This window comes from Nocardioides sediminis (genome assembly GCF_003047295.1).
Classification (GTDB): Bacteria; Actinomycetota; Actinomycetes; order Propionibacteriales; family Nocardioidaceae; genus Nocardioides; species Nocardioides sediminis.
Genome location: NZ_PZYZ01000005.1, coordinates 57,672 through 169,170 on the forward strand (window position 1 = coordinate 57,672; position 111,499 = coordinate 169,170).

Genomic DNA, 111,499 nt, shown 5'->3' on the forward strand with positions numbered 1-111,499 from the left:
CCAAGGCCTTCTACGCCGACAACCGACTCTTCCTCAACCCCTACGGCGGAGGCGCCGGCACTCTGGCACCAGGCACCGAGTACCGGGTCACCCTCACCGGTGGACCGGACGGCATCCGATCACTGGGAGGAGTCCCCATGGAGTCGCTGACCTTCACCTTCACCACCGCTCCATGATGTAGCGACAAGTCGGCTGGGCCGGCACCCATCATGGGTGTCGGCCCAGCCAACGTCATCAGGGTGGGGAAGGGGCGCAACTCACAACTCGCCGCCAGCGGCGTTCGGCCTGCAAAGTTCGGCCTTACAGCCAGAGGCGGAGGCGGAACACGAATCATTCCGCTAGGGCCCAAGTGGGGCAGCGCTCGCCACGACACGGTCGGCTGAGGAGGTCGCGGACCGATTCCTCATGTCGCTACAGTAAGTCCTCGCGTTTGAATAACCTTCTCTCTGCAGGGGGCACGACGCTTCCCAGAGCAGGGCCATGTGACGAGCGCAGTGGGCCCATTGAACAAACGGTGCCGGCACCCCGCCTCAACGGGTCCGAAGAATCTTCGCGGGATTGCCACCAACCACACAGAACGGCGGCACGTCCTTCACCACCACGGCGCCTGCTGCGATAACGGAGCCCCTCCCAATCGTTACCCCAGGCAGGATCATGGCCCGCTGGCCAATCCAAACGTCATCCTCGATAGTCACCGCCCGAACGGCGCGCATCCCCTGCTCACGCATCGGGCGACCTACGTCGCTGAAGGCGTGGTCTGTTGTGAAGATGACGACCTCCGGGCCCATCATCACGTCTGATCCGATAGTCACGGGGCCCTTCAAGTGACAGCGAATCCCAATCCCGGAGCGGTCACCCACGTGGACAACCCCGCTGGGAAACATGGCACCCTTTTCAATGTTGACGTCACGACCCATCGAGGCCAACAGCGGTTTCGCGGCCCTCCGACGGAGGACCCGCCAATACCTGCCACCGCGGGACCCAGAAGCCGGAAGGCGCATGCCGAACCCTCTATAGAGGATCATGAAGACGTATCGCATAGCGATATTCTAACGGCAACGGGCGGCGCAGAAGGAGGGAGGTGAGGTATGCGTCCCTCTCACAATGACCAAACACTTGAGGAAACCTTGGCTGATCCCGACCGTGAAAGCACGATTTTATCAACACCGCCCCAGTGTGCGGCATAACCCGTGCGGCTTGGCCAGCGCATTCGTTTCCAACAAGCTCGCGAACGCGAGGAATCACACACCCCTCGCAGCGGCCTCAACGATTGTCGAACGACGACCTGAAGAACGCCAATGCAGCCAGAGAAATATGATAGCTACCGAAACGCCTGTCGCTCCAGATAGTCCGCGAAGGGGGGTCTGTAACTCAGATTCGGACGATACCGCGACGGCCACCATCGGCAGCGCTGCCGAAATGGCGAACCACGTTAAGATTGAACGGTCTTTGGCGTATTTGTCTGCACCAAGCACGGCCACGGTGGCGGTGACCCACGTTCCACCAAGATAGCCAATCGCAATTGACAGCGGCCCGTTGCTTGACGCGAGCCAATACGAGGCCGCAACGAATAGGCCACCCCACGCACCGAGCGACATTACCGCCGCTGCGCGATTGGTCCGAGTACTCATCAAGACGATGCTAGGCGAGGCGACGCTAGTCAACAGCACAGCAAGCACCAAAACAGTCGCGGGAGCCGTCACCGCACCATAGCCTTCGCCCAGTACGAACCCAACAAACACCGGCAAGATGACGCCCGCAAGGAGCGTCGCGACGATCGCCACTGCCCCTAGCGCCACGGTGACGCGCATTCGCAGTTCGCGAAGTCGTTCCCCTTGTTCCGGATGAGTGTAGGCAGCCATCCTAGGTACGAGAACCATGGTCAACGCGCTCGGCAACAGACTCAGCGGGATCGCCAGAGAGACGGCAGCCGCATAGATCCCGGCGACCCGGTCCTCGTGGATCCAAGCCGATACCACGACCGAGAACTGGATCGTCCCAGCGCTTGCGAGTGACCCCAGTACGGCCAGCATTACAAATTGATCCACCTCCCGACCCAGCCGGGAGTTTGAATCACCAACCGTGGCCAGGCGGGGAAGACTCGCATAGCTGTACGCGCAAAAGGCGAGGCCCAAGACGAAGACTGCTAAGAACGAGGATGGCGCCACTCCCGCGCTGAGAAGTGCGTGAAACGTCAGCAGGCCCACGGCGCCGCTAGCAACTTGCAGCACGGCCTCGCGTTCAAAGCGACCCAAGGCAGCATGGACGCCACGCCCGAAACCTTGACCAGCAATCCCGACGCAAAGCATCACCACTGCTGCAGCCTCATGCGGGGCAATGCCAGACACGAGGGCCACCGTCATTACTACAGGGGATGCAATTAGTACAAACTGGGCTTGTCGGCGCACTAGGTGACGAGCCACTTGGGGAACTAGGGCACCGCCGCCTTGGGCGCGCTCGCGCGACACAAACTTCGAAAACGCCGCGCCGCCCGAAGCAGGCCAGAGAATGGCACAAACCGTCGCAATCGCTAAGGCAAGTGCAAACCTGCCATACTCCGCCGGACCAAGAACACGGGCGGCCGAAAGGGTGTACCCCAGACGCAAGCAACCTTGGACCAATAGAGCAGCGGCATTCAGAACTGCGCCGGACCACAGTCCTCGTCCCGCGCCCACTTCAGTTATGTTTGGACGAGCCAAGATCTTCATTACGCACTCATCCGCGTAGGGCCTTTTCGTACTCTTCGATCCATCCCGCCGTCCAGGTAGTCAACGAATATCGACTCAAGGCAGCTACACCGGCTAGCCTCTCTGAAGGATTTTTGAGGGCACTGCAAGCATCCAACATGGCCTCCGACATGCTCGGAGCATCGCCTGCCTTCAGCAGCCGATCAGGGACAGGGCGGAGCTCCCTTGTTCCCCCCACGTCGGTTGCGACAATCGGCAAGCCGGACGACATGGCTTCAATCAGAGCAACTGGGAATCCCTCCCATGCGGAGGACTGGACGTAGACGTCCGCTGCGCTCATCAGCGCGGGCACGTCCGAACGCTGACCAAGTAGGCGGATACGAGTCGAATATCCGTACGAGTCGATCGTCCTCGACAACTCGTCCCTCATCGGCCCCTCGCCCACGATCGCCACCGTCAAATTCGGGTTGCGAGCAAGTGACATCGACGCGGCCGCCACGAACGTCCGGTAGTCCTTCGCTGCTGTCAACCGACCAACGGACAATGCAAGAACGTCTCTCGCGCCCAACGCCAGCTCGGTGCGAACGCGTGCTCGACTCTCATCGCTGAACGCGAACTTCTCCAAGTTGACCGCGTTGTAGTGCACAGCTGTTTCTCGCGGAAGTCCATGCGCGGACGCCACGGCCTGACTCACCGCCACGGAACTCGACTTCCCCATCGGCAGTCGCGCCACAAGACGGTGCACAGCTCCACCCTCGCGGACACTGTGGAACGTTCTAATGCACGGCACGCCCGAGCCGCCCAGGGTGGCCAATTGAGAGGCAACATTCGCATGAAAGGCATGAGCATGCAGGACGTCCGGACCGAACTCCCTAAGAACCGTTCGCACCCCACGCTGGGCCTTGTAGAAGTGTTTTCCAACCTGATCGATCTCTAGGCACCACCGCTTCACACCCGGAGCAGTAACGACCTCATCCTTACCACTCAAGGACACGACACCCACGGTATGCCCGGCGGAAGCGAGCTGCTCGCTCAAGTCCCGGACGACCGACTGAATGCCACCGGTCGTCATTGACGTGGTGACCATCAGAATCCTCAAGCCTGTCGCCTCCGGTGGTAGACCCCACTACTGCGCCGCCGCGAGGCGACTCCAGTGCAAACAACGGATAGGAGAACGACGAGTGCAGCACAGGTGGCAGCATTAGAGAGGAGACTCGTCGTCGTGCCACGCATGAATGTAAAACTGAGGTAGCCGAGCACGACGAAGTAGGCTGCAAGTCTCACTACGGCGGTTTGAGGATGCTTTTCACTCGGCTTGAGGAGCCAGTTGCGAATAGCACCTAGCATGAGCCCGACGAAAAAGAATATCAGCGCAACCCCAACATACCCAGCTGCCCCCCAGCCTTCCGCGATCGGACTATATCCATAGCCATAGCCAGGCGCCCAGTTCGGGAAGTGAAGGCGCGCGAAGGTGACTGCGATGTCTTCTCCCACATCGAAGGGCCGAACTATGCTCGGTACGGGGCTGAATGCATTGACGATGGTCGGAACAAATGACCCCGTGCCTGGCTCCTGGCGAAGCACTACCGCCAGCACTGCGCTCGGGCCTGCCGGATCAATGTTCGTGAATAACCCACCATTGAAGTACTCAGCCAGAGCAGCACGATTGACTGATTCTCCAGCGCGCACAACTCCGTAGAGGGCCGCCCCGAGTCCAACGAATACAAGGACCCCAACCATCGCCGCAGCGACCACGCCCCCCGAAGGGACATCGCGCCGTTTGAGCCCGCAAAATAGCGTGCCACTGAGGGCCAGAAGTGCCACTAGAAGGGGATCTTTGTCGTTGGAGTAAACCGACCATGCGCACAGAGGAAGCAGCCACATCAAGGATGGCAGCACTCTGGTCGACCGCGCTATGCTTAGAAAGGCGAACATTCCATAACTTAAGTACGTCCATCGATTAACAAGGAAATATCCGGTTTCTCCAGCTCCAGACGCAGTTTGGGCGACATTGCTCAGGTAGTCCTGAGCAGCCAACACATTGTCATGGAAGATTGTTGACAGTAGGAGGGCGCCAAGGAGCGCGCTCAAGAGCGTAACAAAGCGCGCAGTTTGAACGCCCCCCGAACTGCTCTGCAAATCAGCCGCATAGGCGCGGCGGGCTAAGGACGAGTAGCCAATGTACAAGGCAATAAGTCCGAGGATCGCCGCCACAACACTCCGCTCGGCGATCGTCGGTGTCATGTGCTTCTGCGTGAATCCCAGAAGAGTGCTATCTCGGAGCCAAAGTTCGACGGGGACACTGATTGTATAGAAGAGAATTGAGAATGCCACGATCACTATGGGGGACAGCAGGCCGTCGACATCGGACCGTCGACTGATGACCACCTTCATCACAAAGACGTAAATGAGCGCCAAGACGATTACCATGCGCGATCACTGACCGGATTGGAGTTCGTCGCGCTCCCCATTGAGCAGGTAGTCTAGGAAACTCCGCTGGTCAACGGAGACCCGCCACCGCTCATATGCGCGGCCGGCACTCTCTCGCCGCGCGGCGTGATTCTCCGCGTCGAGGAGAATCCCTTCCAAGACCTCGCTCCAGGCTGCGACCGAGTCGCTCTTCACGATCACTCCACCCCCGTCAGCAATTACTTCGGTCCACGGGGTTACGTCCATGACGACGACCGGACAAGATCGCGAGAGCGCTTCTGCGATCACGTGCCCGAAGTTCTCGCCCGCGGTGGGGAGACAAAAAGCTTGGCATCGATCAAAATGACTGAATACGCTCGCTCGGTCCGCGGCGCCATGCCAAATGACACGAGCACCCAAGGGCGCAGCAGACTCTCTCAAAGCGCGTTCATATGCGGGGTCATCCGCTTCGCCAACGATGTGCAGAACGTACCGTCCGGACACTTGCGCTAGACCTTGAATCAACAGTTCCAGTTGCTTCTTGGGTGAGATTCGTCCCACATAGAGAAAGTGGGTCGTCGAACTTCGCTCCTGCGGACTGACATGAGCCTCGAGGGGAAGGAGGGTTTCGTTTTCCTTCACTAGGATCGTGCCTTCGACTCCCAAGTTCCGGATATGACCGGCTTCCAGGCTGCTTGATGCGTGCCAAGTAACCCTGTCAAACAGGCCCACTTTGCGCGCGAACCACAAGTAGCGCCCCTTCTTGCCAGACTTGAGCCTGAGGGCGCCGGGGTCGGCTTCTCCTCGCGGCGCCACCACAATCTGCGCGCCACGCCACAGGCCAACCCGATGAAGAAGCAGAGGCAATATGGAGAATCGGGGATTGAATAGTGAATTCAGATACACCGAACTGGGCTTGGCGTATCCGGAGAGGATAATGGCTCGAAACAGGTGATAAGGGTTGCCTGCAGACGCATACCAGACCCGTGCGTCGCCTCGACGAGTCCACTGATTTTGGGGTACATCCATGGGTTCACTCGCGCCATGATCTGTTCCCGACGTTATAACGCTAACAGCAGACGCGAACTCGCTACCCTGCACCATGGCCTCGACGGTCCTTGCCGGGCCGCCTCCGAGGAACGCGGGGGGGTAATGAGGCACCAGCACCAGCACGCCGGGAGATGTCGTGTCGTGCCTCGGACTCCAGGGGTTCACTGCCGAATTCCTGACCATTCGGCATGTCGCGCCGCGGTTGAACAGATAAAGCGAACTACTCGATTACTTGTATCGCCGACCTCGTAGCCGTCCGGGTGGGAGGAGGTTACGGCACCATCCATCATTGCGATACCGACGGCACGCACGACGTCCGCAGACGAGAGCCCGGTCATCATGATTGAGCCACTATCTAGGGCCTCCGGTCGTTCTATGGAGTCACGCAGTGTGACCGCAGGGAATCCTAGGATAGAAGACTCTTCTGAGATCGTTCCCGAGTCGGATAGGACACACGCGGCCTCGAGCTGAAGTTTGTTGTAGTCATGAAAACCGAACGGCGCCATGAAATCGATGTCGGTCAGGTCATGGTTGTGGTTCAATGCCTCGAGCCGCTTTCTTGTGCGGGGATGCGTCGAAACGACAACCCGCTTCCCCCACTTATTGCGCACCGCAACTAGGCACTCTAGGAGCGCCAGTAGGCGCTGCGGTAGGTCGACGTTCTCCTCGCGGTGCGCACTCACCAGGAAGTACTCCCCCGCAGTGAGCTCGAGCTGGTCGAGCGCGTCTGAGGCATCGATCTGGTCACGGAAGGCGTCTAGCACCTCGCGCATTGGCGACCCAGTGACGAGAATGCGGCGGGGGTGCAGACCCTCGTTGAGCAGGTTACGACGGGCATGCTCGGTATAGGCCAAGTTGAAGTCGGCGACGTGGTCGACGAGGCGCCGGTTGGTCTCTTCCGGCACGTTCTCGTCGAAGCAGCGGTTGCCTGCCTCCATATGGTACGTGGGGATTCGCATGCGCTTCGCCATCACCGTTGCGATGCATGAGTTCGTATCGCCCAGAACAAGGAGCGCATCTGGCTTCTCGTCAACCAGTACATGCTCTGTGCCGACGAGCACGCCGCCCAGCACGCTGCCCAAGCTCGAGGTGTCGACCCCCATGTAGTGATCAGGAGCGCGGAGGCCGAGGTCGTCGAAGAATATCTGATTGAGCGAGTAGTCGTAGTTCTGCCCGGTGTGCACGAGCACGTGCTCGATCCCCGGCGTAACGTCTAGCCGCTTGATCACGGCCGCGAGTCGGATGATCTCCGGACGGGTGCCAACGACGGTCATGACCTTCATGCGGTTGTCTCCTGGGAGATCATCTCGGGGAACTGGTCTGGGTTGTCTATGTCGAGCAGTTGGTCCGCCCAGAACATGGTGATCAACTCGGTGTCCCCCACGTTACGGATGTTGTGGACCCACAGAGTGGGCATGTCGACGAAGGACGGCTTGTTCCCGCTGAGGCGGAACGTGACCACGTCGTCGTGCAGCAGACGGCGCAGCTGGATCTCGGCCTCACCCTGCACCACGAAGAATCGCTCCACCTTGTGCAGGTGGTAGTGCTCGCCCCGCTTCTGGCCGGGCAGCGTGGTCGACATGAACGCCATACCCGTCCCGCCGTGGGCGCGGACCGTCTCGAAGAGATCGCCGCGGTTGTCCGAGTGCACTTGGGGCGATACCGGCCACATGTCGGGGAACGCCGCCGCCCGATATGTGTTGAAGAGGTTGCGACGCATGGGTGTCGAAATGTCGGGCACCTCGCCGCGAGTCCCGTACAGCTCGTGGGTCTCGGTGAGGAACCGCAGCACGTCGCTGATCGCGATCGGCTCGCCGTTCACGACCGTGCGCGTGTCCGTACCGAGAGCATCGATCAGGACTGCGGCCGCATCCTGGGCGTGCAGGAGCGGGATCTCACGGTCACCGGTGACGGTGGGCGTGCGTCCGGCCGCCACCTCATGGGCGAAGGTCGAGACGAACGAGTTGTAGCCCGGGCGGCCGTGTTCACCGAACAGGTTAGGCAGCAGCAAGTCCGCGAACGTTCCGCCCACCTCGGCCACGAGGGCTCTCAATACCTCAGCCGCACGAGCCTTACCGCGACCATACGGGTTCTCGAGGTCCGCCTGCACCGAGTTCGCGTATACGAGCTCGACGGGTCCGTCGTTGGCTCGAATAGCGAGTGCCAAGGTTTCGGCCAGCGCGACGTTACCTTCCTCGACGGCTTCGTCGGACTCCGCACGGTTTATCCCAGCGATGTGGATGATCTGCGAAACCCCGGCGAGCCGCGCAGCCAGGCGCTCCGAGCTGGCGAAGTCATCCCGCCCCAAGCGCACCGGCTCCACCCCTTGAAGCGCGCGCAAACGGCACGAGGTGTGCCACCCGAGAAACCCGAAGCCTCCGGTAATTGCGATGGTCACGCGAGTTCCTTCCAACGTTCGGGGCCTAGTGGCGCCGTCCAGCGTCCCGCTAGCCAGCCAGGCTTTTGGTCCTGCCCGAGCCACAACATCTCTGCGCGGCGCGCAATCCCAGCCGCCTTGGACGAGCGCCTACCGACAAAGAAGAGGATCTTCAAGAATGCAAACGCGACCGCCATCGGCAACGACCTGGGCGCGCGTCCCCCGAGCAGGCATAGAAGCGAGGCGGTGGTCAATCCCTCCCACGGCTGGATGACGACGGAAGGCGGCGTTTCACGGGTCAGCGCCACATAAGTGACCGCGTCAGCCACATTCTCGACGAGCACCTGGGGAGTTGGGCGCATACCGGAGCCGGCGACAGTTGAGAGCGGACTTGAAGCGATCTTGGACAGTTGCCGGGTAACGCGGCGTTCAGCACCTTGGACAGAAGTCGGTCGGAACAGGACGGACGTCGGCCGAACCACGTGTGCGACTTGCTCACCCAAAGCCTTGGCGGTCGAGTAATCGCTAAAAGGGGAGTACTCCGCAGATTCATCGAGCACTGGACGCCGTCCCTGCACCGCAGCAGAGCTCACGTGGATCACTCGCGCTTCCTCGGGCGCCGCAAGAGCGACGACACCCGGGAGCAGTGCATCCGCTCCGAACACTGCGTCACCCGCGCCGGTGGCGTCCGCTATTCCCGCGGCATTGATCACGACGTCACAGGTTCCTAGTGAGGCGGTTAATCTGCGAACTACCGACCGGATCTCTGGGGACTCCAGCTCGGCGCGAATGCCCGGAAGGCTGCGAGCTTTCGTGGTCAACCGAGGGGCCGGAACAGAAACCACGTCCGCACCCCGGGCTGACATGGCCTGTGCCACATGGCGACCAATGAACCCAGTGGCACCAATCACCGCCACGCAAGTCATGAGCCAACCCTGGCGGCAGACCGGAGCACTTCTTCCAGGCGCGCCGACCCAGCCTGGGCAGAGAGCGTCGCCACGTAGGCGTGGCGAGCCGCGCTCCTCCATTCCGCTTGCTGTTCAACCGATGCGTCAGCCACTCTCACGAATGCCTCGGCCAAGGCCGCGGAGGACTCGGGTTCAACCACTGGTCCGCACTGTGCGTCAGCTACCAGCGCTGCGGCGTCGCCGGCAACGGCACACACGATCGGCGAGCCACAAGCCATTGCAGCTTGAATCTTGCTCGGAATCGTTCCGCGAAAGAGTGGCAGGTCCCTCAGCGAGACCAGTTGAGCCGCGGCTTCAGCCATCAGCTCCGGCATCTCGTCCATCGGGCGGCTGCCGAGGAAGAGCACACGCTCGGTGACACCGACCTGCTGCGCCAGCTTCTCAAGTGCGCGCCGGGCGACGCCTTCACCGACGACCGCAAGACCAATGTCCGGCCTGTCGACCAGCATGCCGACTGCCCGGACAGCGTGATCGAGCGCCTGGAGATCGCCGATGCCGCCTGCGTACATGATCCAGGTGCGGTCGGGTGGCAAGTGTCGGGGACGGTTGCGGTCGGCCGGCTTGAACACGTCTTCATCGACCCAGTTGGGCACCGAGATCGGACACACTCGACTGCCCCGGTCTGCAAGGGTTGCTGCCATGGTCGGGCTGATAGCCACGACTCCCGCTGCGTCCCGGTACAGCTTGCGCATGGCACGATGGATGCCGCGTTCGACCATCCCATTGACCCGCGCGTTGCGGATGAACCCGCTGGCGGTCACGGTCTCGGGCCACAAGTCCTGCACGTACAAGACGTAGGGGGTGCCCTCCACCCGCTTCAATGCCCACGATGCGAGGCCGACCGTTGCTGGGGTCAGGTAGGTCAGGACGACGTCAGACCCACGAAGCCATCCCACCTGTGTCGTTGCTGACGCAGCGAAACTGGTGAGAGTCAGGGCACGACGGATCGCGTTCTGGTCATGACTCGGGACGTCCGGAACACGCAGTAGCTCGACTCCGCCGCGGGTCTCCCGCATGCGGCCCTTCATCGTGTACCCCGAGTGCACTTTGCCGTCCGGATAACTAGGGAAGCCAGTGAGCACTCGCACTTCGTGTCCCCGAGAATGCAGAGCCTCGGCGATCGCAGTTGGGTGGGCCGCCGATCCGCGTTCGGGCTCGTACCACTGACTGATCATTCCGATCTTCACGAGGCGACCTCATCGGTCGATGGCATGACCTCCCTGTCGTAGACGGTTGCGGTGTAAATGCCCGATGCCGTCTCGATGGCGCATCCGGTCTCTGCGGGCCCAGGGGTTCCCTCCCAGATCCGGAGGGTCTCGTTCGACGTCAGTCGGATGAACGCGCCGGGATACGGTCGGGTCAGCGCCCGGACGTGCCGGTCGATGTCGTCCGCGCTCATACTGCTCGGATGCAGTTCGCCGTCTGCGGGGGTCCTCCCGGGCCACTCGGTCGCCTGTGAGTCGTCTTGAGGAAGCATGGCGACGGTGCCATCTGCAACCCCCGGAAAGGTCTCCCGGACGAGGGTTCTGTGTGCCGCGATGACCTTGTCGTACAGGGTGCTTGATGTTTCGTTTGCAGCGATTGGCACGCGCACCTGCCCAAGGATGGGCCCCGTGTCGACTCCCTCATCGAGCCTGAACATCGTCACGCCAGTCTCATCAAGGCCCTTGATGATCGCCCATGGGATGGACGCACGCCCGCGCCCCTCCGGCAACAGAGTCGGGTGGATGCCGAGGACGCCCTGTGTGGGCACGGCCAATAACTCCTTCTTGGCTATTTGGCTCCACCCGATGACGTACAGCCAATCAAGTTCCGCATTGCGGACCTGCGCGACAGCGTCCGCATCGTTCATGTTGCGGAATTTGTACAGCGGGACGTCATGCGCTTCTGCGAAGTCGTCGAGGTAGATGCGACCTGACTTGTTGGGAGCCATGTCGTCGTGCAACGTTCCAAGGTAGACGAGCTCCGCGCCCAGCGAGGCTAGTTCTTCAAGGCAGCTCTCTCCGAGACGGACGCAGGTGATGAAACCGATTCGCACAGCTATGTTCCTCAGTAGGTCGGAGGGGGCTTGAAGAGGTAGCCCACGGTGGAGGCGATGATCTTGAGGTCGTTCAGCAACGTGACACGTTCGGCGTACTGGTTGTCGTAAGCAGCCTTTGCTGCTTCGGTCATGCCGTCATATGCGCGGATCTGGGCCAGCCCAGTCAGGCCGGGGCGCGCGTCGTGCGCAGCGCCTCGGGCGCGGTCACTGATCAGAGTTGTCTGAGACGGCAAGGCAGGCCTTGGACCAACGACCGACATCTCGCCGCGCAGGATGTTGAATAGCTGGGGTAGCTCATCCACGTTGAGCCGCCGGATGATTCTCCCGACCTTCGTGACGGTAGCCGCGCCCATACCTGCAGAGGGCGCCACCTTGGTCCCGGTGGGCATGCTTCGAAACTTCAGCACTGTGAACGTGCGCCCGCTCTGCCCCACTCGTCGCTGACGGTAGACGATCGGAGCGCCATCCTCGAACCGAATAGCCGACGCAGTGAGCAGCAACACCGGGCTGAGCGCGATGGTCGCGATTCCCGAGAGGAGCAGGTCAACCAGACGCTTGCCGAAGGACGCGTACATCAGCGGATCACCTGGCCGAGGTCCAGGTAGGCCGTCTGGAACGCCTCAGCGTGCTGCAATCCCGCCGCCGCTCCTCTGACTGCGGCGAGCCCGGCGAGGCCCTCCGGACTTCTCGGATGGGGGTACGGCCGCATCACGTCTCGGTATGCAGCGAGCGCCTGCGTCTTGGCGTCCAGGCCGTCGAGACCGATTTCGAAGAATGTGTCTGGAGCGAAGGCGTCTCCACCACGGTATGCCCAGTCGGTCGCCGAAAGGATCTCCATGTAGTGGAGGCTTTTCAGCGGTGGCACCTTGGCGCCGCGCTGGCCGAGGCGCGCAGCGGCCTGGGTGGCCGCCGAGACCTGACGATGGTCGTCGTTGAGGTCGCCTGGATGCGATGTCAAGATTCGCGTTGCTTGGGTCGCGACGATCGCGTGCTCGACGAAACGCACAAGTTCGAGGTGCGGAACGGTGTTCATCTGGATATTCGGAAAGTCGCCCACGATGGGTTCCTCGAGCCCAAGGATCTCGATAGCCCGACGCATGTCGTCCGCGAGCGCCGTGTCCTCTGGGCGGTGGTTTCGCGCGGTCACCTGTCCACACAGGATCGCGAGGCGAACAGTCACGCCGCGCTGGGCGAGACGATAGGCCGTGCCGCCACACCCGAGCACGTCGTCGTCAGGATGCGCAACAACGATCAGAACACTGTCATTCGTCATGAGGTCTCTTCCGAGGTGGGGCAGCGAATCGGGAACGTGTCGATTCAAGCCAGGAGCTTGCGGAAGGCAGGCAGGCCCATCAGGAGCCTGACGACACCGTCTTCGTCCAGTCGCTCGGTGTTGTGGGAGTGATAGTCGTCCATCTCCGACTCTCGCTTGTCGCCCTCGTCGAAGTACTCGCCGTAGTTGAGGTTGCGGGCGTCGACCGACACGCGGAAGTAGTCCCCTTGATCCTCAGCACGTGCAAGTTCCTCACGCGTCGCCAACGTCTCGTAGAGCTTCTCGCCATGTCGGGTGCCGATCACCTTGATGTCGGGCTCGACTCCCAGTGCCTGTCCGACTGCCCTGGCCAACACATCGATCGTGGCAGCGGGTGCCTTACGGATGAAGAGGTCCCCGGGCCGCGCCATGCCAAAAGCGTGCTCGACGAGCAGGACCGCGTCGTCAAGAGACATCAGGAAGCGGGTCATGTGCGGATCGGTGACGGTGAGCGGACGCTCCGCGCGGATCTGCTCTGCGAACAGCGGAATGACCGAACCACGCGACATCATCACGTTGCCGTAGCGCACCGTGGAGACCACAGTATTCGCCGTCGGATTGTTGCGGGCGAAGGCCTGCGCGACCTTCTCCATCATCGCCTTCGACATCCCCATCGCGTTGACCGGGTACGCCGCCTTGTCGGTACCGAGGCACACCACCGACTTCACGTCGTTGGCATTGCTTGCCTCGATGACGTTCGCGCTTCCGATGATGTTGGTCCGGACTGCCTCCATCGGGAAGAACTCGCAGCTCGGGACCTGCTTGAGCGCTGCCGCATGGAAGACATAGTCAACGCCCCGGGTGGCTCGGTCCACGCTGTCGAAGTCCCGTACGTCACCGATGTAGAAGCGCACGCGGTCGTCGTCGAGGGAGCGACGCATGTTGTCCTGCTTGAGCTCATCCCGGCTCAGGACTCGCACCTCTTCGATGCCTGCATCCAACAAACGACGGACCATGGTGGACCCAAACGAGCCCGTCCCTCCCGTCACCAGGACGGTGGACTGAGGATCGACATTCGTCGACACGTAGACGTGCTCCATTCAAGTGGTGGGTGGGGTTGATGCGGGATCGATGCTCGCACGCGCGAGCATCGGAGGAATTAGTGGCTGCTCAGGGCCGCGACGGGATCTGGCAGGCGCACCCAGTCCTCGAAGGCTTGTCGCATGCCGAGGTGGGTTCCATCAAGGTCGTAGGACCTCACGACTTCGGACGACAGCGGCGACACGTGAGCGTGGGAGATGAGGGGGTGCCTGGAGCGCTCGTCGCTCTCCGCGCCACCGAAGAGCTTCTCGTGGAGCTTCTCGCCTTCACGCAGTCCGGTGTAGACGATCTCGATGTCCTTGCCGGACATCTCGATCAACTGCTTCGCGACGTCGACGATCTTCACCGGGGTGCCCATGTCCAGGATCATCACCTCGCCGTCCTGTCCGATGGCGCCGGCCTGGATGACGAGCTGCACTGCTTCCTCGACGGTCATGAAGTAGCGGGTGATGTCAGGGTGCACGACCGTGACGGGCCCGCCCGCCGCGATCTGGGCGGTGAAGGTGTGGAGCACCGACCCGCGGGAACCGAGGACGTTTCCGAAGCGCACGCTGATGTAGGAGCCCTCGGCCTGGCGCGCCGTGGCCGCGGTGAGCCGTTCGGCGATGCGCTTGGAGTAACCGAGCACGCTCTTGGGGTCGGCGGCCTTGTCGGTCGAGATGTTGACGAAGGTCTCGACCCCGACCTCGGCGGCGACGCGCAGGACGTTGGCGGTCCCGAGCACGTTGGTCTTCATCGCCTCGTGGGGGTACTGCTCGAGCATGGGCAGGTGCTTGAGCGCTGCCGCGTGGAAGACGACCTCGGGACGCCGGTCCTGGAAGATCTGGCGGAGTGCGGCCTCGTCGCGGATGTCGTTGAGGACGACGTCCCCGCTGTCGAGCAGGGCGCGTCCGTGGATGGAGAGCTGCACCGAGTGCAGGGCCGACTCGTCGCGGTCGAGCATGATGAGCTCTTCGGGGCCGAACTTGACGAGCTGACGGCACAGCTCGGAGCCGATGGACCCACCGGCGCCCGTGACCAGCACCCGCTTGCCGTTGACGTAGCCGGAGATCGCCGTCAGGTCGGTCTCGATCGCGGCCCTGCCCAGGATGTCGCGCATGTTGACGTCGCGCACGTCGCGGACGTCCACCGTCGACTTGTTGGAGAAGGTCTCCGAGTAGGACGGAAGAACCTTCACTGCCACGCCGAGCTCTCGCGCGGTGTCGGCGATCGGCTTGATGAGCTCCTTGGACGCACTCGGAATAGCCACCACGACCGCCGTGGCGCCCGCCTGTTTCACGACGCGCTCCAGGTCCGCCAGCGTGCCCAGAACCGGGATGCCGAAGTGGCGCCGCTGACGCTTCCAGCGGTCGTCGTCGAGGAACCCGACCGGGACGAAGCCGGCCTCGGGGTGGCGGAGCATCGAGTTGACCAACCGGCTTCCCGTCGCGCCTGCGCCGACCACGATGGTGCGCGTGCCCTGGTCCGGGCGGGTCACGAAGACGTGGTCGCTTCGGTAGCGCCACACGGCACGTCCGGTGACCATGAAGAACATGCCGAGGAACGTCGCGGAAAGGGGCACGCTGCGAGCGATCCACAGCGGATCTGAGAGGGCCACTGCGAGCATCACGACCAGGCCTGCCGAGGCGGTGGCCAGGCTGAGCGCGATGGTCTCCTCGATCGTCGCCACGCCGACCCGGCCGAGGTAGACGCGCCACACCAACCCGCTGAGCCACTGGAGCCCGACTGCGCACGCGATGATGGCGGCGACGTGGTCGACGGCGGCGTTCTGACCGCTGCCGTCGTACCTGAAGGCAATGGCGATGAGGTAGGCGAGGACAAGCACGACCGCGTCGTAGGTCATCAGAGCCGCAGTGCGGCGCGCACGCATGTGCCGCTGCAGGTGATCCCTGAGCACGAGTTTCCCCCCGATTGATTACTGGACTAGTCCAAGGATCGGCGTCAGGGAGGACTTGTCGCAAAAGAACGCCCTCATTTGAGACGTATCTTTACTCACACGTGGACTTTCCCACCCCAATGGGTGCGGGCGGTCCATGCTCGTTGGATCATCACCGCGCCTACTGCTCCGATGAGGCTCCCGGCCGTGTTGGCGACGATGTCGACGTACTGGGCGGAGCGCAGAGGGAGCCACAGTGCCTGGACGACCTCCACGGCCACGGAGCCGACGAATCCGTAGACGACCCAGTTGGCCCACGGGTGCCTCGGGAAGGTCAGGGCCGCCAGCAGCGGAAGCGGCGCAAACATCGCGGCGTTGAGGACGAACTCCGCACGCGATCCGGTCGTCAGCGCGCCAGGAGCCCCAGCTAGGTCGAGGACGTGCGCGAACCGACCAACCACCGAGATCGCAAGCGACGCATCCGTCTGCCCAAGCACGAAAGCCAGTAACCCGACGTAGGCGACGAGCGCTCCAGCTGCGGCTCGTCGGAATCGGTCAGGCACGACGACATGCTCCCATCCGCGTTGCATCGTGTCGGGCAATCTGCGCACCACAGGCCTGCGTTCGCCTATCCTCGCGGGGTGTCCGAGCCGGAGGTGACGCGTATCTGCGTCGAAGCGCTCGGTGTCGTGATCCCCCTCGACGTGCGGGGTCCCGACCTTGCCTCCGCCGTCGGGCAAGCATGGCAGGACTGCCGCACCACGTCGCCACCGGACCAGACGGCCATCAGCGTCGCCGTGGATGGGCCGGCCGACGCCGACGTGTCGGGCCTCGACATCGCGGAGGTGCTCCACCGGCTCTCCCCCGCCGTGACACATGCGGCTATCGCCGCGCGTGCGGGCGAGCTCGTCATGCTGCACGCGGCCGGTCTGGCGGACCCTGACACTGGCGCCACCGCCATCCTGGTCGCGCCGTCCGGCACGGGAAAGACAACCGCAGCCAGGACGCTTGGGACCCACTTCGCCTACCTGACCGACGAGACTGCGGGAATCGATCGCGACGGCACGATGATTCCGTACGCGAAGCCCCTGTCGATCATCCGGACCGGACACGTGAAGGACCAGGTCGCACCCTCGGAACTCGGGTTGCGGACGGTCGAGCGCCCCTGCCATGTCGCTGGACTGTTCATCGTCTCCCGCGACGCGCAGCACGGCGCCGAGCCTGCCGTCGCCCCTCTCGAGACGATCGATGCGCTCGCGGCAATGGCTCCCGAGGCATCCTTTCTCGGGCAGCTAGACCACCCGCTGCATCGACTGGCTGACGTCGTCCACCGCGTGGGGGGAGCGCACCGCGTCACCTACTCGGAGGCCCACACGCTCGAGCCGATGGTCCGAAGCCTCCTCGAGAAGGCTGCGAGATGAGGATCAGTCACGGGGACCTGCGCGACGTCTACGTCGAGGACGGCCGGGCAGCGGTCTTCGTCCATGACCAGGTGGTCGTGCTGTCGGAGATCGCGACGCGCATCCTGACGAGCGTACCGACCGGTGGCAGCACAGACCTCGACGCGATCACCCGCCATGTGGTCGCGGACTTCGGCTCGCCAGAGCCGCCACTCGACGCCCGCGACCTGACGATGCAGCATGTGCTCGACCTGGTGGCGCACGGGGTGCTGGCTGACGACTCGCCGGTCGAGTCCGAGCCATTCACCGACGCCAGCGTCAGCGCGCTGCGTGACGCTCTGCATCACGTGATCTCCGGCAATCGCTCCGTGTGGCGCCTACCTCCTGAGGTGTCTGGTCAGCAGTTCGTCGCGGCCGCCGATCGACACCGAGTGTCTCCGACGGTGGCTGCTGCGCTCCCGGTCCTGGACCTGCCGGCGGCCTCCGCCGCGAGGCTCACCGCGAAGGCGCTCCAGGAGACGGCCACCGTCGAGAAGCTCGCGGTCGAGCTGGCGGAGATCGTCACCGCGTTGGAGCAGTCAGGTGTGCGCGTGCTCGTCTTCAAGGGCCTGGCACTGGCCGTGCAGGCGCACCACGACGTCGCCGCGCGGGGGACGGGAGACCACGACCTGTTGGTCCCGCCCGACGATCTGGAACGTGCCTGCGCCGTGCTCGCCGCCCAAGGCTGGGTCGCGGCGGGAGGGTTCTCCCGTCCCGGGGACTCGTGGGCCTGGAGGAGGCTCGTACGCGACTACTACGAGCTCCCGCTCGTCGGCGGCATCGGAAGCATCGACCTCCACTGGCACCTCGGCCCCGTACGCCACGCGTTTCCAGACTTCGACGTCCTGTGGTCGCGACGAGCGACCGTGTCCGTCGGTTGGCACGACGTGTCAACGCTCGCGCCGTACGACGCCCTGGCGCACTCCGCCACGCACACCGCCAAGGACCACTGGCGATGGCTCCGGGGTCTGCTCGACGTCCGCCTGCTCATGGACGATCCCTTGGTCTGGCGGTCCGCGGACCGCCCGCTCCGCCAGGACCAGCTCCTCAGCGTGGGCCTTGCCGAGCGGATCTTCGGCTCACCCGCCGGCGCCCCGCCCATAATCCATGAGGCCGCGCATATTGCCGGCGAGGTGTGGAACCACGCCGTCGAACGGCAGCACGGTCCTTCTCACGTGAACGTCGCCACCCGGGTTCCAGGCGCAGGACTCTACGGCGCCCTTGTGGCCCTGAGGCGGGCCGGCGCGGAGGCCGACGATCTGCTCCGCCAGCTGTCTCTCTCACTCCTCCCGCTCGACGCTGCAGCAGGACTCGACACGCCGTCCGCCTGGCAAGCCGTGCCACGGGTCCTGGCCCACAGGAGCGCGGAGATCATGCGATTGTCCAGTAGCGCTGCACGACGTTCGCTACAACGAGGCGGCTGAACAAGGCGACCCAGTCGCGACGGAAAGGTGACGTCCGCGGGCGTCAGGCCTTGGTGAAGACGACTGCCTGTTGAATCGTGGCGGCAGTCATCTTGACGGTGACGACCTGACTGGCGTCAGTGTTGCCGACTCCCGACAGCTGGGCATGCCACTGACCGCCGGTCAGAACGGCGACCGCTGAGCCGATCTGTACCGACCTGATCGTCCCGCTGCACGTGATCTTGGCGTAGTAGTTCGACCCGTTGCGCGTGCCGGTGATGGTGTCGCACGTGGACGCTGCGTAGGCCGGTGCGGCCACCGCGATGGAGACCGCCGGCGCGGTCCACGCTGCGGCGCGCAGGACGGTACGGCGGGTGGGGGCAACGCGGGACTGCGAGCTCACGGCGATTCCTTCGAGGCGGTGGGTGGGACCCGAGGCCACGAAGTAGACCGCCGCGAGAGGGTGTGAAAAGCCCGTGTGGAGCGCCCGTGCACGCCCCGCAACTGACCTGTTCACGCCGCGTGAATGAGCGGTCTGGCCCACCACGCCAAGCCGTTACCGTGCAGTAGTTGAACTGACCCGCAGCCTCGCCTGCGAGGCACAGCCCGTTCCTATTTGCAGGGAAGGAACTTGACGGAGCCGGTCCAGGTCTGGCCGTCGACAAAGGTGATGGTGACCGGCAGGAAGGCCTCGGAGTCCGGCTGGCCGTACACGACCCATTGATCGCCGACGAGCTTGGCCGTGGACCCGCCGATGGTCACGGCGAGGACCTCGACGTTCGGGCCGCAACCGGGTGACAGGAAGTAGTCCTTCGTGTCCGCCCCTTGGCCCGGCGCCTTGCACCCGGTGGGCTTGCACTCGATCACGTTGGAGGCGGCCGCGAAGGCCGGCGCGGCCACGGCGATGGAGACCGCCGGCGCGGTCCAGGCCGCGGCGCGCAGGACGGTACGTCGTGTTGGAGCTGCAGGATGATGAGTCACAGCCAAGTCCCCCCGGACCAGTCGATGATCGGATCCCGAGGGCACCGAGTAGACCGCCGATGAGGGCCTCGAAACCGCCGGTGGACGATCCGTGCACGTCGTGAAGCCGACCTGTGCACGCTGCGTCACCGTCTGGTCTGGTCATCTCCAGGTCTTCCACAAGCGCCACGAGCGGGGGCGACCCGTGCCTAGACTTCGCGGCGGGCAAAGACCCCTCGCCGACGATCAACAGGGACGACTCGATGGAACTGGCCGACTACCTGCGCATCCTGCGCAACCACTGGATCGCCGTGACGGCGATGGTGATCGTCGCCGCCGCGGCCGCGTTCGGGTGGAGCAGTGTCCAGCCCAAGGTCTATGCCGCCAGCTCGTCCGGGTTCGTCACCTCCGGCTCCGGCGGCGACGCCGGGCTCGACAACCTCAACGACGTGCTGTCCAAGTCGCGCGCCGCGTCGTACGTCGTGCTCGCCAAGGACCGCGAGACCGCCTCGATCGTCATCGACGACCTCGACCTCGACACCACGCCCGAGAGCCTCGTCGGCAGCATCGACGCCGCCCAGACGCCGGACACCGTGATCATCCAGATCACCGCCCGCTCCTCCACGCCCGAGGGCGCCCAGGAGCTCGCCGACGCGTGGGTCTCGGCCCTCGCCCAGCGCGTCAACGCCGTCGAGGGCGGTGACAAGGGTGGCCGCAAGGGCGACCAGGGCATGCGGATCGAGGTCTCCGAGTCCGCCCAGCTGCCCACCGCCCCGGTCTCGCCCCAGGTGCAGCGCAACGTCCTCCTCGGCGCCGTCCTCGGCGGTCTGCTCGGCCTGGGCTACGCCGTCGCGCGCTCACTGCTGGACCGGAGGCTGCGCTCCCCCGAGGACGTCGAGCGCGCCGCGCAGGTGGCGGTCGTCGGCACCGTGCCCGACCTCGGCAAGGGTGTCCCGGGCCTCTTCGTGTCGGACACCGGAGCCGGCGTCTCGGGCCAGGCCGCCGAGGCGGTGCGCCGCCTGCGAACCAACCTCTCCTACATGGACGTCGACAACCCGCCCCGCGCGATCGTCGTCACCAGCCCCAAGCAGGGCGACGGCAAGTCGACCCTGGCGGCCAACCTGGCCGGAGCGATCGCCATGTCGGGCCAGCCCGTCACGCTCGTGGACGCCGACCTCCGCCGCCCCAACGTCGCCGCCCTGCTGGGCGTGGACGACGCCGTCGGCCTCACCGACGTGCTCACCGGTCGCCTGCCGCTGTCCGAGTCGATCCAGACCCACCCGACCATCGAGGGGTTCTCCATCCTCACCGCCGGGTCCCGCCCGCCCAACCCCAGCGAGATCCTCGGCTCCCAGGCCATGCGCACCGCCATCGCCGAGCTGACGACCCGCGGCCTGGTCGTCATCGACGCCCCGCCGTTGCTGCCGGTCACCGACGCTGCGGTCGTGGCGCACGGCGCCGACGGCGCCATCGTGACGGTCTCCGCCGGCAGCACCCTCGACACCGAGCTGGTCACCGCCATCGAGCACCTGCAGGCGGTCCACGCGCGCCCGCTCGGTGTGATCCTCAACCGGGTCTCCCGCCGGGCCGTCGGCGCCGGCAACTACGCCCACTACGGCTACGCCCCCGACGACTACGTCGAGACGGCAGGTCGCGACACCGCCAAGCAGGACGCCGGCCGACTCTGACCCCTCAGCCGTCTCCCGGCGCGACGTGCGGGATCCAGGCGGTGAAGGTGCTGCCGACGCCCGGCGCGCTCTCGACGCTGACCTCGCCGCCGCACGCCTCGACGATCGAGCGCACGATGTTGAGGCCCAGGCCGGTGCCGGCGGTCACCCGCACCCGCTCGGTGTCGACGCGGTAGAACCGCGAGAAGAGCCGCGTCTGGTCCTCCTCCGCGATGCCGATGCCGGTGTCGGCGACCTCGAGCTCCATCCGCTCGTCGACCGTCCGCAGCGAGACGCGCACCCGGCCGCCCCGGTCGGTGTACTTGAGCGCGTTGGACAGCAGGTTGTCGGTCACCTGGCGCAGCCGCTGGGGGTCGCACATCGCGACCAGCGACTCGGGGAGGTCGGCCTCGAGCTCGACGCCCACGGTGGTGGCGTGCGGGCGGGCGGCCTCGCAGGCCTCGCGCACCATCGCGGCGGCGTCGGCGGGGACCCGCGTCACGTGGAGGGCGGCGTCGGCCTCCTGCGCGACGTACAGCAGGTCGCGGACCAGCATCTCGAGGCGCGCGGCGTTGCGGTCGACGACCGCCAGCTGGGCGCGGACATCGTCGGGCAGCTCCTCGCGCTGCATGAGGATCTCGAGGTGCCCCAGCACCGAGGTGAGGGGCGTGCGCAGCTCGTGGGACACCGAGGCGACGAACTCGTCCTTGACGTAGAGCGCGCGCATGAAGTCCGTGACGTCCTTGTAGGCCAGCGCCGCCCCCGCCATGCTCCCGTCGGCGCGCCGGGCCGACCGGGCCGAGACCGAGAGCGCGCGCCGGGTTGCCGGGTCGGAGCCGACCCAGATGCGTACGTCGTCGAACTCGTCGCCCATGATCGCCCGCTGCGACGGCAGGTCCTGGCGCGCCATCGGGGTGACGCCGTCGGCCTCGTAGACCTCGCCGACCTGGCCGGCCATCCCGTGGTGGCCGCCCGGGTAGGCCAGCGACATAAAGTCGCGGTGCCGCCGGTTCATCTCCTCGTAGCGCCCCGTGCGGTCGATGAGCACCAGCCCGACGTCGACGGCGTCGTAGATCGCGGCCACGGTCCGTGCCTGCTTCTCGATGGTGGCGTTGGCCTCGGCGATGCGCTCGATCGCCAGCCGCTGCTCGGTGACGTCGAGGACCTGGGAGATGAAGCTCAGCGGCGTCCCGTCGTCGTCGCGCAGCAGCGCGACCGACAGGTCCCCCCACAGCACCGTGCCGTCCTTGCGGACGTAGCGCTTGGTCAGCCGGTACGACGACCGCTCCCCCGCCAGCGTCGCCGCGACGAGGTCGACGTCCACCGCGAGGTCGTCGGGGTGCGTGATGTCCTGCCACCGGGCGCCGGTGAGGTCGGCACGGCCGTAGCCGAGCATGTCGCACGCGGCCTCGTTGACCGCCACCATCTCCCCGTCCGGAGAGGTCACCATCATGCCGATCGGCGAGTGGCGCATCGCCAACCGCAGCAGGGCCTCGCCCATGTCCTCCATCAGACCCCCCTCCGACGGGCGAACTCTAGTCCGCCCGCCGGCGTCGCGGGAAAGTTCCGCGCTCAGGGCTTGAGGACCACCTTGAGGCAGTCGTCGGCCTTGTCGCGGAACATCTGGTAGGCGGCCGGGGCCTCCGACAGCGGCAGGCGGTGCGTGGCCAGCATCTCGAGGCCGAGCGGGTCGCCGTCCTCCATGACCACCGGGACGATGTCGTCGACCCAGCGCTTCACGTGGCACTGGCCCATCCGCAGGCTGATGCCCTTGTCGAACATCTCCATCATCGGGAACGGGTCGCTCATGCCGCCGTAGACGCCGGAGATCGACACCGTGCCACCGCGGCGGACGGCCGAGATGGCGCTGCGCAGGGCGCCGAGCCGGTCGATGCCGACGGTCTTCATCAGCGGCTTGGCGACCACGTCGGGCAGGAACCCGACCGACTTGATCGCGGTCTCGGCGACCGGGGTGCCGTGCGCCTCCATGCCGACCGCGTCGAGGGTGCCGTCGGCGCCCCGGCCCTGGGTGAGGTCCCGCACGGCGGTGGCGACGTCCTCGGGCTTGACGGCGTCGACGATCTCGGCGCCCCGCTGGCGGGCCACGTCGGCGCGGTGGGCGTCGGGCTCCACGGCGAGCACGCGGATGCCGCGGTGCTGCGCGATGCGGGCGGCGAGCTGGCCGACGGGTCCCAGCCCCATGACGAGCAGCGTGTCGCCCTCGCCGACCTCGGCGTACTCCACGCCCTGCCACGCCGTGGGCAGGATGTCGGAGAGGTAGAGGAAGCGCTCGTCGGCGACGCCGTCGGGGACCTTGACGGGGCCGAAGTGCGCCTGCGGCACGCGGAGGTACTCCGCCTGCCCGCCGGGCACAGAGCCGTAGAGCTCGGTGTAGCCGAACAGCGCCGCGCCCTTGTCCTGCTCGCGCACCTGGGTGGTCTCGCAGGCGGCCATCAGGCCGCGCTCGCACATCCAGCAGTGGCCGCAGGAGATGTTGAACGGAACCACCACCCGGTCGCCGGGGGCGATGTGGGTGACCTCGGGGCCGACCTCCTCGACGACGCCCATCGTCTCGTGGCCCAGGACGTCGCCCGGGGAGAGGAAGGGGCCGAGCGGGTCGTAGAGGTGCAGGTCGGAGCCGCAGATCGCGGTCGAGGTCACCTTGATGACCGCGTCGGTGGGCTCCTCGATCTTGGGGTCCGGTACGTCGACGACGCGGACGTCCTGCTTGCCCTGCCAGGTGAGCGCCTTCATGCTCAGACCCCCTCGGACGCCAGCGCGTCGACGTCGACCTCGTCGCCGTCGGAGATCTGCTCCGTGACCCGCTGCCGCTGGGCCTCGCTCAGGTCGATCCCGACCTCGTCGAGCGCGGAGTCGAGCTCCTCGCGGATCGTGCCCTCGGTCGCGGTCTCCTGCCACGACGTCACGCGATCGACGACGTTGCGCAGGGCCTCGGTGCGGGCGTCCTGGTCGGTCATGTGCGGCTCCTTGCCTCGAAGGTGCGAACCCTCCCCATCGTGCTGACCACGACGGGGAGGGTTCAAGGAGCGCACACCCCTACGGGGCGGTCCGGGTCAGATGGCGACCGCGACCTCCGCGACGGAGCCGGTCGCGGCGACCACCCGGGTGTCGACCGGGTCGGCCTTGGGGGCCAGCGTCCGCAGCGTCCACTCGCCGTCGCCGGCGAAGAAGCGGAAGTGCCCGGTGGCGCTGGTCGGCACCTCGGCGGTGAACTCCCCGGTCCGGTCTAGCAGGCGCACGTAGGCGTTGGGGACCGGGTCCTGGCCGCGCAGCACCTGGCCCTGGATCACCGCCTCCTTGGCGACGTCGACGCCGTCGAGCGACAGGCCGCCCTCGGTCGCGCCGCACATCAGGCGTCACCCCGCTCGTCGCCGAGCGCGACCGGCACGCCGACCAGCGAGCCGTACTCGGTCCACGAGCCGTCGTAGTTCTTGACGTTGTCCTGGCCGAGCAGCTCCTTGAGCACGAACCACGTGTGCGAGGAGCGCTCGCCGATGCGGCAGTAGGCGATGGTGTCCTTGTCCCAGTCGACGCCGGCCTCGGTGTAGATCGCCGTGAGCTCGTCGTCGGACTTGAAGGTGCCGTCGTCGTTGGCCGCCTTGCTCCACGGCACGCTGGCGGCCGTGGGGATGTGGCCGGCGCGCTGGGCCTGCTCCTGCGGGAGGTGGGCCGGGGCGAGCAGCCGACCGGCGTACTCGTCGGGGCTGCGCACGTCGACCAGGTTCTGCGTGCCGATCGCGGCCACGACCTCGTCGCGGAAGGCACGGATCGAGTGGTCCTGCTCGGTGGCGGTGTACGACGTCTTCGCGCGGGTGGGCAGCTCGGTCGTCAGCTCGCGGGAGTCGAGCTCCCACTTCTTGCGGCCGCCGTCGAGGAGCTTGACGTCCTGGTGGCCGTAGAGCTTGAAGTACCAGTAGGCGTAGGCGGCGAACCAGTTGTTGTTGCCGCCGTAGAGCACGACGGTGTCGTCGTTGCTGACGCCGCGCTCGGAGAGCAGCGCCTCGAACTGCGCCTTGTCGACGAAGTCGCGGCGGACCTGGTCCTGCAGGTCGGTCGTCCAGTCGAGCTTGATGGCGCCACGGATGTGGCCCTTGTCGTAGGACGAGGTGTCCTCGTCGACCTCGATGAGGACGATGCCGTCGGTGTCGAGGTTGTCCTCGACCCACTGGGCGGTGACGAGCGAAGACTCGCGGCTCATGTGATTGCTCCTAGCTTGTTGAGTGAGATCTGGTGTGTGTCGATGTCAGGGATGGTGCTGGTCGGGCACCGGGTCAGCGCGGTGTCGAGACCGAGGGCCCGCCGATCAGTCGGCGGGCGAGCAGGTAGAGCTCGCAGCCGAGGCAGAAGGCGAAGACCGCGTTGAGCAGGGCGGCGACGAGCGCGAGCCCGACGGCCACCTGGCCGAGCACCGTGGCGCCGGCCAGCAGGGCGAGGAGCCCGACCAGGGCGAAGGCCAGCCCGACCGCCTGGGCGAAGCGGGGCGGCGCCGGGTCCTCGAGCTCCGCGGGCGGTCCCAGGCGGGGCCGCACGAGGGTGCGGAAGAGCCAGGAGTACGGCGTCCGCTGCACGCCGGCGACCGCGCCGACGGCGAAGATCGCGGTCTGCACGGCCAGCAGGCCGATCCCGACCGGGTGCGGCGCGACCAGCAGGACGAGGGCCAGCACGACGGCGGTCAGGCCGGCCGCGACCTGGGGACCGCGCGGGTCGATGCCGCCGGACCGGTCCTCGTGCGCGGTCTTGGGGGTGTGGGGTGGTGCCGAGGGCGCCGTGGCGCGCTCGTGGGTCGTGGACATGTCTCTCCTGCGGGGAAGGCCGGACGGGCGTCGACGTCTCGGGTCCGGATCCGCCGCGGCGCGGTCCACCGACGAGGTGGACCTAGGGCAGGGTGATCGACGGACCCGTCACGGCATTCGACACAGCGCCGAGCGCACGCGGCAGTGGTCCACTGCGCGTCGCTTGGTCAACCAGGTCGAGGACATGTCGAGAACCCTACGAACCGATCCACGGCCACCGTTCCCGCGTCTCGGATCGTGGATGGTCGTTCCACATCGTGGACGTCGGTCGTCTGCGCGGGTGCGCAGCTCTGGCGTCACGTCCGGCGCTCCGCTCGCCCACGTGCGCAGGTATCCGCCCGGTCGATGCGCCGCCGTTGCGCACGTGCGCGACATCGGGCCCGAGCGGGGCGCCATTCCTGCGCACGTGCGCGGCCTCGGACCCGATCGGCTCCGCATACCTGCGCACCTGCGTCACCCGCGACTCTCATACCGGGTCGACGGCGGCGAGAGCGGACAGGACCTGCTCCTTGCGGGGGGCGCCGGCAGCACGCGTCACCTCGGCGCCGTCGGGGCCCAGGACGAGCGTGGTCGGCGTCCGCAGCACGCCGAGGCGTCGTACGGCCTCGAGGTGGTGCTCGGCGTCGACCTCGACGTGGACGACCCCGGGGACGATCTCGGCGACGTCGGCGAGGACCCGCCGGGTCGCGCGGCACGGAGCACAGAAGGCGCTCGAGAACTGCAGCAGCGTGGCCCGCTCCCCCAGCGTCGCGCCGACCTCCGCCACGACCTCGGCGCCGGGCGGGGCCGCGACGGGCTCGTCCGCCGGCTCCACCGCGTCGGGACCAGCGTCCGGACCACCCTCGGGCGCGGGAGCAGGCGCCGCCCCGCGGACCACGTGCGTGCCCCGGAAGCGGCCGTCGGTCGCGGCGCGCCACAGCCCGACGGCCAGCGCCAGCACGAGCGCAGCGACGAGGATCCAGGCACCGGAGCTCATGGCAGGCGCAACGACAGCAAGTCCCCCGTTGTTCCGCCGATTGCGGGCGTCACCCGCGGGCGGCGGCCCGCAGGCGTCCCACCTCGCGCCGCAGCCGGCCGTTCTCGGCCTCGAGCTGGAGCACAAGCGCGATGCCGGCGAGGTTGAGGCCGAGGTCGAGCAGGTCGCGGATGCGGTTGAGCCGGTCCACGTCGTCGCGGCTGTAGAGCCGGGTCCCCCCGGCCGTCCGGTCGGGCGCGACGAGGCCCTTGCGCTCGTAGACGCGGAGGTTCTGCACGTTGGTCCCGGCCATCTCGGCGGCGACCGAGATGGCGTAGACGCCGACTCGCGGGCCTGCCATCGCCACTTCCTCTCCCCGGCCACTTGAACCCCGCGCGATCGCGAGATATATAAAACCTGTAACCAACAATATAGGTCGCCACCCCGACGACGGCGACCCCGTTCCCCGGGAGGAGATCATGTTGATCCGCACCACCGACCCGTTCCGTGACTTCGACCGCCTCACCCAGCAGCTCCTGGGCACCACCATGGGCACGACCAACCGGCCGGCGGTGATGCCGATGGACGCCTGGCGCGAGGGCGACGTCTTCCACCTCGAGTTCGACCTGCCCGGCGTCGCGCCCGAGTCCATCGACCTCGACGTGGAGCGCAACGTGCTGACCGTCCGCGCCGAGCGGGTCGCCCGCAACGGCGACTGGGAGATGCTGGCCTCCGAGCGGCCGCGCGGCGTCTTCAGCCGCCAGCTCGTGCTGGGGGACAACCTCGACCTGGACAAGATCGAGGCGACCTACGACGGGGGCGTGCTGCGACTGCGCGTGCCGGTGGCCGAGAAGGCCAAGCCGCGCAAGATCGAGGTGACGAGCAGCGAGTCCGGACGGCAGGCGATCGAGGCCTGATCCCGGCTGAGGAGGCCGCCCCACCCCTCACGCAGCGCGGTGCCGCGGACCCTCCTGGACGCGACGATGCCCCGGCGGACCGATCCGCCGGGGCATCGCTGCGTGTGGGTCAGGTCAGCGCTTGACCTTGACCTTCTTCTTCACCTCGGTCGAGCCGACCTTGCCCTTGCCGGTGAAGAAGAAGACGAGCTTGTGCTTGCCCTTCTTCAGCTTGGCGAGCGAGACCGAGCCCTTGCCCTTGGCGATCTTGGTCTTGCCGATCTTCTTGTACTTGATCTTGCCGTTGTCCTTGACCTTGACGATCTCCTTGACGACGACCGTGCCCTTGACCTTCTTGGCCTTCACGGGCTTGGCCTTGACGGCGATGGTCGCCTTGCCGCCCTTGACCTTGAGCTTGACCTTCGGCTTGTAGCCGATCCTGGCGGTCTTGGCCGACGTGGCGGTGCCGGCGAGGCGGCCGTTCTCGGCCAGGACGCGGACGGTGAGCTTGTCACCGATCTGCGCCTTGGACGGGGTGTACGACGTGCCGGTGCCGACCACGGTCGAGCCGATCACCCACTCGTAGGAGTACTGCGTGCCGGTGACGTAGTTCCACTCGCCCTTGTCGACGGAGATCGACTTGCCGACCCACGGGTAGCCCTTGGCCTCGGGACGCTCGGTCGCCACCAGGGCGGCCCCGAGGACCGCGTCGAGCCCGCCGGTCATCTGGCCGGGCTTGACCGTGATCTCGGTGGCGTCGGCGAAGGTCGAGTCCTTCCACCACTCCGGGACGTGGTTGCGCGAGGAGTCGGCGAACTGGACCTTGTAGGTGCCGGGGTAGAGCGAGCGCAGCTCGAAGGTGTTGTCCACCTTGGTGCCGGCGCCGGCGGTGTACTCGCCGTCCTCCGAGACCAGCAGCACGCTGCCGTCGAGGGGCGTGCCCGCGACGCCGGTGACCGATCCCTCGACGCCGCCCGCCCGCATGAGCGTGACGTCGACGCCACCGACCGGGGCGCCCGGCGCGGTGGTGACGGTGGCGGCACGGTCGTAGGAGGTGCGACCGCCGTACCACGAGCCGAAGAGCGCGAAGCCGTTGTCGTCACCCACGCCGCCCGGGCTGGCCGCGACCTTGAACTGGTTCTCGCCGGCGACCTGGTCGAGCTCGTCGAGGACGTAGACGCCCGCACGGTTGGCCCGCGTGAACTCGACGGACTCCTCCTTGGCCGGACCGTTGGGGGTGTTGTACGCCGTGACGTAGGCGCCGACGACGGGCGCGCCCGCGTCGTCCCTGACGACCCCGGTGACCTCGACGGTCGAGGGGGCCGGGGCGGGCAGCGGGGTGAGGTTGGCGTTGATGCCGCTCACGGCCTGGTCCTTGCCGACCGTGACCGGCGTGGCCGCGGCCGCGTCGGTCACGTTGTTGTAGTACTCACCGGCGTACTCGTTGAGCGGGTCGGTGAAGCGGAGCGTGTAGCTGCCCGCCGCCAGGCCCTCGACGAGGTAGACGCCGTTCTTGTCGGTCAGGTCCGACCGGTTGCCGGTGGAGACCTGGACGTGCTCGAGCGGAGCACCGACGTCGTTGACGACCTGCCCGGTGACGGAGCCGCCCCCCGTGAGGCCGACCGCGATGTAGGTACCGGCCGGGGAGCCCGTGACGGCGTCCGCGGTCTCGAACGACGTCTTGTCGTTGTACCACTCGTCCTGGAGGCCGCTGTTGAACGGCGCCTCGACCTCGACCTTGACCGGCGCGGCGCCGACCGGGAGGTAGAACGCGCCCTTCTCGTCGGTGTTGTCCGACCACACCTGCACTCCGGAGACGGCGTCGTGCGCGACGACGTACGCGCCTTGGAGCGGGCGACCGGCGGCGTCGTTGACGTTGCCGATGACCAGCGGGCGCTCGACGGTCCACGACTGGAGCGTCGTGTATCCGCCGCCGACCGTGACGGCGTCGGCCGTCGCGAGGTCGGCCTTGTCGCGGTAGTACTCGGAGTAGGAGCCGTCGAACGTGGAGAACTGGAACTTGTAGACGCCGTCGGGGTACGACGAGTCGAAGTGGCCGTTGGACGTGTACTCGGTGCCCACCTGGGCGAACGAGCTGTCGGCCTGCTGGGCGTAGACCTCGACGACGCCGTCCGCCGGGTTGCCCTGGGTGTCGGTCAGCTTGCCGATGATCACCGAGTCTGCCGCGTGCGCCGGCGCTGCCCCCATGCCCAGGCCGGCGGCGACGAGCGCGGTGCCCGCGACCGTCGCGATGGTGCGACGCCATGGGCGACGCGTGGTGGATCCGATCATGCTTGTCCCCGTTTCGAGTGGTGAGTGAAGACACCGCACGAGGACACGACGGGTCACCCCGGCTCACTGGCCCCCGCGCGTGAGTCAAGCGGATCCTGACGTCCCGGACCTCGGATTGCAACCACCACCCGCCGAGACCTGCCGGTCAGCCGCCGGCGAAGGGCGGGAGGAGCTCGACGACGTCCCCCGGCTGCACCACGACCTCGGCCGGGTCCTTCGAGCGGACCGGCTGTTCGCCGACGAGCACCGAGCAGACGCCGACCACCCGCTCGACGTCCGAGCCCGGGTGCGCGGCGACCACGCGGCGTACGACCTCGGCGAGGGTGACGGGCCCGTCGACGGGGATCTGCTCGCTCGCGACGCCCACGGCGGCGCGGGCGGCCGCCCAGTAGTGCACGGTCACTGCCGTCTCACGCTGGTCCGATCGATCCACCCGGGCGTCCATGTCTCGATATCCTTCCCTATCCGCCCCACCCGGAGGAGACGGCCATGAGCACACTGCTGCTGCTGACGAGCGCACTGCAGCCCTCGGCCGAGGTGCTGCCCGCCCTGTCGCTGCTGGGCCACTCCGTCCGCATCCTCCCCTCCGAGGGCAGCGCCCTCCTCGAGGCACCCGAGGCCGACCTCCTCCTCGTCGACGGCCGCCAGGAGCTCGCCCACGCGCGCGACCTGTGCCGGCTGATCCGCACCACCGGCACCGACGTCCCCGTGCTGCTCGTGGTCACCGAGGGCGGGCTCGCCGTCGTCGCGCACGACTGGGCGATGGACGACGTCGTGCTGCACACCTGCGGTCCCGCCGAGCTCGAGGCGCGCATCCGGCTCGCCATCGGCCGCCTCACCGCACAGCGCGAGGCCGACGACCCGGCCGCCCACGTGATCCGCACCGGCGAGGTCGTCGTCGACGACGCGACGTACACCGCCAAGGTCAGCGGGCGCCCCCTCGACCTGACCTACAAGGAGTTCGAGCTCCTCAAGTTCCTCGCCCAGCACCCCGGGCGCGTCTTCACCCGCCAGCAGCTGCTGCAGGAGGTGTGGGGCTACGACTACTTCGGCGGCACCCGCACCGTCGACGTCCACGTGCGCCGCCTGCGCGCCAAGCTGGGCCCGGAGAACGAGCACTTCATCGGCACCGTCCGCAACGTCGGCTACCGCTTCGTGCTGCCGACCAAGGACCGCGAGCCCGCCGCCGTCGACGCGGCCGAGGAGACCTCGGACGCCTGAGCGCCACGCGGGGTGCGGCGCCGGCTCAGCTCAAGGCCATGCGCCCCTGGTTGAACCGCGCCAGCGCCTCGAACAGCTCTCCCGCCAGACCGTCCGGATACACCCTCACGTCGATCGGTCGGCCACTCGTCCTCCGCACGACGACTCGCGGGGACACGCCGTCGACGTAGCGCACGCCCACGACGTCGTCCCAGGGGATCATCTGCACCGAGGAGTCCGCGAGCAGCTGCGTGCCCGTGACCCCCAGCGCGTGGGCGAGCACGTGGCGGACGTCCTTGCGCAGCCCGATCGGAGGCACGCTCACCCACTCGGGGAACCGGATCTTCCGGACGCCGATGCCGGCGTCGGTGACGTAGAGGACGGGGTAGTGGCCACGCCGGCCGGGACGGTTGACCGCCACGGCGTACACCTCCGGACCGGCCGGTCCGACGAAGGTGGCCGAGATGCCGGGACGCCAGGTGCGGGACACCCCCTCGTCCACGAGCACGCCGAGCAGCCACTCCGCCGCCGCTGGATCGCCGACGACGCCACCGACGAGCGCGGCGACCTCGATCTCCGACCCGCTCTCGTCGACGAGGACGTCCACGCGGTCCCAGCACAGCTGGTAACGGGCAGCCCCGGTCGACAGCAGGGCCGCCGCCACCACCACGCCCAGGACCTCCTGCACCGCCGTGCTCCGGACCTCGGCGGAGGCGTCCGCACCGACCAGGATCGCGGCGACGTCGTCGTGGCGGCCGTGCGAGACCAGCGCCAGCACCTCGCTCAGGTCCGCGATCCCGGACCCCAGCGCGTCGAACACGGTCATGACCCAGGCAGCTCTCTCCTCGGTGCGTCGGGCCCATCCGTGGCTGATCGCCTGCTCCCACGGCACGGGCAGCAGCCCGGACTGAGCGAACACGTCGGCCTCGACCCGGGACACGGCCGCCTCGGGGTCCGTCAGGACCGTCAGGGCCGGCACCGCCGCATCCTGCTCGCGCGGGTCGGCCATCGACTCGAGACGCTCGATGCGCACTCGCGTGGGCGGATGGGTGTCGTACGGGGAGGAGGCGTGCTCGGGCATCGTGGCGCGGACGTGCTCCCACTCCGCGAGACGGCCGGGCGCGCGGCACAGGGCGTCGAAACCCTCGAAGAACCCATCAGGTCGCAGGGCGAGCGGCTCGCCGACGGCGGCGTAGTCGCGCACGAAGCAGGCGAACGCCGTCGAGACGACCTCCACCTCCCGCAGCGCGCTGATCCCGACCTCGGTGCCGAAGAGCTGGGCCGCCCACTGGTCGGCATCGAGCTCCTGCTGCCTGGACATGCTGTGGGTGAGCCTGGAGTAGCAGCGTCCGTACGCGGCGAGCAACCGCCCGACGAGGTTCTTGGGGCCAAGCACGGTGACCATCTCGGAGATGGCTGCGAGCCCCCGGTAGGCAACGGGACCGAGCGCGGTGTGCCGCTCGCTGTAGTGACCCATCTCGTGGGCGAGCACCCACTCGAGCTCGCGGACGGTCAGGCACTGCAGCAGCGGCACGCCGACGTAGAGGCGCCGCTTCCCCGCCACCAGGCCCAACCACCGAGTCTCCTCCGACACGGCCGCGTTGGCGTCGGCGACCAGCCGGATCTCGTCCGGCTGCCGGGTCTGCACCCGATCGGCGATCTCCTCGACCATGCGCCACAGCTCGGGCTGCTGCTGCCGCCCGACCACGCTGCCGGGCGCGGGGTCCTGACGCGCGCGCAGGAGCGGCAGGAGTCCGTACCCGACGCCGAAGACCGTCGGGATCACGACCCAGCCGATCAGCTGTGCCAGGGGCGACCGGGTCGCCAGCGCCCACACCAGCGAGCCCAGCGCCGCCACCAGGACGGTCGAGGACAGCACCACCAGCCCTACGAGCAGGCCCACCGCCAACAGCGCGCGCAGCCGGATCCTCATCTCGCCCCCACGGTCAATCCCAGCGAACCCGGCCATCGTGACTCACCGGGCCGGTCCCGCGCTGAGGTTTCGACGAATCGTCGGATGTGGTCAGCCGCGCGCGTACATCACGTGGGTGTCGGTGTCGGCGTGCGTGAAGCCGAGCCGCGAGTACGTCGCCAGCGCGGCCGTGTTGTCCGACTCGACGTAGAGCAGGACCTCCTCCACCCCCCGGTCGTGCAGGTGGTGCAGGCCGGCCAGGGTCAGCGCGCGACCGAGGCCGCGGCCCTGGGCGGCGGGGTCGATGCCGACGACGTAGACCTCGCCGAGCCGCGCGTCGTGCTGCTTGGTCCAGTGGAAGCCGAGCATCCGGTCGCCCTCGGTGGCCACCAGCAGTCCCTCGGGGTCCCACCACGGCTCCGCCATCCGGGCGGCGAGACCGGCCTCGTCGAGGGCGCCCTGCTCGGGGTGCTGGGCGAAGGCGGCCGCGTTGACCCGCAACAGCTCCGCCTCGTCACCGTCCCGGAAGGGCCGGATCCGCGGGTCGTCGAGCTCCGGCAGCGGGTCGGCCGCCGGGCGCCGCATGACCCACAGGTCCCGCACCCGCTCGAAGCCGTGCGCGGACGCCAGCCGGGCCGCGGCCGGGTGGTTGCCGTGCGACCACGCGGTGGCGGGGCCCTCGACGATGGCCAGCGCGGCGGCCCCGATGCCTTGGCGACGGTGGTCGGGGTGGATCACGAGGTGCACCTCCTCGCCACGGCGGAGCAGGAAGCCGGTGGGCCGGACGATGTCCACGACGCCGTCGCGCTTCTCGGGCCACTTCCCCGAGCGCAGCCACAGCCAGGTGGCCTCGTCGAGCGGTGCCACCCCGTCGGCGGCCTCGGCCGCGGCGGCCACCCGCTCGACGTGCTCCAGCAGGCTCACAGCTGCGGTCGGACGTGCAGCCCGACCTCGGGGTCGACGACGACCTCCTGGCCGGCCGGCATCCCGTCGACGACGAGCTCGGCGTCGACGGGCACGTTGCGCTTGAGCAGCGCCAGGCCGATGGGGCCGAGCTCGTGGTGGCGGGCGCTGGAGCCGACGAAGCCCACGGGACGCTCGGAGCCGGGCACGGTCACCGGGCTGCCGGCCGCCGGCAGGCGGTTCTCCGAGCCGTCGAGGTGCAGCAGCGTGAGCCGGCGCGGCGGGCGGCCCAGCGTGTGGACGCGGGCGACCGTCTCCTGCCCGCGGTAGCAGCCCTTGTCCAGGTGCACGGCCGGACCGATCCAGCCCACCTCGTTGGGGATGGTGCGGTGGTCGGTGTCGATCCCGAACCGGGGCTCGCCGCGCTCGATCCGCAGCGCCTCGAAGGCCCACAGGCCGGCGGCGGGGCCGGCCGCGGCGGCGTACTCCTCCAGGCGCGTGCGGGGCACGAGGTCGTACGTCGCGCCCTCGGCCGTCGGCCGCCACGCGACGGCCACGTCGTCGGTGACCAGAGTGACCTCGACGCGCATCATGAAGCGCATCCGGTCCAGCCACTCGGCCAGGGCCTGGCCGGCGCCGGGCTCGGTGTGGGCGACGAAGGCGGTCCCGTCGTCGACGCCGGTGAAGGCGTGCTCGACGTGCCCCTGCGGGCTGAGCACGAGGGCCTGCGTCCACACCCCGGGCGCGAGGCCCTCGAAGTACTGCGTGGTCAGCGAGTGCAGCCAGGTCAGCCGGTCCGGCCCCTCGATGCGTACGACGTCGCGGTGCGAGAGGTCGACGAAGCCGTCGCCGGACACCAGCGTGCGCTGCTCGCCGTGGAAGGAGCCGTAGTGGGCCGCCACCGGGGCGTCGATGCCGTCGCCGGCGACGGCGCCGGGGAGGCCGAGGAGCGGGGAGGTCATGCGGTGTCTCCAGACGGTGAGGGGCAGTCGGTGCAGCGGCCGAAGATCGCCAGGTGGCCCAGGTCGACCTCGAAGTCGTGCTCGCGGCGCAGGGCCTCGAGCAGCGCGGACGCCACGTCAGGGTCAACGGAGCGGACGCGGTGGCAATTCCGGCAGACCAGGTGGAAGTGCTCGGGGCCGCGCGTCGAGTGGTAGGTCGGGGCGCGGTCGCTCAGGTGCGTGTGCCGGACGAGCCCGAGCTCCTCGAGCACCTCCAGGGTGCGGTAGACGGTCGAGGCGTTGACCGCGCTGGCGCTGGAGCGGACCGCCGCGAGGACCTCGTCGGGGGTCGCGTGGCCCAGCTCCTCGACCGCGCGGAGGATCAGCTGCCGCTGGGGGGTCAGCCGGTAGCCGCTCCCCCGGAGCCGTTCCGCGAGGTCGTCCATGGCTCAGGCCCTCTTGAGCCGCGCCCACAGGTGGGGCTGGAGGTCCTGGCCGACCGCGGCCATGTCGTAGGCGTAGAGCAGGTCGCCGTCGACGTTGCCGTACATCCGGGACCCGCCGACGACCTCCTTGGCCGTCTCGGTGTAGCCGACGCCCGCGGTGTGCAGCTCGATCTTGCCGCCCTCCGCGGCGCCGTACCAGATCTCGGAGAAGCCGATGTTGTGGGCGAGCACCAGCTCGACCTTGCCCGGCTCGGGGCACCGCAGGAAGCCGGACTCCATGGCGGCCTCGCGCACGAGCTCGCCCTCGTCGTCGATGATCCACGAGCGCGACATGTAGTGGAAGAACGGGCGGCCGTCGTGGGTGAAGATCAGCTCCTGGCCGAACTGGAACTTCTCGATCGTGGAGTAGTCGCCGTGGCCGTTGCCGCGCCACGTGCCCAGCAGCCAGGCGACCGGGCCGCAGTTGGGGTGCAGGTTGTCGGGGAGCTCGAAGGGCATGGGGTCGAGTCTAGGGTGAGGCCATGCCCCGCTCACTGGTCGTCAAGCTCACCTGCGGGGCGGAGGACCCCGAGCGCGCCAACCAGGCGTTCACGGTCGCCGCGGCCGCGGCGGTGTCCGGCGCCGACGTCTCGCTCTGGCTGACCGGCGACTCCGCCTGGTTCGCCGTGCCCGGGCGGGCCGAGGTCTTCGACCTGCCCCTGGCGACGCCGCTCGCCGACCTGCGCGGCGCCGTGCTGGCGCTCGGTCGGATCACGGTCTGCTCGCAGTGCGCGGCGCGCCGCGGGCTCGAGGAGTCCGAGCTGGTGGAGGGCATCACCATCGCCGGGGCCGCGGCCTTCGCCGAGGAGGTCCTCGCCGAGGGCGTGCAGGCACTGGTCTACTGACCTCCTCGCGCGACACCCGCCGTTCACGATCCGGTGCCACACTGATTTCCATGTCCGACACCAGCGCTCTCACCACCACCGTCGGCGCCTCCGTCGAGGACGGTCCCACCGCCGAGCCGTTCGGACATCCCACCGAGACCTTCGACGTCGAGCCGCCCTACGTCCCGGATGCCGACGAGATCGCGGCCGTGGAGAAGTTCGACGACCGGTTCGTCGACCGGGAGCTCTCCTGGCTGCACTTCAACCAGCGTGTCCTCGAGCTGGCCGAGGACCCGTCGCTGCCGCTGCTCGAGCGGACCCGGTTCCTGGCGATCTTCGCCAGCAACCTCGACGAGTTCTTCATGGTGCGGGTGGCCGGCCTCAAGCGCCGGATCGCCGCGGGCGTGGCCGTGCGCGCGGCGAGCGGTCTCCTCCCCCGCGACCAGCTCCAGCAGGTCTGGGCCGGCAGCCGCGAGCTCATGGAGCGGCACGCGCGGGTCTTCAACCAAGACATCATCCCGGCGCTGCGCGGCGAGGGCATCGAGATCGTCCGCTGGTCCGAGCTGGACCGCGAGGAGCAGCGGATCTGCAAGAAGCTCTTCAAGGACCGCATCTTCCCGGTCCTGACCCCGCTCGCCGTCGACCCGGCGCACCCCTTCCCCTACATCTCCGGCCTCTCGCTCAACCTGGCCGTGGTCGTGCGCAACCCCCAGACCGGCACCGAGCACTTCGCGCGCGTCAAGGTGCCGCCGATCTTCAGCCGTTTCGTGCCGGTGGGCAACCAGCGCTTCGTGCCGCTCGAGGACGTCATCGGCGAGCACCTCAAGAAGCTCTTCCCGGGCATGGAGGTGCTCCGGGCCCACACCTTCCGGGTCACCCGCAACGAGGACCTCGAGGTCGAGGAGGACGACGCCGAGAACCTCCTCAAGGCGCTGGAGAAGGAGCTGCTGCGGCGCCGCTTCGGGCCGCCGGTGCGCCTCGAGGTCGAGGAGTCGATGGACCCGACGGTGCTCGACCTGCTTGTCTCCGAGCTCGGCGTCAGCCGCGACGAGGTCTCGACCCTCCAGGGCCCCCTCGACCTGCGCGGCCTCCACTCGATCGCCGACCTGCCGCGCGAGGACCTGAAGTACCCCGCCTTCCTCCCCACGACGCATCCCCAGCTGGCGGAGGTCGAGACGGCCAAGCCGGTCGACGTGTTCGACGCCGTACGCCGCCAGGACGTGCTCCTCCACCACCCCTACGACTCGTTCGCCACCTCCGTGCAGCGGTTCCTCGAGCAGGCCGCGGCGGACCCCCACGTGCTGGCCATCAAGCAGACGCTCTACCGCACCTCCGGCGACAGCCCGATCATCGACGCCCTCGTCGACGCGGCCGAGGCCGGCAAGCAGGTGCTGGTGATCGTGGAGATCAAGGCCCGCTTCGACGAGTCCAACAACATCCGCTGGGCGCGCAAGCTCGAGCACGCCGGCTGCCACGTCGTCTACGGCCTCGTCGGCCTCAAGACCCACTGCAAGCTCTCGATGGTGGTGCGCGACGAGCCCGACGGCATCCGCCGCTACACCCACATCGGCACCGGCAACTACAACCCCAAGACCGCCCGGCTCTACGAGGACCTCGGCCTGCTCACCGCCGACCCCGCGGTCGGGGAGGACGTCGCCCACCTCTTCAACAACCTGTCCGGCATCAGCCGCAACACGACGTACGACGGGCTGCTCGTCGCCCCCGACAGCGTGCGCGACGGGCTCATCGCCCAGATCCACGCCGAGGTCGCCAACCACCAGGCGGGCCGCGAGTCCGGCATCCGGATCAAGGCCAACTCGATCGTCGACGAGGCCGTCATCGACGCGCTCTACCTCGCCTCCCAGGCCGGCGTGCGCGTCGAGCTCCTGATCCGCGGCATCTGCGCGCTGCGCCCCGGCGTACCCGGCCTGTCCGAGACCATCCACGTCCGCTCGGTGCTCGGGCGCTTCCTCGAGCACAGCCGGGTGTTCTGGTTCGCCAACGCCGGCGAGCCGCTGGCCTGGATCGGCTCCGCCGACATGATGCACCGCAACCTCGACCGGCGCGTGGAGGTCCTGGTGCGGCTGCCCGGGGTGCGCAAGGTCGCCGAGGTGGGGGCGCTGCTCGACCTGGCCTTCGACCCCGACACCTCGGCCTGGGAGCTGGACGCGGACGGGACGTGGACCCTCAACGGCGGCTCGGTGCACCTCCAGGAGGCGCTGATCGCCCGGCAGCGGCGTCGTCGCTGACGGTCCTTCCCCTCGACCCGGGCGCGGGAGCCCTCACGGGCCCCGGGACGCGCGATTGCAGTCGCGTGTGTGCGACCCCCTAGCATGTGGGGCGTTCTTCTCCCCCTCACTCGGAGTTCTCCGTGCGTTTGAAATTCCGCCCTGTCGACGGTTCCTTCTACGACCTCTTCAGCGAGGCCGCCTCCCACCTCGTCGTGGGCGCCGGCCTGCTGGCCGAGATGCTCAGCAACGGCAACGACCGCGAGGCCGTCGCGCAGCGCATGCGTGACGCCGAGCACAAGGCCGACGAGACCACCCACGCCATCATCCGGGCCGCGAACAGCACCTTCGTCACCCCGTTCGACCGCGAGGACATCTACGCGCTGGCCAGTGCGCTCGACGACGTCATGGACATGATGGACGAGGCCGTCGACCTGGTCCTGCTGTACGACGTCACGACCCTGCCGGCCGAGACCTCGGAGCAGGTCGAGGTGCTGCAGCGCTGCGCCGAGCTGACCGCCGGCGCGATGCCCGGCCTGCGCACGATGGCGTCGCTCGACGAGTACTGGATCGAGATCAACCGCCTCGAGAACACCGGCGACCGCAGCTACCGCCGCATCCTGGCCGGTCTGTTCAACGGCGACCACGAGGCCCTCGAGGTCATCAAGCTCAAGGACGTGGTGGAGTCCCTCGAGGGCGCCATCGACGCCTTCGAGCGGGTGGCCAACATCCTGGAGCAGATCGCCGTCAAGGAGTCCTGACCCCTGATGGAAATCGCGATCATCGTCGCGGTCGTCGTCGTTGCGCTCGTCTTCGACTACACCAACGGCTTCCACGACGCCGCCAACGCCATCGCCACCTCGGTGTCGACCGGCGCGCTCACCCCGCGCGTCGCGCTCGCCATGGCAGCGATCATGAACTTCGTCGGGGCCTTCCTCGGGCAGAAGGTGGCCCAGACGGTCTCGGAGACGATCGACCCGGGGACCGGGACGCACGGCCTGGTCATCGTGATGTGCGGCCTGCTCGGCGCCATCACGTGGAACCTCATCACCTGGTACTTCGGCCTGCCCTCGTCGTCCTCGCACGCCCTGATCGGCGGGCTCGTCGGTGCGGCCGTCGCCGCCGGCGCCACTGCGCACTGGGACGTCGTGCTGGAGAAGGTCGTCATCCCGATGTTCGTCTCCCCGGTCGTCGCGTTCAGCCTCGGCTTCGCGGTGATGATCGCGATCATGTGGATCTTCCGCAACGCGCACCCGACGAGGGCCAACCGCGGCTTCAAGGTCGCGCAGTCGGTCTCGGCCGCCGCGATGGCGCTCGGTCACGGCCTCCAGGACGCCCAGAAGACGATGGGCGTGATCTTCCTGGCGCTGCTCGCCGGCGGCTACGTCTCCTCGGGCGACCCGCTCCCGCTGTGGGTCATCTTCGCCGCCGCGGCCGCGATCTCGCTGGGCACCTGGTCGGGCGGCTGGCGGATCATGCGCACGCTCGGGCGCCGCATCATCCACCTCGACCCGCCCCGCGGCTTCGCCGCCGAGTCGGTCGCCGCGTCGGTGCTCTACACCACGGCGTACGCCTTCGAGGCCCCCATCTCCACCACGCACACCATCACCTCCGCGGTCATGGGCGTGGGCGCCACCAAGCGCCTCTCCGCCGTCCGCTGGGGCGTGGCCAAGTCGATCCTCACCGCATGGGTGCTGACCTTCCCGCTCGCCGCCCTCGCCGCGGCGCTCTGCTACTGGGTCGCGCGGATCTTCCTCCCCTGACGAACGCCACCTCCGGGGTCCCTCCCTCCCCCTCCGCTGGGTAGTTTGGGACGATCTGGGTGGTGGAACCGCGGTTTCACCTACGAGTTCGTCCCAAACTACGCGGGCGGCGGCATGCTCGAGCCCGAGATCCGCCGGACGGATCAGGTCAGGCCGCGCGACGGTTCCACAGCAGCCGCTCCCGGTCGTACGGCGTGAGCGCGCGCCGCTGCGCCACCGTCATCGTGGGCGTCCACCAGGACGGAAGGTCGGTCGTCCACCCGCGCCCGTCAGCACCGCGCCGCTCGGCCCGGCGGTAGGCCTGGCCCAGACGAGCGACGAACGCGCGCCGGTCGCCCAGGTCGCCGGCCATCATCGTCGCCGTCTCCAGGCCCAGGTCCCGGTACGCCGCGTCCTTGGCCACGTCGCGCTGCCGCACCGAGCCCGCGAGGTGGAGCGCTCCGTCGTACTGCCCCACCACGCCGGCCACCGGGTCGACCAGGTCCGGTGTCCCGACGAAGCGCCCCGTCAGGTCGAAGACCGGCCAGTTGGCCAGCGGGCGCGCGAACCCGGCGCCGGTCCAGGTCAACCGCATGAGCGGCTCGGCCGGTGACCAGCTGTTCTCCTCCAGCTGCGGGAGCACCTCGCGGACCCGTTCCACGCCCTGCCGGGTCCCGAGCGCGCTGTCGACGTACGCCTCCAGCTCGGCCACCGACACCAGGTCGTGGAACGCCGCGAGCTCGAAGGCCACCACCGCGGCCTCGGCGTCGCGCGCCTTGCGCATCTCGTAGGCCACGCTCCACAGCGGATGTGTCACTCGCAGGCCGCGCACCCGGTGCAGCGCCGCCAGCGGGACGACCTCGCGCGAGACGACGATGCGGGAGTCACCCCGCAACGAATGCGTCGTACCGGTGGCCAGCGGCACCGGCAGCGCCTCCTGGCGACGGCCAGTGCCCTCGAACCAGTGGCCACCCACCCACCGCAACGCCGCCCAACCGGTCACCGCCCCGTAGGAAGGCAGACGCGACGCCGCCTCGATGATGCGCTGGTCGACGGTCTGCTCGACGTACGCCGGGACCCACCGTCCGCCGCCCACCGCGCGGTAGGCGCCCGAGCGGGTCTGCCAGTCGGTCGGCCCGTCGTCGGCGCCGCGTCGTACTGGCCACGTCAGCCCCGGCGGCAGGCCCTCGCGGGGCCCGAGGCCTACGACCGGCCAGGCGCCCGGGGTCCAGTGCGGTGAGGTCACCCGCCGATGGTGGCCCGGATCCTCATATCACCGCTGAACTCATCCACAGGCCCCACTCCGCCCCCGGGATAGTTTGGGATCAACTCGTAGGCGAGATGGCGATTCGACCTACGAGATCGTCCCAAACTACCCGGCGAAGCAGGGTGGACGGACTACCCCGAGAACCGCGAGAGGACGGCGGGGGTCAGCCGAATCGTCCCGAGATGTAGGCCTCCGTCGAGTCGTTGTCCGGGTTCGCGAACATCTTCTGCGTCGAGTTGAACTCCACGAGGTGCCCGGGCTGCCCGGCGGCCTTGAGGTTGAAGAAGCCGGTCTCGTCGGAGACGCGCGCGGCCTGCTGCATGTTGTGGGTGACGATGACGATCGTGTACTCGGACTTGAGCTCGTGGATCAGGTCCTCGATCGCCGACGTCGAGATGGGGTCGAGGGCCGAGCACGGCTCGTCCATCAGCAGCACCTGCGGCTGTACGGCGATCGCGCGCGCGATGCACAGGCGCTGCTGCTGGCCTCCCGACAGCCCCATGCCGGGGCGGCCGAGCCGGTCCTTGACCTCGGTCCAGAGGTTGGCGCCCTTGAGCGAGCGCTCCACGATGTCGTCGGCCTCGGACTTCTTCATCTTGCGCGCGTTGAGGCGGTTGCCGGCGAGGACGTTCTCGTAGATCGACATCGTCGGGAACGGGTTGGGCCGCTGGAAGACCATGCCGATCTGGCGGCGCACCTCGACGGGGTCCACGTGGTCGGCGTACAGGTCCTGCCCCTCGACCACCACCTTGCCCTCGACGCGGGCGCCGGGGATCACCTCGTGCATGCGGTTGAGGGAGCGGAGGAAGGTCGACTTGCCGCAGCCCGAGGGGCCGATGAACGCGGTCACCGACTTCGCCCTGATGGTCATGTTGACGCCCTCGACGGCCTTGAAGTCGCCGTAGTAGATGTCGAGGTCGGACACGTCGATGCTCTTGGCCATTGCAGTTTCTCTCGTCTCTTGCTGTCTCGGGTCGTCGGCCGTCAGCGGCCGGTCTTGGGCGTGAATCGGCGGCTGATGAAACGGGCCAGGATGTTGAGCGCCATCACGATGGCGATCAGCACCAGGGCAGCGCCCCACGCGCGCTCCTGGCCGAACTCCGGCGGGATGCCCGGCTGCATGTAGGAGTAGTAGATGAACACCGGCAGCGTCGCCATCCGCTCGGCGAAGGCGTTGAAGTTCACCGAGTCGGTGTCGCCGGCGATGATCAGCAGCGGCGCGGTCTCACCCGCCACGCGCGCGACCGCCAGCGTCACGCCGGTGACGATGCCGGCCATCGCGGTGGGCAGCACGACCTTGGTGATCGTCCGCCACTTCGGGACGCCGAGCGCGTACGACGCCTCGCGCAGCTCGTCGGGCACGAGCTTGAGCATCTCCTCGGTGGAGCGCACCACGATCGGGATCATCAGGACCGACAGGGCCACGGCACCGCCGATGCCCATCCGCACTCCCGGCCCGAAGAACAGCACGAACAGCGCGTAGGCGAACAGGCCGGCGACGATGGACGGGATGCCTGTCATGACGTCCACCAGGAAGGTGACCACGCGGGCGATCCGGCTCCCGGCGCCGTACTCGATGAGGTAGACGCCGGCCATCACCCCGATGGGGACGGAGATGATCGCGGCCCAGGCCGTGACGATCACGGTGCCGATGATGGCGTGGTAGATGCCGCCACCCTCGCCGACGATGTTGCGCATCGAGTAGGTGAAGAACTCGGCCGACAGCACGGGCACGCCGTTGCTGATGACCTGCCACATGAGCGTGACCAGCGGGATCATCGCCAGGCCGAAGGCCGACCACACGAGGGCGGAGGCCAGCCGGTCCTTGGCCTTGCGGGGGCCCTCCACGGAGGAGGACCACACCGGCAGGGCGACCACGAAGATGACCACGGTCAGGACCACCATGGCCACCAGGCTCCAGCCGAGCAGGACCACGGGCAGGGCGGCGACGGCCAGCGCGACCACGGCCACGAGGACCGGGGCCCACGAGGGCAGCTGGGGCCGCGTCAGGGGGGCGTCGGGGATCGTCACGGGACGGACGTCCTGGTCGGTGGCTGCCATGTCAGCGGCCCTCCTTGACCTGGCCACGGCCCGCGATGAGCCGGCCCAGGAAGTTGACGACGAAGGTGATGAGGAAGAGCACGAGGCCGCTGAAGATCAGCACGTTGACCTTGATGCCCGAGGCCTCGGGGAACCCGAGCGCGATGTTGGCCGCGATCGTCGAGGGGTTGACCGACGAGATCAGGTTGATGGTGACCACGCCGGTGGCGGATAGGACCATGGCCACCGCCATCGTCTCGCCCAGGGCGCGTCCCATGCCCAGCATGACCGCCGAGATCATGCCCGAGCGGCCGTAGGGGAAGACCGTGAGCCGGATCATCTCCCAGCGGGTGGCGCCCAGCGCGAGCGCCGCCTCCTGGTGGAGGACCGGGGTCTGGGAGAAGATCTCGCGGCAGATCGCGGTGATGATGGGCAGCGCCATCACGGCCAGCACGACACCGGCGGTCAGGATGGTGCGTCCCGAGCCGGAGGCCGGCCCCTCGAAGAACGGCAGGAACCCCAGGTTCTCGGCCAGCCAGCCGTAGGCCTGGCCGAGACGTGGTCCGAGGAACTCGATGCCCCACAGGCCGTAGACGACCGAAGGCACGGCGGCCAGCAGGTCGATCACGTAGCCGATCGGCTTGGAGAGGCGACGCGGCGCGTAGTGGGAGATGACCAGCGCGAGACCGATCGAGAGGGGTGCGGCCATGAGGATGGCCAGCGCCGCCGCCAGCAGCGTGCCGTAGATCAGGGGCCAGACGTAGAGGACGATGTTGTCCTTGCCGCCGAGCGCCCCGGACTCGGCACTGAGCGCCGGGACTCCCTCGAGGGTCAGGAAGATCCCCACTCCTGCGAGAGCGACGAGGATCATCACGGCCGCGGCGGTCGCCAGGCCCTTGAAGACGGAATCGCCGCGGCGGGTCGTCGCCGGGCGGTCCAGGGGTACTGCAGTCACGCAGTGCATCCTTCCGGGTTCGGGGCCGTCAGCCGGCCCCGGTTGTCACCGAAGGGATCCCGTCGACGTCGTCGACGGGATCCCCCGATGGCTGTGTTCAGTGCTGATGGGTCACTCGGCCGAGATCGCCTCGACGATGCCCTGGGCCTCCTCGGCCAGGCTCGACGCGAGCGGGGCCGAACCGGCCTGCTCGGCCGCGACCTGCTGACCCTCGTCGCTGATGATGTAGCCCAGGTAGCCCTTGACCAAGTCGGCGGTCTCCTGGTCGGCGTAGGTCTGGCAGGCGATGAGGTACGACGTGAGGACGATCGGGTAGACGCCCGACTCCTCGGTCTCGTAGTCGAGGTCGAAGGCCATGTCCACGTCCGGGCGGCCCTCGACGCGCGGGGAGACCTCGAGGATCTTGGCGGCGGCCTCGGGGGTCGGCGCCACGAACTCGTCGCCCACCTGCACCGAGGCGACACCGAGGTCGCCGGCCTGGCTGGCGTCGGCGTAGCCGATGGTGTTGGTGCCGTTGGTGACTGCGGACACGACGCCGGAGGTGCCGTTGCCGCCCTCGCCGGCCTCGATCGGCCACTCGCCGACCTCACCGTGCGGCCAGGCGTCCTCGGCGACGGTGCCCAGGAAGTTGGTGAAGTTCTCGGTGGTGCCCGACTCGTCGGAGCGGTGCACGGCGGTGATGGGCGCGTCTGGGAGCTCGACGCCCTCGTTGAGCTCGGCGATCGCCGGGTCGTTCCAGTTCTTGATCTCGTCGTTGAAGATCTGGCCGATGACCTCGGGGCTCAGGTTGAGCTCGTCGACGCCCTCGACGTTGTAGATCACCGCGATCGGCGAGACGTAGTTGGGGATCTCGATGGGGTCGCTGCCGCACTGCTCGGTCGCGGCGGAGAGCTCGCCCTCGTCGTCGGTGAGGTAGGAGTCGGAGCCCGCGAACGGGAAGCCGCCGGAGGAGAACTGCTCGCGACCGCCGCCCGAGCCGATCGGGTCGTAGTTGACCGTGACGTCAGGGTTGGCCTCCTGGAAGCCGGCGCGCCAGGCGTTCTGGGCGGCCTCCTGCGAGGAGGCGCCGCCGCCGGAGAGGGTGCCGGAGAGGCTGCTGCCCTCGGTGTCGCCGTTGGCCGAGGAGGTCTCGTTGCCGGCCGCGCAGGCGGAGAGGGACACGGCGAGGGCCAGCGCAGCGGCACCCGGGACGAACGCCGTGCGGAAAGAAGTGCGGTTCACTTCGTTGCTCCTGAGAGTCTGTGGGGAGATCTGTGGATGCTGACGTCGCCGAAGGTAGGCAGCACAGGTGACCGCGCACGGCGCCGCCGGTGAACGAGCGGTGAACTCGGACGGGCCGACTGGCGTCGTACGGCCGGGGACGAGACGACGGTCACATGAACTCGTCCGCGGGACCTTGACGACGTCGGCCGCGCGGGTCTAGGGCAGGTGCCTCTCCGTCGCCACGATGCGCCCCTTGCGGTGGTGCACGACGAGCATCTCCCCGACCTCCAGGCGGACGTCGTCCTCGACCCCGACGGCGTCCAGCACGGTGGGGAGCACCGGGCGGTGGGAGCAGATGACGGCGCCCTCGCGCGCCTGCAGCAGGTCGTCCACCAGGTCGACGACCGCCTCGACGCTCGCGTCCTCCTCCGTCAGCCCGGCGTGGGTGACCAGCGGCCACCCGGTCGTCTGGGCGTACGGCGCCACGGTGTCGACGCAGCGGGTGCTCGAGGAGGTGTGCACCGCGCTGACCCCGAACGCCGCCAGGACGGGGATCAGCCGCTCCGCCTGGGCGCCACCCGGCTTGAGGAGCGGGCGGCGGCGGTCGTCGCCGCTCCACGCCTTGCGGGACCGTGCCGCGCTGTGCCGGAGCACCACCAGGGTGCTGGTCCGTCGGCGCAGGGCGCGCGCGTGCTCGAGGGTGTCCCGGTCGTGCTCATGGGTGAGCACGTCGCCGACCTTGTCGGCCGCGAACCAGGCGACCTCGTCGATCTCGCCGTTGACGGCGTAGCCGCTGACGTCGTCGTCGCCGACCACGCGGGCGGTCCAGTAGGACACGACCTTCATGCGGCCGTTGGCCAACCCGTAGCGCTGGCCGGGGAGCGGCGGCCCGAGGCGGACGTCGAGGCCCGTCTCCTCGGCCACCTCGCGGACGGCCGCGGTGACCTCGTGCTCGCCGGGGTCGAGCTTGCCCTTGGGGAACGACCAGTCGTCGTACCGGGGGCGATGGACGAGCAGCACGTCCCCACCCTTGCGGGTCACCACAGCGCCTGCAGCGCGCACATCCCGGGCCGGCATGGACGCTAGTGTCACACCACCCGCCCGCCCTTGAGGAGCCTGCCCATGCGTCGCCGACTCGCGCTGGGCCTCGCCGTGCTCGTGGTCCTGGCCGTGGCCGGCGGCCTGCTGTGGTGGCGGGACGGCGACCGGACGCGCCTGGAGCACGCCGTCGACCTGGCCCCGGCGAGCGCCGAACGGTTGTCGTGGACCGACTGGAGCGCCGTACGACGCGAGGTCGGCGCGGACCTGGGCGCCTCCCCCGACGGTGAGGCCGTGGCCGCGTTCCTCGACGACGCGTTCGCCGAGGACCTCACCTCCACGTCCGCCCTGGTCGCCTCGAGCCGCACCATGCAGGACGAGCTCGGCTTCTCCCCCGGGACGCTGGACTGGGAGCTCTTCGCCCAGGGTCCCGACGGCGCCGTCGACATCCTCGGCCTCGACGAGCGGGCGGACGTCGACGAGCTCGCCGACACCCTGGCCGCCCTCGGCTGGACCGAGCCGGAGGAGGAGGACGGTGTGTGGCGCGGGGGCGCCGACGTGCTGGCGCGGGTCGGCCCCGGCCTCACCCCCGAGCTCCAGCACGTGGCCCTGCTGGCCGACGAGGGGGTCGTGCTCACCTCGGACCAGGTCGCCCCGCTGGAAGCCGCGGCGGCCGGTGTCCGCGGGGAAGCGGACACCCTCGAGTCGGTGGACGACGTGGTCGACGCGACTGGCTCACCGCTGAGCGCCAACGTCTTCACCGGGGGCCACGCCTGCGAACGGCTGGCGATGGCCTCCGCCGATGCCGACGACCAGGCCGAGGCCGACGCGCTGCTCGAGCGTGCGGGCGAGGTCCACCCGATGACCGGCTTCGCGATGGGGGTGCGGGCCGGCGGCGACGTCCGGGTGGTGATGTCCTTCGAGGACGACGACGTGGCACGCACCGACGTCGAGACCCGCGCCACCCTGGCCGGCGGACCCGCCCCCGGTCAGGGCGGCGACTTCACCGACCGGTTCAGCCTGGAGGACGCGGTGTCCACCGGGAACGTGGTCACCCTCGAGCTGGCACCGCTGGAGGGGCAGTACGTGCTCTCCGACCTCACGAGCGGGCCGGTGCTCTTCGCGACCTGCTGAGAGGTCTGGACCGGCCGGCGTCAGTCCTGGCTGGGACGCTGCTCGGGAGGGCGCGGCGTGACGCCGAGGAGGCGGTCGATCTCCTCCTGCGACAGGTGCTCGTCGGCCTCGCTCGCGGCGATGATGAGTGTGGTCGTCAGCTCCACCTCGCTGAGCAGGTCGTCGTCCTCGAGGCTCACGTCGAACTGGTCGGGCACTTTCCACCTCCAGCTCTCACGAGGACGTACATCGAAGGACGACCGTGCCCCCGCAGCCGGACGTTCAAACCGATTCAATCGTAGAAAGTACCCGGTCACCTTCGCAATGGCCCGAACGTGCGACGAGGCCCCACCCGATCGGGTGGGGCCTCGCCGTCAGAAGACCGGAACAGGTGCTGCGCCGGCTTGCCGATTCGTCAGACCGGGCGGACGTTCTCCGCCTGCGGGCCCTTGGGGCCCTGGGTCACGTCGAACTCGACCTTCTGGTTCTCGTCGAGGGACTTGTAACCCTGCGTCTGGATCGCCGAGTAGTGCACGAAGACGTCGTCGCCGCCGTCCTCCTGCGCAATGAAGCCGAAACCCTTCTCGGCGTTGAACCACTTCACGGTGCCCTGAGCCATCGCTCTGTTACTCCTTAGTCGGGGCGAGAGGCCGTCACTTCGACGGCCCCACAACACGTGCGGTGACACGTCGCTCCGACTTGCGGGTCTGGCAGGCCCGAAGAAGAAACGCCGTTGGATCACAAACTCCGCGGGCGTCTACCTGCTGGAACTTGCACCTGTTGCTGACGCAACCCTACCAAGGAAGCGGCAGATGGAAACCTCCCCGCCCACGTCAGATCTGCGCACCGTCGTGAACTCTCCGTGCCGCACCGATGACGGCGAGGTGACGCCGCTCCCCGCGGGGTGTTCCCGGTAGGCCATGTCGGGCTCGAACCGACGACCCACGGATTAAAAGTCCGGTGCTCTACCAACTGAGCTAATGGCCCACGAGCAGCCTAGCGAGGCCGGGACAGCCGTCCCCGTCCGACCCGTCGAGTACGATGCGACGCGATGGCGACAGGCGACGACCGTCCCGCGGCGCGGGCCGTCGACCCCGACGTGGACCTCCACGTCCCCGCCCAGCGTCGGGAGTGGGACCGCAAGCGATTCGTCCTGCCGGCCATCGCCGCCGGCGGCATGCTCGGTGCCGGTGCGCGCCATGCCGCCTCCCAGGCCTGGCCGGCACCGCCCGGCTCGTTCCCGTGGACCACCCTCGGCGTCAACGTCGCGGGATGCCTGCTCATCGGCGTCCTCATGGTGTTCGTCGTCGAGGTCGGCGGGGCCCACCCGCTGCTCCGGCCGTTCGCCGGAGTCGGTGTCCTGGGTGGCTTCACCACCTTCTCGACGTACGCCGTGGAGACCACCGAGCTCCTCCGGGACGACCGCCACGTGCTCGCGCTCGCCTACTGGGCCGGCACCCTCGCGCTCGCGCTCGTCGCGGTCACCGCCGGGGTCGTCGCCGCCCGCGGCGGCGTCCTGGCCGCCGCGCGGCTGCGCCGGCGTCGACGGGACCGTCCGCGCTCCGTCGACGCCGGGCGGCCGCACCGCGCCACCACGAAGGGAGACAGCCGATGACCGGCATCGACCCGCAGCACCCCACGCCCGCTGTCCTCCGGGGTACGGCGACCAGGCTGACCGTCTACGTCGGCGAGTCCGACACCTGGCACCACCGACCCCTCTACACCGAGCTCGTCCACCGGGCGCACGCCGCCGGCCTGTCGGGGGCCAGCGTGTTCCGCGGCATCGAGGGCTTCGGCGCCTCGAGCACGATCCACACCAGCCGGTTGCTGTCGCTGTCCCAGGACCTCCCCGTCGCCGTGGTCGTCATCGACGAGCCGGACCGCATCGAGGCGTTCCTGCCGGAGGTCGAGGAGCTGGTCGGCGAGGGCCTCGTCACCCTCGACGAGGTGACCGTGGTGCTCCACCGCCCCAGCTCCGGCGGGCCGTCGTGACGGACTACCTGTGGGTGTGCCTCGGGGCCGCCGTCGGGGCCCCGGGTCGCTATCTCGTGGACCGGGCCGTCCAGGCGCGCCACGACAGCGTCTTGCCCTGGGGCACCATGCTGGTCAACGTCGCCGGCTCCCTGGTCCTCGGGATCCTGGTCGGGCTGGCCGGGACCCGGGACGTCCCCGAGGCCGTCTCCCTGGCCCTGGGGGTCGGGCTGTGCGGCGCGCTCACGACGTACAGCACCTTCAGCTACGAGACCCTGCGACTGGTCGAGGACGGCGCTCGGCTCTATGCCGTGCTCAACGTCGGCGCCAGCCTGCTGGCCGGGCTGGGCGCCGCCGTGCTCGGGTACGCGCTCGGCAGCGCCTGGTGACGACTGGTGAGCGCCGACGTCGTACGACGCGTCAGCGCTGCTCGGCGGGCACCCCGCGGGCACCGGTGTCGGTGAGCCGCGCCTCCTCGAGCGCGTGCGCCTCGAGCTCGGCCCGCCGGGTGGTCTCCATCAGCTCGCGCGCCGCGTCGTAGGCACCCGGCTCGGAGACCAGGTCGGTGGCACCGCGTCGCAGCCGCGCCAGCGCCGCACGGGCGAAGATCTGCTGCTCGGTGGTGGTGCGCTCGGAGCGGTCGTTGCTGATGAAGGTGATCGCCCAGCGCATCAGCGCGGAGACCTGGTTCTTGAAGCCGGTGAGGTAGACGAGGTGCACCGCGAGCCACATCAGCCAGGCGATGATGCCGGTCAGGCGCAGCTTGCCGACCATCGCGACCGCACGGAACCGGCTGATGATGGCCATCGAGCCCTTGTCGAAGTACTTGAACGGCGGCTGCGGTGCCTTGCCGGCGAGCCGGCCCTCGATCTCCTTGGCGGCGTACTTGGCGCCCTGGATCGCGACCTGGGCGACACCCGGCAGGTTGTCGAGGGCGATCATGTCGCCCACCACGAAGACCTCGGGGTGGCCCGGCAGCGTGAGGTCGGGGTTGACGCCGATGCGGCCGGCACGGTCGAGCGGGGCGCCGGTCTGCTCGGCGAGGGTCTGCCCGAGCGAGCTGGCCTGGACGCCCGCCGCCCAGATCTTGGTGACGGTCTTGATGCGCTCGACGCGGCCGTCCTTGAACTTCATCTCGATGCCGCGCTCGTCGACGTCGGTGACCATCGCGCCGAGGATCACCTCGACGCCGAGCTTCTCGAGCTCGTTCTTGGCCTTCTCGCCGAGCTTCTGGCCGAAGGGCGGCAGCACCTGCGGCGCCGCGTCGAGCAGGATCACCCGGGCCTCGCGGGTGTTGATGGCCCGGAAGTCCCGCTTGAGCGTGCGGTGGGCGAGCTCGGCGATCTGTCCCGCCATCTCGACGCCGGTCGGGCCGGCGCCGACGACCACGAAGGTCAGCAGGTGGTCGATGTCGTCGCCGCGGTTGGCCCCGAGCTCGGCCATCTCGAAGGCGCCGAAGATGCGGCCCCGCAGCTCGAGTGCGTCGTCGATGCTCTTCATGCCCGGCGCGTACTCGGAGAAGTGGTCGTTGCCGAAGTAGGACTGGGCGGCACCGGCGGCCACGATGAGCGAGTCGTAGTGCGAGACCGTCTCGCGCCCCAGCACGTGGCTGGTGACGGTCCGGGCCTCGAGGTCGATGTCGGTGACCTCGCCGAGGAGGACCTGCGCGTTGTCCTGCCCGCTGAGGACCTCGCGGGTCGGGGGCGCGATCTCGCCCTCGGAAAGGATGCCGGTCGCCACCTGGTAGAGGAGCGGCTGGAAGAGGTGGTGGGTCGTCTTGGCCACCATCGTCACCTCGACGGGCGCCTTGCGCAGGGCCTTGGTGCCGAAGAGACCGCCGAAGCCGGAGCCGATCACCACCACCTGGTGGGTGTCCTGCTGCTGGGCCTGGGGGTTCGACATGTCAGTCCTCCTGGAACCGGGCACGGTGCGGGTACGACGTCGCCGTCGGGTCCATTGTCCCGCCTGCGGTGACCCGTGCCCAAATGAGGAGCGTTCTGTGCGTCACGACCGGCGATGTCGTGCGTCACAGGTGTGACCCGGCCCACGACGGGACCTCGTGGGATCCTTTTCGAGGCTCCCGTGTTTGGTCGACTCATGGACCGGGTACGTACGCCCCGCTGGACTACCCACAATCCTCCCCCGGTGAGTGACCTAGTGCCCCTGACGAAGCAAGCCCTACCGTTGTCGGCGTCCCCGCGCGCCGTCGCGGACGCGCGTCGCTGGGTGCACGACATCTGCGTGGAGCTCGGCCGGGACGAGCTCATCGAGTGCGCCGAGCTCGGCGTCTCCGAGCTCACGACCAACGCGGTGCTCCACGGCGCCGAGCCGATCGCCGTACGCGTGCGAGGGACCTCGAGCCACCCGCGCATCGAAGTCATCGACGGCTCGCCCGAGCCGCCCACCCCGCCGACGGCGTCCTCGGACCCGGAGGAGTTCCTCACGACCTTCGGACGCGGCCTGTCCATCGTGGCCATGAGCTCGGTCGCCTGGGGCGCCTCGATCGAGCCCGACGGCAAGGTGGTCTGGTTCGAGCCGGCCCCCGAGGTCCGCGAGGACGGCGGGGCCGACGCCGTCATCGACAGCACCGTCGACGACGGGCCCGCCGCGCTCAGCGACGACGCCCGCGAGGTCAAGCTGCTCGGGCTCGACCTCGGCCTCTATGCCTCGCTGACCCGCCAGTACTACGAGCTCCGGCGCGAGCTGCGGCTCCTGGCGGTCGCCCACCAGGACCACTACCCGCTGGCCGCCGACCTCTCGGCGATGTTCACCAGCTTCGAGCGCCAGATTCCCCCCGACCTCCACCGCACCGTCGGAGCGGCGCTCGATGCCGGCGCCCACAGCGTCGACGTCTCGGTGCGCATGGAGCCCGAGGCGTCGTCGATCGTGTCGACGATGATGGAGATGTTCGACCTCGCCGACGCCTTCTGCAAGGCCGAGCGACTCCTCTCCCTCCAGCGCACGCCCGCCCAACGCGAGTTCCACCTGTGGTACCTCGGCGAGATGGTGCGCCAGCTCGCCGGCGAACGCCCCCGCGCCTGGCACCACACCTCCGGTGGCGGGGAGTCCGGACGGGTCAACGCCCAGCACGTCTCCTGACGCGACGCCGGGCCGCTCAGCCGAGTCCGAGCGCGTGCAGCCGCTCCTCGCCGATGCCGAAGTGGTGGGCGACCTCGTGCACGACCGTGATGCGCACCTCGTCGCGCAGCTCGTCGAGCGAGTCGCACATCTCGACCAGCGGCCTGCGGAAGACCAGGATCCGGTCCGGGAGCATGCCCGAGTGGTTGGCCGCGCGTTCGGTCAGCGCGACACCCTCGTAGATGCCCAGCAGGTCGGGGTCGTCCGCCGGGGCGTCGGGCTCGACCTGCACCACCACGTTGCTGACCAGGGACGCCACCTCGTCCGGCAGGTCGTCGAGGGCCGACTCCACGAGGCGGTCGAAGTCGTCGGGCTCGATGTCCACCGGCATGCATCCAGCCTAGGTCGCCGCAGCACACCGGTCCCGCGAGATGCCCGCTCGGACATGCAGAGAGGCCGGCCCGGAGCGTGTTGCTCCGGGCCAGCCTCTCGGTGGCGACCCCGACGGGACTCGAACCCGCGGCCTCCGCCGTGACAGGGCGGCGCGCTAACCAACTGCGCTACGGGGCCAGGTGAACTGCTGGTACATCTGTGTTGCTGCTCCGCGAGGCGAAGCGGTGGAACTCTAACCCATCGACTTCGCTGGCTCCCAATCGAGGGGGATCCCCTCGGTCGGACCGTCGAACGGCCGCACCCCCAACCGGATTCGAACCGGCGCTACCGCCGTGAAAGGGCGGGGTCCTGGGCCGCTAGACGATGGGGGCCCGCCCCCGGCGGTGCGTGGCGGACCACGCGGTCGAAGGCGTCGTACAGCATAGGGCGCTGCAGGATCGCCGCCCAATCCCCCGATCGCGTACGCCGTCGCGTCAATCCGCGCCGTGTCACGTCGGGAGACCCGCGCGGACCGGCGCCCGACACCGATAGCCTCATGCCTGTGAGCACCGACGGAGACCAGCTGCGGTTCCTCGTGGTGGACGACACCGAGGACATCCGTGACCTGATGGCGCGGATGGTCGTGCGCCTCGGTCACGTCGCGGACCAGGCCGCCGACGGTGAGGAGGCGGTCGAGGCGCTCAGCCGCTACGCCTACGACATCATGCTGCTGGACCTCACGATGCCGCGGATGAGCGGCGAGGACGTTGTGCGGTGGCTGCGCGACAACCCGGACCGCAGCGAGGGGCTCGACGTGGTGGTGGTCAGCGCGTGGGCCGGCGAGCAGCGCGCCGTCCTGCAGGAGCTGGGGGTGACCACCGTGCTGCAGAAGCCGTTGCGCGGCCAGCAGCTGCGGGACCTCATCTCCGACCGGAACGCGCGAACCGCCCCATGAGCGGGTTTTCGCCGATACGCTAGCCGCGGGGACAGCCGGGAGGTCTGTCCCCAGTACGGCGTCCTCCCCCTGGGGCGTCGACACCCGAGAAGAGGGAGCACCCCGATATGACCAAGCTGATCCAGCGTCGTGCCGCGAAGCGTGCCGCAGACCAGATGTTCGCGCTGTACTCCTGGCGTCCGAGCGGCCCCGGTCGCTGAACCACCGCAGCACCGACGGGGACTCGCGCCCCGTCGCCACCATCGAGAGCGCCGAGGCGACCAGTGGTCGCCTCGGCGCTGTCCTTGGCGCACCGAGGTCGTCCGGGCTCACGCCACTCGGGCCGAACGGACCTTGGCTGGCCACCACGCTCGAACAGTCCAAGCGAATTCTGATGGATGCCGCAACGTATGACTTCCCGACCACGGTCAGCCGCAGCACCGACCTGTCCGCTAGCACGGGCGACACCCGCACCGGTCATCACGTCTTCGCATCCCTCACGCCGGACCAGGTCGAACGAGGACGCGAGGTCTTCGCGACCGAGTGGTGCCTGGCGGTGAGGGGCGTTGACGAGGTGCAGACGTCCCCCGACGTCGTCGTCAAGCACTTCGACGCCATGGACCTGTTGCGCCGACCGATGGCCCGGGCCACGTGCGCGGCCGTGCTCACAGGACTCGTCGATGAGAGGCGCGACGAGATCGCCGACCTCGTGCTGGCGTGGATCGACGCACTCGCCCCCGTCATCGCCAGTTCACGCGCGCCGCGACGCTGGAGCCGCACGAGGCGTCGCGAGCACCGCTCCCGCACGACGCTAGAGGACGCCTTGGGAAGCGTGCGGGGCGACTGCGCCATCGTTGACAGCCCCAACGTCGTCGCGACCATGCTCGCCGCCGGCATCCAGGTACCGGTCGCGGCGGGCGCGTGGCTGCTCGTCCACCTGGCCGCGTTGCCGGATGACGACGCCAACAGGGACGACGCAGTCTGGGAAACCCTGCGCGTCTCGCCTCCCACTTGGCTGACGGCCAGGATGACGACTCGTCCGGTCGAGGTTGACGGACACCCCCTTCCCGCCGGCGCCTTGGTGATGGTCAGTCCGTTGCTTTTGGGAAGACTCTCCGACCTCGCGCCGGACGCTCCGCAGGACCTGTCCACCTTCTGCCCGGACAGGTGGCGTCGCGACGACGTCCGCCCCGGAGCCTGGCTGCCTTTCGGCGCGGGGGCGCATGCCTGCCCCGGCCGATCCCTGGGGCTGGGCTTCCTCCGCGACCTCGCGACCTGGGCCGGACAGCACGCAATCGCGTTGACCTCACCGGTCACAATCGACCAGAGCCGCGGGCTCGTCCCCACGCCCGCGCACATCACAGCAACGCTTCGGGAGGAGGTCGATCGGTGACCGACAGTCCCGCCCTGCAGCACGTGGCGTCCAGCGCGCACGTCTCTCCCGGTGCGTCGAAGCTCGCGGCCAGGATCCTGGACACCGGGATGCGATTGAACGATGCCTTCTCCGAGGTGGCCGACCACCTGCTCGGGTTGATGCGGGCAGAGGTGGTCACGATCTCGCTGACCACGTTCGCACCGGAGGACGAGGACGGCTGGGTCCATCTGGGTCAGCGAGCCTGGGTCACCGAGTGGCTGAAGCCAGGCACCGCGTGCTCGGTCCTTCCCCCGCCCGGCGCTGGGCCCGAGGCCGCCTTGTCCATGCCGTGGGTCTCTCCGCGTGCGCGAGAAGAAGCTCTGGTCGTCACAGACATCGACCTGCTCCCTGACGAGGCCGCCCAGGACCAGCGCGAACTATCAGCGAACGGATTCCACAGCCTCATCGTCCACGCTCACGTTTCTGACGGCGTCATGTACGGCAGCTTGGCAGTAGGAAGTCCCCACACCGGAGACTGGCCCGTCGAATACGTTGCCGACTTTCGCCTGCTCCACGCCGCGCTCACGTCTCGGATGGCCCAAGAGCAGGCGCGACGTTCGCTTGCAGACGCGGTTGCCGCCGGCGCCAAGACCCGCGAGGCACAGCAGCACTTCTTCGGGTCCATCGGCCACGAGCTCCGCACTCCTCTGACCGCGATCGTCGGATACACCGAGATGCTGGTGGACGAGGCGGAGCAACAGGGCGACGATCCCTTCGCCGACGCGGTGCAGCGCGACGGTGCGGTCATCCTCCGCGCGTGCGAGCAGCTGATGGCGGTCGTCGAGGACCTGCTCAGCGCCGGCCGGACCATGGGGACCGAGGAGAGCCGCGAGAGCGTCGACGTGGCGGGTGCCGTCGAGGACGTCGTGCACTGGCACCGGGCCACTGCCCGCTCCGCCGGGGTCGACCTCGACTGCGAGGTGTCGCCGGGCCAGACGGTGTGGGCGCACGCCGCGGGCTTCCGGCAGATCCTCTCCAACCTCGTCGGCAACGCGGTGGTGCACAACCCGGGCGGCTCGGTCCACGTCTCGACGCAGGCGCTCCGCGGGGAGACCGGCGAGCCGCGGCTGCGGGTGATCGTCCGCGACACCGGCGAGGGACTGGACGCCGACCGGCTCCGCACGGCCTTCGACCCCTTCGTCCGGCACGCGCGGCCCGACGTGAAGGGAACCGGGCTCGGCCTCTCGCTCTCGCGCTCTCTCGCCGAGCGTGACGGCGGCACGGTCGACGCGGAGTCGACCCCCGGCAAGGGGTCCGCGTTCTGGGTGGAGCTGCCGGCCACCGAGGACGCGCGACCCGTCTGACGGACCCGTCGCCGTGGGGCTCGCCAGCGGGTCGTCGTACCGGGGTGCGGCCGATTCCGCGCCGTCCGTTGCGCTCATGTAGCATTCCTCGCGCTTGGCCAGGTAGCTCAGTTGGTACGAGCGACCGACTGAAAATCGGTAGGTCGGCGGTTCGACCCCGCCCCTGGCCACACGCACGCGAAGCGCCCGGTCACGTCCCGACCGGGTGCTTCGCCGTTTCCTGACACGTTCCGGTCAGCAGGCCGCGCTGCGCCGCTCCATCAGCACCGTGTCGCGCCACTCCCCGTCGAGCCGCGCGATCCGGGTGCGCACCGCCAGCGTGCGGTAACCGGCGGACCGGTGCAGGGCCAGGCTGGCCCGGTTCTCCGGGAAGATCGACGTCTGCAGCGTCCACATCCCCGCGGCGTCGGCGCCGTTGACCTGGGCGTGCAGCAGCGCGGTGCCGACCCCGCGTCCGCGGGCGGACTCCGCGACGTACACCGAGCTCTCGCCGACGCCGGAGTAGCACTCCCGCGACGAGACCGGGCTCACCGCGGCCCAGCCGACGACCTCGCCGTCGAGCTCGGCGACCCAGGCGAGACCGGGGATCCAGCGGTCGGCCAGCTGTCGGGCGGTGGGGACGACCGTCTCGAAGGTCGCGTTGCGGGTCGCGAGCCCCTCGGCGTAGATCGCCAGGACGGCCTCCATGTCCTCGGCGCGGACCGGCCGGGTCGTGACGTCCGCGGGGAGGTCCGCAGGGCAGCACGGCACCGAGGAGAGGGTGCCCATCACGACGTCCGCCGCGTGCGGCAGGCCCGTGCAGCACGCCGCGTTGACCGAGACCATGCTCGAGGTGCCGACCTTGTCGACCACCACGAAGCCGACCTTGCGCAGCAGCTGGCAGTGGTGGGAGCAGGTGCTCTGGCTGATCCCGAGCGCCTCTGCCAGGTCACCGATGCGCATCGCGCCGGATGTCGAGGTGGAGAGCGTGTGCAGCAGCCGGACCCGGGTCGGGTCGGCCAGCACGGCGAACCACTCGGCGTACTCCTCGGCGCGCTCGCGGTCGAGACCGGGGCGCACGAGGCCGTCGGCGGGGGCGACATCGAGGGAGGTGGAGGCCATGGCGAGATCGTACCTTGTCTTCATCGATCTCCGTCGATACAGTCCTTCCATCGACGTCCGTCGATGAACTTGTCCACAGCAGGAGGAACTCCCATGCAGCACCCCGTGGTCATCATCGGCGCCGGCCCGATCGGCCTGGCCGCCGCCGCCAACGCCATCGAGCGCGGCCTCGACGCCGTGGTCCTGGAGGCCGGCGCCGACGCAGGCGCCGCCGTCGGCGAGTGGGCGCACGTGCGACTCTTCTCCGCCTGGGCCGAGCTCATCGACCCCGCGGCACGACGCCTCCTCGAGGCGAGCGGCACCTGGTCCGCCCCGGACGACCGGGCCTACCCCACCGGCGGCGAGTGGCGCGAGCGCTACCTCGTGCCCCTCGCCCGGGCGATCGACGCCTCGTCCCACGGCTCGGTGCGCTTCGGCTCCCGGGTCACCGGGGTGGGACGCGCCGGGCGTGACCTGCTGGTCGACTCCGGGCGGGAGACCGACGCCTTCGCCGTCCACGTGGAGGGCGGTGGACGCCTCCTGGCCGGCGCGGTCATCGACGCCTCCGGGACGTGGACGACGCCCAACCCGCTGGGCGCCGACGGCTACCCGGCGCTCGGGGAGCGCGAGCACGCATCCCGCATCAGCTACGGCATCCCCGACTTCTCCGACCCCGCCGTCGCGGCACGGTACGCCGGGAAGCACGTCGCCGTCGCCGGGCGCGGCGCCTCCGCGCAGGGCGTCCTGATCGGGCTGGCCGGCCTCGCCCGACAGGACGCGGCCACCCGGGTCTCGTGGCTGCTGCGCCGCTCGAGCGTCGGGGACGCGTTCGGGGGCGGCGACAACGACCAGCTCGAGCAGCGCGGCAAGCTCGGGCAGGACGCCCGGAGCGCCGCGAGCAGCGGCGTGGTGCGCAGCGTGACGCGGTTCAGGACCGACGCGGTGCTCGAGCAGCCCGACGGGCGGCTCACCCTCCGCTCGGTCGACGGCGCCGAGGTGACCGACGTGGACGAGGTGGTCGTGGTCACCGGCTTCCGGCCGGACGTCTCGTTCCTGTCCGAGGTGCGCCTCGACCTCGACCCGGCGCTCGGCTCGGCGCGCGCCCTGGCCGGCCAGATCCATCCCGACCACCACTCGTGCGGCGACGTCGCGCCGCACGGGCACCGGGAGCTCGCCCAGCCCGAGCCCGGGCTGTTCCTGGTCGGCATGAAGTCCTACGGCCGGGCGCCGTCGTTCCTGGCCATGACCGGCTTCGAGCAGGTGCGCTCGGTCGTCGCCGCCCTCGCCGGCGACCTCGAGGCGGCCGACCGGGTCGACCTGGTCCTCCCCGAGACCGGGGTGTGCAACGGCGCGGGCGTGTTCGACGCACCCGACGCCGTGGCGTCGGGCGGCGGGTGCTGCGGCACTCCCTCCGGGCCCGAGCTGGTCTCGATCGGCCGCCCGTCGGAGGGGTGACCGCCCTGGCCGACACCGCGACACCGCAGCCCGACGCCCTCGACGACGTCGGGCTGCGGCGCGTGGTGACCGTGCTGAGCACCGTCCAGATCGTGTCGTGGGGGTGCCTCTACTACGCCTTCGCCGTCCTGCAGCCCTCGATCACCAGCGACACCGGGTGGTCGGCCACGGCCGTCACCGGCGCCTTCTCGCTCGGCCAGCTCGTCGCCGGGGTGACGGGCATCTGGGTCGGCCGGCACATCGACGCCGTCGGGCCCAGGCGGGTGATGACCGGCGCCTCCCTGCTCACCGTCCCCGGCCTGTCGATCGTCGCGCTCGCCCCGGACCTGTGGGTCTTCTACGCCGGCTGGGTGGTCACCGGTGCCGCCATGGCCGGCACGCTCTACCCACCGGCCTTCGCGGCGCTGACGCACTGGGGCGGCGTACGCCGGGTGCGGGCGCTGACGACGCTCACCCTCGTCGCCGGCCTGGCCAGCACGGTCTTCGCACCGATCACCTCGGCCCTCGACGACCTGCTGGGCTGGCGGCAGGCCTACCTCGTCCTGCTGGTGCTGCTGGTCGTCGTGACCGTCCCGCTGCACTGGCGCGGCCTCGACCACCCGTGGCGCACGAACGCCCGTCCGGAGCATCCGGTCGGGCACTCGGGGCGCACCGTCCCGACCACCGTCCGGAGCACGCCGTTCCTGCTCCTCACCCTGGCCAACGCACTCACCGCGCTCGCGGTCTACGCCGTCGTCATCAACCTGGTGCCGATGCTCGTCGAGCAGGGGCTCAGTCGCAACGCCGCCGCCCTCGCGCTCGGCCTCGGCGGGGTCGGACAGGTCGCCGGCCGCCTGGCGTACGCCCGGTTCGCGGCCCGCACCTCGGTCACGACGCGCGGCGTCGCCGTGGTGGGTGCGGTCGCCGCGGCCACCGCGGCCCTGGCGCTCGCGCCGGCGTCTGCCGCGCTGCTCGTCACGATCGGCGTCGGGCTCGGGCTCGCGCGGGGCATCTACACGCTCGTCCACGCCACCGCGATCACCGACCGCTGGGGACCGGCCTCGTACGGCGCCCTCAACGGGATCCTGACCGCACCGGCGCTGGTGGCCTCCGCCCTGGCGCCGTTCGTGGGAGCAGTCCTCGCGGTCGCGCTCGGGTCCTACTCCGCCGCTTTCCTGGTGCTGGCGGCCGTGGCCGGCCTGGCGGCGCTGCTGATGCTCGGGGCCGCGCCCGTCGCCGACCGGCCGGCGTGACGCCCGCTCAGAGGGTCGCGACGACCTCGTCCACGCAGGCGCGGGCCGAGCGCCCCACGCCCAGCAGCGTCGCCGAGGCGGGCCCGGTCCAGTCGCCGTACCCGACCAGGTGCAGGCGCGGCTCGGACACGGCGCGCGTGCCGCTGGGACCCCCGACGGCCGGCCGGCCCCGCTCGGTCGCCAGCCGGAGGGCGCGGAGGTGGCGCAGCGCGGGACGGAAGCCGGTGCACCAGATGATCGCGTCGAGCTCCACCGTCGAGCCGTCGTCCACCACGACGCCGGCGGAGGTGAGCCGGGTGAACATCGGGCGGGCGACGAGCACACCGCGCGCCCGCGCGTCCTTGACGCTCTCGACCATCACGACGTCGCCGAGGCCGCCGACGCCCGGGTGGTCGCGCCCCTGGCGCAGCGCCTCGATCCGTGCGGTCGCGGCAGCGAAGAGCGCGCGACCGTCGACGTCGTCGGCCAGGAAGCGCGGCGGCTTCGCGGTGAACCACGCGGTCTCGGCGACGGTCGACACCTCGGCGAGGACCTGCGCGCCGGAGTTGCCGCCCCCGACGACCGCGACGCGCTGGCCGGCGAACCCGTCCGGGCGCCGGTAGCCCGCGACGTGCAGCTGCCGTCCCCCGAACTCGCGGGTGCCCGGGTAGGCCGGCCAGAACGGCTGGGTCCACGTGCCGGTCGCCGAGACCACGGTCCGAGCGGCGACCTCGAGCCCGTCCGCCCGCACGACGAGGCGTGACCCGTCGCCGTTCCGCTCCACCGTGCGGACCCGGTGCGGGCGTCGTACGTCGAGGGCGTAGCGCTCCTCGTAGCGCGTCAGGTAGTCGACGACGTGGTCACGCGGCGGGAAGCCGAGCCGGGCGTCGTCCCACGGCGGCATCATCCATCCCGGCAGCGAGGAGTAGGTCGCGGGCGAGAACAGCCGCAGCCCGTCCCACGTGTGCTGCCACGCACCGCCGGGGCGCTCCTCGCCGTCGATCACGACGAAGTCCCGACCGGGACGGAGCCCGGCGCGGCGCAGGTAGAACGCGGTGGCCAGCCCCGCCTGCCCGCCCCCCACCACGACGACGTCGACGTCGAGCACCACGGGCGACATGGCCACACCGTATCCACGCGGCGGCCCGCAGTGACGCCGGATATCGACATGTGTCAACATTGACGCATGTCGAACTCCTGCGACGACCTCGTCCCCCCTGGCGCGGATCCGCTGACCTGCTGCGTGCCGCTGTCCCGGGAGCCGATCTCCCCCGAGCAGGCCACGAGCGTCGTGCCCATGCTCAAGGCGATCGCCGACCCCGCGCGGCTGCGGCTGCTGTCGCTGGTGCTCTCCCACGAGGGCGGCGAGGCGTGCGTGTGCGACCTCCTCCCCCACTTCGACCTCTCCCAGCCCACCATCAGCCACCACCTCAAGGTGCTGCACGAGGCCGGGCTCGTGGACCGCGAGAAGCGCGGCACCTGGGTCTACTACCTAGCGCGTCCCGCGGCCATGGAGGCCCTGGCGGGACTCTTCACCGCGGACACAGGTGCGGCACGGACGGCGGTCGGCGCATGAGCGACGTCGTCCGCGAGGACCCGTCCCGCGACGCGGACGAGGCGGTCCTCCAGCGCCTCTCCACCCTCGACCGGTTCCTCCCGCTGTGGATCGGGGTGGCCATGGTCGCCGGCCTGCTGCTGGGCCGCTGGGTGCCGGGACTCGACGACGCCCTGGCGGCGGTGGAGGTCGGCTCGGTCTCGCTGCCGATCGCCGTCGGCCTGCTCGTGATGATGTACCCCGTCCTGGCCAAGGTCCGGTACGACGAGCTCGGCCACGTCACCCGTGATCGCCGGATGCTCGGCACGTCGATCCTGCTCAACTGGGTCCTCGGCCCGGCCCTCATGTTCACCCTGGCCTGGCTGCTGCTGCCTGACCTCCCCGAGTACCGCACCGGGCTGATCATCGTGGGGCTGGCGCGGTGCATCGCGATGGTGCTGATCTGGAACGACCTGGCCTGCGGGGACCGCGAGGCGGCCGCGATCCTGGTCGCCATCAACGCCGTCTTCCAGATCCTGGCGTTCGCGGTCCTGGGGTACTTCTACCTCGAGGTCCTGCCGAGCTGGCTCGGCCTCGCGCAGGCCGACCTCGACGTGTCCATGTGGGAGATCGCCCGGTCGGTGCTGGTCTTCCTCGGCATCCCGCTCCTGGCCGGCTACCTCACCCGCACGCTCGGGGAGCGGTCCCGGGGCCGCGAGTGGTACGAGGGGACGTTCCTCCCCCGCATCGGCCCGGCGGCCCTCTACGGCCTGCTGTTCACCATCGTGCTGCTCTTCGCGCTGCAGGGCGACACGATCACCGGCCGCCCGCTCGACGTGGCCCGGATCGCGCTGCCGCTTCTCGCCTACTTCGTCCTGATGTGGGGCGGCTCGATGCTGCTGACGCGAGCCCTCGGCTTCGACTACCAGCGCGCCACCGCGGTCTCCTTCACCGCGGCCGGCAACAACTTCGAGCTGGCCATCGCGGTCGCGATCGGCGTCTTCGGCGTCGCGTCCGGGCAGGCGCTCGCGGGCGTCGTCGGACCCCTCATCGAGGTCCCCGTGCTGGTCGGCCTCGTCTACGTCAGCCTCTGGGCGCGCCGCTTCTTCCACGACCGCCCGCCCCTCACCCCAGGAGAGTCCCGATGACCACGACCCCCGAGACCAGCACCCCCCAGGTCGTCTTCGCCTGCGTCCGCAACGGCGGGCGCTCGGTGATCAGCCGGGTGCTGACCGAGCACTACGCCGGCGGCCGGGTCACGGCGCTGTCGGCGGGCACGCAACCCGGCGAGCACATCCATCCCGAGGTCGCGCGGGCCCTCGAGGCGCTCGGCCTCGACACCTCCCGCGAGGCGCCCACCCTGCTGACCCGCGACACCATCGCCGCCAGCACGATGGCGATCACCCTGGGCTGCGGCGAGGAGTGCCCCTACGTGCCGGGCGTGACCTACCGCGACTGGCCGGTGGCCGACCCGGGCGGGCAGGACGACGAGACGGTGCGGGCGATCGTGGCCGACCTCGACGGTCGCGTGCGCTCGCTGCTGGCCGAGCTGGTTCCGGACCTGGACCTGCCGCCCTCGGTGCTCGCGCGGCGCTGACGCCTGGAGCCGTACGACGGGTCGCGGGCGATCGTCGGCGCGCTCAGCCCACCCGCTCGCCCAGCAGCGCGAGGAACTCGTCGGCCATGCCCAGCTGTCGCACCAGGCGCTCCCGCCGCTCCGCCGCGTCGGACAGGACGGCCTCGAGGCGGCGCCGGGCGTCCGCGTCCGTCGTACCGTCCTGACGCTCGAGGGCCTCGATGTCGCGCATCACGGCACTCATCTCGTCGAGGCTGAAGCCGAGCGGCTTCATCCGCCGGATGACGAGGATCCGCTCGACGTCGGCCTCGGTGTAGAGCCGGAACCCGCCCTCGCTGCGCCCGGTCGGCCGGAGCAGGCCGACGTCCTCCCAGTGCCGCAGGCTGCGCAGGGACAGCTCGGTGCGGGCCGCCACCTCGCCGATCCGCATGGCGGGGACGCCGCCCTCCTCGGGGGCCGGTTCACCGGTCATGGGTGGCCTCTCTCACGTCGCCGTCAGTGCCAAACCTCACGCTGCGTGAGGGTAGGGTTCCTGCGCAGACTTCCCGCCGGCGTCGACGCCGGTTCGCGCACCCATGATGCGCACCCGTGCCCCGCCCGCCAAACCTCCGCCCGCGCACGGCCGCGGCCGGACGAACGGAGACCCGTGACCACCACGTCGTACGCGCCCGAGACCAGTCCCGAGCCCACCGTCCTGACCGCCCTGCGGTCGCCGAAGATGCTGCGCACCGAGGTCTTGGCGGGTCTGGTCGTCGCGCTGGCGCTGATCCCCGAGGCGATCTCCTTCTCGATCATCGCCGGGGTGGACCCGCGCGTGGGCCTCTTCGCCTCCTTCACCATGGCGGTCTCGATCGCGTTCCTGGGCGGACGGCCCGCCATGATCTCCGCGGCGACCGGCGCCATCGCGCTGGTGATCGCGCCGGTGATGCGCGACCACGGCTACGACCACCTCATCGCCACGGTGCTCCTCGGCGGCGTGCTCCAGGTCGTGCTCGGCCTCGCCGGGGTGGCCCGGCTGATGCGCTTCATCCCGCGCTCGGTGATGGTCGGGTTCGTCAACGCCCTGGCGATCCTCATCTTCATGGCGCAGGTCCCGCACCTCGTCGACGTGCCGTGGCTCGTCTACCCGATGGTCGCCGTCGGCATCGCCGCGATCGTCGCGCTGCCGCGGGTGACGCGGGTCGTGCCCGCCCCGCTGGTCGCGATCGTCGCCCTCACGGCGTTCACCCTGCTGGCCGCGATCAACGTCCCGGACGTCGGCGACGAGGGCGAGCTCCCCGACAGCCTCCCGTCCCTCCTCGTGCCGGACGTGCCGTGGACCCTCGAGACCCTCGAGATCATCGCCCCGTACGCCCTCGCCATGGCCCTGGTCGGACTGCTCGAGTCGCTGCTGACCGCCAAGCTGGTCGACGACATCACCGACACCCACTCCGACAAGACGCGGGAGGCCTGGGGACAGGGCGCCGCCAACGTCGTCACCGGCTTCTTCGGCGGCATGGGCGGCTGCGCGATGATCGGCCAGACGATGATCAACGTGAAGGCCTCCGGGGCGCGCACCCGGATCTCGACGTTCCTGGCCGGTGTCTTCCTGCTGGTCCTCGTCGTCGGGTTCGGCGACGTCGTCGCCCTCATCCCGATGGCCGCACTCGTCGCGGTCATGATCATGGTGTCCGTGGGCACGTTCGACTGGCACTCCGTCCAGCCCACCACGCTGCGCCGGATGCCGAAGTCCGAGACGACCGTCATGGTCGCCACCGTGGTGGTGACGGTCCTGAGCCACAACCTGGCCATCGGTGTCGTCGCGGGCGTCCTGGTCGCGATGACCCTCTTCGCCCGACGTGTCGCGCACCTGACCGAGACGCACCGCGAGCTGGTGGAGAACCGCGACGGCACGGTCTCGGCGGTCTACCGGGTGACCGGCGAGCTGTTCTTCGCCTCCAGCAACGACCTCTACACCCAGTTCGACTACGCCGAGGACCCCGACCACGTCGTCATCGACCTCTCCCGGTCACACGTGTGGGACGCCTCCACGGTCGCCTCGCTCGACGCCATCACGACCAAGTACGAGCGCAAGGGCAAGGCCGTCGAGATCGTCGGACTCAACGCCTCCAGCGCCGAGCGGCATGGCCGGTTGAGCGGGTCGCTGCCCTCGCACTGACGGGCACCGCTCGAACCGACGCGGCGCCGGCTGCGACAATCCCCCGGTGCTGCCTCGCCTCGAGATCGTGCGCCGGCTCCGGCCGATCGAGCTGGTCTCCCGGGCGCGGGTGACCACCGACGAGGGTGGCATGCACGCCATGCCCGCGCCCGCGCCGTACGTCGCGGCGACGACGAGGCTGGAATCGCCCTCCGACTCGTCGTTCCTCGCCCTGCACCTGCCCGGCACGCGGCTCGGGATGGCGTACGACGGCGCATCGCTGTCGCTGACGATCACCGACGGGCGCGGCACCAGCGAGCACCGGAGCCGCAGGACGGGGCGGGCCGAGTCGCCGACCGAGCTCGGCGTCACCCTGACCGGCACCCACCTCACGGCCTGGTCGCGCGAGGCGGGTCACTGGGTCGCCCGCGCCCGGCGGGACCTGCGCGACGACCACGTCGACGTCCACGACGAGGAGGCACTCGCGACCCTGGGCGTCGAGCTGCCCCCGCGGCCGTCCGTCGCCGGGGGCTTCGGGCAGCTCGGGCTGCGGGACCTGCGCCTGGTCAACGAGGCGGACGGCAGCCCGCTGCGCGACGACGGGGACCTCTGGCTGAGCGCCACGTCGGCCGGACCGGGGTTCTTCGACACCGCGCACACCAGCCTGTGGCGGCTCTCCCCCGACACCCTGGACCTGCGGCACACCGGGGACCTGTTCTTCCGCCGGCCCGACAAGGCGGGCGTGTACGGCGACCACGCGACGCACGTCGTCCGCGACGGCGACCGGTGGCTGGTGGCGACCAGCACGTGGGGCGACTTCGAGCAGCCGACCCGGGCCACGCGTGCCTCACCGTCGACGCTGCGGGTGACCTTGGCGACCGTCGAGGCGTCGGTCGACGTCCTGCACGGCGAGCACGTGCTGGACACCGCCGAGCTGCCGCTGCCCACCGACGGGCTCACCTCGGTGGCCGTCTGGGACCCGCACCTCGTCCGCGAGGACGGGCGTTGGCTGGTCGGCTTCGTCAGCGCGAGCCGCTTCTTCCGCTTCCACCCGGCCCTGGCGGCCGGCCCGTCGCTCGACTCCCTCGCGCTGGTGTCGGCGGCACCCGACCGGCGGGCGACCGAGGGGACCACGCTGCTCCGGGTGGACGACGAGCTCGTGGTGCTGGCCAGCGACGGGCGCGACGGACGCCGCGGCGAGCGGGCACGGTTCCCCGTCTTCGGGACCGACCTCGTCGAGCGCGGCGAGCTGGACGCGCCGTACCCGACCAACCTGCCCTGGCCCACCCTCGCCCGCGTGGACGGCCGCTGGCTGATGGTCGCCTTCAACGGACGGCCGACGGGCGGACGCCTCCTCGGCTACGGCACGCACGGCGACGTCGTCGTGATGGCCGAAGCGGACTAACCTTCGAGGTGACGGCGATCACCACCCACGTGAGCGCCACGACCGGGTCGCACCACCCCGCGACCGCCACGACACCCGAAGGACAGCACCCATGTCTGGAAACCCCTCTGTCGACGTCTTCGACCTCGGCAGCGAGCACGAGCAGGTCGTCTTCTGCAACGACCGGGCCACGGGCCTGAAGGCCATCGTCGCCATCCACTCCACCGCGCTCGGTCCCGCCCTCGGCGGCACCCGCTTCTACCCCTACGCGAGCACGGACGACGCGATCGAGGACGTCCTCAACCTCTCGCGCGGCATGTCCTACAAGGCCGCGCTCGCCGGGCTGGACCTCGGCGGCGGCAAGGCGGTCATCATCGGCGACCCGGCGACCCTCAAGACCGAGGCGCTGCTGCGCGCCTACGGGCGCTTCGTGCAGTCGCTCGGCGGGCGCTACTACACCGCCTGCGACGTGGGGACCTTCTCGGCCGACATGGACCACATCGCGCGGGAGTGCGACTTCGTCACCGGCCGCACGACCGCCCACGGTGGCGCGGGCGACAGCTCGGTGCTCACGGCGTACGGCGTGTTCCAGGGCATGCGCGCGGCGGCCGAGGTCGTCTGGGGCGCCCCGACCCTGCACGGGCGCACGGTCGGCGTCGCGGGGGTCGGCAAGGTCGGTCGCCACCTCGTGCGGCACCTGGTCGAGGACGGCGCCTCGGTGGTGATCACCGACGTGCACCGGCCCGCTGTGGACGCGCTGGTCGCCGAGCACGAGTCGGTGACCGCCGTCGCCTCGACCGACGAGCTGGTCGCCTCGCCGCTCGACGTCTACGCCCCCTGCGCCCTCGGCGGCGCGCTCACCGACGAGGTCGTCGACGTGCTGTCGGCCAAGATCGTCTGCGGCGCCGCCAACAACCAGCTCGCGCACCCGGGCGTGGAGAAGCAGCTCGAGGACCGCGGGATCCTCTACGCGCCCGACTACTGCGTCAACTCCGGCGGGCTCATCCAGGTCGCCGACGAGCTCGAGGGCTTCTCCTTCGAGCGCGCGCAGCAGCGGGCGACCGGGATCTACGACACGACCAAGGCCGTGTTCGAGCTCGCGGCCGCCGACGGCGTCGCGCCCGCGATCGCCGCCGACCGGCTGGCCGAGCGGCGCATGCGCGACGTCGGCCGGCTGCGGGGCGTCTGGCTCCCCTGACCGACCGGGCACTTCCGGACGCGTGACAACCACCGACCGGGCACTTCCTGGCACGTGCCGGGAGGTGCTCGGTCGTCGTCGCGCGCGCACACGTGCCCGGTCGACCGGTTCTTCGCGCACGGAAGTGCCCGGTCACGTGGTGCGGGCGCGCCCGCACTGCCCGGTCAGGGCGTCGTACGGCACCGAGAGTGCCCGGTCAGCGTGACCGGGCCGCGAGGTCAGTCGCGGGACGGCTCGATGACGTCGGACCACTTCTCGAGGAGCTCAGGATCGACCTGCTCGTCCTTCTTGCCTGTGTCGCCGTGAAGCTCGCTGGCCAGCGCCCCGAAGTCCGTCTCGTGAGTCCGGTACTTCAGGTCGCGGGCGACCTTCGTCTGCTTGGCTTTCGCTCGGCCGCGCCCCATAGGGTCAGCCCCCTCGCAAATCGGCCGGGGCACCAAGGCTCCCGGGCTGTCTCAAGAATGTCTCGTGGGGACAACGCTACCTGTTGGGTGGCTGTTCCCGCACGCCGGGACCGACCGAATCGCCGAGACGGGCCTCGGAACGGCTCAGCGGTGGTCCCCGACGAGCCGGACACGGCCCTCGCCGCCCTCGACGACCTCGCCGGCGACCCAGGCGGGGATCCCGTGGCCGTCCAGCACGGCGACCGCCCGGTCGGCCACCTCGGCCGGCAGCAGCGCCACCATGCCGACCCCGCAGTTGAGGGTCGCCTCGAGGTCCTCGCGGTAGACGTCGCCGACCTCGGCGACCAGTGAGAAGACGGGCGGGAGCGACCAGGTGCCGCGGTCCAGGGTCGCGGACACCTCGACCGGCATGACCCGCTCGAGGTTGGCCGCCAGCCCGCCGCCGGTGACGTGGGACATCGCGTGGACCTCGGCCTGCGTGGCGAGGTCCAGGCAGGCCTTGGCGTAGATCCGGGTCGGCTCCAGGAGCTCCTCCCCCAGGGTGCGGCCGAGCACGTCGACGTCGCGGTCCAGCGACCAGCCCGGTCCGCCCGCCCCCAGCAGGACGTGCCGGACCAGGGAGTAGCCGTTGGAGTGCAGGCCGCTGGAGCCCATCGCCAGGACGACGTCCCCCGGCCGGACGCGCCCGGGGCCGAGCAGCCGGTCGGCCTCGACGACGCCGGTGGCCGCACCCGCCACGTCGTACTCGTCGGGGGCGAGGAGGCCGGGGTGCTCGGCGGTCTCGCCCCCCACCAGTGCGCAGCCGGCCACGACGCAGGCGTCGGCGATGCCCTTGACGATGGCCGCGATCCGCTCGGGGACGACGCGACCGGTGGCGATGTAGTCGGTCATGAAGAGCGGCTCGGCGCCGCACACCACGAGGTCGTCGACGACCATCCCGACGAGGTCGAAGCCGATGGTGTCGTGCACGTCCATCGCCTGCGCGATCGCGACCTTGGTGCCGACGCCGTCGGTCGAGGTCGCGAGCAGCGGGCGCTCGTAGCGGGTGAGCGCCGAGGCGTCGAAGAGGCCGGCGAAGCCGCCCAGGCCGCCGATCACCTCCGGGCGGGTGGCCCGGGCGACCGAGCCCTTCATCAGCTCGATGGCCAGGTCCGCGGCCTCGATGTCGACCCCGGCGGCGGCGTAGGCACCCTGCCGCCCTGTGGAGGGTTCGGTCGTGGACGTCTCGGGGTGGGTCACGTCGCTGTCGGTCACGTCGCTCCTGCGTTGGGGGTACGGCGAGGGGTCAGGGGTTGTTGAGCACGGGCAGCGCCACCCGGTCGGCCGCGGGCTCCAGGATCCCCTTGCCGAGACGCTCGGGCTCGGGCAGCGGGATCGGGTACTGGCCGTCGAAGCAGGCGCGGCACAGGTCGTCCATCGGCACCGAGGTCGCCTCGACCAGGTCCTCGAGGTCGATGTAGCCCAGCGAGTCGGCGTCGATCGAGCGGCAGATCTCGTCGGAGGTCAGGCCGTTGGCGATCAGCTCGGCCCGGGTCGCGAAGTCGATGCCGTAGAAGCACGGCCACTTGACCGGCGGCGAGCTGATGCGGACGTGCACCTCGCGGGCGCCGGCCTCCCGGAGCATGCGCACCAGGGCGCGCTGGGTGTTGCCCCGCACGATCGAGTCGTCGACCACGACGAGGCGCTTGCCCTCGATGACGTCGCGCAGCGGGTTGAGCTTGAGGCGGATGCCGAGCTGGCGGATGGTCTGGCTCGGCTGGATGAACGTCCGGCCGACGTAGGAGTTCTTGACCAGGCCCGTGCCGTAGGGGATGCCGGACTGCTCGGCGTACCCGATCGCGGACGGGGTGCCGGACTCGGGCACCGGGATGACCAGGTCGGCGTCCGCCGGGAACGCCTTGGCCAGCCGCCGGCCGATCTCGACGCGCACGCTGTGGACGCGCTGGCCGGTGATCAGGGTGTCGGGCCGCGCGAGGTAGACGAACTCGAACAGGCAGTGCTTGGGCGCCGGCTCGGCGAACTGCTGCGTGCGCAGCCCGTCCTCGTCGACGGCGACCATCTCGCCGGGCTCGATCTCGCGGATGAAGGAGGCGCCGACGATGTCGAGGGCGGCCGTCTCGGAGGCGATCACCCACCCACGCTCCAGCCGTCCCAGGACCAGGGGCCGGATGCCCTGGGGGTCGCGGGCGGCGTACAGGGTGTGCTCGTCCATCCAGACGAACGAGTAGGCGCCCTCGATCTGCGGGAGCAGGTCGGCGGCGCGCTCCTCGACCGTCTGGCCGGGGTGGTGCGCGAGCAGCTGGGTGACCACCGAGGTGTCGTTGGTCGACGCGGGCGGCATCCGCATCTGGAGGTCGAGCGTCTCCCCCTCCCCGTCGGTGACCATCTGGGCCAGCTCGGGGGTGTTGATGAGGTTGCCGTTGTGGGCCAGCGCGATGGAGCCCGTCGCGGTGGGGTGGAACGTGGGCTGCGCGTTGTGCCACGTGCTGGCGCCGGTGGTCGAGTAGCGCGAGTGGCCGACGGCCACGTGCCCCTTGAGGGACTCGAGCGTCGACTCGTCGAAGACCTGCGAGACCAGGCCCATGTCCTTGTAGACCAGGATCTGCCGGCCGTTGCTCACCGCGATGCCGGCGGACTCCTGGCCGCGGTGCTGGAGCGCGTAGAGCCCGAAGTAGGTGAGCTTGGCGACGTCCTCGCCCGGGGCCCAGACGCCGAAGACGCCACAGGCGTCCTGCGGGCCCTGGTCGTGGGGGTCGATGGCAGTCGTCAGGCGGCCGTCACCGCCCTTGCGCTTGCTCGTCGGCGTGGGCACCACTGGAGTCTACGGGCCCTCGGACCACACGCGCGCGGCCCCGTCCACGATGGCCCCGCGGGGCGCGAGGTAGGCGCGCGCTCCCGTGGGTTCGCGCACGCTGCAGTGCGCGCGAACCCGCGGAATCACCGGGCGCCCGGTGATTCCGCGGCAGGACCGCTCAGGCGCCGAGGTTGCGCAGGAGCAGCGCCTCGGCGAGCACGACCTTCTCGAACTCCGCGAGGTGCAGACCCTCGTTGGCGCCGTGGGCGCGGGTGTCGGGGTCCTCGACACCGGTCACCAGCACGCTGGCCTGCGGGAAGGCCTCGAGGAACTCGGCGATGAACGGGATCGAGCCGCCGACGCCCATGTCGACCGGCTCGGTGCCGTCCCAGGCCTCCGCGAAGGCGGCGCGGGCCGCGTCGTACGCCGGGCCGGTGGCGTCGATCTGGGTGGCCTCGCCGGTGTCGACGACCGTCGTCTGGAGCGTGGCGCCCCACGGGACGTGCTTCTCGAGGTGCCGCTGGAGGCACTCGACGGCGTTCTGCGTGGTGTCCCCGGGGGCGATGCGCATGCTGATGCGGCAGCGGGCGGCGGGAACCAGGGTGTTGGAGGCGCCCTCGACCTTGGGGGCGTCGAGGCCGGTGATCGAGACGGACGGCTTGGTCCACAGGCGCTCGACGACGCTGCCCTGGCCGATCCACTCGATGCCGGGGGCGGCGCCGGACTCGGCGCGCAGGCGCTCCTCGGGGTACTCCACGTCGGCCGCCGGGCCGGAGTGCAGCCCCTCGACGGCGACGTCGCCGGCGTCGTCGTTGAGGCTGGCGATGAGACGGCTCAGGGCCATGATCGAGTCGGGGACGAGGCCGCCCCACATGCCGGAGTGGACGGCGTGGGTGAGCGTGCGTACCTCGACGTCCATCCGGACCAGGCCGCGCAGCGACGTGGTGAGGGCCGGCTCGCCGATGTCCCAGTTGCCGGAGTCGGCGATCACGATGACGTCGGCCTCGAGGCGGTCCTTGTAGGTGTTGAGCAGCTCGACCAGGGTGTCCGAGCCGACCTCCTCCTCGCCCTCGATGAACATGACGAGGTTGACCGGCAGCTCGTCGCCGAAGATGCGGACGGCGCCGAGGTGGGCGGCGATGCCGGCCTTGTCGTCGGCGGCACCGCGCCCGAACAGACGGAGGTCGCCCCGCCCGTCTTCCCTGGCAGTGGGCTCCCACGGCGGCGAGTCCCAGTCGGCGTGGTCGTTCTCGGGCTGGACGTCGTGGTGGGCGTAGAGCAGCACGGTGGGGGCGCCCTCGGGACCGGCCTTCTCGGCGATCACGGCGGGCGGGGCGCCGTCGTACGCCCGGACGATCTCGGTCTCGAAGCCCTCGGCGGCGAAGAGGTCACGGGTGGCCTCGGCGCTGCGCTCGACCTCGCCGGCGCGGGCCGGGTCGGCGCTGACGGACTGGATGCGGACCAGGTCCTCGAGGTCCTTGCGGATGCCGGGGAGCACCTCGGCGAGGCGGGCGCGGATGTCGATCGTCATGGCCCGCACCCTAGTCGGACAAGGTGCCGGCCGGACCCCGGCACCCTCGCCCGCCGACCGGCATCACGCGGTGGCCATCGCCGCCACCTCGTCCTGCACCGCGGCGGCGACGGCCGACGCCCCGCGCTCCCCCATGGTGATCGTGTAGTGGTTGGTGTCCTCCACCTCGCGGGCGGTGACCATCGGGAGTGTCTCCAGCATGCCCTCGAGCCGGGTGGCCTCGTAGAGCCCAGGTGTCTCGTCCAGGAGGCCGCGAGGAGCGGTCAGCAGGAGCGCCGGGTGCCGCACGCGGGTCAAGGCGGACGCGAGTGCCGTGCCGGTGTTGAGGTCGACGGTGTCGCGCGCCATCACGTCGTAGCTCGTGGCCGGTCGCAGCTCGGGCTCCTGCCCCACGAGGTCGTAGGCCAGGTAGTCCTCGAGCGCGGGCGTCCAGTCGGCCGCGAAGGCGGGGTGTCGTCGCCAGAAGTCGTAGTAGGCCTCGACGTCCGCGAACCGCATCGCCAGGCGTTCGGCGGTCGGGCCGAGCACGAACGAGATGACCTCGTCGGCCGTGAGACCCTCCGGCACCGCGAGGGGCAGGCCGCCGTCGACGAGGACGAGACGGCTCACCCGGTCGGGGTGACGGTCCCCCATCACGAGACCGACGAAGGCGCCCATCGAGTGGCCCACGAGGACGGTCCGGTCGATGCCCAGGTGGTCGAGGACGGCGACCAGGTCGTCGGCGTGGGCCACCATCCCCGCGTCCCCCTCGGGATGGCTGCGCCCCCGGCCACGGAGGTCGGGAGCCACGAGGCGGAACCCCGGGAGCCGCTCGGCGACCAGCCGCCAGGAGCGGTGCGAGGCGGTGATCCCGTGCACGAGCAGTGCCGTCGGCGCGTCGGCCGTGTCGGGCCCCCACAGCCCGACCCGGAGCGTGCCGCCCAACACGGGGACGTCCGTGGTGCGGTAGGGCGTGGTCATCGCGCGGTCCACCCGCCGTCCATCGTGTACGACGCACCGGTCACCATGCCGGCGGCGTCGGAGCACATCCACGCGACGAGCGACGCGACCTCGTCCGGCTCGACGAGGCGCTTGACGGCGCTCTCGGTGAGCATCACCTTCTCCACGACCTCGTCCTCGGGGATGTCGTGGGCCCGAGCCTGGTCCGCGACCTGCTTCTCGACCAGCGGGGTGCGGACGTAGCCGGGGTTGATGCAGTTGCTGGTGACCCCGTGCGGGCCTCCCTCAAGGGCCGTGACCTTCGACAGGCCCTCCAGTCCGTGCTTGGCGGCGACGTAGGCGGCCTTGAAGGCGCTGGCGCGCAGCCCGTGCACGCTGGACACGTTGACCACGCGGCCCCAGCCGCGGGCGTACATCCCGGGCAGCGCGGCACGCACCAGCAGGAACGGGGACTCGAGCATCACCCGGTGGATCAGGCGGAAGGCGTCGGGGTCGAAGTCGGGGAGCGGCGAGACCCGCTGGATCCCGGCGTTGTTGACCAGGATGTCCACGTCCAGCGCGAGGTCGTCGAGCGCGGCCGTGTCGCCGAGGTCGACGGTCCACACCTCCCCACCGATGTCCGCCGCGACCTTGCCGGCCGCGTCGCCGTCGACGTCCGCCACGGTCACGTGGGCACCCGCGGCAGCCAGCTGCTCGGCGGTGGCCCGCCCGATGCCGCTGGCGCCGCCGGTGACGAGGGCACGCCTGCCCTCCAGGTAGCGAACGCTCACTGTCCTGCCTCCTCGTCGGCCGGGAGTGCCCGGCCCTCGTCGCCCGGGCCCGGGGCCAGGGCGGTCTCGATGAAACGCATCATGTGGTCGAACACGTGCGGGTCGATCTCGGTCGGCCGACGGTCGTCGGCGTCGCGCTCCCAGAGGATGTAGCGGGCTCCCACCAGCTCGCCGATGCCCATGAGGGCCCAGGCGGCGACCTCGGGGTCGATGTCGGACACCTCCCCGGCGGCCTGGGCGGCGCGCAGGCCCTCGACGTACCCGTCGACGATGCGCGTGTAGTGCAGGTGGAGCACCTCCGGTGAGACCTGCTCGGCCTCCCGGACCACCCGGTAGAGGGCCGGGTGCTCGGCGGTGAAACGGAAGAAGCCCGCGAACCCTGCGCGCTCCGCCTCCAGCCGGGTCGAGGCGCCCTGCATGGCCTCGGCCATCGAGTGCCGCACCCGGCGGTTGAGGTCGATGACCAGCGCCTCGAAGATCGTCCGCTTGCTGTCGAAGTAGAGGTAGAACGTGCCGAGCCCGATGCCGGCGCGTTCGGTGATCTTCACGACCGAGGCCTCGTGGTAGCCGAGCTCGGCGAACACCTCCTCGGCGGCCTCGAGCAGCTTGCGCTGCGTCGCCTGCCCCCGCTTCGTACGCCGCGGGGCGTCCGCGGACTGCGGGTCGGCGCGCCGCTCGACCTCGCTGAAGTCGGAGGCGGTCACCGCGCTCCCCTCCCCACGGCCGGGACGACCTCGACCCGGCGACGCAGGTCGGCGCGGGCGATCTTGCCGATGCCTGTGCGCGGGAGGTCCTCGAGCACGTGGACCTCGCGCGGGGCCTTGAAGCCCGCCAGGTGCTCGCGCGCGTGGGCGAGGACGTCCTCGACCGTCAACCGGGCACCGGGGACGGGTTGCACGAACGCGACGCCGACCTCGCCCCACACCTCGTCGGGGACGGCGACCACCGCCGCGTCGGCGACCAGCGGGTGACTGACCAGCACCGCCTCGACCTCGGCCGGCGCGACGTTCTCGCCCCCGGAGATGTAGATGTGCTTGAGCCGGTCGACGATGCGGTGGCAGCCGTCCTGGTCGCGGGCGGCCAGGTCGCCGGTGCGGAGCCACTCCCCGTCGAGGGCCGCGGCCGTGCGCTCGGGGTCGTGGAGGTAGCCGGTGAACACTCCGGGGCCACGCACCTGCAGCTCCCCCTGACCGACGCCCTCCACCGGACCGTCCTCACCCACGAGTCGCACCTCGACACCGGGATAGGGCCAACCGACCGCCTCGGGATGGTCGGCCGCCTCGCTCGGTGGCAGGTAGAGGACGTTGGCCGAGGCCTCGGTCAGGCCGTAGCCCTGGCCCACCTGGACGCCGTGCTGGGCCCACACGCGGCGCAGCGACTCCGGCATCGAGGCCCCTCCGACCACCGCGTGGCGCAGGCTGACCAGGTCGGCTCTCGGGAAGGTCGGGTCGGCGGCCAGGAGGTGGAGCTGCGTGGGCACGCACATCATGGTGGTCACGCCGCGATCGGCCACCAGTCGCAGCACGCGTGCCGGCTCGAAGGAGCGCTCCAGCACCACGGTCGCGCCGTGCCACCACGCCGCCAGCGGCTGGCAGTTCCAGGCCGCGACGTGGAACTGCGGCAGGGTCGCCAGCACGACGTCGCAGTGAGTCAGTCCCGTGGCCTCGGCCATCGCGAGGCTGTTGGAGGCGACGTTGGCATGGCTGAGCACCACACCCTTCGGCGAGGCCTCGCTGCCGGAGGTGAAGACCACCAGCAGGGGGTCGTCGTCGACCGGGCCGCGTGGCTCGGGCCCGCGCTCCGGGCCCGGCGTCCGGACGGGAACGGTCGACTCCACCCCGGTGCTGCCGGGTGCCGTCATCGGCACCGCCAGCCCGGCACGGTCGAGCGACGCGCGGGCGAGTCGCTGCAGCTCGTCCTCGGCCACCACGAGCGACGGTCGGGTGGTGGCCATCATCGGGCCCAGCTCGGACGGGGTGAGCCGCCAGGACATGGGCACCAGCACGAGCCCCGTCCTGGCACACGCGAGGAACAGCACCACGTGCTCTGCCGAGTTGCCGGTCAGGGTCACCACGCGGTCGCCCACGGCGTACCCGGCCTGTGTGAGGCCACGAGCGAGCTCGTCGCTGCGCCGGTCGAGCTCGGCGTAGGTCACCGGCACGCCGCGGTCGTCGATCGCCACCTTGGTCGGGTGCTGCCGGGCGCTGCCGGCGAGCCACTCGTGGAGCGTGCGGGGCCTGCTCACGGCTGCGGCTCCAGGACCCGCTGCTCGCCCTGGTCGTCGGCGGCCTCGAGCACGGTGGCACCGCTGCGGGAGCGACCGCGACCGAACCCCGAGCGTGCGGCGCCGGCGATGCCACCCGGCATGAACAGCACGACGGCGATGAAGAGCGCACCCAGGATGAACATGGGCTCCGACAGCGGGACGTGCAGCACGGTGGGGAGGGACTCGATCGCGTCGGAACCGGCGAGCAGCGTGAGCCGCTGGTTGAGCAACGTGTAGATCACACCGCCGACGATGGCGCCCCACCTCGACCCCACGCCACCGAGCACCACCATCACGAGCACCGTGACTGTGAGGTCGGCCCCCACCGACCGCGGCACGGTCCCGGACTGGAGCAGCAGGTAGAGCACTCCTGCCAGCGACGCGACCGCGCCACCGACCACGAAGACGAACAGCTTCGCCGTGTAGGGCTGCAGCCCCAGCGACCGCACCCGCAGCTCGTTCTCGCGGGACGCCGCGGCCACGTGACCGACGCGGGACCGGTCGACCCAGAGGACGGCCAAGTAGGCGATCACGACGACGGCCAGCGCCAGCCAGTAGAGGTTGCGGGTGTGGACCACGCCGACGAGCGCGGCGGGCACGTGCTCGGTGTCGAGCGAGAGGCCCTCGTCGCCGCCGGTCAGCCCGTCCGGGTTGCGACGGACGAGCACCGAGCCGGCCTGGGCGAACGCGAGGGTCACCATCGCGAACGGGATGCCGGACACCCGCAGGCTGACCGCGCCGGTGACCAGCGCGACGGCCAGGGCACCGAGGAGCGTGAGGGCGACGGCCGGCCACAGCGACAGGTCGGTCCGCTCGAGCACGATGCCCAGTCCGTAGGCGCCTCCGCCGAAGTAGAGGGCGTGGCCGAACGAGAGCATCCCGCCGGTGCCGAGGAGCATGTTGTAGGAGAGCGCCAGCGTCGCGTAGACCATGCACAGCGCGAGGAGCTGCAGGGCACCCGGCGTGTACGTCGGGCCGGGCAGCACCCCCGGGACCTGGATCGCGAGCAGCGGCAGCACCGCCAGAAGGGTGACGACGGCGACTCCGAGGCCGAGGGACGTCCATGAGGACCTGCGCATCAGGCAGCCACCTTCCCGAGGATGCCGGCCGGGCGGACCAGCAGGACGACCGCCAGCGCCAGCACGATGACGAAGTCGCCGGTGCCGCCGGCGTAGTAGTTGGCGAACTGCTGGAGCAGGGCCACGAGCACCGAGGCGACGGCCGCGCCGGTGAGCGATCCGAGTCCACCGATGACCGTGACGATGAAGGCGAAGATGAGGAGGCTGCCGCCCAGGGTGGGTGAGACGTAGCCGAAGTAGTGCGACGCCAGGACACCACCCAGGCCGGCCGCCGCTCCGCCGATGGCGAAGACGAGGGTGAAGGCGCGGCGCACGTCGATGCCCAGCGCGGTCACCATGGCCCGGTTCTCCACCCCGGCGCGGATGATCATCCCGTAACGGGTCCTGCGCAGGAACACGACGATCGCCACCAGCACCAGCACCGCGACGGCGATGATGAGGAACCGGTCGTTGGGGATGCGGGCCCCGAGCACGCCCGTCGTCTCGTCGAGCCAGGCGGGGCCGCGGATGAAGTCGGCGTCCGTGCCCCAGATGCCCTCGAAGAGGGCCACCGTCGCGAGGGAGAGCCCGACGGTGACCAGCACCTGCTCGATGTGCCGGTCGTAGAGCGGGCGGATGAGGAGCAGCTCGGTCAGCGTCGCCACCAGGGCGCCCACGAGGGCACCCACCAGCACGGAGGCGACGAAGCCCGTCCAGCTGCTCGGGTCCATGCGCTGTGCGACGGCCCAGCCCAGGAAAGCCCCGAGGGTGAGGAACGAGCCGTGCGCGAAGTTGAGCACGTGCATGAGGCCGTAGATCAGCGACAGGCCCGACGCCACGAGGAAGTAGAGCGCACCCAGACCGAGGCCGGTGGCGAGGAGCAGCACGAAGGTGCTCATCGGGCAGCTCCCTTGTCGTCGTGGGTCTCGGCGTGGACGCCCAGCAGGCGCTGGGTGAGCGCCTCGTCGGCGAGGAGCGCGGCCGCGGGCGCGGCGTGGACGACCCGCCCGCCGGCGATGACGACCGCATCGCCGGCCAGTCGGCGTACGACGTCCAGGTTCTGCTCCACGAGCAGGATCGGGACGGTCTCGGACGCCGCCTCGAGGGCGTCCGCCACCTGGTCGACGATCAGCGGGGCCAGCCCCTTGGTCGGCTCGTCGACGAGCAGCAGGCGGTTGTCGTTGAGGAGGGCGCGCGCCAGGGCGACCATCTGCTGCTGACCCCCCGACAGGGTGCCCGCCATCTGGTCCCGGCGGGCCACGAGGTCGGGGAAGAGGCGCTCGACGAGCTCGCGCCGCGGCTCGGGCTGGCGCTCGGCGAGCCGGAGGTTCTCAGCGACCGTCAGACGGGAGAAGACCTCCCGGTCCTCCGGCACGTAGCCGACACCGCGCTGCACCACCCTGTGGGTCGGCAGGCCGTCGATGCGCTCGCCGGCAAGGGTGATCTCGCCCCGGCGCTGGTAGAGGCCCATGACCGCCTTGAGCGTGGAGGTCTTGCCCACGCCGTTGCGACCCAGCACGGCGGTGATGCCGGTCGCGGGGACCGTGAAGGACACGTCCTCGACGACCTGCTGGCCGGCGACGGAGGCCGACAGGTGCTGCACGGAGAGGATGGGCCCGCTCATGCGCTGGCTCCCAGGTAGGCGCTCTGGACCGTCGGGTTGGCCATGATGGCCGCGGGGGTGTCGAAGGCGATGATCGTGCCGGAGTACATGACCGCGACCTTCTCCACGAGGCCGAGCAGGACCTCCATGTGGTGTTCCACCATCAGGATCGTGCAGCCCTTCTCGCGGTGCATGGAGCGGATGGTCTCCGACAGGCCGGCGACGTCCGCCGATCCGACCCCGGCCATCGGCTCGTCGAGGAGGACCACGTCCGCGTCGGTGGCCCTGAGCACGGCGATCTCCAGCTTGCGCTTCTCGCCGTGCGACAGGACGCCGGCGGCCAGGTCCAGCTTGTCGCCGAGCCCGACCTCGCGGAGGTGCTCGACGGCGTCGCGGGTGGCGCGGTCCCCAGCACGGGGGAACCGCAGTGGCGACAGGCTGCCGCCGAGGGCGACCTGGGCAGCGATCCGGACGTTCTCCCGGACGCTGAGCTGGGGGAAGAGGCTGGAGGTCTGGAAGGTGCGGCCCAGCCCCGCCCGTGCCCGGCGGTGCACCGGCATGCCGGTGACGTCGCGGCCGTCGAGGTGCACCGTGCCGCTGGTCGGCCGGGCGATGCCGGAGACGACGTTGAACAGGGTCGTCTTCCCGGCACCGTTGGGGCCGATCACGCCGATGAAGGATCCCTTCTCGACCTCCAGGTCGACGTCCTCGAGGATGGTGGCACCTCCGATGCGGAGGCCGAGGTCCGCCACCTGCAACGCGGGCGTGGCTGGGGTCGACACGAAGTTCCCTCTTCCTGCGGTCGGCAGCTGTGGTCCGGGCCGGCTGTCTCAGCCGGCCTCGGGCGGGGCGACCTCGTCGGCCGGGACCGTCTCGACCAGCTCGGCCTTCCACGAGTCGCCGTCCTTGACCAAGCGGGCCTGGTACATGTCCTGGATCAGCGCGTGGTCGCCCTCACGGACGGTCACCTCGCCCTTGGGCGCCTCGAAGCTGTGGCCCTCCAGAGCGGCGATCATGGCGTCCACGTCGCCCTGGCCCTCCTCGATGGCGTGGACGATCATCTGGGCGGCCGTGAAGCCGTCGGGGGTGAACAGGTCGACCTCGGACCCGGCCTCCTCGACCGCCTCGACCATCGCGGTGTTGACGTCGTTGTCGGGCGCGTCGGCGAAGTAGTGCGAGAGGAAGCTGATCCGCTCGGCGACCGGTCCGTAGGCGCCGTACGACGCGACGTCACCCAGGCCGGTGACGACGGGGGCGGCGTCGAACACGCCCTGCTGGGAGAGCGACTGCCACATCGAACCGGTCGTCTCACCGGCCCACGCCACGAACACGAGGTCGGGCTTCTGGTCCTTGAGCTGCTGGGAGAAGGAGGTGAACTCCTTGATGTCCTCCGCCACGAGCAGCTGCTTCACCTCGGCGCCCTCGGCGCCGAGCAGGGCCTCGACCGCGTCGGCGCTGCCCTGGCCGAAGGCGTTGTCCTGGGCGTAGACCACGACCTTCTGCCCCTCGATGTCCTCGAGGAAGGTGCCGGCGGTGGCGACGTCCTGCAGGCTCTGGCGGCCCGACCGGAAGGTGTAGCCGTTGATGCCGGTGATGGCGTCGGCGGCGGCAGCACCGGAGACGTAGAGCACCTGGTTCTGCTCGGCCTGCTCGGCCATCCCGAGAGCGACTCCGGAGGAGACGGTGCCGGTGAGGATCTTGACGCCCTCGCCGATGTACTCCTTGGTGAGCTGGACCGCCTTGTCGGGGTCGGCGGCGTCGTCGCCGTTGCGAACCTCGATCTTGATGCCGTCGACCTCGCCGGTGCCGTCGGTGGCGTAGTCCAGACCTGCGTCGAAGCCGTCCAGGAACGCCTGGCCGTAGATCGCGAGGGGACCGGTCTCGGAGGTGATGACGCCGACCTCGACGGTCTCGACGCCGCCCTCGGCGCCGCCGTCGCCGCCCTCGGTGGCGGAGGGCGCACATGCCGACAGAGCCAGGACAGCCGATGCGGCAACGGATCCCAGGAGGTGCTTCTTGGTCACGCTCATCGCTGACAAGCCTTTCGGTGTGCGGCCTCAAACCTGAGACCTGATTCGGGTTTCCGAAACATAGGTGCGGGCCGAGCCGGGTGTCAAGGACCTGCGGCGCGTCGGGCGGTCGGGCGTCGACGGGCGTGCGACCCCGCTGGCGAGCGTGAGGGACGGTCGGAGGCACCGCCGACCAACCCGCACGACCGGGAGGGTCGGGGGTCGCCCGGAGCCGAGGACTGGGGCGGGGCGGTCAGGCCCAGGCGCCCTCGCGCCGCTCCATGGTGAGGTGGCGCTCGGCGTCGGTGAAGCCGAGGCTGCGGTAGATCCGGATCGCGTCGCCGTCGTGGTCGGCGGCGATCACGAGCACCTCGATCCCGTACGCCGCCAGCGCGTGCTTGCCGGCCGCGTGCACGACCGCCGCGGCCAGGCCCTGGCGCCGGTGGTCAGGGTGGGTCTCGACGCTCTGGTAGCGCGCGATGCCGGCGTGGGTGACGAAGATGCCGGCCGTGCTGACGAGCTCGTCGCCGACGAACGCGGCGTACCGCCGGCCGAGGCCGCGGGCGACGAGGCCGCGCTCCTGGTCGTTCTTGCGGCGGGCGTAGGTCATGAAGGTCGCCTCGTCCATCCGCGACCAAAGCGCGTGGCTCAGCCGGGCGCGGCGCTCCCAGTCGTCGTCGCTCTCCAGCGGGCGGACGACGACCTCGTCGGCGACCGGTCGCGGGGCGACGAGCGAGCCAGTGGTGAGCACGACGCCGCTCTCGACCTCGAGCCCCGCGTCGACGAAGGGCTGGACGGCCTCGGTGAGGTCCTCGGTGCCGTCGACGCCGATCGAGACGTGCTCGGCCGTCGGGAACTCGGTGTGGAAGGCGCCGATCACCTCGCGCTCGCCGCCGGGGACGGGGAGCTGCTTGAGCAGGATGAAGTTGCCCCAGAAGTAGGTCGGGTTGGCCGGTGTGCGGACGACGAGGTGGGTGCCGCGGTCCTCGATCTCGCTGCCGGTCATCTCCAGCAGGCGCAGGTCGGTGCGGAAGCCGAGCGAGCGGATGTCCATTCAGTCCTCGATCGTCGGGCGGGTGGTGAGGGGAAGGTACGGCGTGAGGTCGGTCCGCTCGCCGCTGGCCAGCACCCGCCCGCTGGCGACGGCGTCGTGCCAGGCCAGCTCGCCGGAGGCGACCGCGATCCAGGTGTCGATGTCGGTCTCGACGACGGCGGGCGGGGTGCCGCGGGTGTGCCGGACGCCGGGGACCACCTGTACCGCGGCCACCGGCGGCACCCGGACCTCGACGGAGTTACCGGGGGCGCGCTCGGCCAGTGCGGCGAGGAAGTGCTTGACCAGGAGGCGGTCGTCGGCGGGGGTCCGGCTCTCGAGGGCCGATGCGACGGCGGCAGGGTCGGCGAGGCGGAGACGGGCGGGCACACCGGGAGGTTATCCCGCACAACTCGGGCAGTTCGCGGCGCAGGGACGGGCGTCGAGCGTGGCCCACGTGCTCGAACACGCGAACTGCCCGCGGCGTGCGGTCAGGCGATGGAGTCGAGGACGGCGACGATGTCGGCCCAGGCCGTCGACTCCACGTCGATGACCCCGAAGTGGCCGCCCTCGACCTCGACCAGCTCGGCGTCGGCGCCCGCCGTACGGGCCGCCGCGACGTAGTCGCGGGACTGGCTGATCGGCACGACGTCGTCGTCGGGGGCGTGCACCATCCAGGCGGGGACCTCGAGGGGGACGTGCCGGGCGGGGTCGGCGAGCTCGTAGTCGGGGCTGTCCGGCGCGCTGCCCATCAGCGCCTCGACCGCACCCGTGCCCAGCTGCTGGTCGTACGCCGCAGTGAGGTCGACGACGCCGGCCTGCGACACGACGTGGGTCACCGGGACGGTCGTCGGCCAGGGCTCGAACCGTCCGCGCGCCGCCGCCCAGGTGGCGAGGTGGCCGCCGGCCGAGTGGCCGAGCGTGACCACGGTGGAGGTGTCGACGTCGGCGTCCGCGAGCGCCTCGATCGCGGCGTGGACGTCGTCGAAGGTCGCGGGGAAGCCGCCGCCGTTACCGACGCGGCGGTACTCCACGTTGAGGGTCGTCCATCCCCGGTCGGTCAGGTCCTTGGCGAGCGGCACGCCCAGCGACGCGTCGTACTCGGCCTTCCAGAAGCCGCCGTGGATGACGACCACGACGCCGCGGCTCGCGCCGTCGGGCCGGCGCAGGTCGGCGAACTGGGAGGGGTCGTCGCCGTAGGTGAGTCGTTCGGTCATCGGGTCCTCCGTGGTCGCGTCCTGGGCGGGTTCGTCGGGGCGGGACGTGTCGTCCGCGCCGCAGGCGGCGAGGGCCGACAGCACCCCGACCGCGGCCAGCAGCGCCCGCCGGCTCACCGGCCCGGGCCGACGCACGTCAGGCCCGCAGTCAGGCCAGGGCGGTCGGCAGGGTCGCGCGCCAGGCGTCGCGCAGCTCGGCGACGGGCACCTCGAACTGCCCCTCGACCGAGACGGCGTCTCCTCCGGTCCGACCGATCGGGGTGACGGGTACGCCGTGGCGCTCGGCGAGGGCCACGAGGCGGTCGGCGTCGTCGGTGGTCACCGTCACGATGGCGCGAGCAGCGGACTCGGAGAAGAGGGCGACGAAGGCATCCCCGCCGGCCACGTCGTCCACCGAGACCGAGACACCGATCCCGTTGCGGAAGGAGGCCTCCGCCAGGGCCTGCGCCAGTCCGCCGTCGGACAGGTCATGGGCACTGGTGACAAGCGAATCGCCGGACGCGTCGGCCAGCAGCGCGCCCAGGGCCCTCTCGGCCGTCAGGTCGACCCGCGGAGGCAGGCCACCGAGGTGGCCGTGCACGACGTGCGCCCACTCCGAGCCGGAGAGCTCCTCACGGGTCTCGCCGAGCAGGAAGACGCGCTCACCGGCGGCGACGAAGTGGCTCGGAGTGCGCTTCGTGACGTCCTCGATAACGCCGAGGACGGCCACGACGGGCGTGGGCAGGATCGCGGTCTCGCCGGTCTGGTTGTAGAGGCTGACGTTGCCGCCGGTCACCGGGATGCCGAGCTCGAGGCAGCCGTCCTTGAGGCCTCGGCAGGCCTCGGCGAACTGCCACATGACGTCGGGGTCCTCCGGTGAGCCGAAGTTGAGGCAGTCCGAGATCGCGAGCGGGCGGGCGCCGCCGGTGGCGACGTTGCGGTAGGACTCGGCCAGCGCGAGCTGCGCCCCGGCGTAGGGGTCGAGCTTGGCGAAGCGGCCGTTGCAGTCGGTGGCGACCGAGACGCCGAGGTTGGTCTCGTCGTCGACGCGCACCATGCCGCTGTCGGCGGGCTGGGCCAGCACGGTGTTGCCACGGACGTAGCGGTCGTACTGGTCGGTGATCCACGACTTGTCGCAGAGGTTGGGGCTCGCGACCAGGCGCAGCATCGTCGCGCGCAGGTCCTCCCCCGACCCGGGGCGGGCCAGCGCCTCGGCGCCGTCGGCCTGCAGGGCGTCCTGCCACGCCGGGCGGGCGAAGGGCCGGTGGTAGGTCGGGCCGTCGTGGGCGACCGAGCGCGGGGGCACGTCGACGACGCGCTCGCCGTGCCAGTCGATCTGGAGTCGGCCGGTGTCGGTGACCTCGCCGATGACGACGGCCTCGACGTCCCACTTGGCGCAGATCGCCATGAAGGCGTCGACGTCGCCGGGTTCGACGACCGCCATCATCCGCTCCTGGGACTCGCTCATGAGGATCTCCTCGGGAGCCAGGCTGGAGTCGCGCAGCGGCACCCGGTCGAGCTCGACCTGCATCCCGCCGTCGCCGGCGCTGGCCAGCTCGGAGGTGGCGCAGGAGAGGCCGGCGCCGCCGAGGTCCTGGATGCCGGCGACGAGGCCCGCGGCGAAGATCTCGAGCGTGCACTCGATGAGCAGCTTCTCCATGAAGGGGTCGCCGACCTGCACGCTGGGCCGCTTGGCGGGACCGTCGGCGTCGAAGGTCTCCGAGGCGAGCACGGAGACGCCGCCGATGCCGTCGCCGCCGGTGCGGGCGCCGTAGAGGATGACCTGGTTGCCGACGCCGGACGCCTTGGCGAGGTGGAGGTCCTCGTGGCGGAGCACGCCGACGCAGAGCGCGTTGACGAGCGGGTTGCCGAGGTAGGTGCTGTCGAAGACCGCCTCGCCGCCGATGTTGGGCAGGCCCAGGCAGTTGCCGTAGTGCCCCACGCCCTCCACGATCCCGGGCAGCACGCGGCGGGTGTCGGCCGCGTCGAGCGGGCCGAAGCGGAGCGGGTCCATCACGGCGACCGGGCGGGCGCCCATGGCCAGGATGTCGCGGACGATGCCGCCGATCCCGGTGGCGGCGCCCTGGTGCGGCTCGACGTACGACGGGTGGTTGTGCGACTCGACCTTGAAGGTCACCGCGTAGCCCTGGCCGATGTCCAGGACGCCGGCGTTCTCGCCGATGCCGGCGAGCATCTTGCCGACCGGCGTCTCCTGGGGGATCTCGCCGAACTGCTTGAGGTGCACCTTGGAGGACTTGTAGGAGCAGTGCTCGCTCCACATCACGGAGTACATCGCGAGCTCGCTGCTCGTGGGACGACGGCCGAGGATCTCGCGGATCCGGGCGTACTCGTCGGACTTGAGTCCGAGGTCGGCCCACGGCTGGTCCCGGTCGGCGTCGCCTGACGCGACGGCGACGGTGTCGAGGGTGCTGGCGCGTGTGCTGGCTTCGGGGAGGGCCTGCTGGGTCTCGGGCACGGACGCCAATCTACCGGCCGACGAGGTCGTGCCGGTCGGTCGGTCAGCCCGTGACCGGCGCCCCGCGCGCTCGGACGCCCGGGCGCGGCGGCGGCCCGGAGGGCGGCGACGAACTACTCCGTTGTAGTTCATTCGTTCCCCTGTTACGGGTGTGACGGAAGTGATTATGGTGGCGTGCCGTCGCCTCGGGGGACGGTCCGTCACCGAGTCGTGGGAGTCACCGTGCGCCGCCGAACCAGCCTGCTCGCCAGCCTTGCCGTCGCCCTCGCCGGCACCGTCCTCGCGATCCCGTCGCCGGCCGTGTCGGACCCGGCCTCCTCGTCCACGCCGTCCGCCCCGTCCGCGCGACAGGCGGCCCGGATCGCAGCCGCGACGCCCGGCGACTTCACCGGGCACGGCTTCGACCAGTGCGTCGCGCCGACCCAGGCCGCCATGGACGCGTGGATCAAGCACTCGCCCTTCCGCGCCGTGGGCATCTACATCTCGGGGGACTCCCGCGCCTGCCGCACCCAGCCCAACCTCTCCCCCACCTGGGTGGCGACGCAGGTGTCGCGCGGCTGGCGACTGCTCCCGATCGCGCTGGGTCCGCAGGCCTCCTGCCTCGACCGGTTCCCCCGCTACGACGACGACTTCAAGATCGACCCGAGGTCCGCGGGGAACTACGCCGCCGCCCGCGCCCAGGGCGTGGTCGAGGCCGACAAGAACGCCGCGGACGCGGCCGCACTGGGCATCGGCGCCGGCGCCACGCTCTGGTACGACCTCGAGGCCTTCGACCTCGGCAACACCAGCTGCCGCGAGTCCGCCCTGGCGTTCACCAGCGCGTGGGTCACCCGGATCAAGCAGCTGGGCTACGTCGCCGGCTTCTACTCCAGCGCGAGCTCGGGCATCAAGATGCTCGACGACGCCCGCCGGTTCCGGCCCGGCCAGTTCGCCCTGCCGGACCGCATCTGGATCGCCCGCTGGGACGGCATCGCCAACACGTCCACGAGCTACATCAAGGAGGACGGCTGGCGCCCCGGCGGCCGGATGAAGCAGTACCGCGGCGGCCACAACGAGACGTGGGGCGGCGTCACCATCAACATCGACAGCAACTGGCTCGAGCTCAGCGGGACCCCCGCTCCGCCGGCGCCCGCTCCCGCGCCGGCTCCCGCTCCCGCCCCCGCGGCCGTGGCGCCCGAGTCCCACTGCGGCGGCACCCGGGTCGACTTCCCGGCGTACTACACGCTCAAGCCGCGCGCGGCCAGCCGCACCCGCACCCTCGCCCTGCAGTGCCTGCTCAAGGAGAAGAAGCGGTACGTCGGCAAGCTGGACGGCGTCTACGACCGCGCGACCCGGCGCGCCGCCGGGGCGTGGATGAAGTCGCGCGGATTCACGCCCACCCGGACCTGGAGGCGCAAGCACTGGGTCGCGCTGCTCGCCGGCCAGGACCGGTCGGTGCTGGAGGTCGGCTCCACCGGACGGGTCGTCTTCCGGCTCCAGCGCGCGCTCACGGCGGCCCGGCAGAAGGTCGCCGTCACGGGCACCTTCGACGAGGCCACCCGGACCGCGCTGCTCGCCTACCAGGCGCGGGTCAAGGCGGCGCCCACCGGCACGACCGACGCACGCACCTGGCGGAAGCTGGCCAAGGGCCGCTTCTGAGCGAGGCGGCGCTGCGGTGACGCCCGGCTGGCTGCGTCAGGTCACGGGACCTCGACGACCCGGCCGTTGCGGGGCAGCCCGCCGCCGAACACGACCGGCAGCCCCCTGGCCGTCGTCATGTCCATCCGGTCGACGGCCTGCACGTGCAGGTGGGGCTCGGTGCTGTTGCCCGAGTTGCCGCACCCGCCCACGGGCTGACCGGCAGTGACGGACTCGCCGGGCGCGACCCGGATGCTGCCCCTGCGCAGGTGGCACAGGGCCACCAGCACCCCCGGCGCCACCTCGATCACAAGGTGGTTGCCGGCCAGGCCCACCCACCCGTCGCTCAGCCGGCGACGCTGGGTGAGTGCGTAGGACACCGACGGGAGCCCCCGGTGGGCGTCGTGGTCGGGATCGCCGTCGCGGGTCGCGAGGACCGTGCCGGACGCGGGCGCGAGGACCGGGCGCCCGAAGCCGGTGAACCGGTCCGGCGGCTCGGGGCGGAGCAGCGACGCCAGGCGCACCGGGGCCGAGCGACCCCGCGCGTCCACCGGCACGAAGTCGATCGCGTACGTCGACCCGAACAGGTCGGTGCCGTGGCTGGGCACCCGGTCGGCGGGGCTGTTCTGCACCAGCCACCTGCCCCGGAAGGGGTACGCGAGCCGGAGGGGGTCATCCGCCATGAAGGCTCCCCCGACGGCCGACCCGACGCACGACCTGGCTCCCGCCGTGGTTCGCGCCGTGGCTCATGAGTCCGGCGGATCAGGCGGGCGGGCCGACCAGCAGCGCCAGGCCCGTGAGCGCGAGGACGGCGACGACGCCGATGCCGACCGCGCGGCGCTGGTGCTCCAGCAGCCACCAGACCAGCCGCTGGACGGCCGTGGGGCTGTCGGCCCGCGAGAGCCAGGCGTCGCCCAGCAGGCCGCGCCGGTCGGCGTACCGCTCGAAGGGCAGCGTCGCGAACGGCGGCACCGCGGCGGCGAGGCCGAGGACGAGACGGCCCGGCGACCAGCGCTGGTCCACGGCCACCAGCAGCGTGGTCAGGCCGTAGGCGATGAAGACGACGCCGTGGACCATGCCGAAGACGCTGACCCCGAGCTCGGTCGTCTCGGTGACGTACTTGAGGAACATGCCGGCCAGCAGCAGCGCCCAGGTGATCGCCTCGGCGGTCGCGAGCGCGCGGAAGAGCCGGCGCGGGGAGACGGTGCTCATGCGAACGTCGCGGCAGCGAGCGAGGTGAAGAACCCGAGCCCGTCGGTGCCCGGACCGGTCAGGTCCTCCACCGCGTGCTCGGGGTGGGGCATCAGCCCGACCACGTTGCCGCGGTCGTTGGTGATGCCGGCGATGGCACGGGCCGAGCCGTTGGGGTTGTCGTCGAGGTAGCGCGCCACCACGAGGCCCTCCCCCTCGAGGCGGTCGAGCGTCGGCTCGTCGGCGACGAAGCCGCCCTCGCCGTTCTTGAGCACGATGGTGACCTCGGCGCCCTCGTCGTAGGCCGACGTCCACGCGGTGCGGTTGTTCTCGATGCGCAGGCGCTGGTCGCGGCACACGAACTTGCGGTGGTCGTTGCGGATCAGCGCGCCGGGGAGCAGGTGGGACTCGCAGAGAATCTGGAAGCCGTTGCAGATCCCGAGCACCGGCATCCCACGGCCGGCGGCCTCGACGACCTCGGTCATGACCGGTGCGAAGCGGGAGATCGCCCCGCACCGCAGGTAGTCGCCGTAGGAGAACCCGCCAGGGAGGACGACCGCGTCGACGCCGCGCAGGTCGTGGTCGCCGTGCCACAGGGCGACGGCCTCGTGGCCGCCGATGCGGACCGCGCGCTGCGCGTCGACATCGTCGAGCGAGCCGGGGAAGGTGACGACGCCGATCTTCATTCGGGGCCCCCGCGGAGGTGTGAGCGAAGCGAGCAGCTTCGTGGGGTGGCTTTCATGCCTTGTGCTTCCCGGCCGCCTCGGCGAGGACCTCGACGTGCACCTCGAAGTCCTCGATCACCGGGTTGGAGAGCAGCGTCTCGGCCATCTTGGTGACCTCCGCGAGGGCCTCGTCCGACGGCTCACCGTCGAGCTCGAGCTCGAAGCGCTTGCCCTGGCGGACGTCGGTGACGCCGGCGAAGCCCAGCCGCGGCAGGGCGCCGAGGACGGCCTTGCCCTGCGGGTCGAGGATCTCGGGCTTGGGCATGACATCGACCACGTAACGGGCCACGGGACGCTCCTGGGACGGCGGCGGGGTGCGCCCCGATCCTATCGGCGGCCCACGGTGGCGGCACATCGCGTCCGCGGGGCCGGACCGGGTGCCGTGCGCCGCCACCCTGGCGACGACGGATCAGGTACGCCGCGCCGAGACGATGAGCAGCGCGACGCCGAGCCCGGCGATGAGCGGTCCGACGATCGCCCAGAAGGAGGAGCCCGTCATGGCCGACCCACCGACGTACCCCAGACCCTGGAAGGTGAACAGCGCCCCGAAGACCACCATCACCAGCCCGACCGGGATGCCGATGCCGCGCTTCACTTGAGCTCGCGCTTGAGGATCTTGCCGGTGGCCGTCATCGGGAGGGCGTCGACGAGCTCGACGATGCGCGGGTACTTGTAGCCCGCCATCTGCTCCTTGCTCCACGCGACGATCTCCTCGGGCGTGACGTCGACGTCCTTCTCCGGGATGATCACGGCCTTGATCTCCTCGCCGTGGCTCTCGTGCGGGACGCCGATGACGGCGGCGAGGCTGACGGCGGGGTGCGTCATCAGCACCTCCTCGACCTCGCGCGGGTACACGTTGTAGCCGCCGCGGATGATCATGTCCTTGGAGCGGTCGACGATGTAGTAGTAGCCGTCCTCGTCCTTGCGGGCGAGGTCACCGGAGCGGAACCAGCCGTCGTGGATGGCGTCGGCGGTCGCGTCGGGGCGGTCGTAGTAGCCCTTCATGATGTTGGGACCCTTGATGGCGATCTCGCCGACGTCGCCCTCGGCGTCGTTCCAGCTCCCCGGCTCGGGGTTGATCAGCTTCATCTCCACGCCGGGGATCGGGACGCCGATCGACCCGACGCGCACCTCCTGCCCGTACGGCGAGAAGCTGGCCACCGGCGACGTCTCGGACAGGCCGTAGCCCTCGAGGATGGTGACGCCGAAGCGCTTCTCGAACTCCTTGTGCACCTCGACCGGCAGCGCCGAGCCGCCGGCGGCGGCGACCCGCAGCCTGTCGGCGATGGCGTGGACGTCGACCCCGGAGTCGTCGAGCGCGCCGAGGAGGCCCCAGTACATGGTCGGGACGCCGGCGAAGAACGTGACGCCCTCCTTGGCCATCGTCTTGAGCGCCGCGTCGGCCTCGAAGCGGGGCAGCATCACCACGGTGCCGCCGAAGGCGAAGCCGCCGTTCTGGATGACCGTCTGGCCGAAGGAGTGGAACAGCGGCAGCACGCACAGGTAGGTGTCGGGCTTCGAGGCGTCGGCGCCGAAGAGGTCCTTGCCGGCCATCGCGTTGGAGTGCATGTTGCGGTGCCGCAGCTCGGCGCCCTTGGGCTGGCCGGTGGTGCCGGACGTGTAGAGGATGACGGCGGTGTCGTCGTCGTCCACGGCCACGGTGTCGAACGTCGGCGGCTGCCCGGCGAGCGCCTGGCCGAGCGTCTCGGTGCCCTCGATCGGGGAGGCCGCGGCCGGGTCGACGGTGATCACGAAGAAGTGCTCGCAGCCGGGGGTGGCCCCGAAGCCCTCGTGACCGGCCTGGCCGATCGGGAGCTCGTCGGTGCCCTGGAAGCAGAAGTAGGCCTTCGCGTCCGAGTCGGCGAGGTGGTAGGCCACCTCGCGGCCCTTGAGCAGCACGTTGAGCGGCACCACGGTCGCCCCCGCCTTGAGGATCCCGTAGTAGACGATCGGGAAGTACGGCAGGTTGGGGCAGCTCAGCGCCACCTTGTCGCCCGGCCGGATGCCGCGCGAGACGAGCAGGTTGGCGACCTGGTTGGCGGCGCCGTCGACCTGTGCGTAGGTGAGTCGGGTGTCGCCGAGGACCACGGCCTCGCGGTCGGCGTACTGGCTGGCGGAGTCTTCGAGCAGCGAGGAGAGGTTCGGCATGCCGCCAAACCTACTCAGAGGTAGTGACGCCAGTCACCCGTCGTCTCGCGGAGACCTCAGTCCGTACGCCGGGCCAGGATGCGCCCGGCCCTGCGCACGTCCGCGGCGATCGCGAGACCGGCCAGCCGGCCGGCCACGCTCGCGGGCACGCGCCAGGCGCCACGGCCGCCCACGTCGCCGCTGACGTCGACGCGGCAACCACGCGGCGTACGGGCGAAGCGGAGCGACAGCGTCGCCTCCACGCCGCGCCACCAGCCGCGCTCGGTCCAGACGTGCGGCGGGTCCATCTCGACGATCTCGAGCCGGGGACGGACGCCGACGGTCGTCGTCTCCTGCCACCTCTGGCCCAGGTGGGGCTCCTCGCCGGCCGGCACGGTCACCGAGCGCAGCGACGACTGCCACTCCGGACGGTTGCGGGGGTCGGAGAGGTAGGCGTAGGCGACCTCGACCGGGACGGGGAGGTCGACGGAGGTGCGGAAGCCGGTCAGAACGTCTCCCCCGTCAGTCGTTCGTAGGCCTCGACGTAGCGGGAGCGGGTGCGCTCGACGACCTCCGGAGGCAGCGGTGGCGGGGCCTCGCCGGAGGTCCGGTCCCAGCCGGACTCGGCCGAGGTGAGCCAGTCGCGGACGATCTGCTTGTCGTACGACGGCTGGGGGCGGCCGGGCTGCCACTCGTCCAGCGGCCAGAAGCGCGAGGAGTCGGGGGTGAGCACCTCGTCGGCCAGCACCGTCGTGCCGCGCCGTCCTGAGCCTGTCGAAGGGTCGGGGCGGGCACCGAACTCGACCTTGGTGTCGGCCAGGATGATGCCGCGCTCCCGGGCCAGGTCGTGGGCCCTGCCGTAGACCTCCATCGTCAGCATCCGCAGCTCGGCCGCCTCGTCGTCACCGACGGCCTCGACGACCGCCTCGTAGGAGACGTTCTCGTCGTGGTCCCCGAGCGCGGCCTTGGTGGCCGGGGTGAAGATCGGCTCCGGGAGCCGGGATCCGTCCTCGAGGCCGGCGGGCAGCCTGATGCCGCACACCTCGCCGGTGTGCCGGTAGTCGAGCAGGCCCGACCCGGTGAGGTAGCCCCGGGCGACGCACTCGACGGGGTACATCTCCAGCGCCTCGCAGACCACCGCCCGGCCGCGGACGGCCTCGGGCACGTCGGTGGAGACGACGTGGTGGGGCACCAGGTCCTTCAGCTGGCCGAACCACCACAGCGACATGCGGGTGAGGATCTCGCCCTTGTCGGGGATGGTCGTGTCGAGCACGAAGTCGTATGCGGAGATCCGGTCGCTGGCCACCATCAGGAGGCGGCCGGCGTGCTCGCCGGACTCGATGCGGTAGAGGTCGCGCACCTTGCCCGAGTGGAGGTGGGTCGCGCCCTCGATCACCGGGGCGTCGGGGATGTTGTGGTCGGCCACGGGCCCGAGCCTATCGGCGTACGACGCGTGGGCGGTCGGGCATCTTGCCGGCCACGCACCGGCACGTGGTCGCCCCGGCCACCGCGGCCATCACCAGCAGTGGCGCCGCCCACGAGCTCACCCCGAGTCCCTCGACGGCCAGGAGACCGACGACCACGGCGGGCGTGGCCAGCAGGCCGACCAGCGTGGCCCGGCGACGCGCGGCGGGCAGCGGTCGGTCGCGGCCGACCACGACGGTCAGCAGGGCGCCGACCGCGAGGCCGACGAACGCGCCGTACAGCAGGCCGAAGGAGCCACCGATGGCGAGACCCGCGAGGGGTTCGCCGGGCAGGAGGAAGAGCAGCAGGCCCCACAGGGCACCGACGGGGATGCCGGCCGCGGCGCCCATGAGCAGCCCGGCAGCGAGCCACCAGGGCTCCGGTCGCCGCCGTTGCTCGCTCACGGCAGCAACCTAGGTCAACGGTGCAGCCACCAGGCCATCTTTCGCGTGACCCACGGCAGGAACACGTAGGTCATCAGCGGCGTCATGATCGTGGTCACCAGAACCACCCGCGGGACGAGCGACCAGCCGGCGATGGTGTGCGAGGCGACCCAGTTGGCGGTCAGGCTCAGCGGCAGGAAGACCATGTAGATGACCGCCATCTGCTTCCACCGCGGGGGCGGGATCGGGGTCGGCGTCAGCGACTCGACCGACGAGGGCTCGTCGAACCAGCCCTCGATGCCCGTACGACGCTCGGTGCGGGTCGACTCGATCCGCCCCTGGGCGGCCTCGAGCCACCACGCCCGCTGCGGGCTGGCCTCCCAGCGGGCCAGCGACTCGGCGTCGGCGAAGCGGTAGAGCATGTGCCACTCGGGCGACTCCTGGCTCGGCCGGACCCAGCCGGACCCGAGGAAGCCGTCGAAGTTCTCGGCCAGCGACGTGCCGGCCTGCACCCACGCGCGCATCTCCGTCTCCTGGGACGGGTCGATGTGCCGGGTGACCGAGACGGTGACGGGAGCGGACATGACGCCCATTGTCGCCGCGGCCGCGGCGTCGTACCGAACCGGCGACGACGGGACGTGCGCCACACGGCGGTCCGGGGCAGGCCGCGCGCTGGCCCACCCGCAGGGGTGCGCCGACCCATCCACGTCCGGTCGTGACCGCGAACACACCGTCGTGGGCCGGTCCCGGTCCACGTTCCTCCACAGGGAGAAGAAGCTCATGAAGAAGCAGCAGACACTCGTAGCCGGTCTCGGCGTGGCGGCCCTCCTCGGCGGTGGGGCGCTCGGCGTCGGCACCTCGGCGCAGGCCCAGGAGCAGCAGCGCACGGCCGACGAGGTCGTGAACGGCCGCCTGCTCCCGCTCAACAGCTCCGGCGCCTACGGCAAGGCCAAGGTCGACCTCGACGGCAAGCGAGCGGAGATCCGCGTCCGGGCCAACCGGCTCGCACCGAACCTGCCCCACGCGCAGCACATCCACTTCGGGGCCAAGGCCCGCAACGAGTGCCCGACCGCCGCCGACGCCGGCCGCGACCACCGCCTCACCACCACCGACGGTGCCGACGCCTACGGCCCGGTGAAGACCTCGTTGACGACCGGCGGCGACACCTCGCCCGACAGCACCCTGGCGGTGGACAGGTTCCCGACCGCGCCCAACGGCAAGGTGCGCTACCAGCGCGACATCACGCTGTCGTCCAAGAAGCTGGCGCGGGCCATCCGGGACGGCAAGGGCGTGGTGGTCATCCACGGCGTGGACTACAACGGCAACGGCGAGTACGACTTCAGCTCCGGCAAGAGCGACCTCGACAAGAGCCTGCCCGCCGAGGCCACCGACCCGGCCGTGTGCGGCGTGCTGAAGTGACGTGCGGCCGGGCCGCCGGCCGACCGCCGTCGTCGAGACGGCCGGTCCCGGTGGCCCGGCGCAGGACCCGTCGAGGATGACCGGCCACCTTCGTGGGGGGTGAGAAGGTGGCGACGATGACCCAGCACGAGGAGGCCGACGCCGCGGCCAAGGAGGAGCACGTCCCCGACCCCCGTCGGTGGCGGGTGCTCGCCGTGTCGCTGCTGGTCGGCTTCATGTCGCTGCTCGACGTCACCATCGTCAACGTCGCGGTCCCCTCGATCCGGTCCAGCCTCGACACCTCGACCGCCGCGGTGCAGTGGGTCGTGTCGGGCTACGCGCTGGCCTTCGGCATGACCCTGGTGGGTGGCGGCCGCCTCGGCGACGCGCACGGCCGCCGCCGGATGATGGTGATCGGCCTGCTCGGCTTCATCGCCTCCAGCGCCGCGGTCGGGCTGGCGCCCAACGCCACCGCGATCGTCGTCGCCCGGCTGGTCCAGGGCGCGAGCGCCGGGCTGCTCACGCCGCAGAACTCCGGCCTCATCCAGCAGCTGTTCCGCGGCGAGGAGCGCGGCCGGGCCTTCGGGATGTTCGGCTTCACCGTCGCCGTCGCATCGGCGACGGGCCCGCTGATCGGCGGCCTGCTCATCGGCCTGCTCGGGGAGGAGAACGGCTGGCGCTCGCTGTTCCTCATCAACGTCCCGATCGGCCTGGTGGCGCTGGTGATGGTCCTGCGCCTCGTCCCGGACAACCCGGGCGGCCGCGACGCCGAGAAGGACACCCGCGTCGACGTGCCGGGCGCCCTGCTCCTCGGGCTGGCGGTGCTGGCCGTGCTCTATCCCCTCATCAGCGTCGAGGGCGGCGCGCGCTGGCCGCTGGTCATCGTGGCCGCGTTCCCCCTGCTCGCCTGGGCGTTCGTCCGCTGGGAGCAGCACACCGTGCGCAACGGCCGCCCGCCCCTGCTGGACGTGTCGCTGCTGCGCGGACTGCCCGGCTACGCCAACGGGCTGCTGGTCGGGACGCTGTACTTCACCGGCTTCACCGGCATCTTCCTGGTCCTCTCGGTGCACCTGCAGGAGGGCATCGGCTTCTCGCCACTCCAGGCGGCGCTGCTGATGACGCCGTTCGCGGTGGGGGCGGCCACCACGGCCCCGCTGGCCGGGCGGCTGGTGGGCCGGCTCGGCCGTCGGGTCACGCTGCTCGCGCTGTCGGTGATGATGACCGGTACGGCGCTCGCGGCCTGGCTGGTCACCTCGCCCTCGGACACGCTGTGGTGGACCCTCGCGCCGGCGATGTTCCTCGCCGGGGTCGGCGGCGGCGGCGTCATCTCCCCCAACTTCACGCTCACGCTCGCGCAGGTGCCGCCGCGGATGGGCGGGGCCGCCGGCGGCGCCCTGCAGACCGGTCAGCGGATCGGGTCGGCGCTCGGCGCGGCGCTGCTGATGACCGTCTACCAGGCCGCGGCCGGCACGACCTCCCCCGAGGTGGCGGCCCGCTGGGCGCTGGTCACGGCGCTGGCCGTGCTGTCGATCGCGCTGGCGGCGGCCGTGCGGTCCTGGCGCTCGGGCGACTGAGCGTCGTACGCGCTCGGTCTCGTCGTCCCGCCCGAGTGGACCCCGCCCGGCTGGGTAGTTTGGGACGATCTCGTGGGCGGAATCGCGATCTCACCTACGAGTTCGTCCCAAACTATCGGGGCTGGGGGCGAGGGCTGGGGGCGGCGCGAGGTCCCCGGGTCAGTAGCGGATCGCGAACTCCCGGTGCCCGCCGACGGCGGCCTCGCGCACGGCGACGTTGCGGACCCGGGAGCCCGAGGGGCCACGGCGGCACCAGGCGACGAGGGCGTCGACGTCGCCCTGGGCGCCCTCGGCGTGCACGGCGACCGAGCCGTCCGGCTCGTTGCGCACCCAGCCGGTCACGCCGAGGCGCTCGGCCTCCTGCTGCGTCGCGGCCCGGAACGACACGCCCTGCACCCTGCCGCTGACGTGGAGCTCGACTGCCGTGGTCACGCCCCCCATCATGGCGCGAGACTGGCCGCATGGGCCCGGAGGACCTCTTCGCGGGCCACCCGGCGGGGCTCGCGATCCACGACCGGGTGGCCGAGGTGGTCGGGGCGCTCGGGGACGTGGAGTCCCGGGTGACGCGCAGCCAGGTCGCGTTCCGGCACGGACGCGGCTTCGCGTTCGTGTGGCGCCCCGGTCAGTACGTCCGCTCGCAGGTGCCCGCCGTGCTGTCCATCGCGCTGCCGCGGGAGGTGTCGTCCCCGCGGTTCAAGGAGGTCGTGCACCCCTCGCCACGCGTGTGGATGCACCACCTCGAGCTCGACGACGCCGACCAGGTCGACGACGAGGTGCGGGCCTGGCTGCGGGAGGCGTGGGAGCACGCCGCCCGCTGAGTCACCTCAGAGGATCGCGCCCGGGGTGTACGTCGCGGCGTCGGGGTGGGCGGCGGCCAGGGCCTCCACCCGCGCGACCACGGCCTGCACCTGGGCGACCGCGGCGCCGGTGAACTCGATCGGGTCGGCCACCAGCCCGTCGATCTCCTCCCGGCTCAGACCCAGCCGCGAGTCGGCGGCGAGCCGGTCGAACACGTCGTTCTCGGCCTGCCCCTGGCGCATCGCGAGGGCGACGCCGACGGCGGCCTCCTTGATGGCCTCGTGGCCGACCTCGCGGCCGACCCCCTTGCGGACCGCGGCCATGAGCACCTTGGTGGTGGCCAGGAACGGCAGGTAGCGGTCGAGCTCGCGCTGGATGACGGCCGGGAAGGCGCCGAACTCGTCGAGCACCGTGAGGAAGGTCTGGAAGAGGCCGTCGACCGCGAAGAAGGCATCGGGCAGCGCCACGCGGCGTACGACCGAGCAGGACACGTCGCCCTCGTTCCACTGGTCGCCGGCGAGCTCGCCGACCATGGAGAGGTAGCCGCGGGTGATGACCGCGAGGCCGTTGACGCGCTCGCAGGAGCGGGTGTTCATCTTGTGCGGCATCGCCGAGGAGCCGACCTGGCCCTCCTTGAACCCCTCGGTCACCAGCTCGATGCCGGCCATCAGCCGGATGGTGGTGGCCAGGTTGGACGGACCGGCGGTGAGCTGCACCAGCGCGGAGAGCACGTCGAAGTCCAGCGAGCGGGGGTAGACCTGGCCGACGCTGGTGAGCACGTGGTCGAAGCCGAGGTGGGCGGCGACCCGGGTCTCGAGCTCGTCGAGCCGGGAGGCGTCGCCGCCGAGCAGGTCGAGCATGTCCTGGGAGGTGCCCATCGGGCCCTTGATGCCGCGCAGCGGGTAGCGGGCGAGCAGCTCCTCGACGCGCTGCACCGCGATCAGCATCTCGTCGGCGATCGTCGCGAAGCGCTTGCCCAGCGTCGTCGCCTGCGCGGCGACGTTGTGGGAGCGGCCGGCCATCACGGTGGTCTCGTGCTCGGCGGCGAGCCGCGCGAGCCGGGCCAGCGTGGCGACGGCGCGGTCGCGGACCAGCGTGAGCGACTGGCGGACCTGGAGCTGCTCGACGTTCTCGGTGAGGTCGCGGCTCGTCATGCCCTTGTGGATGTGCTCGTGGCCGGCGAGCGCCGCGAACTCCTCGATGCGTGCCTTCACGTCGTGGCGGGTGACCCGCTCGCGGGCCGCGATGGAGGCGAGGTCGACCTGGTCGACGACCTTCTCGTAGGCCTCGATCACCCCGTCGGGCACGTCGACCCCGAGGTCGCGCTGGGCGGTGAGCACCGCGATCCACAGCTGCCGCTCGAGCACGATCTTGTGCTCCGGGCTCCAGATCGCGGCGAGGTCGGCGCCGGCGTAGCGGGTGGCGAGGACGTTGGGGACGGTCATCAGTTCTCCTGGGTCAGCGAGGCGCCCTCGACGACACCCAGCGGTTCGGCGGCGATGTCCCGGCGCCACTGGGCACCGGGGAACGAGATGGTGTTGATGCCCTCGTAGGCCTTCGCCCGGGCGTCGGCGACGTCGGAGCCCACGGCCCGGACGGCGAGCACCCGGCCGCCGGCGGTCACGAGCCGACCGTCGTCGCTGCGGACGGTGCCCGCGTGGATCACGTCGACGTCGGTCTCGACCGCGAGGGTCTCCGTGCCGACGATGACGTCGCCCGTCGACGACGACTCGGGATAGCCCGCGCTGGCCATCACCACGGTCACCGAGGCGCCGTCGGCGAAGGTCGGCGGCGGTACGGCGGACAGGTCGCCGTCGGCGGCCGCCTTGAGGAGGTCGCCGAGCGAGGAGGTGAGCAGCGCGAGCACCGGCTGCACGTCCGGGTCGCCGAAGCGGCAGTTGAACTCGATGACCCGCGGGCCGTCGGCGGTGAGCGCGAGACCGACGTACAGGGTGCCGAGGAAGGGCGACTCGCGGCGGACCATCTCGTCCAGGGTCGGCTGGACGACGGTCGCGAGGACCTGCTCGGCGAGGTCGGGCGGCGCCCACGGGAGCGGCGAGTAGGCGCCCATGCCGCCGGTGTTGGGCCCGCGGCCGCCGTCGAAGATGCGCTTGAAGTCCTGGGCCGGCTGCAGCGCCCGCGCGGTGGTGCCGTCGCAGACGGCGAAGAGCGACACCTCGGGACCGTCGAGGAACTCCTCCACGACGACGCGCTCGCACGCGGCCGCGTGGGCCAGCGCCTCGTCACGGTCCGTGGTCACGACGACGCCCTTGCCCGCGGCGAGGCCGTCGTCCTTCACGACGTACGGCGCGCCCAGCGCGTCGAGGGCGGCCGCCGCCTCGTCGGGGGTGGTGCACACGAAGGAGCGGGCGGTCGGCACGCCGGCGGCGGCCATCACGTCCTTGCTGAACGCCTTGGACCCCTCGAGCCGGGCGGCCTCCCAGCTCGGGCCGTAGCACGCGATGCCCGCCGCACGGACCGCGTCGGCCACCCCCGCGACCAGCGGGGCCTCCGGACCGACCACGACGAGGTCGACGCCGAGACGCGTGGCCAGCGCGGCGACGTCGGCCCCGTCCATGGGGTCGACGTCGTGCAGGCTGGCGACCTCGGCGATGCCCGGGTTGCCCGGCGCGGCGTGCACCTCGGCGTCGGGGTCGCGGGCCAGGGAGCGGGCGAGCGCGTGCTCGCGACCGCCGGTGCCGATGACGAGGGACTTCACGGGCGTCGATCCTATCGGCGTACGGACGCGTCACTCCCCGCCGCGGGTCCCGCGGACACGCATCTCGAACGCCGCACGGGCGTCGTCGTCGCGCCGGCCCAGCACGTCGGTGGCGAAGAGCCGCGCCAGCGCCTGCTGCGCACCCCACGGAAGGGCACCCCCGACCCGGGACAGCGGGCCGGCCCACCGCGGCACCCACGTCTCGGGGCGGGGCACGCGGACGACGTCCTCGACCACCTCCGCGACGTCCTCGGGCCCGATCTCCCTCATGCCCCGCGCCTGGGGCACGCCCGCGGCGAGCTCGGTGCGCACCACGGTCGGCATCACCAGCGACACGTCCAGGCCATGCGGCCCGAGCTCGAGGCGGGTGGCCTCGCTGAAGCCGACCACCGCGAACTTGCTGGCGCTGTAGGTCGCCGCGTCGGCCGTGGCCACCCGGCCCACCGCGGAGGCGACGTTGACGAGGTGCCCACTCCCCCGCTCGACCATCCCCGGGGCGACGGCCTTGGTGCCCAGGACGACACCGTGCAGGTTGACGTCCACGACCGCCCGGGCGACCTCCTCGTCCTCCTGCAGGACTGGGCCGACGGGCATGATCCCGGCGTTGTTGACCAGCACGTCGATCGCGCCGGCCAGGTCCACGAACTCCCGCCAGGACTCCGCGCTCGTCACGTCGAGGCGGTGGTGGCGCACCCCGAGCCGCTCGGCGCCCTGCTCGAGCAGCTCTCCGTCGACGTCGCCGACGACGACGTCCGCGCCCGCGCGTCGCAGCCGCTCCGCCGTGGCCGCGCCGATCCCGCGGGCACCGCCGCTGATCGCGACGGTGAGGCCGGCGATGTCCCGGGGGCTGCGACGTAGACGCATGCTCCCAGCCTCGCCCCGGCCGGCGCCGCCCGCAACGGCCGGTGCCGCGACGCTAGTGCGGCGCCGAGTCCCCCTCGCGACGGCGGAGCGCCTCGCCGAACCCGATCCTGCGGCCGGCCTGCATGAGGTTGCGGTCGTAGATGCGGGAGCCGAGGCGCACGAGCAGCACGGCCGCCACCACGTTGAGCGCCAGCGAGAGCATGATCTCCCACAGGGCGACGTCCTCGTAGGCCAGCCGGCCGGGCATCACGATCGCGGACACCACGGGGACCTGGGAGACCACGTCGAGGACGAGCCCCTCCGCGAAGGCGCCGACCATGTAGCCCGCCAGCAGCACGACCTGGAGCGGCATCGTGGTCGAGGCGATGTCCTGGACCCGCGACGCCATCGCGCCGGCGGCCGACCACAGGGCAGCGAGCGCGATGAACCCCAGCGCGAAGAACGCGACGAACCACACCATCGCCGGACCCACGCCGGACAGCAGGGTGTCGTTGCCGAGAAGGGCGAAGATCGCCAGCCCGCCGCCCACGAGGACCACGATCTGGCCGAGAGCAAGGAGCGTGTTGCCCGCGATCTTCCCCCAGAGCAGCGACCGCGTGGAGATGGCGGCGGCGAGGATCTCCACGACCCGGCTCTCCTTCTCGGTCACCACGCTCTGCGCGATCTGCATCCCGAAGAGCATCGCGACGACGTAGAACAGCAGGGACAGGCCGAAGGCGACCGCCTTGCGCTGGTCCACGTCCTCGGCCTCGGGGTCGAGGAGGTCCACGCGGACCTCAGCGCCGGCGTTGAGGGCGGCGAGGTCGACATCCTGGGCCTGCGCGTTGCGGGCCACCGCGTCGGCCGCGACGGTCGAGCGGACCGCGGCCTCCAGGGGCGCGTCGACACTCGAGTCGCCCACCAGCGTCCAGGTGCCGGTGTCGTCGACGAGCGCCACATCGAGCTCGCCCTCCGCGACCGCGGATTCGGCCGCCGCGGCGTCGTCGTACTCCTGCGCCTCCACGACGTAGCCATCGCCGAGGGCCTCCTCCACGTCCGTGGCGACCGGACCCGCGGCGCCGACGACCCCCACCCGGTAGGTGGTGTCCCGGTCGCCGAAGTAGTCGAGCGCCACGATGCCGCCCCACGACACGACCACCATGGCGAGGAAACCGAGGAGGAACGACTTCTCCGCAAACCTGGCGCGCACCTCCCGCTCCGCGACGATCCGCCACGCGCTGGGTGGCTGGGGCGTGCCGGCACTCACGGCGCGTGCACCGGAGGGCAGGGTGGACGTGACGCTCATCGGGTGACCTCCCGGAAGACGTGGGCGAGGGGTTCGACGTGGCGCTGGAACTCGCTGACGCGGGTCCGGGCGGTGAGGTGCGACAGGAGGTCGGCCGGCTCACCGCTCATGACCTCGACGTACGCCGCACCGGCCTCGTGGCGGTCGAGCCGCGCCCCCGGGAGCGAGTCCAGGACGGCCTCGTCCTCCAGGACGACGCGGTAGAGAAGGGGGCCCCGACCGCGGAGCTCGTCGGTGGGGCCCGCCACCACGACCCTGCCCGCGCTGAGGATGACCAGGTCGTCGCACAGCCGCTCGACGAGCTCGAGCTGGTGGCTGGAGAACAGCACCGGGACGTCCGGTCCGAGCTCGTGCTGCAGCAGGTCGACCATCGAGTCGACGGCCAGCGGGTCGAGGCCGCTGAAGGGCTCGTCGAGGACCAGGGCGGTCGGCCGGTGCACCAGCGCCGCCGCGATCTGCACCCGTTGCTGGTTGCCCAGGCTGAGCTCGTCGAGGAGGTCGCCGCGTCGGCCGTCGAGACCGAAGTGGGCGAGCAGGTGCCGGGCACGCTCGGTCGCAGCCGGCCGGTCCAGGCCGTGCAGCCGGGCCAGGAAGACCAGCTGATCCAGCAGCGGCATCCGAGGGTAGAGCCCCCGTTCCTCGGGCATGTAGCCGAAGCTGCGCCGCTGGTCGTCGGTGATCGGCTCGCCCTGCCAGAGCACCTCGCCGCTCGTCGGGGCGAGCACGCCCATCAGCATCCGCATCGTCGTGGTCTTGCCGGCGCCGTTGGCCCCGACGAAGCCCGTCAGCCGTCCCGGTCGCACCTCGAAGGACACGTCGTCGACGACGCGCTTGTCCCCGTAGGCGCGCGACAGCCCCCGCACAGTCAGCATGGCGACCACGCTAGGCGCGCGAGCCTCACGCCAGACACCGACCGGCGTAGGGGTGGACCCCGACTTTGGTCGGGGTCAGTCGTGGACGGTCAGCGTCTGCTCGCGGCCCGGCCCGACCCCGACGCCCCAGATGCGGGCGCCCGACATGCCCTCGAGGGCCGTGACGTAGGCCTGCGCCTGCGTGGGCAGGTCGGCGAAGGAACGGCACCCGGAGATGTCGGACTTCCACCCCTCGAACATCTCGTAGACCGGCTTGGCGTGGTGGAACTCGGTCTGGGTCATCGGCATCTCGTCGACCCGCTTGCCGTCGATCTCGTAGGCGACGCAGACCGGGATCTCGTCCCAGGCGCCGAGGATGTCGAGCTTGGTGAGGAAGAACTCGGTCAGGCCGTTGACCCGGGCGGCGTACCGCGCGACCACGGCGTCGTACCAGCCGCAGCGTCGGGTGCGGCCGGTCGACACGCCGATCTCACCGCCGAGGGTCTGGAGGTCGATGCCGTCCTGGTCGAAGAGCTCGGTGGGGAACGGTCCCGAGCCGACGCGGGTGGAGTAGGCCTTGATGACGCCGATGACCCGGTCGATGCGCGTGGGGCCGACGCCGGCGCCGGTGCAGACGCCGCCGGCGATCGCGTTGGAGGAGGTCACGAACGGGTAGGTGCCGTGGTCGACGTCGAGCATGGTGGCCTGCGCGCCCTCGAAGAGCACCGTCCGGCCCTCGTCGAGCGCCTCGTTGAGCAGCAGCGACGTGTCGGCGACCATCGGCCGCAGCCGGTCGGCGTACGACACGAGCTCCTCGACGACGGCGTCGACGTCGACGGCGCGGCGGTTGTAGACCTTGGTGAGCAGGTGGTTGCGGACGTCGAGGGCGGCGTCGACCTTCTGCCGCAGGATGCCCTCGTCGAAGAGGTCGGCGACCCGGATGCCGACGCGGTTGATCTTGTCGGCGTACGCCGGCCCGATCCCGCGACCGGTGGTGCCGATCTGGTTCTTGCCGAGGAAGCGCTCGGTGACCTTGTCGATCGTGGAGTGGTAGGACGCGATGACGTGCGCGTTGGCGCTGACGACCAGGCCGCCGAGCTCGACGCCCCGCTCGAGCAGCCCGTCGAGCTCGCGGAACAGCGCCTCGGGCGAGACGACCACGCCGTTGGCGATCACGCTGGTGGCGCCGGGGGTGAGGATGCCGCTGGGCAGCAGGTGCGTGGCGTACTTCTCGCCGTTGACGACGATGGTGTGGCCGGCGTTGTGCCCGCCGCTCGTGCGGACCACGTAGTGGATGGTCTCGCTGGTGGCGAGCAGGTCGGTGGCCTTGCCCTTGCCCTCGTCACCCCACTGGGCACCGAGTACGACGATCGCGGGCATCGCAGCCCTCCTCAAGGTCTTCCGCTGTGCCCACGGACAGGTGGGCCAAAAGAAACAGCCCCGGCACAAGTGCACCGGAGCTCTTGCGGCGTCACGCTACCGCACGCGGCCGCCCTCACCCGGATCACGGCCACCCGCACGGGCGCACGGGCCGGGGGCCAGGGGGTCGACTACTGTCCACGGCGTGGACCCCATGCTCGTGATCACCAACGCCGAGGCCGGTACGGCCGACCAGGACTCGTTGGACCGCGCCCTGGCGATCCTCCGCGAGGAGTCGTCGGTGGAGGTGGCGGCCACGTCCAACCCCGGCGAGCTGGACGGCGTCCTGCACCGCGCCGGGTCACGTCGGATCGTGGTGGCCGGCGGCGACGGCAGCCTGCACGCCGTGGTCGCCGCGCTGCACAAGCGCAACGAGCTGGCCGACCGCACCCTCGCGCTGCTGCCGCTCGGCACGGGCAACGACTTCGCCCGGGGCACCGGCATCCCCCTCGACATCGAGCAGGCCGCGCGCATGGTCCTGAGGGGCGAGCCGCGACCCGTCGACCTGATCGTCGACGAGACCGGCTCCGTGGTCGTCAACAACGTCCACGTCGGCACCGGCGCCCAGGCCAGCCGCAAGGCGCACAAGTGGAAGACCCGGCTCGGGTCGATCGGCGTCGGCAAGGTCAACATCGGCAAGCTCGGCTACCCGATCGGCGCCCTGCTCGCGGCCTTCCACCCGCCCGTGTGGCGACTGCGGGTCGAGGTCGACGGCGTGGTCGTCAACGACGTCGACCAGCCGCTGCTCATGGTCGCCGTCGGCAACGGGTCCAACGTCGGGGGCGGCACCGAGGTCACCCCGGACGCCGACCCGGAGAGCGGCCGCCTCGACGTGATGATCAGCAAGGCCGTCGGCCCCGCCGCCAAGTTCGCGTACGTCGCCAAGCTGCGCAAGGGCGAGCACCAGGAGCGCGACGACGTCATCACCGTGCGCGGGTCGACCGTGTCGGTGACCGGCGAGGGGTTCTGGGTCTCCGCCGACGGGGAGATCTACGGCCCCGAGCGCAGCCGCACCTGGCGCATCGAGCGCGCGGCGTACCGCATGGTCCTGCCCCGCTCCTGATCCGGTCGGTCAGATCCAGCCGCGCCGGACGGCCTCGACCCCCAGCTGGAAGCGGGTGTCCACGCCCAGGTCGGTCATCAGCGCCGCGATGCGGCGGCGGACGGTCCGCAGGCCGATGCCGAGCTTGCGGGCGATGACCTCGTCGGTCGCGCCGGCCACGAGCTGCTCGAGCAGGAACTTGCGCAGGTCGGGCCGGGCGTCACCTCCGTCGAAGTCGGGGACGGGCGAGGCCCGCGACCACAGCGACTCGAACCACAGGGTCAGCGCGGCCACGATCGAGCGCTGCCTGACGTGGACCCGCGGCTCGTCGGTGAAGCCGAGCGGCTCCGGGAGGACGGCGTGGGCGTCCCCGAGGATGAACATCCGCGTCGGCAGCGCCGAGATCACCCGGACCTGCTCCCCGATCCTGGCCCGCGTCCGCAGCGTCTCGGGGGCCTCGGTCAGGGCCCGCACCGGGTAGATCGCCCGCGACCGGCGGCCGGTGGCGATCGCCTCGGCGAGCACAGCGGCGACCGCCGACTCGCGCGGCATCGCCCACGCGTCGGGGCGCAGCCAGAGCATGTCGCCACGGCTGGTGCGCATCATCTGCCCCAGCAGCTCGAGCGGGTTGCCGCCCGAGCTGAGCTCGCCGTCCAGCGGCCGCACCTCGGCCAGGTCGTCCTCGTCAGGTCTGGTCGCAGCGGCGACGAGGTGGGGCACGGCACCGGCCAGCGCCTCCAGCCGCTGCGCGGACGTCGCGGCGATCTCGGACTCGCGCTGCACGAGCTCGGCGACCACCCGCGCCAGCGGGGGGACCACGACGCGGTCGCCGTCCAGCACGACCAGGCCCAGCTCCAGCAGCGGCGCCATCTCGCGGCGGAGGTCGCCCGGTGTCTCCTGCACCAGGCGGGCGACACCCAGCAGGGTGTGCCCCGTCGCCGGGGCGAGCCGGAAGTAGAGCTGCTCGGCCCGGCGGTCGAGGCCGAGGGCGGAGAGCGCCGAGGACGGGTCAGCAGCCATGGTGGCAGTTTAGTGCCACCGGCACTCAGGACCCCGGTGGCAGGGAACGGCCACAGGGATGATTGCTCCGCCAGTCCCGTCGGGGGATGCGGACTGGTGGCACACGGATCAGGGCGTCGAAGTCGCCGCAGGGGACGACTTCGGCGCCCTTGTCGCATGCCCGATAACCTGCGCCCCATGGCACAGGGCGGACGGCAGCGTGGACGGCAGGGCGGACAGCAGGGCGACCCCATCGACTGGGTGACCCGCGCCGCCGACGACGCGATCCGGCACGCGGGTGAGGGCAACAGGGTCACCGTCGCCTCCGGTGCGAGTCCCTCGGGCCCCATCCACCTGGGCAACCTGCGCGAGTTCCTCACCCCGCACTTCGTCGCCGAGGAGCTGCGCCGCCGCGGCATCGAGACCCGGCACCTGCACAGCTGGGACGACTACGACCGGTTCCGCAAGGTGCCGGCCGGGGTGCCGCCCGAGTGGGCCGAGCACATCGGCCGCCCGCTCTCGGCCGTCCCCGACCCGTGGGGCTGCCACGAGTCCTGGGCCGAGCACTTCAAGGAGCCGCTGGTCTCCGCCCTCGCCGAGATGGGCGTGGAGATGGACGAGATCAGCCAGACGCAGATGTACCGCGCGGGCACCTACCGCGAGCAGATCCTGCACGCCATCCGGCACCGTGACCGGATCGAGGAGGTCCTCGGGCGCTACCGCACCAAGGCGGCACCGGTCACCGAGACCGAGGAGGAGGCCGCTGAGCTGGCCGAGTCGGTGGCCAACGAGGAGGAGGGCGCGGGCGCGGGACAGTACGCCCGGTTCCCCTTCAAGCCCTGGTGCGCGGAGTGCGGTCGCGACACGACCGACGTCACGTCGTACGACGACGAGACCACCGACCTCGCCTACACGTGCCGGGAGTGCGGCCACTCCGGCGTCACCAACGTGGCCACCGAGGACGGCGGCAAGCTCGTCTGGAAGGTCGACTGGCCGATGCGCTGGGCCTGGGAGAAGGTCGACTTCGAGCCCGCGGGCCTCGACCACATGACGCCCGGGTCGTCGTACACCGTGGGCCAGGAGCTGGTCTCCTCGGTGTTCGGCTGGAAGGCCCCGGCGCGGGTGACCTACGCCTTCGTCGGCATCGCGGGGATGCAGAAGATGTCGTCCTCCAGCGGCGGCGTGCCCACCCCGGCCGACGCGCTGGAGATCCTCGAGGCGCCGATGGTGCGCTGGCTCTACACCCGCCGCGCGCCCAAGCAGGCCTTCACCATCGACTTCGGGCCCGAGGTCGTCCGGCTGTACGACGAGTGGGACGCCCTGGGCCGCAAGGCCGCCGACCCGGCGAAGCGCGACGCCCAGGTGCTCGCGTTCGAGCGGGCGTCGGCGACGTCGACGGCCGGTCCGCTGCCGGTCCCGGCGGTGGCGGTGCCGTTCCGGACCCTGTCCTCGGTCGCCGACGTGACCGCCGGCTCGGCCGACATGATCAGCCGCGTGGTCGAGCACGTCGGCTTCCCGCACAGCACCGTCGACGAGCTGGAGCCGCGCCTGGCGCGGGCGATGGCGTGGACGGCGTCGCTGCCGGAGGACCAGCGGACGACGGTGCGCGAGAAGCCCGACACCGACCGGCTGGCCTCGCTGACCGAGGACGAGGAGCTGTGGCTGCGGATCCTCCTGGACCGGCTGCCCGACGAGCTCGAGCTCGACGAGGTGACCTCGGTGGTCTACGGCGTGCCCAAGGTCGCGCGCGGCCTCGGCCTCGACGACGCGCCCACCGATCAGGTCAAAGCGGACCAGAAGGACTTTTTCCGGCTGCTCTACAACCTGCTCGTCGCCGCCGACCGCGGTCCGCGGCTGCCCACGCTCATCGTGGCGCTCGGCCACGACAAGGTGCGCACGCTGCTGGGGGCCTGACCCCTCGGGCCGGGACCGGGGTCAGGGCAGGACCGGGATCCGCTTGCGGACCGCGCCGACGACGTCGAGGTCGACCTCGGCCACCAGGAGGTCCGGGTCGGCGCCGAGCTGCGCGTGCACGGCGCCGAGCGGGTCGACGAGCATGCTGCGGCCGATGCCCAGCGGGGCGCCCTTGACCGGCTCCTGCCATGCCTGCGCGGACGCGAGCAGCCACGCTTGGGCGTCCAGGGCGCGGGCCCGGACGAGCACGTCCCACTGGTCGGCCTTGCCGGGGCCGTCGCCCCACGAGGCCGGCAGCACCACGAGCTCGGCCCCACGGGCCCCGAGCGCGGTGAACTGGTCGGCGAACCGCACGTCGTAGCAGGTGGCCAGCCCGACGCGCACGGGTCCGGCGTCGCCGCCGTCGACGTCGGTCACCACGTAGCCCTCCCCCGGCGCGACCGTGTCGGACTCGCGGGAGTCGAAGGCGTCGAAGAGGTGCACCTTGCGGTAGGTCGCCTCGCCGGCCGGGCCGGTGACGAGCAGGGTGTTGTGGACCCGGCCGTCGCCCGCCGGCTCGAACAGCCCGACGACCACGGTCACCCCGGCCTCGGCCGCCGCGGCGCGGATGCCCGAGGCGAAGGGGCCGTCCAGCGGCTCGGCGGCGCGCTGGGGGTTGCGGGCGAAGCTGGCGCTGGTGGCCTCGGGGAGGACCACGAGACGGGCGCCCGCGTCGGCCGCGCGGCGTACGGCACCGGTGGCCTGCTCGAGGTTGGCCACCGGGTCCGTGCCGCTGCGCACCTGGGCCGCCGCCACCGTGAGCCTCCGCGAGCCGTCAGCGTCGGGCGTGCGAGAACCAGCCATGGGGACTCCTCGGGAGTGCTATGAAACGAGCATGCACACCCCACGGTCGGGGCGCGAACGTGCCTATGAGTATCTCCGGACGTCGGTCCTCACCGATCCGGGGCTCGTCGGCACGTTCATCAACGAGCAGGACGTGGCCGCTGCGGTCGGCGTCTCGCGCACCCCGGTCCGCGAGGCGCTGCTGCGGCTGGCGGCCGAGGACCTCGTCGAGCTCCGGCCCAACCGGGGCGCCTACCTGGCTCCGGTGAGTCCCGAGCAGACCCGCCAGATCATGCAGGCCCGCGGGGTCATCGAGACGTGGGCGGCGCGGCACTGCGTCGGCACGGGCACGGTGCCGCTCCCGGCCCTGGAGGAGCACCTCGCCGCGCAGGAGTCGCTGCCGTCGCACGAGCCGGACGAGGAGTTCGCCCGCATCGACGCCGAGTTCCACGTGGCGCTGGTGCGCGCCGCCGGCAACCCGCTGCTGGAGCGGATGTACGACGCGCTGCACGCCCGGCACGTCCTGCTCGGCATCACCGCGGCCCGCCGCCACGGTCTCCCCCGCGCGACCGTCGTGACCGAGCACCGGGCGATCCTCGCCGCGCTGGACGCCGGCGACGCCGACGCCGCCGAGGAGGCGATCTGGCAGCACCTCGCCGAGACCGAGCGGGTGCTCACCGGCGTGGGCCGGCCGCCGGGGCCCGTGGGAGGGTAGGCGCATGAGCACTGGTCCCTTCCAGGGCGGCGACCTGATGGCCGGCCCCCCGCCCACGCACCTCCCGGCCGACCCCGCCGACGCCGAGCTGGCCGGGGGCGAGGCGCCCGCCGCCGTCGTACGCCGCCATCCGGCTTCCCCGGCCGCCTGGGCCGCACTCGCGCTCCAGGCCCGCGACGCCGGCGCCGACGACGTGACGGTCTACGCCTACGCCCGCGTGGGCTACCACCGCTCGCTCGACATGCTGCGCCGCAACGGCTGGAAGGGCCACGGCCCGGTGCCGTGGGAGCACGAGCCCAACCGCGGCTTCCTGCGCTCGCTCGCGCTGCTGGCCCTCAGCGCCCGGGCGATCGGCGAGACCGAGGAGTGGGAGCGCTGCTCCACCTTCCTGCGCGACTCGAGCCCTGCGGCGGCCGACGCGCTGCTCTGAGGCTGAGGCCGTCAGGCACCGGTGACGGGGGTCGTCGTGGCCCCCGTCACGCGCGGTAGCCTCCCGCGCATGACTCTCGGGCAGAACCCCCCTCCCCCGCGCCCTGACGGCAACAACCAGGGCAACAACCCCGACCTCCCCCCGACCGACCGCGGCAAGATGGTCGCCGCGGGCGTGCTCCTGGTGATCCCGATCGTCGCCCTGATGTGGGTGCCGTCCTACGCCAGGACCGAGCCGGAGCTCCTCGGGTTCCCGTTCTTCTTCTGGTACCAGTTCCTCTGGGTCTTCCTGTGCTCTGGCCTGACCTACGCCGCCTACCGGCTCACACTGGCCGCGCGCCCGCGTCGTACGCCGGGCACCTCCATCGCCCCGGGCACCCCCCGCGGGCCGGAGGGTGACC

At 70.7% G+C, this 111,499-nt stretch carries 116 protein-coding genes and 4 tRNA genes (2 of these 120 only partly in view); 36 read left to right on the top strand and 84 right to left on the bottom strand.

Annotation, left to right across the window (positions count from 1 at the left end):
* Positions 1 to 176: the end of a peroxidase family protein gene (locus DAI17_RS12600; protein WP_159081514.1), read on the top strand. It extends 5,503 nt beyond the left edge of the window; the window shows 176 of its 5,679 coding nt (coding positions 5,504–5,679); its start codon lies beyond the left edge, outside the window; the stop codon is at positions 174 to 176.
* Positions 177 to 530: 354 nt separating this feature from the next.
* Here the strand turns inward: DAI17_RS12600 and DAI17_RS12605 are convergent, their stop codons facing one another.
* From DAI17_RS12605 to DAI17_RS20995, 15 genes are all read right to left on the bottom strand, one after another.
* Positions 531 to 1,040 carry an acyltransferase gene (locus tag DAI17_RS12605; protein ID WP_107773475.1) on the bottom strand — a complete coding sequence of 170 codons (510 nt, stop codon included), beginning with the start codon at positions 1,038 to 1,040 and terminating at the stop codon, positions 531 to 533.
* Positions 1,041 to 1,241: 201 nt separating this feature from the next.
* A complete protein-coding gene (locus DAI17_RS12610) occupies positions 1,242 to 2,708 on the bottom strand; it encodes a lipopolysaccharide biosynthesis protein (protein WP_107773477.1) in 1,467 nt (488 codons plus the stop codon).
* 7 nt (positions 2,709 to 2,715) lie between these two features.
* Entirely contained in the window at positions 2,716 to 3,774 is a 1,059-nt protein-coding gene (locus tag DAI17_RS12615; RefSeq protein ID WP_107773479.1) for a glycosyltransferase, read from the bottom strand.
* A gap of 8 nt (positions 3,775 to 3,782) precedes the next feature.
* Positions 3,783 to 5,117: an O-antigen polysaccharide polymerase Wzy gene (wzy, locus tag DAI17_RS12620; RefSeq protein ID WP_107773481.1), complete on the bottom strand. Its 1,335-nt coding sequence runs from the start codon at positions 5,115 to 5,117 to the stop codon at positions 3,783 to 3,785.
* A 6-nt stretch (positions 5,118 to 5,123) separates the two neighbouring features.
* Positions 5,124 to 6,269, bottom strand: a complete 1,146-nt coding sequence (locus tag DAI17_RS12625) for a glycosyltransferase (protein WP_159081515.1) — start codon at positions 6,267 to 6,269, stop codon at positions 5,124 to 5,126.
* Between the two features lie 38 nt (positions 6,270 to 6,307).
* A complete protein-coding gene (gene wecB, locus DAI17_RS12630) occupies positions 6,308 to 7,429 on the bottom strand; it encodes a non-hydrolyzing UDP-N-acetylglucosamine 2-epimerase (RefSeq protein WP_107773485.1) in 1,122 nt (373 codons plus the stop codon).
* Positions 7,426 to 8,544, bottom strand: coding sequence for a polysaccharide biosynthesis C-terminal domain-containing protein (locus DAI17_RS12635; RefSeq protein WP_107773487.1), 1,119 nt, complete (start codon positions 8,542 to 8,544; stop codon positions 7,426 to 7,428). The genes wecB and DAI17_RS12635 overlap by 4 nt, the downstream gene beginning before the upstream one ends.
* The gene (locus DAI17_RS12640) at positions 8,541 to 9,551 is read right to left on the bottom strand and encodes an NAD-dependent epimerase/dehydratase family protein (RefSeq protein WP_107773489.1); all 1,011 of its coding nucleotides are present in this window, start codon (positions 9,549 to 9,551) and stop codon (positions 8,541 to 8,543) included. Before DAI17_RS12640 ends, DAI17_RS12635 begins: the two co-directional genes overlap by 4 nt.
* Positions 9,446 to 10,678, bottom strand: coding sequence for a glycosyltransferase family 4 protein (locus DAI17_RS12645; RefSeq protein ID WP_107773491.1), 1,233 nt, complete (start codon positions 10,676 to 10,678; stop codon positions 9,446 to 9,448). The genes DAI17_RS12640 and DAI17_RS12645 overlap by 106 nt, the downstream gene beginning before the upstream one ends.
* Positions 10,675 to 11,529: a formyltransferase family protein gene (locus DAI17_RS12650; RefSeq protein ID WP_107773494.1), complete on the bottom strand. Its 855-nt coding sequence runs from the start codon at positions 11,527 to 11,529 to the stop codon at positions 10,675 to 10,677. Before DAI17_RS12650 ends, DAI17_RS12645 begins: the two co-directional genes overlap by 4 nt.
* 11 nt (positions 11,530 to 11,540) lie before the next feature.
* Positions 11,541 to 12,107, bottom strand: a complete 567-nt coding sequence (locus tag DAI17_RS12655) for a sugar transferase (protein ID WP_107773496.1) — start codon at positions 12,105 to 12,107, stop codon at positions 11,541 to 11,543.
* Positions 12,107 to 12,805: a PIG-L deacetylase family protein gene (locus DAI17_RS12660; RefSeq protein ID WP_107773498.1), complete on the bottom strand. Its 699-nt coding sequence runs from the start codon at positions 12,803 to 12,805 to the stop codon at positions 12,107 to 12,109. Before DAI17_RS12660 ends, DAI17_RS12655 begins: the two co-directional genes overlap by 1 nt.
* Positions 12,806 to 12,849: 44 nt before the next feature.
* The gene (locus DAI17_RS12665; RefSeq protein ID WP_107773500.1) at positions 12,850 to 13,884 is read right to left on the bottom strand and encodes a polysaccharide biosynthesis protein; all 1,035 of its coding nucleotides are present in this window, start codon (positions 13,882 to 13,884) and stop codon (positions 12,850 to 12,852) included.
* Positions 13,885 to 13,943: 59 nt separating this feature from the next.
* Positions 13,944 to 15,728 carry a polysaccharide biosynthesis protein gene (locus DAI17_RS12670; protein ID WP_234412482.1) on the bottom strand — a complete coding sequence of 595 codons (1,785 nt, stop codon included), beginning with the start codon at positions 15,726 to 15,728 and terminating at the stop codon, positions 13,944 to 13,946.
* A 149-nt stretch (positions 15,729 to 15,877) separates the two neighbouring features.
* Positions 15,878 to 16,324 carry a VanZ family protein gene (locus tag DAI17_RS20995; protein ID WP_159081517.1) on the bottom strand — a complete coding sequence of 149 codons (447 nt, stop codon included), beginning with the start codon at positions 16,322 to 16,324 and terminating at the stop codon, positions 15,878 to 15,880.
* A 78-nt stretch (positions 16,325 to 16,402) separates the two neighbouring features.
* Between DAI17_RS20995 and DAI17_RS21000 the strand changes: the two genes are divergently transcribed.
* Together DAI17_RS21000 and DAI17_RS12685 are read left to right on the top strand one after the other, a co-directional pair.
* Complete coding sequence (locus DAI17_RS21000; RefSeq protein ID WP_159081518.1) at positions 16,403 to 17,182, top strand: hypothetical protein; 780 nt, start codon at positions 16,403 to 16,405, stop codon at positions 17,180 to 17,182.
* Between the two features lie 77 nt (positions 17,183 to 17,259).
* Entirely contained in the window at positions 17,260 to 18,624 is a 1,365-nt protein-coding gene (locus DAI17_RS12685; protein ID WP_159081519.1) for a nucleotidyltransferase domain-containing protein, read from the top strand.
* Positions 18,625 to 18,667: 43 nt separating this feature from the next.
* Here DAI17_RS12685 and DAI17_RS12690 read toward each other — a convergent pair whose 3' ends face one another.
* A complete protein-coding gene (locus DAI17_RS12690) occupies positions 18,668 to 19,006 on the bottom strand; it encodes a hypothetical protein (protein ID WP_107773510.1) in 339 nt (112 codons plus the stop codon).
* 209 nt (positions 19,007 to 19,215) lie between these two features.
* Positions 19,216 to 19,584 (bottom strand): hypothetical protein, encoded by a 369-nt coding sequence (locus tag DAI17_RS12695; RefSeq protein ID WP_159081520.1) that lies wholly within the window; start codon positions 19,582 to 19,584, stop codon positions 19,216 to 19,218.
* 242 nt (positions 19,585 to 19,826) lie between these two features.
* Here DAI17_RS12695 and DAI17_RS12700 point away from each other — a divergent pair, with 242 nt between their 5' ends.
* Positions 19,827 to 21,251 (top strand): polysaccharide biosynthesis tyrosine autokinase, encoded by a 1,425-nt coding sequence (locus DAI17_RS12700; protein WP_107773515.1) that lies wholly within the window; start codon positions 19,827 to 19,829, stop codon positions 21,249 to 21,251.
* Positions 21,252 to 21,255: 4 nt separating this feature from the next.
* Here the strand turns inward: DAI17_RS12700 and DAI17_RS12705 are convergent, their stop codons facing one another.
* The 8 genes from DAI17_RS12705 to DAI17_RS12740 form a co-directional block, all read right to left on the bottom strand.
* Positions 21,256 to 22,740: a sensor histidine kinase gene (locus DAI17_RS12705; RefSeq protein WP_107773517.1), complete on the bottom strand. Its 1,485-nt coding sequence runs from the start codon at positions 22,738 to 22,740 to the stop codon at positions 21,256 to 21,258.
* Between the two features lie 62 nt (positions 22,741 to 22,802).
* Positions 22,803 to 23,984: a zinc-dependent alcohol dehydrogenase gene (locus DAI17_RS12710; protein WP_107773519.1), complete on the bottom strand. Its 1,182-nt coding sequence runs from the start codon at positions 23,982 to 23,984 to the stop codon at positions 22,803 to 22,805.
* Positions 23,985 to 23,986: 2 nt separating this feature from the next.
* Entirely contained in the window at positions 23,987 to 24,208 is a 222-nt protein-coding gene (locus DAI17_RS12715; protein WP_107773521.1) for a hypothetical protein, read from the bottom strand.
* 96 nt (positions 24,209 to 24,304) lie between these two features.
* The gene (locus tag DAI17_RS12720; protein ID WP_107773524.1) at positions 24,305 to 24,601 is read right to left on the bottom strand and encodes a DUF1416 domain-containing protein; all 297 of its coding nucleotides are present in this window, start codon (positions 24,599 to 24,601) and stop codon (positions 24,305 to 24,307) included.
* Complete coding sequence (locus DAI17_RS12725) at positions 24,601 to 25,449, bottom strand: sulfurtransferase (RefSeq protein ID WP_107773526.1); 849 nt, start codon at positions 25,447 to 25,449, stop codon at positions 24,601 to 24,603. The genes DAI17_RS12720 and DAI17_RS12725 overlap by 1 nt, the downstream gene beginning before the upstream one ends.
* Positions 25,450 to 25,522: 73 nt before the next feature.
* Positions 25,523 to 26,044, bottom strand: a complete 522-nt coding sequence (locus tag DAI17_RS12730) for a DUF4395 domain-containing protein (RefSeq protein WP_107773529.1) — start codon at positions 26,042 to 26,044, stop codon at positions 25,523 to 25,525.
* A gap of 466 nt (positions 26,045 to 26,510) precedes the next feature.
* Positions 26,511 to 27,020 (bottom strand): thioredoxin family protein, encoded by a 510-nt coding sequence (locus tag DAI17_RS12735; protein WP_107773532.1) that lies wholly within the window; start codon positions 27,018 to 27,020, stop codon positions 26,511 to 26,513.
* A 49-nt stretch (positions 27,021 to 27,069) separates the two neighbouring features.
* Complete coding sequence (locus DAI17_RS12740) at positions 27,070 to 27,360, bottom strand: MerR family transcriptional regulator (RefSeq protein ID WP_107773535.1); 291 nt, start codon at positions 27,358 to 27,360, stop codon at positions 27,070 to 27,072.
* Positions 27,361 to 27,478: 118 nt separating this feature from the next.
* On the opposite strand from DAI17_RS12740, the gene DAI17_RS12745 reads away from it, so the two are divergent.
* Complete coding sequence (locus DAI17_RS12745) at positions 27,479 to 27,916, top strand: Hsp20/alpha crystallin family protein (RefSeq protein WP_107773538.1); 438 nt, start codon at positions 27,479 to 27,481, stop codon at positions 27,914 to 27,916.
* A 114-nt stretch (positions 27,917 to 28,030) separates the two neighbouring features.
* Here DAI17_RS12745 and DAI17_RS12750 read toward each other — a convergent pair whose 3' ends face one another.
* Positions 28,031 to 30,187, bottom strand: coding sequence for a carboxypeptidase-like regulatory domain-containing protein (locus DAI17_RS12750; RefSeq protein ID WP_107773541.1), 2,157 nt, complete (start codon positions 30,185 to 30,187; stop codon positions 28,031 to 28,033).
* 145 nt (positions 30,188 to 30,332) lie between these two features.
* Positions 30,333 to 30,632: a MoaD/ThiS family protein gene (locus DAI17_RS12755; RefSeq protein ID WP_107773544.1), complete on the bottom strand. Its 300-nt coding sequence runs from the start codon at positions 30,630 to 30,632 to the stop codon at positions 30,333 to 30,335.
* Between the two features lie 44 nt (positions 30,633 to 30,676).
* On the opposite strand from DAI17_RS12755, the gene DAI17_RS12760 reads away from it, so the two are divergent.
* A complete protein-coding gene (locus tag DAI17_RS12760; protein WP_107773548.1) occupies positions 30,677 to 31,408 on the top strand; it encodes a response regulator transcription factor in 732 nt (243 codons plus the stop codon).
* 25 nt (positions 31,409 to 31,433) lie between these two features.
* Here the strand turns inward: DAI17_RS12760 and DAI17_RS12765 are convergent, their stop codons facing one another.
* The 5 genes from DAI17_RS12765 to DAI17_RS12785 form a co-directional block, all read right to left on the bottom strand.
* Complete coding sequence (locus DAI17_RS12765) at positions 31,434 to 33,320, bottom strand: M48 family metallopeptidase (RefSeq protein ID WP_159081521.1); 1,887 nt, start codon at positions 33,318 to 33,320, stop codon at positions 31,434 to 31,436.
* A 90-nt stretch (positions 33,321 to 33,410) separates the two neighbouring features.
* Entirely contained in the window at positions 33,411 to 34,223 is an 813-nt protein-coding gene (gene mshD / locus DAI17_RS12770; protein ID WP_107773554.1) for a mycothiol synthase, read from the bottom strand.
* On the bottom strand, positions 34,220 to 35,164 hold the full coding sequence (gene ygfZ, locus DAI17_RS12775; protein ID WP_107773556.1) for a CAF17-like 4Fe-4S cluster assembly/insertion protein YgfZ: 945 nt from the start codon (positions 35,162 to 35,164) through the stop codon (positions 34,220 to 34,222). Before ygfZ ends, mshD begins: the two co-directional genes overlap by 4 nt.
* Positions 35,161 to 35,589, bottom strand: coding sequence for a Fur family transcriptional regulator (locus tag DAI17_RS12780; RefSeq protein WP_107773560.1), 429 nt, complete (start codon positions 35,587 to 35,589; stop codon positions 35,161 to 35,163). The genes ygfZ and DAI17_RS12780 overlap by 4 nt, the downstream gene beginning before the upstream one ends.
* A 3-nt stretch (positions 35,590 to 35,592) precedes the next feature.
* Positions 35,593 to 36,087, bottom strand: coding sequence for an FABP family protein (locus tag DAI17_RS12785; protein ID WP_107773562.1), 495 nt, complete (start codon positions 36,085 to 36,087; stop codon positions 35,593 to 35,595).
* Positions 36,088 to 36,110: 23 nt separating this feature from the next.
* Here DAI17_RS12785 and DAI17_RS12790 point away from each other — a divergent pair, with 23 nt between their 5' ends.
* From DAI17_RS12790 to DAI17_RS12805, 4 genes are all read left to right on the top strand, one after another.
* Complete coding sequence (locus DAI17_RS12790) at positions 36,111 to 36,473, top strand: DsrE family protein (RefSeq protein ID WP_107773565.1); 363 nt, start codon at positions 36,111 to 36,113, stop codon at positions 36,471 to 36,473.
* A gap of 50 nt (positions 36,474 to 36,523) precedes the next feature.
* The gene (locus tag DAI17_RS12795) at positions 36,524 to 38,701 is read left to right on the top strand and encodes an RNA degradosome polyphosphate kinase (RefSeq protein WP_107773568.1); all 2,178 of its coding nucleotides are present in this window, start codon (positions 36,524 to 36,526) and stop codon (positions 38,699 to 38,701) included.
* A gap of 122 nt (positions 38,702 to 38,823) precedes the next feature.
* A complete protein-coding gene (locus DAI17_RS12800) occupies positions 38,824 to 39,441 on the top strand; it encodes a DUF47 domain-containing protein (RefSeq protein ID WP_107773570.1) in 618 nt (205 codons plus the stop codon).
* 6 nt (positions 39,442 to 39,447) lie between these two features.
* Positions 39,448 to 40,443, top strand: coding sequence for an inorganic phosphate transporter (locus DAI17_RS12805; RefSeq protein WP_107773572.1), 996 nt, complete (start codon positions 39,448 to 39,450; stop codon positions 40,441 to 40,443).
* A 148-nt stretch (positions 40,444 to 40,591) separates the two neighbouring features.
* On the opposite strand, the gene DAI17_RS12810 is transcribed toward DAI17_RS12805, so the two are convergent.
* From DAI17_RS12810 to DAI17_RS12835, 6 genes are all read right to left on the bottom strand, one after another.
* On the bottom strand, positions 40,592 to 41,668 hold the full coding sequence (locus tag DAI17_RS12810; RefSeq protein ID WP_107773574.1) for a hypothetical protein: 1,077 nt from the start codon (positions 41,666 to 41,668) through the stop codon (positions 40,592 to 40,594).
* A 184-nt stretch (positions 41,669 to 41,852) separates the two neighbouring features.
* The gene (pstB, locus tag DAI17_RS12815; RefSeq protein ID WP_107773576.1) at positions 41,853 to 42,632 is read right to left on the bottom strand and encodes a phosphate ABC transporter ATP-binding protein PstB; all 780 of its coding nucleotides are present in this window, start codon (positions 42,630 to 42,632) and stop codon (positions 41,853 to 41,855) included.
* A 41-nt stretch (positions 42,633 to 42,673) separates the two neighbouring features.
* Positions 42,674 to 43,750 carry a phosphate ABC transporter permease PstA gene (pstA, locus tag DAI17_RS12820; RefSeq protein WP_107773578.1) on the bottom strand — a complete coding sequence of 359 codons (1,077 nt, stop codon included), beginning with the start codon at positions 43,748 to 43,750 and terminating at the stop codon, positions 42,674 to 42,676.
* A 1-nt stretch (position 43,751) separates the two neighbouring features.
* On the bottom strand, positions 43,752 to 44,684 hold the full coding sequence (pstC, locus tag DAI17_RS12825; RefSeq protein ID WP_234412483.1) for a phosphate ABC transporter permease subunit PstC: 933 nt from the start codon (positions 44,682 to 44,684) through the stop codon (positions 43,752 to 43,754).
* Between the two features lie 111 nt (positions 44,685 to 44,795).
* Positions 44,796 to 45,905 carry a phosphate ABC transporter substrate-binding protein PstS gene (gene pstS, locus DAI17_RS12830; protein ID WP_107773582.1) on the bottom strand — a complete coding sequence of 370 codons (1,110 nt, stop codon included), beginning with the start codon at positions 45,903 to 45,905 and terminating at the stop codon, positions 44,796 to 44,798.
* 198 nt (positions 45,906 to 46,103) lie between these two features.
* Entirely contained in the window at positions 46,104 to 46,964 is an 861-nt protein-coding gene (locus DAI17_RS12835; protein WP_107773584.1) for an NUDIX hydrolase, read from the bottom strand.
* A gap of 45 nt (positions 46,965 to 47,009) precedes the next feature.
* On the opposite strand from DAI17_RS12835, the gene DAI17_RS12840 reads away from it, so the two are divergent.
* Positions 47,010 to 48,059 carry a hypothetical protein gene (locus tag DAI17_RS12840; RefSeq protein WP_107773586.1) on the top strand — a complete coding sequence of 350 codons (1,050 nt, stop codon included), beginning with the start codon at positions 47,010 to 47,012 and terminating at the stop codon, positions 48,057 to 48,059.
* Between the two features lie 20 nt (positions 48,060 to 48,079).
* On the opposite strand, the gene DAI17_RS21290 is transcribed toward DAI17_RS12840, so the two are convergent.
* The 3 genes from DAI17_RS21290 to DAI17_RS12850 form a co-directional block, all read right to left on the bottom strand.
* Positions 48,080 to 48,256 (bottom strand): hypothetical protein, encoded by a 177-nt coding sequence (locus tag DAI17_RS21290; RefSeq protein WP_199905103.1) that lies wholly within the window; start codon positions 48,254 to 48,256, stop codon positions 48,080 to 48,082.
* 197 nt (positions 48,257 to 48,453) lie between these two features.
* Positions 48,454 to 48,657, bottom strand: coding sequence for a cold-shock protein (locus DAI17_RS12845; protein ID WP_056863399.1), 204 nt, complete (start codon positions 48,655 to 48,657; stop codon positions 48,454 to 48,456).
* 295 nt (positions 48,658 to 48,952) lie between these two features.
* Positions 48,953 to 49,025 (bottom strand) — tRNA-Lys (locus tag DAI17_RS12850).
* Between the two features lie 64 nt (positions 49,026 to 49,089).
* Between DAI17_RS12850 and crcB (DAI17_RS12855) the strand changes: the two genes are divergently transcribed.
* Genes crcB (DAI17_RS12855) through crcB (DAI17_RS12865) form a run of 3 tightly spaced genes read left to right on the top strand, consistent with a single transcriptional unit; the run spans position 49,090 to position 50,398 of the window.
* Positions 49,090 to 49,653: a fluoride efflux transporter CrcB gene (gene crcB / locus DAI17_RS12855; RefSeq protein WP_107773588.1), complete on the top strand. Its 564-nt coding sequence runs from the start codon at positions 49,090 to 49,092 to the stop codon at positions 49,651 to 49,653.
* Entirely contained in the window at positions 49,650 to 50,030 is a 381-nt protein-coding gene (locus DAI17_RS12860; protein ID WP_107773591.1) for a DUF190 domain-containing protein, read from the top strand. The genes crcB (DAI17_RS12855) and DAI17_RS12860 overlap by 4 nt, the downstream gene beginning before the upstream one ends.
* Positions 50,027 to 50,398, top strand: coding sequence for a fluoride efflux transporter CrcB (gene crcB, locus DAI17_RS12865; protein ID WP_234412485.1), 372 nt, complete (start codon positions 50,027 to 50,029; stop codon positions 50,396 to 50,398). Before DAI17_RS12860 ends, crcB (DAI17_RS12865) begins: the two co-directional genes overlap by 4 nt.
* Before the next feature lie 31 nt (positions 50,399 to 50,429).
* Here the strand turns inward: crcB (DAI17_RS12865) and DAI17_RS12870 are convergent, their stop codons facing one another.
* Complete coding sequence (locus tag DAI17_RS12870) at positions 50,430 to 51,911, bottom strand: NAD(P)/FAD-dependent oxidoreductase (RefSeq protein WP_107773594.1); 1,482 nt, start codon at positions 51,909 to 51,911, stop codon at positions 50,430 to 50,432.
* Positions 51,912 to 52,154: 243 nt separating this feature from the next.
* Between DAI17_RS12870 and DAI17_RS12875 the strand changes: the two genes are divergently transcribed.
* Positions 52,155 to 53,108 carry an ATP-binding protein gene (locus DAI17_RS12875; protein ID WP_234412486.1) on the top strand — a complete coding sequence of 318 codons (954 nt, stop codon included), beginning with the start codon at positions 52,155 to 52,157 and terminating at the stop codon, positions 53,106 to 53,108.
* Between the two features lie 16 nt (positions 53,109 to 53,124).
* On the opposite strand, the gene DAI17_RS12880 is transcribed toward DAI17_RS12875, so the two are convergent.
* The 3 genes from DAI17_RS12880 to DAI17_RS12890 form a co-directional block, all read right to left on the bottom strand.
* On the bottom strand, positions 53,125 to 53,478 hold the full coding sequence (locus tag DAI17_RS12880; protein ID WP_107773598.1) for a metallopeptidase family protein: 354 nt from the start codon (positions 53,476 to 53,478) through the stop codon (positions 53,125 to 53,127).
* Positions 53,479 to 53,580: 102 nt separating this feature from the next.
* Positions 53,581 to 53,657 (bottom strand) — tRNA-Asp (locus DAI17_RS12885).
* A gap of 121 nt (positions 53,658 to 53,778) precedes the next feature.
* Positions 53,779 to 53,851, bottom strand: a tRNA-Glu gene (locus DAI17_RS12890).
* 170 nt (positions 53,852 to 54,021) lie between these two features.
* On the opposite strand from DAI17_RS12890, the gene DAI17_RS12895 reads away from it, so the two are divergent.
* The 4 genes from DAI17_RS12895 to DAI17_RS12910 all read left to right on the top strand — a co-directional run bounded on the left by DAI17_RS12895 (position 54,022) and on the right by DAI17_RS12910 (position 57,281).
* Positions 54,022 to 54,414, top strand: coding sequence for a response regulator (locus DAI17_RS12895; RefSeq protein ID WP_159081522.1), 393 nt, complete (start codon positions 54,022 to 54,024; stop codon positions 54,412 to 54,414).
* A 373-nt stretch (positions 54,415 to 54,787) separates the two neighbouring features.
* On the top strand, positions 54,788 to 55,786 hold the full coding sequence (locus DAI17_RS12900) for a cytochrome P450 (RefSeq protein WP_107773602.1): 999 nt from the start codon (positions 54,788 to 54,790) through the stop codon (positions 55,784 to 55,786).
* Positions 55,783 to 57,111, top strand: coding sequence for a sensor histidine kinase (locus DAI17_RS12905; protein ID WP_107773605.1), 1,329 nt, complete (start codon positions 55,783 to 55,785; stop codon positions 57,109 to 57,111). Before DAI17_RS12900 ends, DAI17_RS12905 begins: the two co-directional genes overlap by 4 nt.
* A gap of 96 nt (positions 57,112 to 57,207) precedes the next feature.
* Positions 57,208 to 57,281, top strand: a tRNA-Phe gene (locus DAI17_RS12910).
* A 64-nt stretch (positions 57,282 to 57,345) separates the two neighbouring features.
* Here DAI17_RS12910 and DAI17_RS12915 read toward each other — a convergent pair.
* Positions 57,346 to 58,212 (bottom strand): helix-turn-helix domain-containing GNAT family N-acetyltransferase, encoded by an 867-nt coding sequence (locus DAI17_RS12915; protein ID WP_107773607.1) that lies wholly within the window; start codon positions 58,210 to 58,212, stop codon positions 57,346 to 57,348.
* A 93-nt stretch (positions 58,213 to 58,305) separates the two neighbouring features.
* Here DAI17_RS12915 and DAI17_RS12920 point away from each other — a divergent pair, with 93 nt between their 5' ends.
* Positions 58,306 to 59,646: an NAD(P)-binding protein gene (locus tag DAI17_RS12920; RefSeq protein WP_107773609.1), complete on the top strand. Its 1,341-nt coding sequence runs from the start codon at positions 58,306 to 58,308 to the stop codon at positions 59,644 to 59,646.
* Entirely contained in the window at positions 59,643 to 60,878 is a 1,236-nt protein-coding gene (locus DAI17_RS12925) for an MFS transporter (RefSeq protein ID WP_199905105.1), read from the top strand. The genes DAI17_RS12920 and DAI17_RS12925 overlap by 4 nt, the downstream gene beginning before the upstream one ends.
* A 7-nt stretch (positions 60,879 to 60,885) precedes the next feature.
* Here DAI17_RS12925 and DAI17_RS12930 read toward each other — a convergent pair whose 3' ends face one another.
* Complete coding sequence (locus DAI17_RS12930) at positions 60,886 to 61,977, bottom strand: ArsO family NAD(P)H-dependent flavin-containing monooxygenase (protein ID WP_107773808.1); 1,092 nt, start codon at positions 61,975 to 61,977, stop codon at positions 60,886 to 60,888.
* A 66-nt stretch (positions 61,978 to 62,043) separates the two neighbouring features.
* Here DAI17_RS12930 and DAI17_RS12935 point away from each other — a divergent pair, with 66 nt between their 5' ends.
* The 3 genes from DAI17_RS12935 to DAI17_RS12945 are packed head-to-tail and all read left to right on the top strand — an operon-like array spanning position 62,044 to position 63,988.
* Entirely contained in the window at positions 62,044 to 62,433 is a 390-nt protein-coding gene (locus DAI17_RS12935) for an ArsR/SmtB family transcription factor (protein WP_107773611.1), read from the top strand.
* The gene (gene arsB, locus DAI17_RS12940) at positions 62,430 to 63,539 is read left to right on the top strand and encodes an ACR3 family arsenite efflux transporter (RefSeq protein ID WP_107773613.1); all 1,110 of its coding nucleotides are present in this window, start codon (positions 62,430 to 62,432) and stop codon (positions 63,537 to 63,539) included. The genes DAI17_RS12935 and arsB overlap by 4 nt, the downstream gene beginning before the upstream one ends.
* Entirely contained in the window at positions 63,536 to 63,988 is a 453-nt protein-coding gene (locus tag DAI17_RS12945) for an arsenate-mycothiol transferase ArsC (protein WP_107773615.1), read from the top strand. The genes arsB and DAI17_RS12945 overlap by 4 nt, the downstream gene beginning before the upstream one ends.
* Positions 63,989 to 64,031: 43 nt before the next feature.
* On the opposite strand, the gene DAI17_RS12950 is transcribed toward DAI17_RS12945, so the two are convergent.
* Entirely contained in the window at positions 64,032 to 64,439 is a 408-nt protein-coding gene (locus tag DAI17_RS12950; RefSeq protein ID WP_199905106.1) for a MerR family transcriptional regulator, read from the bottom strand.
* 174 nt (positions 64,440 to 64,613) lie between these two features.
* On the opposite strand from DAI17_RS12950, the gene DAI17_RS12955 reads away from it, so the two are divergent.
* The 3 genes from DAI17_RS12955 (at position 64,614) to DAI17_RS12965 (ending at position 68,686) form a co-directional block, all read left to right on the top strand.
* Positions 64,614 to 66,125 carry a SulP family inorganic anion transporter gene (locus tag DAI17_RS12955; protein ID WP_234412487.1) on the top strand — a complete coding sequence of 504 codons (1,512 nt, stop codon included), beginning with the start codon at positions 64,614 to 64,616 and terminating at the stop codon, positions 66,123 to 66,125.
* A 46-nt stretch (positions 66,126 to 66,171) separates the two neighbouring features.
* A complete protein-coding gene (locus DAI17_RS12960; RefSeq protein WP_107773617.1) occupies positions 66,172 to 67,509 on the top strand; it encodes a hypothetical protein in 1,338 nt (445 codons plus the stop codon).
* A gap of 91 nt (positions 67,510 to 67,600) precedes the next feature.
* A complete protein-coding gene (locus DAI17_RS12965) occupies positions 67,601 to 68,686 on the top strand; it encodes a Glu/Leu/Phe/Val family dehydrogenase (protein WP_107773619.1) in 1,086 nt (361 codons plus the stop codon).
* A 218-nt stretch (positions 68,687 to 68,904) separates the two neighbouring features.
* On the opposite strand, the gene DAI17_RS12970 is transcribed toward DAI17_RS12965, so the two are convergent.
* The 17 genes from DAI17_RS12970 to purL form a co-directional block, all read right to left on the bottom strand.
* Positions 68,905 to 69,090, bottom strand: coding sequence for a DUF3073 domain-containing protein (locus DAI17_RS12970; RefSeq protein ID WP_107773621.1), 186 nt, complete (start codon positions 69,088 to 69,090; stop codon positions 68,905 to 68,907).
* Positions 69,091 to 69,234: 144 nt separating this feature from the next.
* A complete protein-coding gene (gene purM, locus DAI17_RS12975; protein ID WP_199905131.1) occupies positions 69,235 to 70,329 on the bottom strand; it encodes a phosphoribosylformylglycinamidine cyclo-ligase in 1,095 nt (364 codons plus the stop codon).
* A gap of 46 nt (positions 70,330 to 70,375) precedes the next feature.
* Complete coding sequence (gene purF, locus DAI17_RS12980) at positions 70,376 to 71,902, bottom strand: amidophosphoribosyltransferase (RefSeq protein WP_107773811.1); 1,527 nt, start codon at positions 71,900 to 71,902, stop codon at positions 70,376 to 70,378.
* A 160-nt stretch (positions 71,903 to 72,062) separates the two neighbouring features.
* Complete coding sequence (locus tag DAI17_RS12985) at positions 72,063 to 73,415, bottom strand: dipeptidase (protein ID WP_107773623.1); 1,353 nt, start codon at positions 73,413 to 73,415, stop codon at positions 72,063 to 72,065.
* Positions 73,416 to 73,478: 63 nt separating this feature from the next.
* A complete protein-coding gene (locus tag DAI17_RS12990; protein WP_107773812.1) occupies positions 73,479 to 74,375 on the bottom strand; it encodes an alpha/beta hydrolase in 897 nt (298 codons plus the stop codon).
* On the bottom strand, positions 74,372 to 75,124 hold the full coding sequence (locus tag DAI17_RS12995; protein ID WP_107773624.1) for a 3-hydroxybutyrate dehydrogenase: 753 nt from the start codon (positions 75,122 to 75,124) through the stop codon (positions 74,372 to 74,374). The genes DAI17_RS12990 and DAI17_RS12995 overlap by 4 nt, the downstream gene beginning before the upstream one ends.
* The gene (locus DAI17_RS13000) at positions 75,121 to 75,828 is read right to left on the bottom strand and encodes a TetR/AcrR family transcriptional regulator (protein ID WP_107773625.1); all 708 of its coding nucleotides are present in this window, start codon (positions 75,826 to 75,828) and stop codon (positions 75,121 to 75,123) included. Before DAI17_RS13000 ends, DAI17_RS12995 begins: the two co-directional genes overlap by 4 nt.
* Positions 75,825 to 77,369 (bottom strand): class I adenylate-forming enzyme family protein, encoded by a 1,545-nt coding sequence (locus DAI17_RS13005; protein WP_107773626.1) that lies wholly within the window; start codon positions 77,367 to 77,369, stop codon positions 75,825 to 75,827. Before DAI17_RS13005 ends, DAI17_RS13000 begins: the two co-directional genes overlap by 4 nt.
* Positions 77,366 to 78,469, bottom strand: a complete 1,104-nt coding sequence (locus DAI17_RS13010) for a branched-chain amino acid ABC transporter permease (RefSeq protein ID WP_107773627.1) — start codon at positions 78,467 to 78,469, stop codon at positions 77,366 to 77,368. Before DAI17_RS13010 ends, DAI17_RS13005 begins: the two co-directional genes overlap by 4 nt.
* Entirely contained in the window at positions 78,469 to 79,347 is an 879-nt protein-coding gene (locus tag DAI17_RS13015; protein WP_107773628.1) for a branched-chain amino acid ABC transporter permease, read from the bottom strand. The genes DAI17_RS13010 and DAI17_RS13015 overlap by 1 nt, the downstream gene beginning before the upstream one ends.
* Positions 79,344 to 80,072: an ABC transporter ATP-binding protein gene (locus DAI17_RS13020; RefSeq protein WP_107773629.1), complete on the bottom strand. Its 729-nt coding sequence runs from the start codon at positions 80,070 to 80,072 to the stop codon at positions 79,344 to 79,346. The genes DAI17_RS13015 and DAI17_RS13020 overlap by 4 nt, the downstream gene beginning before the upstream one ends.
* Positions 80,069 to 80,833 carry an ABC transporter ATP-binding protein gene (locus DAI17_RS13025; protein ID WP_107773630.1) on the bottom strand — a complete coding sequence of 255 codons (765 nt, stop codon included), beginning with the start codon at positions 80,831 to 80,833 and terminating at the stop codon, positions 80,069 to 80,071. Before DAI17_RS13025 ends, DAI17_RS13020 begins: the two co-directional genes overlap by 4 nt.
* A 48-nt stretch (positions 80,834 to 80,881) precedes the next feature.
* Complete coding sequence (locus tag DAI17_RS13030; protein WP_107773631.1) at positions 80,882 to 82,081, bottom strand: substrate-binding domain-containing protein; 1,200 nt, start codon at positions 82,079 to 82,081, stop codon at positions 80,882 to 80,884.
* A 232-nt stretch (positions 82,082 to 82,313) separates the two neighbouring features.
* A complete protein-coding gene (locus DAI17_RS13035) occupies positions 82,314 to 83,114 on the bottom strand; it encodes a GNAT family N-acetyltransferase (protein WP_107773632.1) in 801 nt (266 codons plus the stop codon).
* Positions 83,115 to 83,480 (bottom strand): sterol carrier family protein, encoded by a 366-nt coding sequence (locus DAI17_RS13040; RefSeq protein WP_107773633.1) that lies wholly within the window; start codon positions 83,478 to 83,480, stop codon positions 83,115 to 83,117.
* A 101-nt stretch (positions 83,481 to 83,581) separates the two neighbouring features.
* Positions 83,582 to 84,442, bottom strand: a complete 861-nt coding sequence (locus DAI17_RS13045) for an alpha/beta hydrolase family protein (protein WP_234412488.1) — start codon at positions 84,440 to 84,442, stop codon at positions 83,582 to 83,584.
* 13 nt (positions 84,443 to 84,455) lie between these two features.
* On the bottom strand, positions 84,456 to 86,762 hold the full coding sequence (gene purL, locus DAI17_RS13050) for a phosphoribosylformylglycinamidine synthase subunit PurL (protein ID WP_199905107.1): 2,307 nt from the start codon (positions 86,760 to 86,762) through the stop codon (positions 84,456 to 84,458).
* A 222-nt stretch (positions 86,763 to 86,984) separates the two neighbouring features.
* On the opposite strand from purL, the gene DAI17_RS13055 reads away from it, so the two are divergent.
* On the top strand, positions 86,985 to 88,400 hold the full coding sequence (locus tag DAI17_RS13055) for a glycoside hydrolase domain-containing protein (protein WP_159081523.1): 1,416 nt from the start codon (positions 86,985 to 86,987) through the stop codon (positions 88,398 to 88,400).
* Positions 88,401 to 88,441: 41 nt separating this feature from the next.
* Here the strand turns inward: DAI17_RS13055 and DAI17_RS13060 are convergent, their stop codons facing one another.
* From DAI17_RS13060 to DAI17_RS13105, 10 genes are all read right to left on the bottom strand, one after another.
* A complete protein-coding gene (locus DAI17_RS13060; RefSeq protein ID WP_107773637.1) occupies positions 88,442 to 89,062 on the bottom strand; it encodes a M23 family metallopeptidase in 621 nt (206 codons plus the stop codon).
* Positions 89,063 to 89,141: 79 nt separating this feature from the next.
* On the bottom strand, positions 89,142 to 89,591 hold the full coding sequence (locus tag DAI17_RS13065; RefSeq protein ID WP_107773638.1) for a DUF3817 domain-containing protein: 450 nt from the start codon (positions 89,589 to 89,591) through the stop codon (positions 89,142 to 89,144).
* A complete protein-coding gene (purQ, locus tag DAI17_RS13070; RefSeq protein ID WP_107773639.1) occupies positions 89,588 to 90,256 on the bottom strand; it encodes a phosphoribosylformylglycinamidine synthase subunit PurQ in 669 nt (222 codons plus the stop codon). Before purQ ends, DAI17_RS13065 begins: the two co-directional genes overlap by 4 nt.
* Before the next feature lie 52 nt (positions 90,257 to 90,308).
* Complete coding sequence (gene purS / locus DAI17_RS13075; protein WP_107773640.1) at positions 90,309 to 90,584, bottom strand: phosphoribosylformylglycinamidine synthase subunit PurS; 276 nt, start codon at positions 90,582 to 90,584, stop codon at positions 90,309 to 90,311.
* Positions 90,585 to 90,704: 120 nt separating this feature from the next.
* Positions 90,705 to 90,890, bottom strand: a complete 186-nt coding sequence (locus tag DAI17_RS13080; protein WP_107773641.1) for a hypothetical protein — start codon at positions 90,888 to 90,890, stop codon at positions 90,705 to 90,707.
* On the bottom strand, positions 90,887 to 92,443 hold the full coding sequence (locus DAI17_RS13085) for a long-chain-fatty-acid--CoA ligase (RefSeq protein ID WP_107773642.1): 1,557 nt from the start codon (positions 92,441 to 92,443) through the stop codon (positions 90,887 to 90,889). The genes DAI17_RS13080 and DAI17_RS13085 overlap by 4 nt, the downstream gene beginning before the upstream one ends.
* A gap of 56 nt (positions 92,444 to 92,499) precedes the next feature.
* On the bottom strand, positions 92,500 to 93,039 hold the full coding sequence (locus DAI17_RS21560; RefSeq protein WP_234412506.1) for an SRPBCC family protein: 540 nt from the start codon (positions 93,037 to 93,039) through the stop codon (positions 92,500 to 92,502).
* Positions 92,928 to 93,848 (bottom strand): phosphoribosylaminoimidazolesuccinocarboxamide synthase, encoded by a 921-nt coding sequence (locus DAI17_RS13095; protein WP_199905108.1) that lies wholly within the window; start codon positions 93,846 to 93,848, stop codon positions 92,928 to 92,930. The genes DAI17_RS21560 and DAI17_RS13095 overlap by 112 nt, the downstream gene beginning before the upstream one ends.
* A 10-nt stretch (positions 93,849 to 93,858) precedes the next feature.
* On the bottom strand, positions 93,859 to 94,290 hold the full coding sequence (locus tag DAI17_RS13100) for a hypothetical protein (protein WP_107773644.1): 432 nt from the start codon (positions 94,288 to 94,290) through the stop codon (positions 93,859 to 93,861).
* Between the two features lie 14 nt (positions 94,291 to 94,304).
* Positions 94,305 to 94,853 carry an antibiotic biosynthesis monooxygenase gene (locus tag DAI17_RS13105; RefSeq protein WP_107773814.1) on the bottom strand — a complete coding sequence of 183 codons (549 nt, stop codon included), beginning with the start codon at positions 94,851 to 94,853 and terminating at the stop codon, positions 94,305 to 94,307.
* Between the two features lie 196 nt (positions 94,854 to 95,049).
* Between DAI17_RS13105 and DAI17_RS13110 the strand changes: the two genes are divergently transcribed.
* Positions 95,050 to 95,688 (top strand): hypothetical protein, encoded by a 639-nt coding sequence (locus DAI17_RS13110; RefSeq protein WP_159081524.1) that lies wholly within the window; start codon positions 95,050 to 95,052, stop codon positions 95,686 to 95,688.
* A gap of 116 nt (positions 95,689 to 95,804) precedes the next feature.
* A complete protein-coding gene (locus DAI17_RS13115; RefSeq protein ID WP_199905109.1) occupies positions 95,805 to 97,241 on the top strand; it encodes an MFS transporter in 1,437 nt (478 codons plus the stop codon).
* Between the two features lie 159 nt (positions 97,242 to 97,400).
* Here the strand turns inward: DAI17_RS13115 and DAI17_RS13120 are convergent, their stop codons facing one another.
* A complete protein-coding gene (locus tag DAI17_RS13120; RefSeq protein WP_107773815.1) occupies positions 97,401 to 97,682 on the bottom strand; it encodes an acylphosphatase in 282 nt (93 codons plus the stop codon).
* A 20-nt stretch (positions 97,683 to 97,702) separates the two neighbouring features.
* Between DAI17_RS13120 and DAI17_RS13125 the strand changes: the two genes are divergently transcribed.
* Positions 97,703 to 98,059, top strand: coding sequence for a DUF5655 domain-containing protein (locus DAI17_RS13125; RefSeq protein WP_107773646.1), 357 nt, complete (start codon positions 97,703 to 97,705; stop codon positions 98,057 to 98,059).
* A gap of 6 nt (positions 98,060 to 98,065) precedes the next feature.
* On the opposite strand, the gene purB is transcribed toward DAI17_RS13125, so the two are convergent.
* From purB to DAI17_RS13155, 6 genes are all read right to left on the bottom strand, one after another.
* The gene (purB, locus tag DAI17_RS13130) at positions 98,066 to 99,484 is read right to left on the bottom strand and encodes an adenylosuccinate lyase (protein ID WP_107773647.1); all 1,419 of its coding nucleotides are present in this window, start codon (positions 99,482 to 99,484) and stop codon (positions 98,066 to 98,068) included.
* Complete coding sequence (gene purD, locus DAI17_RS13135; protein ID WP_107773648.1) at positions 99,484 to 100,758, bottom strand: phosphoribosylamine--glycine ligase; 1,275 nt, start codon at positions 100,756 to 100,758, stop codon at positions 99,484 to 99,486. The genes purB and purD overlap by 1 nt, the downstream gene beginning before the upstream one ends.
* A 30-nt stretch (positions 100,759 to 100,788) precedes the next feature.
* Entirely contained in the window at positions 100,789 to 101,622 is an 834-nt protein-coding gene (locus tag DAI17_RS13140; RefSeq protein WP_107773649.1) for an SDR family oxidoreductase, read from the bottom strand.
* A 52-nt stretch (positions 101,623 to 101,674) separates the two neighbouring features.
* Positions 101,675 to 102,907, bottom strand: a complete 1,233-nt coding sequence (locus DAI17_RS13145) for an ABC transporter permease (RefSeq protein ID WP_107773650.1) — start codon at positions 102,905 to 102,907, stop codon at positions 101,675 to 101,677.
* Entirely contained in the window at positions 102,904 to 103,779 is an 876-nt protein-coding gene (locus tag DAI17_RS13150) for an ABC transporter ATP-binding protein (RefSeq protein ID WP_107773816.1), read from the bottom strand. Before DAI17_RS13150 ends, DAI17_RS13145 begins: the two co-directional genes overlap by 4 nt.
* A gap of 75 nt (positions 103,780 to 103,854) precedes the next feature.
* Positions 103,855 to 105,138 (bottom strand): adenylosuccinate synthase, encoded by a 1,284-nt coding sequence (locus DAI17_RS13155; RefSeq protein ID WP_107773651.1) that lies wholly within the window; start codon positions 105,136 to 105,138, stop codon positions 103,855 to 103,857.
* Between the two features lie 193 nt (positions 105,139 to 105,331).
* On the opposite strand from DAI17_RS13155, the gene DAI17_RS13160 reads away from it, so the two are divergent.
* Positions 105,332 to 106,240, top strand: coding sequence for a diacylglycerol/lipid kinase family protein (locus DAI17_RS13160; RefSeq protein ID WP_234412507.1), 909 nt, complete (start codon positions 105,332 to 105,334; stop codon positions 106,238 to 106,240).
* A 9-nt stretch (positions 106,241 to 106,249) separates the two neighbouring features.
* Here the strand turns inward: DAI17_RS13160 and DAI17_RS13165 are convergent, their stop codons facing one another.
* Positions 106,250 to 107,239: a helix-turn-helix transcriptional regulator gene (locus tag DAI17_RS13165; protein WP_107773652.1), complete on the bottom strand. Its 990-nt coding sequence runs from the start codon at positions 107,237 to 107,239 to the stop codon at positions 106,250 to 106,252.
* 177 nt (positions 107,240 to 107,416) lie between these two features.
* Here DAI17_RS13165 and lysS point away from each other — a divergent pair, with 177 nt between their 5' ends.
* Positions 107,417 to 109,132: a lysine--tRNA ligase gene (gene lysS, locus DAI17_RS13170; RefSeq protein ID WP_107773653.1), complete on the top strand. Its 1,716-nt coding sequence runs from the start codon at positions 107,417 to 107,419 to the stop codon at positions 109,130 to 109,132.
* A 21-nt stretch (positions 109,133 to 109,153) separates the two neighbouring features.
* On the opposite strand, the gene DAI17_RS13175 is transcribed toward lysS, so the two are convergent.
* Entirely contained in the window at positions 109,154 to 109,975 is an 822-nt protein-coding gene (locus DAI17_RS13175) for a carbon-nitrogen hydrolase family protein (protein ID WP_107773654.1), read from the bottom strand.
* Between the two features lie 31 nt (positions 109,976 to 110,006).
* On the opposite strand from DAI17_RS13175, the gene DAI17_RS13180 reads away from it, so the two are divergent.
* From DAI17_RS13180 to DAI17_RS13190, 3 genes are all read left to right on the top strand, one after another.
* Entirely contained in the window at positions 110,007 to 110,669 is a 663-nt protein-coding gene (locus tag DAI17_RS13180) for a GntR family transcriptional regulator (protein ID WP_107773655.1), read from the top strand.
* Between the two features lie 4 nt (positions 110,670 to 110,673).
* Positions 110,674 to 111,099 carry a DUF3151 domain-containing protein gene (locus DAI17_RS13185; protein WP_107773656.1) on the top strand — a complete coding sequence of 142 codons (426 nt, stop codon included), beginning with the start codon at positions 110,674 to 110,676 and terminating at the stop codon, positions 111,097 to 111,099.
* A 69-nt stretch (positions 111,100 to 111,168) separates the two neighbouring features.
* Positions 111,169 to 111,499: the 5' portion of a DUF3311 domain-containing protein gene (locus DAI17_RS13190; RefSeq protein ID WP_234412489.1), read on the top strand. The gene runs 5 nt beyond the window's last position; 331 of the gene's 336 nt are visible here — the first part of the coding sequence; its start codon is at positions 111,169 to 111,171; its stop codon lies beyond the right edge, outside the window.

Bases quoted from the DNA above. Each gene is read 5' to 3' on its own strand.
- DAI17_RS12665 (WP_107773500.1), bottom strand. From the start codon at position 13,884: ATGGAGCACGTCTACGTGTCGACGAATGTCGATCCTCAGTCCACCGTC.
- DAI17_RS12670 (WP_234412482.1), bottom strand. From the start codon at position 15,728: ATGACCTACGACGCGGTCGTGCTTGTCCTCGCCTACCTCATCGCCATT.
- pstA (WP_107773578.1), bottom strand. From the start codon at position 43,750: ATGGCAGCCACCGACCAGGACGTCCGTCCCGTGACGATCCCCGACGCC.
- DAI17_RS13085 (WP_107773642.1), bottom strand. From the start codon at position 92,443: ATGCCGAACCTCTCCTCGCTGCTCGAAGACTCCGCCAGCCAGTACGCC.
- DAI17_RS12920 (WP_107773609.1), top strand. From the start codon at position 58,306: ATGCAGCACCCCGTGGTCATCATCGGCGCCGGCCCGATCGGCCTGGCC.
- DAI17_RS13115 (WP_199905109.1), top strand. From the start codon at position 95,805: ATGACCCAGCACGAGGAGGCCGACGCCGCGGCCAAGGAGGAGCACGTC.
- DAI17_RS12725 (WP_107773526.1), bottom strand. From the start codon at position 25,449: ATGAGCCGCGAGTCTTCGCTCGTCACCGCCCAGTGGGTCGAGGACAAC.
- DAI17_RS13060 (WP_107773637.1), bottom strand. From the start codon at position 89,062: ATGGCGGATGACCCCCTCCGGCTCGCGTACCCCTTCCGGGGCAGGTGG.
- DAI17_RS12985 (WP_107773623.1), bottom strand. From the start codon at position 73,415: ATGACGATCGACATCCGCGCCCGCCTCGCCGAGGTGCTCCCCGGCATC.
- DAI17_RS12835 (WP_107773584.1), bottom strand. From the start codon at position 46,964: ATGCCGGCCCGGGATGTGCGCGCTGCAGGCGCTGTGGTGACCCGCAAG.
- DAI17_RS13125 (WP_107773646.1), top strand. From the start codon at position 97,703: ATGGGCCCGGAGGACCTCTTCGCGGGCCACCCGGCGGGGCTCGCGATC.
- DAI17_RS13160 (WP_234412507.1), top strand. From the start codon at position 105,332: ATGCTCGTGATCACCAACGCCGAGGCCGGTACGGCCGACCAGGACTCG.
- DAI17_RS12755 (WP_107773544.1), bottom strand. From the start codon at position 30,632: ATGGACGCCCGGGTGGATCGATCGGACCAGCGTGAGACGGCAGTGACC.
- DAI17_RS12640 (WP_107773489.1), bottom strand. From the start codon at position 9,551: ATGGAGGAGCGCGGCTCGCCACGCCTACGTGGCGACGCTCTCTGCCCA.
- DAI17_RS12760 (WP_107773548.1), top strand. From the start codon at position 30,677: ATGAGCACACTGCTGCTGCTGACGAGCGCACTGCAGCCCTCGGCCGAG.
- DAI17_RS13150 (WP_107773816.1), bottom strand. From the start codon at position 103,779: ATGCTGACTGTGCGGGGGCTGTCGCGCGCCTACGGGGACAAGCGCGTC.
- DAI17_RS12845 (WP_056863399.1), bottom strand. From the start codon at position 48,657: ATGGCTCAGGGCACCGTGAAGTGGTTCAACGCCGAGAAGGGTTTCGGC.
- wecB (WP_107773485.1), bottom strand. From the start codon at position 7,429: ATGAAGGTCATGACCGTCGTTGGCACCCGTCCGGAGATCATCCGACTC.
- DAI17_RS12710 (WP_107773519.1), bottom strand. From the start codon at position 23,984: ATGAAGGCGCTCACCTGGCAGGGCAAGCAGGACGTCCGCGTCGTCGAC.
- DAI17_RS12715 (WP_107773521.1), bottom strand. From the start codon at position 24,208: ATGACCGACCAGGACGCCCGCACCGAGGCCCTGCGCAACGTCGTCGAT.
- purB (WP_107773647.1), bottom strand. From the start codon at position 99,484: ATGACCGTCCCCAACGTCCTCGCCACCCGCTACGCCGGCGCCGACCTC.
- lysS (WP_107773653.1), top strand. From the start codon at position 107,417: ATGGCACAGGGCGGACGGCAGCGTGGACGGCAGGGCGGACAGCAGGGC.
- DAI17_RS12780 (WP_107773560.1), bottom strand. From the start codon at position 35,589: ATGGACGACCTCGCGGAACGGCTCCGGGGGAGCGGCTACCGGCTGACC.
- DAI17_RS12840 (WP_107773586.1), top strand. From the start codon at position 47,010: ATGCGTCGCCGACTCGCGCTGGGCCTCGCCGTGCTCGTGGTCCTGGCC.
- crcB (WP_107773588.1), top strand. From the start codon at position 49,090: ATGGCGACAGGCGACGACCGTCCCGCGGCGCGGGCCGTCGACCCCGAC.
- DAI17_RS12880 (WP_107773598.1), bottom strand. From the start codon at position 53,478: ATGCCGGTGGACATCGAGCCCGACGACTTCGACCGCCTCGTGGAGTCG.
- DAI17_RS12990 (WP_107773812.1), bottom strand. From the start codon at position 74,375: ATGACCACGCCCTACCGCACCACGGACGTCCCCGTGTTGGGCGGCACG.
- DAI17_RS12900 (WP_107773602.1), top strand. From the start codon at position 54,788: ATGGATGCCGCAACGTATGACTTCCCGACCACGGTCAGCCGCAGCACC.
- DAI17_RS13185 (WP_107773656.1), top strand. From the start codon at position 110,674: ATGAGCACTGGTCCCTTCCAGGGCGGCGACCTGATGGCCGGCCCCCCG.
- arsB (WP_107773613.1), top strand. From the start codon at position 62,430: ATGAGCGACGTCGTCCGCGAGGACCCGTCCCGCGACGCGGACGAGGCG.
- DAI17_RS13030 (WP_107773631.1), bottom strand. From the start codon at position 82,081: ATGAGCGTGACCAAGAAGCACCTCCTGGGATCCGTTGCCGCATCGGCT.
- DAI17_RS12720 (WP_107773524.1), bottom strand. From the start codon at position 24,601: ATGTGCGGCGCGACCGAGGGCGGCCTGTCGCTCGACGGCGTCGACGTC.
- DAI17_RS12750 (WP_107773541.1), bottom strand. From the start codon at position 30,187: ATGATCGGATCCACCACGCGTCGCCCATGGCGTCGCACCATCGCGACG.
- DAI17_RS12745 (WP_107773538.1), top strand. From the start codon at position 27,479: ATGTTGATCCGCACCACCGACCCGTTCCGTGACTTCGACCGCCTCACC.
- DAI17_RS12605 (WP_107773475.1), bottom strand. From the start codon at position 1,040: ATGCGATACGTCTTCATGATCCTCTATAGAGGGTTCGGCATGCGCCTT.
- DAI17_RS12860 (WP_107773591.1), top strand. From the start codon at position 49,650: ATGACCGGCATCGACCCGCAGCACCCCACGCCCGCTGTCCTCCGGGGT.
- DAI17_RS12970 (WP_107773621.1), bottom strand. From the start codon at position 69,090: ATGGGGCGCGGCCGAGCGAAAGCCAAGCAGACGAAGGTCGCCCGCGAC.
- DAI17_RS13145 (WP_107773650.1), bottom strand. From the start codon at position 102,907: ATGAGCGTCACGTCCACCCTGCCCTCCGGTGCACGCGCCGTGAGTGCC.
- DAI17_RS12700 (WP_107773515.1), top strand. From the start codon at position 19,827: ATGGAACTGGCCGACTACCTGCGCATCCTGCGCAACCACTGGATCGCC.
- DAI17_RS12945 (WP_107773615.1), top strand. From the start codon at position 63,536: ATGACCACGACCCCCGAGACCAGCACCCCCCAGGTCGTCTTCGCCTGC.
- DAI17_RS12655 (WP_107773496.1), bottom strand. From the start codon at position 12,107: ATGTACGCGTCCTTCGGCAAGCGTCTGGTTGACCTGCTCCTCTCGGGA.
- DAI17_RS13020 (WP_107773629.1), bottom strand. From the start codon at position 80,072: ATGAGCGGGCCCATCCTCTCCGTGCAGCACCTGTCGGCCTCCGTCGCC.
- DAI17_RS13155 (WP_107773651.1), bottom strand. From the start codon at position 105,138: ATGCCCGCGATCGTCGTACTCGGTGCCCAGTGGGGTGACGAGGGCAAG.
- DAI17_RS12740 (WP_107773535.1), bottom strand. From the start codon at position 27,360: ATGGCAGGCCCGCGAGTCGGCGTCTACGCCATCTCGGTCGCCGCCGAG.
- DAI17_RS12790 (WP_107773565.1), top strand. From the start codon at position 36,111: ATGCCCCGCTCACTGGTCGTCAAGCTCACCTGCGGGGCGGAGGACCCC.
- DAI17_RS12870 (WP_107773594.1), bottom strand. From the start codon at position 51,911: ATGTCGAACCCCCAGGCCCAGCAGCAGGACACCCACCAGGTGGTGGTG.
- DAI17_RS13140 (WP_107773649.1), bottom strand. From the start codon at position 101,622: ATGCGTCTACGTCGCAGCCCCCGGGACATCGCCGGCCTCACCGTCGCG.
- DAI17_RS12950 (WP_199905106.1), bottom strand. From the start codon at position 64,439: ATGACCGGTGAACCGGCCCCCGAGGAGGGCGGCGTCCCCGCCATGCGG.
- DAI17_RS12805 (WP_107773572.1), top strand. From the start codon at position 39,448: ATGGAAATCGCGATCATCGTCGCGGTCGTCGTCGTTGCGCTCGTCTTC.
- DAI17_RS12935 (WP_107773611.1), top strand. From the start codon at position 62,044: ATGTCGAACTCCTGCGACGACCTCGTCCCCCCTGGCGCGGATCCGCTG.
- DAI17_RS13120 (WP_107773815.1), bottom strand. From the start codon at position 97,682: ATGGGGGGCGTGACCACGGCAGTCGAGCTCCACGTCAGCGGCAGGGTG.
- DAI17_RS13165 (WP_107773652.1), bottom strand. From the start codon at position 107,239: ATGGCTGCTGACCCGTCCTCGGCGCTCTCCGCCCTCGGCCTCGACCGC.
- DAI17_RS13010 (WP_107773627.1), bottom strand. From the start codon at position 78,469: ATGCGCAGGTCCTCATGGACGTCCCTCGGCCTCGGAGTCGCCGTCGTC.
- DAI17_RS12735 (WP_107773532.1), bottom strand. From the start codon at position 27,020: ATGAGCTCCGGTGCCTGGATCCTCGTCGCTGCGCTCGTGCTGGCGCTG.
- DAI17_RS12705 (WP_107773517.1), bottom strand. From the start codon at position 22,740: ATGGAGGACATGGGCGAGGCCCTGCTGCGGTTGGCGATGCGCCACTCG.
- DAI17_RS12610 (WP_107773477.1), bottom strand. From the start codon at position 2,708: ATGAAGATCTTGGCTCGTCCAAACATAACTGAAGTGGGCGCGGGACGA.
- DAI17_RS13110 (WP_159081524.1), top strand. From the start codon at position 95,050: ATGAAGAAGCAGCAGACACTCGTAGCCGGTCTCGGCGTGGCGGCCCTC.
- DAI17_RS12660 (WP_107773498.1), bottom strand. From the start codon at position 12,805: ATGACGAATGACAGTGTTCTGATCGTTGTTGCGCATCCTGACGACGAC.
- DAI17_RS13065 (WP_107773638.1), bottom strand. From the start codon at position 89,591: ATGAGCACCGTCTCCCCGCGCCGGCTCTTCCGCGCGCTCGCGACCGCC.
- pstB (WP_107773576.1), bottom strand. From the start codon at position 42,632: ATGGCCAAGAGCATCGACGTGTCCGACCTCGACATCTACTACGGCGAC.
- DAI17_RS13015 (WP_107773628.1), bottom strand. From the start codon at position 79,347: ATGAGCACCTTCGTGCTGCTCCTCGCCACCGGCCTCGGTCTGGGTGCG.
- DAI17_RS12615 (WP_107773479.1), bottom strand. From the start codon at position 3,774: ATGGTCACCACGTCAATGACGACCGGTGGCATTCAGTCGGTCGTCCGG.
- DAI17_RS12785 (WP_107773562.1), bottom strand. From the start codon at position 36,087: ATGCCCTTCGAGCTCCCCGACAACCTGCACCCCAACTGCGGCCCGGTC.
- DAI17_RS12795 (WP_107773568.1), top strand. From the start codon at position 36,524: ATGTCCGACACCAGCGCTCTCACCACCACCGTCGGCGCCTCCGTCGAG.
- purQ (WP_107773639.1), bottom strand. From the start codon at position 90,256: ATGAAGATCGGCGTCGTCACCTTCCCCGGCTCGCTCGACGATGTCGAC.
- DAI17_RS12915 (WP_107773607.1), bottom strand. From the start codon at position 58,212: ATGGCCTCCACCTCCCTCGATGTCGCCCCCGCCGACGGCCTCGTGCGC.
- DAI17_RS12765 (WP_159081521.1), bottom strand. From the start codon at position 33,320: ATGAGGATCCGGCTGCGCGCGCTGTTGGCGGTGGGCCTGCTCGTAGGG.
- DAI17_RS13035 (WP_107773632.1), bottom strand. From the start codon at position 83,114: ATGGACATCCGCTCGCTCGGCTTCCGCACCGACCTGCGCCTGCTGGAG.
- DAI17_RS13175 (WP_107773654.1), bottom strand. From the start codon at position 109,975: ATGGCTGGTTCTCGCACGCCCGACGCTGACGGCTCGCGGAGGCTCACG.
- DAI17_RS12930 (WP_107773808.1), bottom strand. From the start codon at position 61,977: ATGTCGCCCGTGGTGCTCGACGTCGACGTCGTCGTGGTGGGGGGCGGG.
- DAI17_RS12730 (WP_107773529.1), bottom strand. From the start codon at position 26,044: ATGTCCACGACCCACGAGCGCGCCACGGCGCCCTCGGCACCACCCCAC.
- wzy (WP_107773481.1), bottom strand. From the start codon at position 5,117: ATGGTAATCGTCTTGGCGCTCATTTACGTCTTTGTGATGAAGGTGGTC.
- ygfZ (WP_107773556.1), bottom strand. From the start codon at position 35,164: ATGACCTCCCCGCTCCTCGGCCTCCCCGGCGCCGTCGCCGGCGACGGC.
- DAI17_RS12965 (WP_107773619.1), top strand. From the start codon at position 67,601: ATGTCTGGAAACCCCTCTGTCGACGTCTTCGACCTCGGCAGCGAGCAC.
- DAI17_RS13180 (WP_107773655.1), top strand. From the start codon at position 110,007: ATGCACACCCCACGGTCGGGGCGCGAACGTGCCTATGAGTATCTCCGG.
- DAI17_RS13105 (WP_107773814.1), bottom strand. From the start codon at position 94,853: ATGTCCGCTCCCGTCACCGTCTCGGTCACCCGGCACATCGACCCGTCC.